Origin of the sequence: Silvania confinis (assembly GCF_025564085.1) — a bacterium.
Taxonomy (GTDB): domain Bacteria; phylum Pseudomonadota; class Gammaproteobacteria; order Enterobacterales; family Enterobacteriaceae; genus Enterobacter; species Enterobacter confinis.
In genome coordinates, this window is sequence record NZ_JAMGZJ010000077.1 from 459,702 (window position 1) to 575,044 (window position 115,343).

Annotated in this window: 101 protein-coding genes, 2 tRNA genes and 3 pseudogenes (2 of these 106 cut by a window edge); 29 read left to right on the top strand and 77 right to left on the bottom strand. The window is 55.7% G+C overall.

The window, feature by feature from the left end:
- Window positions 1-1,320 carry the 3' portion of a DNA repair helicase RadD gene (gene radD, locus M8013_RS16220; protein ID WP_271268825.1) on the top strand. It extends 441 nt beyond the left edge of the window, so only the last 1,320 of its 1,761 coding nucleotides appear in the window; its start codon lies off the left edge, out of view; it ends in the stop codon at window positions 1,318-1,320.
- Window positions 1,321-1,444: 124 nt separating this feature from the next.
- The gene (gene rplY, locus M8013_RS16225; protein ID WP_271268826.1) at window positions 1,445-1,729 is read left to right on the top strand and encodes a 50S ribosomal protein L25; all 285 of its coding nucleotides are present in this window, start codon (window positions 1,445-1,447) and stop codon (window positions 1,727-1,729) included.
- A 51-nt stretch (window positions 1,730-1,780) separates the two neighbouring features.
- Here rplY and yejK read toward each other — a convergent pair whose 3' ends face one another.
- Window positions 1,781-2,788 carry a nucleoid-associated protein YejK gene (gene yejK / locus M8013_RS16230; RefSeq protein ID WP_271268827.1) on the bottom strand — a complete coding sequence of 336 codons (1,008 nt, stop codon included), beginning with the start codon at window positions 2,786-2,788 and terminating at the stop codon, window positions 1,781-1,783.
- 134 nt (window positions 2,789-2,922) lie between these two features.
- Here yejK and M8013_RS16235 point away from each other — a divergent pair, with 134 nt between their 5' ends.
- The 3 genes from M8013_RS16235 (at window position 2,923) to M8013_RS16245 (ending at window position 5,080) form a co-directional block, all read left to right on the top strand.
- Window positions 2,923-3,150: a YejL family protein gene (locus M8013_RS16235; RefSeq protein WP_032612681.1), complete on the top strand. Its 228-nt coding sequence runs from the start codon at window positions 2,923-2,925 to the stop codon at window positions 3,148-3,150.
- Window positions 3,151-3,170: 20 nt separating this feature from the next.
- Window positions 3,171-4,931, top strand: coding sequence for an LPS biosynthesis-modulating metalloenzyme YejM (gene yejM / locus M8013_RS16240; RefSeq protein WP_271268828.1), 1,761 nt, complete (start codon window positions 3,171-3,173; stop codon window positions 4,929-4,931).
- A 72-nt stretch (window positions 4,932-5,003) separates the two neighbouring features.
- Window positions 5,004-5,080, top strand: a tRNA-Pro gene (locus M8013_RS16245).
- Between the two features lie 67 nt (window positions 5,081-5,147).
- On the opposite strand, the gene M8013_RS16250 is transcribed toward M8013_RS16245, so the two are convergent.
- The 3 genes from M8013_RS16250 to M8013_RS16260 form a co-directional block, all read right to left on the bottom strand.
- Complete coding sequence (locus M8013_RS16250) at window positions 5,148-5,528, bottom strand: hypothetical protein (RefSeq protein ID WP_271268829.1); 381 nt, start codon at window positions 5,526-5,528, stop codon at window positions 5,148-5,150.
- A 358-nt stretch (window positions 5,529-5,886) separates the two neighbouring features.
- Window positions 5,887-7,290, bottom strand: coding sequence for a CBM96 family carbohydrate-binding protein (locus M8013_RS16255; protein ID WP_271268830.1), 1,404 nt, complete (start codon window positions 7,288-7,290; stop codon window positions 5,887-5,889).
- Between the two features lie 139 nt (window positions 7,291-7,429).
- Entirely contained in the window at window positions 7,430-7,690 is a 261-nt protein-coding gene (locus M8013_RS16260; RefSeq protein ID WP_271268831.1) for a DUF2534 family protein, read from the bottom strand.
- 217 nt (window positions 7,691-7,907) lie between these two features.
- On the opposite strand from M8013_RS16260, the gene eco reads away from it, so the two are divergent.
- Complete coding sequence (gene eco, locus M8013_RS16265) at window positions 7,908-8,375, top strand: serine protease inhibitor ecotin (RefSeq protein ID WP_271269103.1); 468 nt, start codon at window positions 7,908-7,910, stop codon at window positions 8,373-8,375.
- Between the two features lie 41 nt (window positions 8,376-8,416).
- Here eco and mqo read toward each other — a convergent pair whose 3' ends face one another.
- Complete coding sequence (gene mqo / locus M8013_RS16270) at window positions 8,417-10,063, bottom strand: malate dehydrogenase (quinone) (RefSeq protein WP_271268832.1); 1,647 nt, start codon at window positions 10,061-10,063, stop codon at window positions 8,417-8,419.
- Between the two features lie 187 nt (window positions 10,064-10,250).
- On the opposite strand from mqo, the pseudogene M8013_RS16275 reads away from it, so the two are divergent.
- Window positions 10,251-11,545, top strand: a pseudogene (locus M8013_RS16275) (SulP family inorganic anion transporter).
- Here M8013_RS16275 and mgtE read toward each other — a convergent pair.
- The 6 genes from mgtE to M8013_RS16305 form a co-directional block, all read right to left on the bottom strand.
- A complete protein-coding gene (gene mgtE, locus M8013_RS16280) occupies window positions 11,508-12,944 on the bottom strand; it encodes a magnesium transporter (protein WP_271268833.1) in 1,437 nt (478 codons plus the stop codon). The pseudogene M8013_RS16275 and the gene mgtE overlap by 38 nt on opposite strands.
- Window positions 12,945-13,081: 137 nt before the next feature.
- Window positions 13,082-14,725: a multidrug ABC transporter permease/ATP-binding protein gene (locus M8013_RS16285; RefSeq protein ID WP_271268834.1), complete on the bottom strand. Its 1,644-nt coding sequence runs from the start codon at window positions 14,723-14,725 to the stop codon at window positions 13,082-13,084.
- A gap of 76 nt (window positions 14,726-14,801) precedes the next feature.
- Window positions 14,802-15,452, bottom strand: coding sequence for a DNA oxidative demethylase AlkB (gene alkB, locus M8013_RS16290; RefSeq protein WP_271268835.1), 651 nt, complete (start codon window positions 15,450-15,452; stop codon window positions 14,802-14,804).
- Window positions 15,452-16,516, bottom strand: a complete 1,065-nt coding sequence (gene ada, locus M8013_RS16295) for a bifunctional DNA-binding transcriptional regulator/O6-methylguanine-DNA methyltransferase Ada (protein WP_271268836.1) — start codon at window positions 16,514-16,516, stop codon at window positions 15,452-15,454. Before ada ends, alkB begins: the two co-directional genes overlap by 1 nt.
- Before the next feature lie 72 nt (window positions 16,517-16,588).
- Complete coding sequence (gene apbE, locus M8013_RS16300) at window positions 16,589-17,644, bottom strand: FAD:protein FMN transferase ApbE (protein WP_271268837.1); 1,056 nt, start codon at window positions 17,642-17,644, stop codon at window positions 16,589-16,591.
- 120 nt (window positions 17,645-17,764) lie between these two features.
- Window positions 17,765-18,883: a porin OmpC gene (locus M8013_RS16305; protein ID WP_271268838.1), complete on the bottom strand. Its 1,119-nt coding sequence runs from the start codon at window positions 18,881-18,883 to the stop codon at window positions 17,765-17,767.
- A 742-nt stretch (window positions 18,884-19,625) separates the two neighbouring features.
- Here M8013_RS16305 and rcsD point away from each other — a divergent pair.
- Both rcsD and rcsB read left to right on the top strand, forming a co-directional pair.
- The gene (rcsD, locus tag M8013_RS16310; protein ID WP_271268839.1) at window positions 19,626-22,298 is read left to right on the top strand and encodes a phosphotransferase RcsD; all 2,673 of its coding nucleotides are present in this window, start codon (window positions 19,626-19,628) and stop codon (window positions 22,296-22,298) included.
- Between the two features lie 16 nt (window positions 22,299-22,314).
- Complete coding sequence (gene rcsB, locus M8013_RS16315; RefSeq protein WP_271268840.1) at window positions 22,315-22,965, top strand: response regulator transcription factor RcsB; 651 nt, start codon at window positions 22,315-22,317, stop codon at window positions 22,963-22,965.
- Window positions 22,966-23,080: 115 nt separating this feature from the next.
- Here the strand turns inward: rcsB and rcsC are convergent, their stop codons facing one another.
- The gene (gene rcsC / locus M8013_RS16320; RefSeq protein ID WP_271268841.1) at window positions 23,081-25,927 is read right to left on the bottom strand and encodes a two-component system sensor histidine kinase RcsC; all 2,847 of its coding nucleotides are present in this window, start codon (window positions 25,925-25,927) and stop codon (window positions 23,081-23,083) included.
- 143 nt (window positions 25,928-26,070) lie between these two features.
- Window positions 26,071-28,707 (bottom strand): DNA topoisomerase (ATP-hydrolyzing) subunit A, encoded by a 2,637-nt coding sequence (gyrA, locus tag M8013_RS16325; protein WP_271268842.1) that lies wholly within the window; start codon window positions 28,705-28,707, stop codon window positions 26,071-26,073.
- Window positions 28,708-28,853: 146 nt separating this feature from the next.
- Between gyrA and ubiG the strand changes: the two genes are divergently transcribed.
- From ubiG to yfaE, 4 genes are all read left to right on the top strand, one after another.
- A complete protein-coding gene (gene ubiG / locus M8013_RS16330; protein ID WP_271268843.1) occupies window positions 28,854-29,582 on the top strand; it encodes a bifunctional 2-polyprenyl-6-hydroxyphenol methylase/3-demethylubiquinol 3-O-methyltransferase UbiG in 729 nt (242 codons plus the stop codon).
- Between the two features lie 333 nt (window positions 29,583-29,915).
- Entirely contained in the window at window positions 29,916-32,201 is a 2,286-nt protein-coding gene (gene nrdA, locus M8013_RS16335) for a class 1a ribonucleoside-diphosphate reductase subunit alpha (RefSeq protein ID WP_271268844.1), read from the top strand.
- An 81-nt stretch (window positions 32,202-32,282) separates the two neighbouring features.
- The gene (gene nrdB / locus M8013_RS16340) at window positions 32,283-33,413 is read left to right on the top strand and encodes a class Ia ribonucleoside-diphosphate reductase subunit beta (RefSeq protein WP_271268845.1); all 1,131 of its coding nucleotides are present in this window, start codon (window positions 32,283-32,285) and stop codon (window positions 33,411-33,413) included.
- The gene (gene yfaE, locus M8013_RS16345) at window positions 33,413-33,667 is read left to right on the top strand and encodes a class I ribonucleotide reductase maintenance protein YfaE (RefSeq protein WP_271268846.1); all 255 of its coding nucleotides are present in this window, start codon (window positions 33,413-33,415) and stop codon (window positions 33,665-33,667) included. The genes nrdB and yfaE overlap by 1 nt, the downstream gene beginning before the upstream one ends.
- A 10-nt stretch (window positions 33,668-33,677) precedes the next feature.
- On the opposite strand, the gene M8013_RS16350 is transcribed toward yfaE, so the two are convergent.
- From M8013_RS16350 to M8013_RS16395, 10 genes are all read right to left on the bottom strand, one after another.
- A complete protein-coding gene (locus tag M8013_RS16350; RefSeq protein ID WP_271268847.1) occupies window positions 33,678-34,877 on the bottom strand; it encodes a nicotinamide mononucleotide deamidase-related protein YfaY in 1,200 nt (399 codons plus the stop codon).
- A gap of 95 nt (window positions 34,878-34,972) precedes the next feature.
- Window positions 34,973-35,515, bottom strand: coding sequence for a YfaZ family outer membrane protein (locus M8013_RS16355; protein WP_271268848.1), 543 nt, complete (start codon window positions 35,513-35,515; stop codon window positions 34,973-34,975).
- 482 nt (window positions 35,516-35,997) lie between these two features.
- Window positions 35,998-37,365 (bottom strand): o-succinylbenzoate--CoA ligase, encoded by a 1,368-nt coding sequence (gene menE / locus M8013_RS16360; RefSeq protein ID WP_271268849.1) that lies wholly within the window; start codon window positions 37,363-37,365, stop codon window positions 35,998-36,000.
- On the bottom strand, window positions 37,362-38,327 hold the full coding sequence (menC, locus tag M8013_RS16365) for an o-succinylbenzoate synthase (RefSeq protein WP_271268850.1): 966 nt from the start codon (window positions 38,325-38,327) through the stop codon (window positions 37,362-37,364). The genes menE and menC overlap by 4 nt, the downstream gene beginning before the upstream one ends.
- Window positions 38,327-39,184, bottom strand: coding sequence for a 1,4-dihydroxy-2-naphthoyl-CoA synthase (menB, locus tag M8013_RS16370; RefSeq protein WP_271268851.1), 858 nt, complete (start codon window positions 39,182-39,184; stop codon window positions 38,327-38,329). Before menB ends, menC begins: the two co-directional genes overlap by 1 nt.
- Window positions 39,181-39,957 carry a 2-succinyl-6-hydroxy-2,4-cyclohexadiene-1-carboxylate synthase gene (gene menH, locus M8013_RS16375; RefSeq protein WP_271268852.1) on the bottom strand — a complete coding sequence of 259 codons (777 nt, stop codon included), beginning with the start codon at window positions 39,955-39,957 and terminating at the stop codon, window positions 39,181-39,183. Before menH ends, menB begins: the two co-directional genes overlap by 4 nt.
- A complete protein-coding gene (menD, locus tag M8013_RS16380) occupies window positions 39,954-41,624 on the bottom strand; it encodes a 2-succinyl-5-enolpyruvyl-6-hydroxy-3-cyclohexene-1-carboxylic-acid synthase (protein WP_271268853.1) in 1,671 nt (556 codons plus the stop codon). The genes menH and menD overlap by 4 nt, the downstream gene beginning before the upstream one ends.
- An 88-nt stretch (window positions 41,625-41,712) precedes the next feature.
- On the bottom strand, window positions 41,713-43,008 hold the full coding sequence (gene menF, locus M8013_RS16385) for an isochorismate synthase MenF (protein ID WP_271268854.1): 1,296 nt from the start codon (window positions 43,006-43,008) through the stop codon (window positions 41,713-41,715).
- 105 nt (window positions 43,009-43,113) lie between these two features.
- The gene (gene elaB, locus M8013_RS16390) at window positions 43,114-43,419 is read right to left on the bottom strand and encodes a stress response protein ElaB (RefSeq protein ID WP_271268855.1); all 306 of its coding nucleotides are present in this window, start codon (window positions 43,417-43,419) and stop codon (window positions 43,114-43,116) included.
- Between the two features lie 71 nt (window positions 43,420-43,490).
- Complete coding sequence (locus tag M8013_RS16395) at window positions 43,491-43,943, bottom strand: GNAT family N-acetyltransferase (protein ID WP_271268856.1); 453 nt, start codon at window positions 43,941-43,943, stop codon at window positions 43,491-43,493.
- A gap of 71 nt (window positions 43,944-44,014) precedes the next feature.
- Here M8013_RS16395 and rnz point away from each other — a divergent pair, with 71 nt between their 5' ends.
- Both rnz and M8013_RS16405 read left to right on the top strand, forming a co-directional pair.
- A complete protein-coding gene (rnz, locus tag M8013_RS16400; protein ID WP_271268857.1) occupies window positions 44,015-44,932 on the top strand; it encodes a ribonuclease Z in 918 nt (305 codons plus the stop codon).
- 66 nt (window positions 44,933-44,998) lie between these two features.
- The gene (locus M8013_RS16405; protein WP_271268858.1) at window positions 44,999-46,003 is read left to right on the top strand and encodes a chemotaxis protein; all 1,005 of its coding nucleotides are present in this window, start codon (window positions 44,999-45,001) and stop codon (window positions 46,001-46,003) included.
- Window positions 46,004-46,158: 155 nt separating this feature from the next.
- Here M8013_RS16405 and nuoN read toward each other — a convergent pair whose 3' ends face one another.
- The 14 genes from nuoN to lrhA all read right to left on the bottom strand — a co-directional run bounded on the left by nuoN (window position 46,159) and on the right by lrhA (window position 62,674).
- The gene (gene nuoN, locus M8013_RS16410) at window positions 46,159-47,616 is read right to left on the bottom strand and encodes an NADH-quinone oxidoreductase subunit NuoN (protein ID WP_271268859.1); all 1,458 of its coding nucleotides are present in this window, start codon (window positions 47,614-47,616) and stop codon (window positions 46,159-46,161) included.
- A 6-nt stretch (window positions 47,617-47,622) separates the two neighbouring features.
- On the bottom strand, window positions 47,623-49,152 hold the full coding sequence (gene nuoM / locus M8013_RS16415; protein ID WP_271268860.1) for an NADH-quinone oxidoreductase subunit M: 1,530 nt from the start codon (window positions 49,150-49,152) through the stop codon (window positions 47,623-47,625).
- Between the two features lie 74 nt (window positions 49,153-49,226).
- The gene (gene nuoL / locus M8013_RS16420) at window positions 49,227-51,068 is read right to left on the bottom strand and encodes an NADH-quinone oxidoreductase subunit L (RefSeq protein ID WP_271268861.1); all 1,842 of its coding nucleotides are present in this window, start codon (window positions 51,066-51,068) and stop codon (window positions 49,227-49,229) included.
- Window positions 51,065-51,367 (bottom strand): NADH-quinone oxidoreductase subunit NuoK, encoded by a 303-nt coding sequence (gene nuoK / locus M8013_RS16425; protein WP_271268862.1) that lies wholly within the window; start codon window positions 51,365-51,367, stop codon window positions 51,065-51,067. Before nuoK ends, nuoL begins: the two co-directional genes overlap by 4 nt.
- A complete protein-coding gene (gene nuoJ, locus M8013_RS16430) occupies window positions 51,364-51,918 on the bottom strand; it encodes an NADH-quinone oxidoreductase subunit J (RefSeq protein WP_271268863.1) in 555 nt (184 codons plus the stop codon). Before nuoJ ends, nuoK begins: the two co-directional genes overlap by 4 nt.
- 11 nt (window positions 51,919-51,929) lie before the next feature.
- Window positions 51,930-52,472, bottom strand: coding sequence for an NADH-quinone oxidoreductase subunit NuoI (nuoI, locus tag M8013_RS16435; RefSeq protein ID WP_038256279.1), 543 nt, complete (start codon window positions 52,470-52,472; stop codon window positions 51,930-51,932).
- Window positions 52,473-52,485: 13 nt separating this feature from the next.
- Window positions 52,486-53,463, bottom strand: coding sequence for an NADH-quinone oxidoreductase subunit NuoH (gene nuoH, locus M8013_RS16440; protein WP_271268864.1), 978 nt, complete (start codon window positions 53,461-53,463; stop codon window positions 52,486-52,488).
- Window positions 53,460-56,186, bottom strand: coding sequence for an NADH-quinone oxidoreductase subunit NuoG (gene nuoG / locus M8013_RS16445; RefSeq protein ID WP_271268865.1), 2,727 nt, complete (start codon window positions 56,184-56,186; stop codon window positions 53,460-53,462). The genes nuoH and nuoG overlap by 4 nt, the downstream gene beginning before the upstream one ends.
- Before the next feature lie 57 nt (window positions 56,187-56,243).
- A complete protein-coding gene (gene nuoF, locus M8013_RS16450) occupies window positions 56,244-57,581 on the bottom strand; it encodes an NADH-quinone oxidoreductase subunit NuoF (RefSeq protein WP_271268866.1) in 1,338 nt (445 codons plus the stop codon).
- Window positions 57,578-58,078 (bottom strand): NADH-quinone oxidoreductase subunit NuoE, encoded by a 501-nt coding sequence (nuoE, locus tag M8013_RS16455; RefSeq protein ID WP_271268867.1) that lies wholly within the window; start codon window positions 58,076-58,078, stop codon window positions 57,578-57,580. Before nuoE ends, nuoF begins: the two co-directional genes overlap by 4 nt.
- Window positions 58,079-58,080: 2 nt before the next feature.
- The gene (gene nuoC, locus M8013_RS16460; RefSeq protein ID WP_271268868.1) at window positions 58,081-59,883 is read right to left on the bottom strand and encodes an NADH-quinone oxidoreductase subunit C/D; all 1,803 of its coding nucleotides are present in this window, start codon (window positions 59,881-59,883) and stop codon (window positions 58,081-58,083) included.
- An 88-nt stretch (window positions 59,884-59,971) separates the two neighbouring features.
- Window positions 59,972-60,646 carry an NADH-quinone oxidoreductase subunit NuoB gene (nuoB, locus tag M8013_RS16465; protein WP_032612787.1) on the bottom strand — a complete coding sequence of 225 codons (675 nt, stop codon included), beginning with the start codon at window positions 60,644-60,646 and terminating at the stop codon, window positions 59,972-59,974.
- Between the two features lie 15 nt (window positions 60,647-60,661).
- Window positions 60,662-61,102, bottom strand: a complete 441-nt coding sequence (nuoA, locus tag M8013_RS16470) for an NADH-quinone oxidoreductase subunit NuoA (protein WP_271268869.1) — start codon at window positions 61,100-61,102, stop codon at window positions 60,662-60,664.
- A 633-nt stretch (window positions 61,103-61,735) separates the two neighbouring features.
- Complete coding sequence (gene lrhA, locus M8013_RS16475; protein WP_271268870.1) at window positions 61,736-62,674, bottom strand: transcriptional regulator LrhA; 939 nt, start codon at window positions 62,672-62,674, stop codon at window positions 61,736-61,738.
- A gap of 943 nt (window positions 62,675-63,617) precedes the next feature.
- On the opposite strand from lrhA, the gene M8013_RS16480 reads away from it, so the two are divergent.
- Window positions 63,618-64,832 (top strand): pyridoxal phosphate-dependent aminotransferase, encoded by a 1,215-nt coding sequence (locus tag M8013_RS16480; protein ID WP_271268871.1) that lies wholly within the window; start codon window positions 63,618-63,620, stop codon window positions 64,830-64,832.
- A gap of 93 nt (window positions 64,833-64,925) precedes the next feature.
- Window positions 64,926-65,525 (top strand): 5'-deoxynucleotidase, encoded by a 600-nt coding sequence (gene yfbR / locus M8013_RS16485; protein WP_271268872.1) that lies wholly within the window; start codon window positions 64,926-64,928, stop codon window positions 65,523-65,525.
- A 64-nt stretch (window positions 65,526-65,589) separates the two neighbouring features.
- Here yfbR and M8013_RS16490 read toward each other — a convergent pair whose 3' ends face one another.
- The 4 genes from M8013_RS16490 to yfbV all read right to left on the bottom strand — a co-directional run bounded on the left by M8013_RS16490 (window position 65,590) and on the right by yfbV (window position 69,215).
- Window positions 65,590-67,422 (bottom strand): SLC13 family permease, encoded by a 1,833-nt coding sequence (locus M8013_RS16490; RefSeq protein ID WP_271268873.1) that lies wholly within the window; start codon window positions 67,420-67,422, stop codon window positions 65,590-65,592.
- A 77-nt stretch (window positions 67,423-67,499) separates the two neighbouring features.
- On the bottom strand, window positions 67,500-68,159 hold the full coding sequence (locus M8013_RS16495; RefSeq protein ID WP_271268874.1) for a sugar phosphatase: 660 nt from the start codon (window positions 68,157-68,159) through the stop codon (window positions 67,500-67,502).
- An 11-nt stretch (window positions 68,160-68,170) separates the two neighbouring features.
- Window positions 68,171-68,665 (bottom strand): YfbU family protein, encoded by a 495-nt coding sequence (locus M8013_RS16500; RefSeq protein WP_271268875.1) that lies wholly within the window; start codon window positions 68,663-68,665, stop codon window positions 68,171-68,173.
- Window positions 68,666-68,759: 94 nt separating this feature from the next.
- The gene (yfbV, locus tag M8013_RS16505; RefSeq protein WP_271268876.1) at window positions 68,760-69,215 is read right to left on the bottom strand and encodes a terminus macrodomain insulation protein YfbV; all 456 of its coding nucleotides are present in this window, start codon (window positions 69,213-69,215) and stop codon (window positions 68,760-68,762) included.
- 336 nt (window positions 69,216-69,551) lie between these two features.
- Between yfbV and ackA the strand changes: the two genes are divergently transcribed.
- Both ackA and pta read left to right on the top strand, forming a co-directional pair.
- Entirely contained in the window at window positions 69,552-70,754 is a 1,203-nt protein-coding gene (gene ackA, locus M8013_RS16510; RefSeq protein WP_271268877.1) for an acetate kinase, read from the top strand.
- Window positions 70,755-70,830: 76 nt separating this feature from the next.
- Window positions 70,831-72,972 carry a phosphate acetyltransferase gene (gene pta, locus M8013_RS16515; RefSeq protein ID WP_271268878.1) on the top strand — a complete coding sequence of 714 codons (2,142 nt, stop codon included), beginning with the start codon at window positions 70,831-70,833 and terminating at the stop codon, window positions 72,970-72,972.
- A gap of 57 nt (window positions 72,973-73,029) precedes the next feature.
- Here pta and yfcD read toward each other — a convergent pair whose 3' ends face one another.
- Genes yfcD through yfcF form a run of 3 tightly spaced genes read right to left on the bottom strand, consistent with a single transcriptional unit; the run spans window position 73,030 to window position 74,879 of the window.
- Window positions 73,030-73,572: an NUDIX hydrolase YfcD gene (gene yfcD, locus M8013_RS16520; protein WP_271268879.1), complete on the bottom strand. Its 543-nt coding sequence runs from the start codon at window positions 73,570-73,572 to the stop codon at window positions 73,030-73,032.
- Between the two features lie 55 nt (window positions 73,573-73,627).
- On the bottom strand, window positions 73,628-74,179 hold the full coding sequence (gene yfcE, locus M8013_RS16525; protein ID WP_271268880.1) for a phosphodiesterase: 552 nt from the start codon (window positions 74,177-74,179) through the stop codon (window positions 73,628-73,630).
- 55 nt (window positions 74,180-74,234) lie between these two features.
- Entirely contained in the window at window positions 74,235-74,879 is a 645-nt protein-coding gene (gene yfcF / locus M8013_RS16530) for a glutathione transferase (RefSeq protein ID WP_271268881.1), read from the bottom strand.
- A gap of 136 nt (window positions 74,880-75,015) precedes the next feature.
- Between yfcF and yfcG the strand changes: the two genes are divergently transcribed.
- From yfcG to M8013_RS16550, 4 genes are all read left to right on the top strand, one after another.
- Window positions 75,016-75,645, top strand: a complete 630-nt coding sequence (gene yfcG, locus M8013_RS16535) for a GSH-dependent disulfide bond oxidoreductase (protein WP_271268882.1) — start codon at window positions 75,016-75,018, stop codon at window positions 75,643-75,645.
- A gap of 61 nt (window positions 75,646-75,706) precedes the next feature.
- Complete coding sequence (folX, locus tag M8013_RS16540; RefSeq protein ID WP_271268883.1) at window positions 75,707-76,075, top strand: dihydroneopterin triphosphate 2'-epimerase; 369 nt, start codon at window positions 75,707-75,709, stop codon at window positions 76,073-76,075.
- 13 nt (window positions 76,076-76,088) lie between these two features.
- Complete coding sequence (locus M8013_RS16545; RefSeq protein ID WP_271268884.1) at window positions 76,089-76,982, top strand: TIGR01777 family oxidoreductase; 894 nt, start codon at window positions 76,089-76,091, stop codon at window positions 76,980-76,982.
- A 57-nt stretch (window positions 76,983-77,039) separates the two neighbouring features.
- Window positions 77,040-77,549, top strand: a complete 510-nt coding sequence (locus tag M8013_RS16550; protein ID WP_271269104.1) for a GNAT family N-acetyltransferase — start codon at window positions 77,040-77,042, stop codon at window positions 77,547-77,549.
- A gap of 48 nt (window positions 77,550-77,597) precedes the next feature.
- On the opposite strand, the gene hisP is transcribed toward M8013_RS16550, so the two are convergent.
- From hisP to pdxB, 15 genes are all read right to left on the bottom strand, one after another.
- Window positions 77,598-78,371: a histidine ABC transporter ATP-binding protein HisP gene (gene hisP / locus M8013_RS16555; RefSeq protein ID WP_271268885.1), complete on the bottom strand. Its 774-nt coding sequence runs from the start codon at window positions 78,369-78,371 to the stop codon at window positions 77,598-77,600.
- 8 nt (window positions 78,372-78,379) lie between these two features.
- Complete coding sequence (gene hisM, locus M8013_RS16560; RefSeq protein WP_271268886.1) at window positions 78,380-79,093, bottom strand: histidine ABC transporter permease HisM; 714 nt, start codon at window positions 79,091-79,093, stop codon at window positions 78,380-78,382.
- Window positions 79,090-79,776, bottom strand: coding sequence for a histidine ABC transporter permease HisQ (locus M8013_RS16565; RefSeq protein WP_271268887.1), 687 nt, complete (start codon window positions 79,774-79,776; stop codon window positions 79,090-79,092). Before M8013_RS16565 ends, hisM begins: the two co-directional genes overlap by 4 nt.
- A gap of 83 nt (window positions 79,777-79,859) precedes the next feature.
- Entirely contained in the window at window positions 79,860-80,642 is a 783-nt protein-coding gene (gene hisJ / locus M8013_RS16570) for a histidine ABC transporter substrate-binding protein HisJ (protein WP_271268888.1), read from the bottom strand.
- Between the two features lie 241 nt (window positions 80,643-80,883).
- Window positions 80,884-81,666, bottom strand: coding sequence for a lysine/arginine/ornithine ABC transporter substrate-binding protein ArgT (gene argT, locus M8013_RS16575; protein WP_271268889.1), 783 nt, complete (start codon window positions 81,664-81,666; stop codon window positions 80,884-80,886).
- Window positions 81,667-81,960: 294 nt separating this feature from the next.
- On the bottom strand, window positions 81,961-82,530 hold the full coding sequence (locus M8013_RS16580; protein WP_271268890.1) for a UbiX family flavin prenyltransferase: 570 nt from the start codon (window positions 82,528-82,530) through the stop codon (window positions 81,961-81,963).
- Window positions 82,531-82,619: 89 nt separating this feature from the next.
- A complete protein-coding gene (gene purF, locus M8013_RS16585) occupies window positions 82,620-84,137 on the bottom strand; it encodes an amidophosphoribosyltransferase (RefSeq protein ID WP_271268891.1) in 1,518 nt (505 codons plus the stop codon).
- Between the two features lie 36 nt (window positions 84,138-84,173).
- Entirely contained in the window at window positions 84,174-84,662 is a 489-nt protein-coding gene (cvpA, locus tag M8013_RS16590) for a colicin V production protein (protein WP_271268892.1), read from the bottom strand.
- Between the two features lie 199 nt (window positions 84,663-84,861).
- On the bottom strand, window positions 84,862-85,560 hold the full coding sequence (gene dedD, locus M8013_RS16595) for a cell division protein DedD (RefSeq protein WP_271268893.1): 699 nt from the start codon (window positions 85,558-85,560) through the stop codon (window positions 84,862-84,864).
- Window positions 85,550-86,818 (bottom strand): bifunctional tetrahydrofolate synthase/dihydrofolate synthase, encoded by a 1,269-nt coding sequence (gene folC, locus M8013_RS16600; protein WP_271268894.1) that lies wholly within the window; start codon window positions 86,816-86,818, stop codon window positions 85,550-85,552. The genes dedD and folC overlap by 11 nt, the downstream gene beginning before the upstream one ends.
- Before the next feature lie 69 nt (window positions 86,819-86,887).
- The gene (gene accD / locus M8013_RS16605) at window positions 86,888-87,793 is read right to left on the bottom strand and encodes an acetyl-CoA carboxylase, carboxyltransferase subunit beta (RefSeq protein WP_271268895.1); all 906 of its coding nucleotides are present in this window, start codon (window positions 87,791-87,793) and stop codon (window positions 86,888-86,890) included.
- 154 nt (window positions 87,794-87,947) lie between these two features.
- Window positions 87,948-88,607 (bottom strand): DedA family protein, encoded by a 660-nt coding sequence (locus M8013_RS16610; RefSeq protein ID WP_271268896.1) that lies wholly within the window; start codon window positions 88,605-88,607, stop codon window positions 87,948-87,950.
- Window positions 88,608-88,643: 36 nt separating this feature from the next.
- Entirely contained in the window at window positions 88,644-89,456 is an 813-nt protein-coding gene (truA, locus tag M8013_RS16615; protein ID WP_271268897.1) for a tRNA pseudouridine(38-40) synthase TruA, read from the bottom strand.
- Window positions 89,456-90,469: an aspartate-semialdehyde dehydrogenase gene (locus M8013_RS16620; RefSeq protein WP_271268898.1), complete on the bottom strand. Its 1,014-nt coding sequence runs from the start codon at window positions 90,467-90,469 to the stop codon at window positions 89,456-89,458. Before M8013_RS16620 ends, truA begins: the two co-directional genes overlap by 1 nt.
- Window positions 90,470-90,536: 67 nt before the next feature.
- Window positions 90,537-91,673, bottom strand: coding sequence for a 4-phosphoerythronate dehydrogenase PdxB (gene pdxB, locus M8013_RS16625; protein ID WP_271268899.1), 1,137 nt, complete (start codon window positions 91,671-91,673; stop codon window positions 90,537-90,539).
- A gap of 114 nt (window positions 91,674-91,787) precedes the next feature.
- Here pdxB and flk point away from each other — a divergent pair, with 114 nt between their 5' ends.
- Entirely contained in the window at window positions 91,788-92,792 is a 1,005-nt protein-coding gene (flk, locus tag M8013_RS16630; protein ID WP_271268900.1) for a flagella biosynthesis regulator Flk, read from the top strand.
- 50 nt (window positions 92,793-92,842) lie between these two features.
- Here flk and fabB read toward each other — a convergent pair whose 3' ends face one another.
- Window positions 92,843-94,060: a beta-ketoacyl-ACP synthase I gene (fabB, locus tag M8013_RS16635; protein WP_271268901.1), complete on the bottom strand. Its 1,218-nt coding sequence runs from the start codon at window positions 94,058-94,060 to the stop codon at window positions 92,843-92,845.
- A 156-nt stretch (window positions 94,061-94,216) separates the two neighbouring features.
- Between fabB and mnmC the strand changes: the two genes are divergently transcribed.
- Window positions 94,217-96,220, top strand: coding sequence for a bifunctional tRNA (5-methylaminomethyl-2-thiouridine)(34)-methyltransferase MnmC2/FAD-dependent 5-carboxymethylaminomethyl-2-thiouridine(34) oxidoreductase MnmC1 (gene mnmC, locus M8013_RS16640; protein WP_271268902.1), 2,004 nt, complete (start codon window positions 94,217-94,219; stop codon window positions 96,218-96,220).
- Between the two features lie 33 nt (window positions 96,221-96,253).
- Here mnmC and M8013_RS16645 read toward each other — a convergent pair whose 3' ends face one another.
- From M8013_RS16645 to prmB, 6 genes are all read right to left on the bottom strand, one after another.
- The gene (locus M8013_RS16645) at window positions 96,254-96,532 is read right to left on the bottom strand and encodes a YfcL family protein (RefSeq protein WP_271268903.1); all 279 of its coding nucleotides are present in this window, start codon (window positions 96,530-96,532) and stop codon (window positions 96,254-96,256) included.
- A 9-nt stretch (window positions 96,533-96,541) separates the two neighbouring features.
- On the bottom strand, window positions 96,542-97,090 hold the full coding sequence (locus tag M8013_RS16650) for an elongation factor P hydroxylase (protein ID WP_271268904.1): 549 nt from the start codon (window positions 97,088-97,090) through the stop codon (window positions 96,542-96,544).
- Complete coding sequence (locus tag M8013_RS16655) at window positions 97,090-97,899, bottom strand: sulfite exporter TauE/SafE family protein (RefSeq protein WP_271268905.1); 810 nt, start codon at window positions 97,897-97,899, stop codon at window positions 97,090-97,092. The genes M8013_RS16650 and M8013_RS16655 overlap by 1 nt, the downstream gene beginning before the upstream one ends.
- Window positions 97,899-98,723, bottom strand: coding sequence for a penicillin-insensitive murein endopeptidase (mepA, locus tag M8013_RS16660; protein ID WP_271268906.1), 825 nt, complete (start codon window positions 98,721-98,723; stop codon window positions 97,899-97,901). The genes M8013_RS16655 and mepA overlap by 1 nt, the downstream gene beginning before the upstream one ends.
- Before the next feature lie 2 nt (window positions 98,724-98,725).
- Window positions 98,726-99,811 carry a chorismate synthase gene (gene aroC, locus M8013_RS16665; protein ID WP_271268907.1) on the bottom strand — a complete coding sequence of 362 codons (1,086 nt, stop codon included), beginning with the start codon at window positions 99,809-99,811 and terminating at the stop codon, window positions 98,726-98,728.
- A gap of 61 nt (window positions 99,812-99,872) precedes the next feature.
- Window positions 99,873-100,805, bottom strand: a complete 933-nt coding sequence (gene prmB, locus M8013_RS16670) for a 50S ribosomal protein L3 N(5)-glutamine methyltransferase (protein WP_271268908.1) — start codon at window positions 100,803-100,805, stop codon at window positions 99,873-99,875.
- A 157-nt stretch (window positions 100,806-100,962) separates the two neighbouring features.
- Here prmB and smrB point away from each other — a divergent pair, with 157 nt between their 5' ends.
- Complete coding sequence (gene smrB, locus M8013_RS16675; protein WP_271268909.1) at window positions 100,963-101,514, top strand: endonuclease SmrB; 552 nt, start codon at window positions 100,963-100,965, stop codon at window positions 101,512-101,514.
- Window positions 101,515-101,559: 45 nt separating this feature from the next.
- Here smrB and sixA read toward each other — a convergent pair whose 3' ends face one another.
- From sixA to M8013_RS16695, 4 genes are all read right to left on the bottom strand, one after another.
- Window positions 101,560-102,045, bottom strand: a complete 486-nt coding sequence (gene sixA, locus M8013_RS16680; RefSeq protein WP_271268910.1) for a phosphohistidine phosphatase SixA — start codon at window positions 102,043-102,045, stop codon at window positions 101,560-101,562.
- A 209-nt stretch (window positions 102,046-102,254) separates the two neighbouring features.
- On the bottom strand, window positions 102,255-104,402 hold the full coding sequence (gene fadJ / locus M8013_RS16685; protein WP_271268911.1) for a fatty acid oxidation complex subunit alpha FadJ: 2,148 nt from the start codon (window positions 104,400-104,402) through the stop codon (window positions 102,255-102,257).
- Window positions 104,402-105,712 (bottom strand): acetyl-CoA C-acyltransferase FadI, encoded by a 1,311-nt coding sequence (gene fadI, locus M8013_RS16690; RefSeq protein WP_271268912.1) that lies wholly within the window; start codon window positions 105,710-105,712, stop codon window positions 104,402-104,404. Before fadI ends, fadJ begins: the two co-directional genes overlap by 1 nt.
- 155 nt (window positions 105,713-105,867) lie before the next feature.
- The gene (locus M8013_RS16695; RefSeq protein ID WP_271268913.1) at window positions 105,868-106,152 is read right to left on the bottom strand and encodes a YfcZ/YiiS family protein; all 285 of its coding nucleotides are present in this window, start codon (window positions 106,150-106,152) and stop codon (window positions 105,868-105,870) included.
- A 371-nt stretch (window positions 106,153-106,523) separates the two neighbouring features.
- On the opposite strand from M8013_RS16695, the gene fadL reads away from it, so the two are divergent.
- The gene (gene fadL / locus M8013_RS16700) at window positions 106,524-107,804 is read left to right on the top strand and encodes a long-chain fatty acid transporter FadL (protein WP_271268914.1); all 1,281 of its coding nucleotides are present in this window, start codon (window positions 106,524-106,526) and stop codon (window positions 107,802-107,804) included.
- A 48-nt stretch (window positions 107,805-107,852) separates the two neighbouring features.
- Here the strand turns inward: fadL and mlaA are convergent, their stop codons facing one another.
- Entirely contained in the window at window positions 107,853-108,605 is a 753-nt protein-coding gene (gene mlaA / locus M8013_RS16705) for a phospholipid-binding lipoprotein MlaA (RefSeq protein WP_271268915.1), read from the bottom strand.
- 314 nt (window positions 108,606-108,919) lie between these two features.
- Here mlaA and M8013_RS16710 point away from each other — a divergent pair, with 314 nt between their 5' ends.
- Both M8013_RS16710 and M8013_RS16715 read left to right on the top strand, forming a co-directional pair.
- The gene (locus M8013_RS16710) at window positions 108,920-109,861 is read left to right on the top strand and encodes a formate/nitrite transporter family protein (RefSeq protein WP_271268916.1); all 942 of its coding nucleotides are present in this window, start codon (window positions 108,920-108,922) and stop codon (window positions 109,859-109,861) included.
- 75 nt (window positions 109,862-109,936) lie between these two features.
- Window positions 109,937-110,011: transfer RNA gene (locus M8013_RS16715), tRNA-Arg, on the top strand.
- A 1-nt stretch (window position 110,012) separates the two neighbouring features.
- On the opposite strand, the gene M8013_RS16720 is transcribed toward M8013_RS16715, so the two are convergent.
- From M8013_RS16720 to M8013_RS16745, 6 genes and pseudogenes are all read right to left on the bottom strand, one after another.
- Entirely contained in the window at window positions 110,013-111,326 is a 1,314-nt protein-coding gene (locus tag M8013_RS16720; RefSeq protein ID WP_418939543.1) for a VasL domain-containing protein, read from the bottom strand.
- A gap of 7 nt (window positions 111,327-111,333) precedes the next feature.
- A pseudogene (locus tag M8013_RS16725) lies at window positions 111,334-111,735 on the bottom strand (type VI secretion system baseplate subunit TssF); the annotation flags it as partial.
- Between the two features lie 42 nt (window positions 111,736-111,777).
- Window positions 111,778-112,230: pseudogene (locus M8013_RS16730) on the bottom strand (type VI secretion system domain-containing protein); the annotation flags it as partial.
- A gap of 664 nt (window positions 112,231-112,894) precedes the next feature.
- Window positions 112,895-114,109, bottom strand: a complete 1,215-nt coding sequence (locus tag M8013_RS16735) for a hypothetical protein (RefSeq protein WP_271268917.1) — start codon at window positions 114,107-114,109, stop codon at window positions 112,895-112,897.
- Window positions 114,106-114,372: a PAAR domain-containing protein gene (locus tag M8013_RS16740; RefSeq protein ID WP_271268918.1), complete on the bottom strand. Its 267-nt coding sequence runs from the start codon at window positions 114,370-114,372 to the stop codon at window positions 114,106-114,108. The genes M8013_RS16735 and M8013_RS16740 overlap by 4 nt, the downstream gene beginning before the upstream one ends.
- A protein-coding gene (locus tag M8013_RS16745) for a DUF6708 domain-containing protein (RefSeq protein ID WP_271268919.1) crosses the window boundary here: on the bottom strand, window positions 114,369-115,343 show its 3' portion. The gene runs 9 nt beyond the window's last position; 975 of the gene's 984 nt are visible here — the last part of the coding sequence; its start codon lies off the right edge, out of view; the stop codon is at window positions 114,369-114,371. The genes M8013_RS16740 and M8013_RS16745 overlap by 4 nt, the downstream gene beginning before the upstream one ends.

Genomic DNA, 115,343 nt, shown 5'->3' on the forward strand with positions numbered 1-115,343 from the left:
GGGCTGACCGCCACGCCGTTTCGGCTGGGCAAAGGCTGGATTTACCGCTTCCACTATCACGGCATGGTACGCGGCACAGAAAAGGCGCTGTTTCGCGACTGTATTTACGAGCTGCCGCTGCGCTATATGATCAAGCATGGTTATCTGACGCCACCGGAGCGGCTGGATATGCCGGTGGTGCAGTACGATTTCAGTCGCCTAAAGCTGCAAAGCAACGGCTTGTTCAGCGAGGCGGATCTCAACCTCGAGCTGAAAAAACAGGATCGCATTACCCCGCACATCATCAGCCAGATAATGGAGTTCGCCGGGACGCGCAAAGGAGTGATGATTTTTGCCGCCACCGTCGAACACGCCCGTGAAATAACCGGCCTGCTGCCCACTGAGGATGCCGCACTGATTACCGGCGAAACGCCGGGGCCGGAGCGCGATCGACTGATCGACGCGTTTAAGGCGCAACAGTTTCGCTATCTGGTTAACGTCTCTGTCCTGACCACCGGCTTTGATGCCCCGCACGTAGATCTGATTGCGATCCTGCGTCCAACCGAATCTGTCAGCCTTTATCAGCAGATTGTCGGCCGTGGGTTGCGCCTGGCACCAGGCAAAACCGATTGCCTGATTCTGGATTACGCGGGTAACCCGCACGATCTGTATGCCCCGGAAGTGGGCGCGCCAAAAGGCAAAAGCGACAACGTGCCGGTGCAGGTGTTTTGCCCGGCCTGCGGCTTTGCCAATACCTTCTGGGGGAAAACCACCGCCGACGGCACGCTCATTGAACATTTTGGTCGCCGCTGTCAGGGCTGGTTTGAAGATGATGAAGGCCATCGGGAGCAGTGCGATTTCCGCTTCCGCTTTAAAAACTGCCCGCAGTGCAATGCCGAAAATGACATTGCCGCCCGCCGCTGCAGCACCTGCGATACGGTGCTGGTCGATCCGGACGATATGCTAAAGGCCGCCCTCAAGTTAAAAGACGCGCTGGTGCTGCGCTGCAGCGGCATGGCGCTGGCGCACGGCGCGGATGAGAAAGGTGAGTGGCTGAAAATCACCTATTACGACGAAGACGGTGCCGACGTGAGTGAGCGCTTCCGTCTGCAGACGCCCGCCCAGCGCACCGCCTTTGAACAGCTGTTTATTCGCCCGCATACCCGCACCCCCGGCGTGCCGCTGCGCTGGATAACCGCAGCCGATATCGTTCATCAGCAGCCGTTATTACGCTATCCCGACTTCGTGGTGGCGCGCAAAAAAGGCCAGTTCTGGCAGGTGCGCGAGAAGGTTTTTGATTACGAAGGCCGCTACCGTCGGGCCAACGAATTGCGGGGATAGGGGCAGTTTTCGTTGATGTGGGGGCCGTTTAAGTATAAAATGCCGCCCGCTTCACATCCGTGGGGCAGAACACTTACCTGTTACTGGGTCGCCTGTAGCAGGACTAATTTACAGAGAGTAATCAATGTTCACTATCGATGCAGAAGTACGTGCAGTGCAGGGTAAGGGTGCGAGCCGCCGCCTGCGCACAGCTAACAAGTTCCCGGCTATCGTTTACGGTGCCGATATTGCTCCAGTAGCAATCGAACTGGAACATGACAAAGTCTGGAACCTGCAGACTAAAGAAGGGTTCTACACTGAAGTTCTGACTATCGTTGTTGATGGTAAAGAAGAAAAAGTGAAAGTTCAGGCTGTTCAGCGTCACCCGTTCAAGCCAAAACTGACCCACATCGACTTCGTTCGCGCGTAATCGCCAACACGTCGAGAAAAAACCCCGCATTGCGGGGTTTTTTTATGGCGCTTATTTACCGCCGGAACTGCGACGCTGGAGCTGATCGCGCAAGTTTGGCGGCGTGCCTTTAATGGTCAGCGTGTCGGTCGCCGGATCCCAGAAAATGCGCTCGCCCAGCAGCATGGCGTCAAAGTTAATGGTTAACCCACCGCCGCTACCGGCAAATTTCGTCAGCTGACGCAGCGTGCTGCGATCCGCCGGGAAGCTCTCTTCCAGCTCGTAACCTTTCTCTGCGGTAAAGTCCTGGAAACTCACTTCACTGACGCCCGCCAGCTCTTTTGACAGCGATTCCAGCTCGATCTCTTCTCCGGCCTGCAGTTGTTCGTTGCAGTAGGCGTAAACCTGCTGGCGCACGTTCTGACGCTCGGATTTATCCAGCTCCGCTTCTGCGGTGAAATCATCCACCGCTTGCAGCAGGCCTTTATTCTGCGCTTTGGCATTCAGGCCTTCGCTGGCGCCGAGGAAGTCCATAAAGAAGTCGGCGACCTTGCGCCCTACCCGTCCTTTCAGGAACGTCAGATAGCGGGTCGATTCCGGATTGGTTTCCCATTCGGTCAAATCAATACGCGCCACGATATCCGCGTGGTTAATATCCAGGTAGTGTGTCGGATTGATATCCAGCTGTTCATTGACGCGCATGCTGCTTAAGTTGTTCAGCACGGTCACCAGCAAATACTCAACCGCCAGATAGCGATAGTGGCAGAAGAGCACGATCCCGCCGTCAGCAAACGGGTATTTGGCCAGCTCGTCGCGCAGGCGTCCGGTTGCCGCTCGACTGAACGCGAGGAAATCCTCTTCACCCTGACGCTGCAGGCGCAGCGACTGCGCCAGTTCACTCTCTTCATTGAACATGCCATAGGCTTTGTTCTTGGCGCTGTACACCCGGTGCAGCTCCGCCATCATGTCAACAACGGTAGCTGTCGGTTCAAGTAACGAATCGCGCAGCACCAGCTCAAGGTTTTGCTCATCACGCTTGATAAGCTGGTGCAGGGCAATCTGGTTGATATCCAGACTCATGATAAACTCTCCTTTTAGACCGGGCCGTATTCAACCACCCCCCAGTCATCTGTGCAACAGAAGATAAAAATGGGGAAAAAAAGCTGCTGCTACGGTAATATGTTGCCCTTTCCTCCACAAACAGATTTCGATTTATGCCACAACTCTCCCGCTACAGTGATGAACACGTTGAACAAATGCTCAGTGAGCTGCTCAACGTACTGGAAAAACATAAGGCTCCGACCGACCTTTCCCTGATGGTTCTGGGAAATATGGTAACGAACCTTATTAATACCAGCGTTGCGCCGGCCCAGCGCCAGGCGATCGCAAAATCTTTCGCTCAGGCCTTACAGTCTTCGGTTAACGACGACCAGGCGCACTAAAGGGAAACGAACGACAGTTTATGGTGACGAATCGTCAGCGCTATCGTGAAAAAGTCTCCCAGATGGTTAGTTGGGGGCACTGGTTTGCACTGTTCAACATTTTGTTGGCGATGGTGCTTGGCAGCCGCTATCTGTTTGTTGCCGACTGGCCGACAACCCTTGTCGGGCGCGTCTACTCGTGGATTAGCGTCATTGGCCACTTTAGCTTTCTGGTCTTCGCCACGTATTTACTGATCCTGTTTCCGCTGACGTTTGTCGTCATGTCGCAGCGGCTGATGCGGTTTATCTCCGCGATTCTGGCCACTGTGGGCATGACGCTGCTGCTTATCGACAGCGAAGTCTTTACCCGCTTCCACCTGCATCTCAACCCTATTGTCTGGGAACTGGTGATCAATCCCGACCAGAACGAAACCGCGCGCGACTGGCAGCTGATGTTTATCAGCGTGCCGATAATCCTGCTGATTGAGATGCTGTTTGCCACCTGGAGCTGGCAGAAGCTGCGCAGCCTGACGCGTCGTCGTCACTATGCCCGGCCTGTCGCCGCCCTCTTTTTTGTCGCCTTTATCAGCTCACACGTCATGTACATCTGGGCCGATGCCAATTTCTATCGTCCGGTGACCATGCAGCGCGCGAATCTGCCGCTCTCCTATCCGATGACGGCGCGTCGCTTCCTGGAAAAACACGGTCTACTGGATGCGCAGGAGTATCAGCGTCGGCTGGTTGAACAGGGCGATCCCGAAGCCGTATCGGTGCAGTATCCACTGAGCGAACTGCGCTATCGCGATATGGGCCAGGGCCAGAACGTCCTGCTGATCACCGTCGACGGACTGAACTACTCGCGCTACGAGAAGCAGATGCCTGCCCTGGCGGAATTTGCTGACAAGAACATCAACTTTACCCAACACATGAGTTCCGGCAACGCCACCGATGCCGGGATCTTTGGCCTGTTCTACGGTATTTCACCGGGTTATATGGATGGCGTGCTGTCCTCGCGTACGCCTGCCGCGCTGATTACCGGTCTTAATCAACAGGGTTATCAGCTGGGGCTGTTCTCTTCAGATGGTTTCACCAGCCCGCTGTATCGCCAGGCACTGCTGTCCGACTTCTCGCTGCCTGCGGCGAAAAGTCAGTCAGACGAGCAGACCGCCGGTCAGTGGATCACTTGGCTTAACCGCTATGCGCAGGACGATAACCGCTGGTTCTCGTGGGTTGCCCTTAATGGTACGTCGCTTGATGACAGCAACCAGAAAACCTTTGCTCGCCGCTATGCGCAGGCCGCAGGCGAAGTGGATGCCCAGATTGCGCGGGTGCTGAACGCCCTGCGCGAATCCGGCAAGCTGGAAAACACGGTGGTGGTGATCACCGCCGGTCACGGTGTCCCGCTGGGCAGCGAACGCGATAGCGTTGAGTGGTCGCGCCCACGACTGCAGGTTCCGCTGGTGATCCACTGGCCTGGCACGCCGTCACAGCGCATCAACACCCTGACCGATCACAAAGACGTGATGACGACCCTGATGCAGCGTCTGCTGCACGTTAGCACGCCAGCCAATGAGTATTCGCAGGGTCAGGATCTGTTCAGCGCAACGCGTCGCCATTACTGGGTTACCGCTGCCAGCAGCAACACGCTGGCCGTTACCACCTCCGCGCTGACGCTGGTGCTGAACAGTAACGGCAGCTACAAAACCTATAATGCGCAGGGCGAGAAACTCAACGACCACACGCCGCAGCTGAGCCTGCTGCTGCAGGTGCTGACGGATGAGAAGCGGTTCATTGCTAACTGATTAATATTAAATCAGTTAGCCCGTGCTCATCTTGCAATAAACGCGGAAGTGCGTACTATAAATTCCCAGTGTCGGCACGTAGCGCAGCCTGGTAGCGCATCGTCATGGGGTGGCGAGGGTCGAGAGTTCAAATCTCTCCGTGCCGACCAAATCGATTAAAAAAGGGATGAACTCTACGAGTTCATCCCTTTTGTTTTATCTGAAATCCGTCAATTATCAGTGGCTGGACGTGGCACTCGTCACAACGTCAGCACCGTTCACTTTCAGTGTGACCTTCTGCTTTCCTTTGACCCAGATCAGAGGTTGCGTATTCTGGAAACCATATCCCTCAAGCGCATTGTAAGCAGCATCCGTTTTCTGCCCACGAACGCTGTCACGCAAAAAGCTTTCCAGCTCGCTCTGTGCGCCTTTAGTCGAGGCTTTCGCCGCCTTTTGGTTTTCGGCTTTGGTTTTATGGATATTGCAGGTGCCGTCGGCTTCGCTCACTTGCGTACAGCCGGAGCGTTCCAGCTGCGCGCGATAGTTTGCGCTAATGGCAAACGCCGGGGCCGCCACGAAAGAAGACAACACAACAGAGATAATTAATTTCTTAAACATACCAGTAACCACCACAAGTAAGAAAATGAGGATTAACAGCCAGTGTAAACATGCATTGTTAATTCGGCTCAAAAATTAGCATCGCGTGTGGTGATTCACAAACGAAAATATTACGCATGTAAACTAATAAAAATTTGATATAAGTCAGGGCAGGAAGATAGCCTGTTATTTTGATTGGGAAAAAGCACGGATTGACCGGGTAACCAGCGTATTCGAATGAAAGAGAAACCGCTCACCTCAAGTCTTAACACACTGAAATTTAAATCCTTTATAGACATCACCAACAAGTGTAAACAATTGTAAGACAAAAACCAGTCAGCACCCTGACTGGCCCATGCCTTACCCATCACTTATTCGTTTAAATTTCTGGCGTCTTTTTAAAACCCGTTAGCATCAGCAGCAGGCTCTCTTTTGACGATGCCGGGTTAAACTGATAGTGGTTGCCCTGGCGGTCGCCGCCAATGTACCAGGAGATCTCCGTTTTACCAGCGGCCAGCGCTTTACGCACCGCTTTGTCGACATCCACCATCCGGTACTCACGTTTGTTGTTGAGGTACAGCACCGCATCAGAGTTGTAGCTGCAGGATGGGCGCTTTTTCCAGGTCACCGTGGCAGGGTTCCAGCTGTTGCTGGCCGGGTAGAAGAAGATCTGGTCTGCGCCATTGGCCTCGACCTTCCCACCGTAGATACGCACCTTGTACTTGAACAGGGACGGATCCTGGCCCGTTGGCAACGCAGGAATTTTGAATTTCACCAGGCTCATGGTCTCCGCGTTGCGGGTTCGGCCACCGTTTTTCCAGTTATCCTGAATCAACAGCATCTGCGCCTGCGGAACCGTTGTGGTCGGCGTCTCGCTGCTCACCCAGACGTTTGCCTGCGCTGTCGAATAACCATAAGGAATGTTGCTCCCGCAGTCGGTGCCTTCATTCATGCACATATCGGTCATAAACCGCGCGCCCTGCTCCGTCCAGCCATTCAAAAAATCGGCATGAGCGGTATACAGGCTGCCCCAGTGCTCCTCGCGTGCATCGCCGTTCATGGTGGGATCGAGAGAAAGCTGCGCTTTAGCCGTATCGAGGGACGTTATCCCTTTAAGCACATAGGCCACGTTCATATTAACCGTCGGGATTTTCACCGGGAAGCCGGACGGGCACTGCCCTTTCACATCATAAGTCGCATTCGCCATACCGTGCATCGGCTGCAAATGGATGCCGTCCCAGCAGTTGGGGAACTGGATCCCGATATTAAACTGCACCGCATCTTTGGCTTTTCTCAGGCCACAGACCTCACCGACTTTATTGCTGTAGCCTTTACCGTTGGCGCACAGGAAGGTGATGCGGGAGTTAGGCTGGGTGCCGTGGTGATCGCCCGCCAGCAGCGCCAGTCCGGCCGGGAATGGGCTGAGGGGATGCTGATCAACGTTGGACGCTTGATAATAGGTTTTCTGGTAAGCAGGTTGCACCACCGTCCCGTCCAGCAGGCGCAGCGACGGCGCCCAGTAGGCCGAACTGTCGGCTTTATTATCGCAGGTGGTTTCCGACTGTTTTTGCAGCGACGGATAGGTTGAATAGGCATCCGTACGGGTGTTGCCGAAAAAATCATGCCACATCGCCTGGTTGGGTTTACCAGACATCATAATGGCGTCATCGCCCAGGGTGTGGTTGTACGCGCAGACAACGTGCGCCTGCGGGCCGGCATGGGCATACAGTGATGGCAGCAACAGGGCTGATGCCAGGGCGGTGTAAAGTGTGGTCCGTTTCATCATGTGCTCCTGAAATAAAGGAGCACATTGGTATCAAAACCGCGCTAACGCGCCGAATTGTTTACGCAATAATTTTCTTCTGCGCGACGCTTTACAGCGCCACGCCAGCGATCAATCACTGATCGCGCCTGAAAACACCTTAGTGTTTATCGCTGCCGCCGAGGAAAAAGATCCCCAGCGGGATCGCCAGCAGGACGGTAAACACCGTGCTGTAGACCAGCACCATTGCCGACTGCAGGAAGAACATGCTGGTGGTCCACGCCGTCAGCGGAATGTTGTACTGTTCAACCACACCGATAATGGTGACGCGCCCCACGCCCGCAACCGCAATCAGAAAAACCGTCAGCAGCGCCAGCAGAAATTTGCGCCCCGCCGGGGTGTTAAGTTTTTCACGTACCATGGCTTTTTCCTTCACAGATGAATAACAATGATTGCCGCTCACCCTACCACGAACCCCTTCACGGCACCAATTCAGCATTTAAAACTATTACCAAGCTAATTATTCAGTCACATTAGCCGGTTAAAAATAAATTTAAGGTAAAAACATCTACGTGATAGTCTGAAGACGAACGGATCGACATAAAGGAATAACTGTGAAAAACACATCGAAAAGCGTCATTGCCCTGCTGGCTCTGACCTCGCTTAACGTCTGGGCCAGTGAGCCGACCCAACCCCTGAGCAAAACCGCACCTTATCCGCAGGCCGAACACGGGATGAAACGCCAGGTCATCGACCTGCCCACCCAGCCTGAGGAAGCGAATTTTAAGGTTGAACTGCTGATCGGTCAGACGCTGGAAGTGGACTGCAATCGCCATCGGCTCGGCGGCCAGTTAAGCCAAAAAACGCTGGAAGGCTGGGGTTACGACTATTACGTGTTCGATAAGGTGACGTCACCGGTTTCAACCATGATGGCCTGCCCGGACGGGAAAAAATCTACGCAGTTTGTGATGGCAAATCTGGGTGACAACAGCCTGCTGCGCTACAACAGCAAGTTGCCGATTGTGGTGTATACGCCTGCCAACGTCGAGGTGAAGTACCGCATCTGGAAGGCCGACGAGAAGGTCGACAACGCCGTCGAGCGTTAAGGCAAAAATGCCCGGCAGCGTGCGCCACCGGGCATACAAGGTTACAGCGCGATATCCGCTACCGGTTTGCTTTCCGGCTTCGCCTGCAGTTGAGCCTGCGGCGCAACGTCAGGGGCCTGCGGCTTGTCATAGTTCAGCTGCAGAACGCGGCTGGTGTACTCCAGTTCCTGCTCCGTGGCCTCAACGTTACCGTTCAGCGCCGTACCGTAAGACGGAATAATGGTCTTCAGCTTCGCCTGCCATTGTGGGCTGGCGACTTTATCTTTGAACACTTTTTCCATCAGATGCAGCATGATCGGTGCCGCGGTTGACGCGCCCGGAGAAGCCCCCAGCAGCGCAGCAATGGTGCCTTCTTTGTCGCTCACCACTTCGGTGCCCAGACGCAGCACGCCGCCTTTATCCGCATCACGTTTGATGATCTGCACGCGTTGACCTGCCTGCCACAAACGCCAGTCTTCTTTTTTCGCGTCCGGGTAGTACTCTTTCAGCGCCTCAAAACGATCGTCGTCAGAGAGCAGCACCTGGCTAATCAGGTATTTCACCAGATCGAAGTTATCCATCCCCACGTTCATCATCGGCACCACGTTGGAGGTGGTGGTTGAACTCAGCAGATCCCACAGGGAGCCGTTTTTCAGGAACTTCGTCGAGAAGGTGGCGAACGGGCCAAACAACACCACGCGCTTACCGTCCAGAATACGGGTATCGATGTGCGGAACCGACATTGGCGGTGCCCCCACCGAGGCCTGACCGTACACTTTTGCCAGATGGCGATTCACCACATCCGGGTTTTCCGACACCAGGAACTGCCCGCCAACCGGGAAGCCACCGTAGTTATCCGCTTCCGGAATACCGGTTTCCTGCAGCAGCTTCAGCGCCGCGCCGCCTGCGCCAATAAAGACAAACTTCGCTTTAATCACCCGTTCAGCGTCGTTGTTTTTCAGATCGGCAACGGTCACGTTCCAGGAGTTGTCCGCGTTACGGGTAAAGCCACGCACTTCGGTGTTCACGGCCAGGCTGAAGTTCTCTTTCTTCTGCAGACCGCTGACCAGCTGACGGGTGATCTCACCGTAGTTGACGTCGGTACCAATGTCGGTGCGCGTCGCCGCCACTTTCTGGTTCGGGTCGCGGCCTTCCATCACCAGCGGCGCCCAGGCTTTAATCTGCGCGTGGTCTTCGGAGTACTTCATGCCGCGGAACAACGTGCTTTGCTGCAGCGCAGCGTAACGCGCGCGCAGGAAGTTAACATTCTCATTGCCCCAGACGAAACTCATGTGCGGCACGGAGTTAATGAAAGCATGCGGATCGTGCATCACGCCGCTGTTAACCTGATGGGACCAGAACTGACGCGAAATCTGGAACGCTTCGTTGATTTCAACGGCTTTCTCAATACTGATGGTGCCGTCTTTCTTCTGCGGCGTGTAGTTGAGCTCCATTAATGCCGAGTGGCCAGTACCGGCGTTATTCCAGCCGTTGGAGCTCTCTTTCGCCACGCCATCGAGGCGTTCGACCATGGTCATCGACCAGCCTGGCTCAAGCTCTTGCAGATAGGTCCCTAGCGTGGCGCTCATGATGCCGCCGCCAATTAAAAGAACGTCTGTTTCCTGCTCTTGTGCCTGCGCCTGTGCCGCCATTGGGGCAGCGCTGAGGCTTACAGCCACAGACAAGAGCATGGCAGTCATTTTTTTCATGATTAATGCCTTCGTATAAGCGGTTTTATTGCTGTTAAGACGGGTAGTCGAGTGCGGGCCCAACGGTAGCAACATTTAAATATTGTTTAAAGGTTAAATAATTATTGTAATTATGATATTTAATGTTGCGCAATTTGTAGGGTTACTCAATTTGTCGGGCTGGAAAAAGGCTCACTTACCCGCTACTATGCTGCCCTTTGTGATCAATCGCACAAATACGCTTATCCTGCTGGCACCACTAACCTGCGAAAAACTATGTCCCAGACACATGTCTCTCCCCGGATCCTAACGGTCCTGCGATCTCCGTCGTTATTCATGCGTGAAACCCTGGCCGGGATGATCACTGCCCTGGCGTTAATCCCGGAAGTGATCTCGTTTTCGGTGGTGGCGGGGGTGGATCCCAAGGTCAGTCTGTTTGCCTCGGTAGTACTGTGCCTGGCGCTGTCGGTAATGGGTGGACGTCCGGCGATGGTGACGGCAGCGGCCGGTTCGGTGGCGCTGGTGATTGGACCGATGGTCCATCAGCATGGCGCACAATACATTTTGCCAGCGGTACTGCTCGCGGGGGTTATCCAGATCCTGTTCGGCGCACTGGGGATGGCGCGCCTGATGCGCTTTATTCCGCAGGCGGTGATGACCGGGTTTGTTAACGCGCTGGGGATCCTGATCTTCTTTGCCCAGGTGCCGCATTTCTGGAGCAAAAGCCCGCTGATTGTCGGCCTGTTTGTCCTGACGCTGCTGATTGTACTGTGGGCGCCCCGCTACATTAAAAGCATCCCTTCACCGCTGATCGCCATTGTGGTCCTGACGCTGTTTACCGTCACCAGCGGCCAGTTGCTGCCGACCGTCGGCGACGAAGGCTCGATTGGCGGCGGCCTGCCGGGCATCACCCAGATGCTGGTCCCGCTTAATCTGCACACCCTGAGCATCATCTGGCCCTGCGCACTCAGTATCGCCTTCGTCGGTCTGATGGAATCTTTGCTGACCGCCAAACTGGTGGATGAGCTGACGGCCACCCCGTCCAGCAAGCGCCGGGAGAGCATGGGTCTTGGCGTGGCAAATATCATGGCGGGCTTTTTTGGCGGGATCGCGGGCTGCGCGATGATCGGTCAGACCATTGTGAACGTTGAGATGGGCAAAGGGCGCAGCCGCGTTTCTACCCTCGCCGCCGGGCTGGTGCTGCTGCTATTGGTTACCGCGCTCAGCGAGGTGATGGCAAAAATCCCGATGGCGGTGCTGGCAGGGATTATGGCGATTGTGGCGGTCAAAACTTTCAACTGGCACAGCATTCAACCGTCCAGCGTGAAGGGCGCGCCGATCGCCGAAACGCTGGTGATGCTGGTGACCGTTGCGGCCACCGTCTCAACCGGCAATCTGGCGATAGGCGTGCTGGGCGGCATTCTTGCAATGGTAATAATGCCGGCCCGCATCAAGCATCGGCATGCTAGAGCAGAAACACCGTCGCCAGACCCAGAAAAATAAAGAACCCGCCGGTATCGGTGATGGCGGTGATCAGTACGCTCGACCCCACTGCGGGGTCGCGCCCGAAGCGGATCATACCCATCGGGATAATCACCCCCATCATCGCCGCCACCAGCAGATTGAGCACCATCGCCAGCGTCATTACGCCACCCAGCGCCATATCATCGTATAACCACCAGGTGACCCCGCCCATAATCCCGCCCCACACCAGCCCGTTGACGAGCGCCACGCCCAGCTCACGCATAATCAGGAAGGTAAAGTTACCCGGCTGAATATGTTGCAGCGCCAGCGCGCGCACAATCATGGTGATGGTCTGGTTACCGGTGTTGCCGCCAATCCCCGCCACGATCGGCATCAGCGAGGCCAGCGCCACCAGCTGTGAAATGGTGTGTTCAAATCCGTCGATCACCCTGGAGGCGATAAAGGCGGTACAGAGGTTGATCGCCAGCCATGCCCAACGGGTTTTTACCGCTTTGCTCACCGGGGCATACACATCTTCTTCGGCGCTTAACCCTCCGAGGGCGCGCATATCGTTATCGGTCTCTTCATACACCACATCGACGATCTCATCGATGGTCAGACGCCCCATCAGCTTGCCCACCGAGTCCACCACGGCGGCACTGATCAGGTTGTCACGTTCAAAGGTACGGGCCGCTTTTTCGGCATCATCTTCCGGGGAGAAGATCATCGGCTGGGTTTCCATCACCTCGCTGACCCGCCGCTGGGCGCTGTTCAGCAGAATGGTCTTCAGCTCCAGCTCGCCAAGCAGGATTTTATCGCGCGAGGTGACAAACAGCTTGTCGGTGTTCTCCGGCATTTTGCCCAGCCGGCGCAGGTAGCGTTGCACCGTGCCCAGGGTAACGTCCGGGCGCACCATAATGACGCCAAACTCCATGATCGCGCCGACGCGGTTCTTCTCGTAGTGCATGACCTGACGGACGCGGGCCCGTTCCCCGGCGGGCAGTGATGCCAGCAGGCGACCGGTCAGGTTACGTGGCAGGTGCTGAACCAGGTAAATCTGCTCGTCGATATCCAGGGTACGTAGGGCGTCGAGAATATCGTGATCGCTCATCTCGTCGATCAGATCTTCCCAGACGTTTTCGGAGGCTTCCAGCAGCACCTGACCGCGCTCGTGATCCTGCACCAGACGCCACAGGGCGTGGCGCTCTTCCGAAGGTAGCGCCTCCAGGGTATCGGCGAGATCCGGCGGCGGTAAATGGGCGACCAGTGCCCCTACCTCAGCAATATCGTCGGCTAAAGTACCGACATCATATTGCTCAGCCAGGGTCAGCTTGCCCAACAGGCTGGAGGTGAGCGCTTTGTCGGTGGTCATCAACCAGATGAGACGCGCACGCTCTTGATCGCGCAACCTTGCGCTATTTTTCGATAATCCAGGCATCAATCATTAATCCATGAAATGAGTTGGCATTAAGCATAGCGCGAGGTTGTGTAAATTTTAATAAACGAATGACAGGAAAGGAGAAAAAATCAGAATTGAGGCCGGGCAGGCGAAGCCGCCACCCGGCACATTGTCACTCAGGCAGTACGGGCTACCGCATCACGCGACGCGGCGTCACGCTCGGCTCCGATCAGTTCGCTCAGCTGGCCGCTGCGCATCTCAAGCAGGCGGTCGGCGTGAATGAAATAGTGATCGTCATGGCTGATGGCAAAGATGGTTTTGCCCATCAGCTGCATCAGCGGCAGCAGCACCTGATAAAACTCGCGGCGGAAATGTGGGTCCTGGTCAGCGGCCCACTCATCCAGCAGGATGATATCGCGCTCTTCCGCCAGCGCCAGCAGCAGCGCCACGCGCTTTTTCTGCCCTTTCGACAGCTTCAGGTTGAGGATTTTGCCATCCTGCAGCTCCAGCTTGTGCGACATTTGCAGATGCGCCAGCCACTTCTCCACCAGCGCCGGGTCGGCCTGTTTGCCTTCCGGGCCCAGTAGCTGATCGAACAGCCAGACGTCGGTAAACACGGCAGAGAACAGCTTGCGATAATCTTCCGGCTTTTCTGCGCTCAGTAGTTTGCCGTCCAGCAGGATTTCGCCAGACTGGGGTTGATACAGCCCGGTCAGCAACATCGCCAGCGTCGATTTACCGCTGCCGTTGCCGCCAATCAGGAACAGCAGTTCGCCACGGTTAATGGTGAGATTCACCGGTCCGACGGAGAAGGTGTTGTCCTGATAGGTGAACGTCACGTTGCGCAGTTCCAGCGTTTGCCAGTTCGGGAATGCTTCTGGACGCGGGAATTCCGCTTTATACGGCGCGAGGTCAAACTTTCTCAGCTTGTTAAAAGCCACCTGGGCGCTGAGCAAGGTTGGCAACGCGCCAACGGCCGAGAGTAGCGGCGTGCGCAGGAACAGCAGGGTCAACGAGTAGGTCGCCGCCACGTTGGTATCGGCCCAGCCCAGGCTGTTGGCCATCCAGAACACCAGGCCAATCGCGCCCAGCATCATAATGTTTGACCAGTTCACCGCACTCAGGTGGAAGGTGTCGGCGCGCACAATGTGGTGGCGATATTCGCGGGCATCGGGGACATACAGGTTATTAAAGATATGCTCGGCGCGCTCGCGGTTGAGGGTCAGCTCTTTGCGCCCTTCCAGTACAGTCTGATAATCGTTATAGAGCTTGTCTTCGGTTTCTCGCAGCACGGCCATATGGCGATAAACCCGCGATACCAGCATGTAGCCACCCCAGATGGTGATCACAATCCACAGGGCGGTGATCGCCAGCATTTTGGTCGACAGCCAGGCCAGATAGGCGGCTGAACCGAAGGTCAGGATAATCCCCTGCACCAGCTCCGGCAGACGGACAAAAGCGATGGTAATCGAGCGCACATCGCTGGTCAGCCCCGCCAGCAGCGAGGCGCTGCCAAGCTGTTCCACGCGTTCAACCTGGGTATCCAGAATGCGTTTGATAAACTCACTGCGCAGACGATAGACGAAGTGGTGGCCGAGGGTCGTCAGCGCCAGCTGTGAGCCGAGGGTCACCGCCATCAGCAGCAGCAGCAATCCCAGAAATTCCGGCAACACCATCAGGGTAGTGTCGACGGTTTCAATTAGGCGCAGGTTGATAAAGGCGATCAGGCCAATACCCAGCGCAGCGCTGAGCAGGCTTAACGCCATCACCGCGATAAACGGCCAGCGGTATTGACGCCAGACCAGTAACAGGAGTTCCATGCAAAGCAATCCACACAAGAAAAAACAGCCAGCAGTGTAAACTGCCCGCCGCTGACAGCAAGAATAATTCTTATTTTTATTCGTTATTCGCTGCCTGGCGGAACGTCAGGTTGTAACGACAGTCGCCGGTCAGGGGGTGATGGCCCGCTTTCAGCGGCTGGATGCCGTGGTAAAACAGCCGCGAAGGCCCGCCCCACACCACGACGTCGCCGTGCTCCAGCAGCAGGCGCTGCAGCGGATCGTTACGATGTAACCCGCCAAACTGAAACACAGCGGGCAGACCGAGCGACACCGAGACAATCGGCGCCCGCAGATCCGCTTCGTCTTTATCCTGATGCAGCGACAGCTTTGCCCCGATGCCATAGCGGTTTATCAGGCAGGCATCAGGCTGAAAGTCAGGGTAGCCCGCAGCCGTGGCGGCCGCCTGGCACAGTTGTGCAAACGCCTGCGGCATCGGCGGCCAATGCGCATGGGTGAGCGGGTCGAGGGGTGAATAGAGATAACCGCGCGCGTCGGTAGTCCAGCCCAGCGCGCCGCAGTTGGTCATCGCCACCGACATAGTGTATCCGCCTGGCGTTACCATCTGGCGAAACGGCGACAGGGCGGCTACCTGTCCGATGTCGTGCATAAGCTCAGGCGCGCACGCCAGCGCAAAACGGCGCAGGATCAGCGCGCCGGGGGCCAGAGGTTCATGCCAGGGTTCGGCGTCGGCAAACAGATCAAGCATTATTCCTCCTGCGGGTTGGCTTCGCGCTTAAGCAGCGCGGCTTTACGGGCCGCTCCCCAGCGATAGCCAGAGAGCCCGCCGTCGCTGCGCACCACCCGGTGGCAGGGAATGATAATCGCCAGTGTATTGGCAGCACAGGCCCGGGCAACCGCGCGCACTGCGCCAGGATTACCAATGGCGTTGGCCACCTGCTGGTAACTCGCCGTCTCTCCGCTGCGTATGGCGCGCAGCGCCTGCCAGACCTGCAATTGAAAAGCAGTCCCACGGATATCCAGAGGTAGAGTCAGCGCCAGGGCATGGTTATCGATACTGGCAATCACCTGATTCACTCGCGCCGCAAACGCGGCGTCAGCCTGCTCGCGCTGCGCGTGGGGAAACAGCGTCTCCAGCTCGGCAACCAGGCTGTGGTCGTCATCGCCGGGCAAAATCGCGCAGATCCCGCGCACGCTTTCCGCTACCAGGCAGCGGCCCAGCGCGCAGTCACTCAGAGCGTAATGCACGGTAGTGGATCCCCCTCCGCGGCGATACTGCTTCGCGGTCATCCCCAGCGCCGCATCGGCGTTGCGGTAATAGCTGCTGCTGTCGGGGAAACCGGCCGCCAGCACCGAGTCGGTGACCTTGTCGCCCAGCGCCAGAGCCTGACGAAGACGCTTCACCCGCGCCGCCTGCTGCCAGGCTTTAGGCGTCATGCCGGTCGCGGCTTTAAACAGCCGATGAAGATGGTACGGGCTCATCGCCACCGCCTGCGCCAGCTGCTCCAGCGTCAGAGGCTGATCCTGCTCGAGCAGACGGCAGGCTTTTTCGATGGTAGCAACGCGCTGCGCGTCAGGATCGCGCTGATCGGGGCGGCAGCGTTTGCAGGGGCGAAAACCGGCCTGCTCTGCCTGGTGGGCATCAGGATAAAAGCGGACATTCTCACGCAACGCGTGACGTGCCCGGCAGGAGGGTCGGCAGAAGATACCGGTAGTTTGTACGGCAAACACAAACTGACCGTCGGCATGGGGATCGCGGGCCAGCACCGCCAGCCAGCGCAGATCGTCGTTATTCAGGTTCGGGGTTTTCATGATCGGCTCCTTCTTTAAGCATACTCATACCCTGCCTGAGCGCCACCGATCATAAACCCGCAACCTTGCTTTTTAATTCGGTCCGTTCACCAGGAAGCTGGCGAATTGTGGGGACATCCAGGTTTTGTAACCTTCCCCTTCCCGGGTGATCATATACACCGCCAGACCTTGCTCACGCACGATCTCCTGGGCTTTTTCGGTGCCCAACACCATCAGGCCGGTATCCCAGGCATCCGCTTCCAGCGCGGTGGGTGCGATAACCGTCACCGACACCAGGTTATGCGTGATCGGGCGGCCGGTCTGCGGATCGATTACGTGCGAAATACGCTTTCCGTCCAGCTCATAATAGTTGCGGTAGCTGCCGGAAGTGCTGATGCCATGGCCGTTGATGTCGACAATCGCCTGCACCGCATTCTGCTGGTCGGTCGGTTTCTGGATCGCCACCCGCCACGGCTTATCGCTGGCGTTCATTCCCCGGCTAACCAGCGCCCCCCCCACTGAGACCAGATAGCGGGAGATCCCCTCTTCGGCCATCAGCGTCGCCAGATGATCCGCCGCAAAGCCTTCGCCTACGGTCGAGAGATCGACAAACAGATCCGGGATATCTTTTTCCAGATACTGCTTCCCGGACTGGTTGATCACCGTCAGATGCTGCAGGCCGGTTTGCGCCCGCGCATCGTCAATTTGCGCCTGTTCGGGGGTTGTCAGCGGCTGTTTATTGGGACCAAACCCCCACAGATTGACCAGCGGGCCGACGGTGATATCCATCGCTCCCTTGGTTTTATAGCCAACCCGCAGCGCTTCGGTGACGATGTCCGCCATCGCTTCACTCACCGGCCACGGCGAGGTGCTCTGCGACTGATTAAAGCGCATCAAGGCGGAATCGGGTTTATAGGTGGACATCAGCTGGTCATCGGCATCCAGCTGGGACTGAATTTTTGCGCGCAGTTCATCGGCTCGGGTTGCGGGGATATCCATGACGCTGACGCGCCAGAACGTACCCATCGTTTTGCCTTCCAGCACCGTCGCGGCGGCCGTCTCGACCTTTACCGGAGGGGAAGTGTTGTCACATGCAGCCAGCATAAAAAGTGTCGCCAGGAAGCCGACACGAAGAAAAGTAATTTCCATTCGTTATTATCCTCAAGCCTGAGACCGGCAAGAGTACACCAAAAAGTCGGGTTTGTAAGACCCTAATGTGGATGCCAAAAAAAGGGGCCGATTGGCCCCTTTTACAATACTGCGTGCGACTTAGAACTGGTAAACCAGACCCAGCGCTACGATGTCATCAGTGCTGATACCCGCCTGGCGAGTAAAGCTGCTGTCATCCAACAGGTTGATTTTGTAATCAACGTAGGTGGACATGTTTTTGTTGAAGTAGTAAGTCGCGCCAACATCAACATATTTCAGCAGATCCTGGTCGCCGAAGTTGTTGGTGCCGTTGCTCACGTCCTTACCTTTAGACTGCAGGTAAGCCACGGATGGACGCAGACCGAAGTCGAACTGGTACTGCGCAACCACTTCAAAGTTCTGCGCTTTATCAGCAAAACCGTAAACGGTGCTGTTGTTCTGAGAGTTACCAAAACGGGTCGCGTTGTAAGTCTGGGAGTACTGCGCTGCGAGGTACAGGTTGTTCGCGTCGTATTTCAGACCGCCGCTGTACACGTCAGCACGGTCGCCGTGACCGTACACGTCTGCACCGTTCTGGTCAGCAGTACGCTTGGAAGATGCTGCTGCTGCACCTACGCTGAAGCCTTCGCCCAGATCGTAAGTTACGGAGCCGCCGAATGCGTCGCCGTTCTGTTTCAGCAGGCTACGACCGGTGTCGTTTTCACCGCTGGCGCTGCCATTTTTGCCCTGATACTGCAGAGCAAAGTTCAGGCCATCAACCAGACCGAAGAAGTCCTGGTTACGGTAGGTTGCTACACCGTTAGCACGGGATTGCAGGAAGTTATCGGAACCGTAAGTGTCGCCGCCGAATTCTGGCAGCACGTCGGTCCAGGAGGTGACGTCATAAACAACGCCGTAGTTACGGCCGTAGTCGAAAGAACCCGCTTCAGCGAATTTCAGACCTGCGAAGGCAACACGCGTCCAGGACTGGTTGTCGCTTTCGGTGGTGTTACCCTGAACCTGGTATTCCCACTGACCGTAGCCGGTGATCTGATCGTTAACCTGGGTTTCGCCTTTGAAGCCGAGACGCATGTAGGTCTGATCGCCATCAGCACCTTTGTCATCAGAGAAATAGTGCAGACCATCAACTTTACCGTACAGATCTAATTTGTTGCCGTCTTTGTTATAAATTTCAGCCGCATTTGCTGCGCCCGCTACCAGCAGTGCTGGTACCAGGAGGGACAGGACTTTAACTTTCATTATTTTAACCCTCTGTTATATGTCTTTTATTATTGCCACTGCTTTCTGGTTGACCCTCTCAACCAGTCGGCAACTTCATTCTCCTCAAAAATACAGAATAATCCAACACGAATATGATACTAAAACTTTTAAGATGTTTCATTTTGCCATATTGGTGTTTCAATTTGTAAATTCAAGGGAACTTCTTGATCGCACGATTAGCTAAAAAATAAAGCATTAAAAATCAAAAAATACAAAACACATAGTAAAAACAATAGCTTACTTAATAATTTTTTATAGCACTGATTGACAAAACAAATTTCTCCCTCGCAGCTAGAATATCTCTCGCTATCATCATTAACTTTATTTATTACCGTCATTCAATTTTGAATGTCTGTTTATCTGTACTCAGCCGAATGCAATGCATTCGGTTTTTTTTTACCCTTCTTTACGCAAATTTAATTATCTGTGCTACCCGCTTGAAACTATAACCCCTATTAATCATCCTTCCGGTGAACATTTCCCCGCCCTAAAAATAGAGTGGATAATATAATTTCTTGTTTATTCGTGCTATTTATTCGGCGTTATTGCGGGCAATTTGTACAACTCTTCTCTCTGCGTACAAATTTAAAACAACGCCCCCGCCGCAAGTGAGCGGGATAAAAAGTCAGCCTCGCCGATGGCGCGGCGCTGGAAATTCGATTATTACTCTTTATACTGCCCTATTCGTCGCAAGCGCAGCCATAACGGGTCAAACACATCAATGAGTCAGTCAGAAACCACCGCCGCGAACAAATTCTCTCTGCTTCCGGGCAGCATCACCCGTTTCTTTCTTCTATTGATCGTTGTGCTGTTAGTGACCATGGGCGTGATGGTGCAAAGCGCGGTTAACACCTGGTTAAAAGACAGAAGCTATCAAATTGTGGACATCAGCCACGCGCTGCATAAACGCATCGATACGTGGCGCTACGCGACCTGGCAGATTTACGACAACATTGCGGCGACACCCACCACCTCTTCCGCTGCCGGTTTGCAGGAAACGCGCCTGAAGCAGGACGTCTACTATCTTGAAAAAACACGCCGCAAAACCGAAGCGCTGATTTTCGGTTCGCATGACAGCGCCACGCTTGAAATGACCCAGCGTATGTCTTCTTATCTGGATACGTTGTGGGGTGCCGAGACCGTGCCCTGGTCGATGTACTATCTCAACGGTCAGGACAACAGCATGATCCTGATCTCGACGCTGCCGCTGAAAGATCTCTCTTCGGGCTTTAAAGAATCGACGGTCGGCACGGTTGTTGACTCCCGTCGTGCGGAGATGCTGCAGCAAGCCAATGCACTGGACGAGCGCGAGAGCTTCTCTTCCCTGCGCCGACTGGCGTGGCAAAACGGCCACTACTTTACTCTGCGCACCACCTTCAACCAGCCAGGGCATCTGGCGACGGTGGTCGCCTTTGATCTGCCGATTAACGATCTGATCCCGCCGGATATGCCGCTGGAGAGCTTCCGCCTGGAACCGGATACCGCCGCTCAAAACCTGCGCGCGCCCAACGATAAAGAGAGCCCGGACAGCGTAGCGATCTCCTTTAACGGGTCGAAAATTGAGATTGCTTCCTCGCTGAACACCACCGGGATGCGTCTGGTCTGGCAGGTGCCGTTCGGTACGCTCCTGCTGGATACGCTGCAAAATATCCTGTTGCCGCTGCTGCTTAACATCGGGCTGCTGGCCCTGGCGCTGTTTGGCTACAGTACCTTCCGCTCACAGCCCGGCCGTCAGAGCGATCTCCCGGCCACCAGCGCCTCCAGCAACGAACTGCGGGTGCTGCGGGCATTAAATGAAGAGATCGTCTCCGTGCTGCCCCTGGGCCTGCTGGTGCACGATCAGGAAGCGAACCGGACGATTATCAGCAACAAAATTGCCGACCACCTGCTGCCGCACCTGAACCTGCAAAACATCACCAGCATGGCAGATCAGCATCAGGGGGTCATTCAGGCCACCATCAATAATGAGCTGTACGAGATCCGCCAGTTCCGCAGCCAGGTGGCCTCCCGGACGCAGATATTCATCATTCGCGATCAGGATCGCGAGGTGCTGGTGAATAAAAAGCTTAAGCAGGCGCAGAGACTTTACGAGAAGAACCAGCAGGGCCGGGCCGCGTTTATGCAGAATATTGGCGAAGCGTTTAAGCTGCCACTGAAGGCGCTGGCCAGCGAAGCGGCGCATTTAACCAGCCCGGAAAGCCTTCAGTTGTCGGGTCATGCCGATACGCTGGTGCGTCTGGTGGATGAGATCCAGCTCGCCAACATGCTCGAAAATGAGAGCTGGAAAAGCAGCGCAACGCTGTTCTCTATTCAGGATCTGATCGACGAAGTGGTACCGGAAGTGTTGCCGGTGATTAAGCGCAAAGGGCTGCAGCTGCTGATTAACAATCCGCTGCCCGCCAACGATGAGCGCCACGGCGACCGTGACGCGCTGCGCCGGATCCTGCTGATGCTGATCCAGTATGCGGTCACCACTACCCAAATCGGTAAAATCACCCTCGAAGTGGGCAACGACGAATCTGCCGAAGATCGTCTGACCTTCCGTATCCTCGATACCGGAGAAGGGGTCACGACCAGCGAGATCGACAATCTGCACTTCCCGTTCCTCAATGATACGCAGAATGATAATTACGGCAAAGCGAATGCCCTCACCTTCTGGCTCTGCGATCAACTGGCGCGTAAGCTCGGCGGCCATCTGAACATTAAAGCACGCGAATCGCTTGGCACCCGTTACTCGCTGCATGTCAAAATGCCTGCCAGCCCGCAGGAAGCGGAAGATGACGAACGCCTGCTGGATGAGGTGGTGGCCATGGTGGACGTCACTTCGAATGAGATCCGCAGTATCGTGGTGCGTCAGTTGGAAAACTGGGGGGCAACCTGCATTTCGCCGGATGAAAGGCTGGCAAGTCAAGAATATGATCTCTTTATAACGGATAATCCGTCTAATCTTACTGCCTCGGGCTTGCTTTTAAGCGATGATGAGTCTGGCGTGCGCAAAATAGGCCCCGGTCAGGTGCGCGTTAACTTTAATATGAGCAATGCTATGCAGGAAGCTGTACTACAACTAATAGAGGAGCAGCTGGCGCAGGAAGCGACCCCGGAATCCCCACTGGGCGGTAATGAAAATGCCGAACTTCAGGCCAGCGGTTATTATTCGCTCTTTGTAGACACAGTACCAGATGATGTTAAGAGGTTGTATACTGAGTCGGCCGCGAACGATTTTGCGGCGCTGGCTCAGACAGCACACCGGCTTAAAGGGGTGTTTGCCATGCTTAATCTGGTTCCAGGCAAGCAATTATGTGAAACGCTGGAACATCTTATTCGCGAGAAAGATGCCGCCAGCATAGAAAAATACATCAGCGACATTGACGCCTATGTCAAAAGCTTGCTGTAGCAAGGTAGCCCTATACATGAACAATATGAACGTAATTATTGCCGATGACCATCCGATTGTACTGTTCGGTATTCGCAAATCACTTGAACAGATCGAATGGGTGAACGTTGTTGGTGAATTTGAAGATTCCACAGCACTGATTAACAATTTGCCAAAACTTGATGCCCACGTACTCATCACCGACCTTTCCATGCCTGGAGATAAGTACGGTGACGGGATTACGCTTATCAAGTACATCAAGCGCCACTTCCCGAGCATTTCGATTATCGTGCTGACCATGAACAACAACCCGGCCATCTTAAGCGCCGTGCTGGAACTCGATATCGAAGGGATTGTCCTGAAACAGGGCGCACCTACCGATCTGCCAAAAGCGCTCGCTGCGCTGCAGAAAGGGAAGAAATTTACCCCGGAAAGCGTCTCTCGCCTGCTGGAAAAAATCAGCGCGGGCGGTTACGGCGACAAACGTCTGTCACCGAAAGAGAGCGAAGTGCTGCGCTTGTTCGCAGAAGGCTTCCTGGTCACCGAGATTGCCAAAAAGCTGAACCGCAGCATTAAGACCATCAGTAGCCAGAAGAAATCGGCAATGATGAAGCTGGGTGTGGAAAACGATATCGCCCTGCTGAACTATCTCTCTTCTGTGACGCTGAGTCCGGCAGATAAAGATTGATTCTGTAAGACGCCGGGTGGCGAGGTAAACGCAAAAAGGCAACGTCAGTTGCCTTTTTTTATGTTTGCGCCCTCTCCCGGCGGGAGAGGGTTTGGGTGAGGGCATCAGGCCCCCCTTACACCCGCGTTTTCCTCACCCGCTCGGCGTACACCGTCAGCGTCTGCTTTAACACGTCCAGCGTCACTGGTTTGGACAGGCAGCTGTCCATTCCCGACTCCAGACAGCGCTGCTTCTCTTCTGCCAGGGCGTTAGCCGTCACGCCCACCACCGGCAGCGTCAGGCCAAGCTGGCGAATACGCTGGGTCAGTCGATAACCGTCCATATTCGGCATGTTGACGTCGCTCAGGACAATGTCGATATGGTTTTTGCTCAACACGTTCAAGGCATCCACGCCGTCATTCGCCGTTTTACACTGATAGCCCAGCGAACCGAGCTGGTCAGCCAGCAGGCGGCGGTTGATCGGATGGTCATCGACCACCAGAATCATCATGTCTTCGTTCAGCGATTGCTCCGACTCCGGCGACGGCAGTGCGTTGCTGGTACCCCCGGCCTCCATTTCTACGCGATAAATTCGCGCAAGCAGAGCGATCAGCTCGTGCGGCGATGCCACGCTGTTCACCCACTCCCCATGAGCGTACTCCAGCGGAATACCGATATGGCGTCGGCAGAAGATCACCGCCGCTTTGCCCTGCCACGGCTGCGCCAGTTCATCGTCAGCGATTAACATATCTTCCGCATCCGGCGTTTGACCGGCGTATCGCGCCACGCGAATGCCGCTTTGGGTCAGCAGTGACTCGAGGAAGGTAAACAGCGATGCGTTATTGACCGCCAGCCAGCAGCGCTTGTCGCTCAGGCCTTCTGGCGATGCGTTGTCCGATGGCTGCGCGGCATACAGCGGAATACGGATGGTGAACTGGCTGCCCATGCCCGGCTCAGTATCTACCGAGATATCGCCGTCCATCATGCTAATCAGCTTTTCACAAATCGCCAGCCCCAGCCCGGTCCCCTGGAAGTTACGCTGCACCCCGGTACCCACCTGGAAGAAGGGGTCGAACAGTTTAACCACCTCTTTGGCCGGAATACCCACCCCGGTGTCGCGCACCCGGATGCTCAGGTAGTCCCCTGCCCTGGACACATGCATAACAATGCAGCCCATGTCGGTGAATTTAATGGCATTGCTGAGCAGGTTTGAAATGACCTGCTGGAGGCGCATCGGATCGCCCTCCAGCGTTACCGGCACATCCGGTTCAATAAAGCAGTACAGCCCCAGCTGCTTACGCACCACCAGCGGCAGATAGTTGGCACTGATATGGCTCATCACCTCGCGCGGGGAGAATTCCCGCGGTTCAATTTTCAGCTGCTCCGATTCAATTTTCGAGAAATCGAGAATATCGCTGATGATTTTCAACAGCAGGCTGGAGGAGTTATTCATCGCCGTCACCAGACGATCGACACCCCGCGGCAGCTCTTTGGTTTGCAGCAGATCGAGGTTACCGATAATGCCATACAGCGGAGTACGCAGCTCATGGCTGACGGTGGCGAGGAACATCGATTTCGACTGGCTGGCCTGCTCCGCGGCCTGGGCCATGTCCTGCAGTGACTCTTCCATTTTGACGCGCGCAGAGACGTCCACCAGTACGCAGATGGCCACGTTTTCGTTGCGATAGCGCGAATGGACAAAGCTGATTTGCAGATTGGTGTTGTTGCTGGTCAGCACATCGACAAAGTTGACCTGCTGACCACAAATAATTTGCGTCAGCCGCTGTCGGTCCTCATGGGTCAGCATGTTCAGGTAATTGTGCGCCAGCTCGTTACTCAGGATATTGGTCCCGTCGAGGGTGCGCAGAATGCAGATCCCAACCGGAGCAGAAGCGACTATCTTGCGGTTGAACTGCTCATGCTCTTCAAGTCGCTGGGCGTCGATCTCCGCCGGGATAAAGATTTTACGCTCGTACATTCGCGCCAATGTGAACAGCGCCACCCCCACCAGCACGTTCAGCAGAACCGAGTTGAGGATCAACATGCGGATCCGTTCCAGCACCATATCCACTGGAACTGAGTAGACAATGCTCAGCGACGACGGCGGCAGGCTTTTTTTCAGCACCAGTTCGCGGAACCCGGACGTATAGCCAAAGAACGAGCGCTCCTGCATCCAGCGTGGATCGACCTTCAGGCGGCTTTCCGGCCCCACCAGTGAAATAAGGGAATGGCCATTTTCATCAAGGATGGTCACCCCCATTGGCAGCGTGCCCGGGGTGAAAAAGTTTTCCATGCGGATGGTTTGTTCTGTACCGAGCATCGCCTGCAGGCGGTTACCCAGATAGACCGGGGTCAGGGCATAGAAATACCCCACGCCCAGGCGCGGTCCCTGGCTTATCCAGAACAGATTATTGCCGCGCTCGTCCTGAGGTGCATCGCGGTATTTTACGATCCGCTCGTGCAGGCTTTTCAGCGCATTGTCGCGTTCCACCGGCATATCGCGCAGGCCAAAGTCGGCCATGCACAGGTTTTCGCTGCCAATCAAAAAGACACGGTTTAGATCGTAGGCGGCCGAGAAGTTATCGCGCCAGTAGCGCATAAACCACGCCAGCGACTCGAGGGAACCGCGCCAGGCATTGCCCATCACCGAGCAGTCGGAATCCGGGAACAGCGGCTCAAAGTTGGGCACATCGGCTTTGCTGTCGCGTCCACGCGTCGCCAGAATGCCGTTCTCCGCCGTCAGACGATTCTCGGCGATGTACTTGAGTTCCTTCATCACGTCCGAGGTGCGCTGGATATAGCGCTGGGACTGATCGAAGCTAAGATTAAATTCCTGACGGATCTCCGATTCCTTCTGGTGCAGGGCATTAACGATGTAAAACACCGAAAATAGGGCAATCAGCAGCCAGATCAGGAGCGCCAGCGCCCGAAAAAGATAACGAGAAACTTTCAGCGTGGTTCGAAAGGAGACGAGGTATTTCAAGGGGGCGAGGCTCCGCCGTCAGGGTCATAAGGAATGGGTTAAGGTAGCGGTAAATCACCGCCGTCGCAATGTTCGGTTGTCTGCAATTCAGCTGCGCGGCAAAAGAAAAGGGCCGGAAACCGGCCCTTTATCATCAGGAGACATTACTCGGCGTCGTCGTCCGCCACATCGTCGTCGGTGTCGGCTTCTGGCGCGATTTCGTCGTCGCCTTCTGCCGCACTGCCGTCGATGGAATCGAGCTCTTCGTCATCCACCGGCTCAGCGACACGCTGCAGACCCACCACGTTTTCGTCTTCCGCAGTACGGATGAGGATCACGCCCTGAGTATTACGACCCACCACGCTGATTTCCGACACGCGAGTACGCACCAGCGTACCGGCATCGGTGATCATCATGATCTGATCGGTATCCGTCACCTGTACCGCGCCAACAACGGAACCGTTACGCTCGGTCACTTTGATGGAGATAACGCCCTGGGTGCCGCGAGACTTGGTTGGATACTCGGTCTCAGCGGTACGTTTACCGTAACCATTCTGCGTTACGGTCAGGATCGCACCATCACCACGCGGCACAATCAGGGAAACAACACGGTCTTCACCCGCCAGTTTGATACCGCGCACGCCGGTCGCCGTACGACCCATTGCGCGCACTGCGCCCTCTTTGAAGCGCACCACTTTACCGGCAGCAGAGAACAGCATCACTTCGTCGGAACCGGAGGTCAGATCCACGCCAATCAGTTCGTCGCCTTCGTTCAGGTTGACGGCAATAATGCCGGCAGAACGCGGACGGCTGAACTCGGTCAGGGCGGTTTTCTTCACGGTGCCGCTGGCGGTCGCCATAAAGACGTTCACACCTTCAGCATACTCGCGAACCGGCAGGATTGCGGTGATACGCTCGTTCTGCTCCAGCGGCAGCAGGTTGACGATTGGACGTCCACGCGCGCCACGGCTTGCTTCCGGCAGCTGATAGACCTTCATCCAGTACAGACGACCGCGGCTGGAGAAGCAGAGGATCGTGTCATGGGTGTTGGCCACCAGCAGGCGGTCGATAAAGTCTTCTTCTTTAATGCGTGCTGCCGATTTGCCTTTACCACCACGACGCTGTGCTTCGTAGTCGGTCAACGGCTGATATTTCACATAGCCCTGGTGAGACAGGGTGACCACCACGTCTTCGCGGTTGATCAGATCTTCAATGTTGATATCAGAGCTGTTTGCGGTGATTTCAGTGCGACGCTCATCGCCAAACTGATCGCGGACCAGTTCCAGCTCTTCGCGGATCACTTCCATCAGACGATCGGCGCTGCCCAGAATGTGCAGCAGTTCAGCAATCTGTTCCAGCAGCTCTTTGTACTCGTCGAGCAGTTTTTCGTGCTCAAGGCCGGTCAGTTTCTGCAGACGCAGATCCAGAATTGCCTGGGCCTGCTGTTCAGTCAGGTAATACTGACCGTCACGCACGCCAAACTCGGGCTCCAGCCACTCCGGACGGGCAGCATCATCGCCCGCACGTTCCAGCATCGCGGACACGTTACCCAGCGCCCACGGCTGTGCGACTAATCCTGCTTTCGCTTCCGCAGGGGTTGGCGCACGACGGATCAGCTCGATGACCGGATCGATGTTAGCCAGCGCAACGGCCAGTGCTTCAAGGATGTGTGCACGGTCGCGCGCTTTGCGCAGTTCGAAAATAGTACGGCGAGTCACCACTTCACGGCGGTGACGCACGAACGCGCCGAGGATATCTTTCAGGTTCATGATCTTCGGCTGACCATGGTGCAGTGCCACCATGTTGATACCGAAGGAAACCTGAAGCTGGGTCAGGGAGTACAGGTTATTCAGTACCACCTCACCCACTGCGTCACGTTTGATTTCAATGACGATGCGCATGCCGTCTTTATCAGACTCATCGCGCAGGGCACTGATACCTTCAATGCGTTTCTCTTTGACCAGCTCGGCAATTTTCTCGATCAGGCGCGCTTTGTTCACCTGATACGGAATTTCGTGGACGATGATCGTCTCACGGCCGGTTTTGGCGTCAGCTTCGACTTCGGCGCGGGCACGAATATAAATTTTGCCGCGACCGGTGCGGTACGCTTCTTCAATGCCACGGCGGCCATTGATAATGGCGGCGGTCGGGAAGTCCGGACCCGGGATGTATTCCATCAGCCCTTCAATGCTGATGTCTTCATCGTCGATATACGCCAGACAGCCGTTGATCACTTCTGTGATGTTGTGCGGCGGAATGTTGGTCGCCATCCCTACAGCGATACCGGACGAACCGTTCACCAGCAGGTTAGGGATCTTGGTTGGCATCACTTCCGGAATTTTTTCCGTGCCGTCGTAGTTATCGACGAAATCAACGGTGTCTTTTTCCAGGTCGGCCATCAGCTCGTGAGCGATTTTCGACATACGGATTTCGGTATAACGCATCGCCGCAGCGGAGTCGCCATCGACCGAACCGAAGTTACCCTGACCATCAACCAGCATGTAACGCAGTGAGAATGGCTGCGCCATACGTACGATGGTGTCGTACACCGCGGAATCACCATGAGGATGGTATTTACCGATTACGTCACCAACGACACGGGCAGATTTTTTGTAGGCTTTATTCCAGTCATTGCCCAATACGTTCATGGCGTATAGTACGCGACGGTGTACCGGCTTAAGTCCATCGCGGACATCCGGTAGCGCACGGCCAACAATGACCGACATCGCATAATCCAGATAGGAGCTCTTAAGCTCTTCCTCGATGTTAACCGGTGTAATTTCTCTCGCAAGGTCGCTCATCTAACCGCTATCCCTCTACTGTATCCCGGATTCAAAGGTCGCAAATTATAACACAGCCATAGTGATAGAGGTAAACCAATACGGTTTATTCACGCCAGCCAACTGATATACTCCCGGGTCTGAACAAAAAAGGAGTAAAAGCGCCCATGAATGCCGAAAAAACGCCGGTGGTTCACAACGTTGACCATCAAGAGATCGCCAAATTTGAAGCCGTCGCCTCGCGCTGGTGGGATCTTGAAGGTGAGTTTAAACCGCTGCACCGTATTAACCCGCTGCGCCTCGGCTATATCGCCGAACGTTCCGGCGGCCTGTTCGGTAAAAAGGTGCTGGATGTAGGCTGCGGTGGCGGCATCCTGGCTGAGAGCATGGCGCGCGAAGGCGCAACGGTCATCGGACTGGATATGGGCTTTGAGCCGCTGCAGGTGGCGCGTCTGCATGCGCTGGAAAGCGGTATTCAGGTTGAGTATGTTCAGGAGACGGTCGAAGCGCATGCCCAGAAGTTCGCCCATCAGTATGACGTTGTCACCTGCATGGAGATGCTCGAGCACGTTCCGGATCCGCAATCGGTCGTGAGAGCCTGCGCGGAACTGGTGAAGCCGGGTGGACAGGTCTTCTTCTCGACCATCAACCGTAACGGCAAAGCGTGGCTGATGGCGGTGGTCGGTGCGGAGTATGTGCTGCGCATGGTGCCGAAAGGCACACACGACGTGAAAAAGTTCATCAAACCGGCGGAATTGCTGAGTTGGGTAGATCAGACCTGGCTCAAGGAGCAGCACATGACCGGCCTGCATTACAATCCGTTAACGGACAAGTTCAAACTGGCACCGGGTGTGGATGTTAACTACATGCTGCACACAACCGCAAAAAAAGACTAACGTCAGTACTTGCTTTTCTAAAGATTGCGCAGCATCCGTTGCGCAATTCTCTCCTCGCGATGAAGAAATCAGCACTCGATCAAATTTTCGATTTTTTTTGCTGAATATTGACATCTCGTCCAGGCCTTACAGTACGTGGACTTAGCCTTTATTACGCTTTAGCAACCTGAATTTAACTTCAAAAGCAACTCTTGTGCTGAAAAGAATCCTTACTAGAATACTCACCATCTTGCGTTATTCTTATCGTAAAACCCCTACATATAGTATTTATCCACAGCAGTCTGTGGATAAGCGGGGGATATTTTCTTTTTTCACGGACAGGTAAAAACCCACATGAATCAGAGTCTGCTGGTGACAAAGCGCGACGGTGCTACCGAGCGTATCAATCTGGACAAAATCCATCGTGTTCTCGACTGGGCAGCAGAAGGACTGAATAACGTATCAATTTCTCAGGTTGAACTGCGATCCCATATCCAGTTCTATGACGGCATTAAAACCTCTGATATCCACGAAACCATCATCAAAGCCGCGGCCGATCTGATCTCCCGCGATGCACCGGATTATCAGTACCTCGCAGCCCGTCTGGCGATTTTCCACCTGCGTAAAAAAGCGTACGGCCAGTTTGAGCCGCCAGCGCTGTTCGATCATGTGGTGAAAATGGTTGAGTTGGGCAAATATGACACGCATCTGCTGGAAGACTACACGGAAGAAGAGTTCAAGCAGATGGACGGGTTTATCGATCACTGGCGTGATATGAATTTCTCCTACGCGGCGGTGAAGCAGCTCGAAGGCAAATACCTGGTGCAGAACCGCGTCACCGGTGAGATCTACGAGAGCGCTCAGTTCCTGTACATCCTGGTCGCGGCCTGCCTGTTCTCGGGCTACCCACGCGACACCCGCCTGACCTACGTGAAGCGGTTCTATGACGCGGTCTCTACCTTTAAAATTTCGCTGCCAACGCCGATCATGTCCGGCGTGCGTACTCCAACACGTCAGTTCAGCTCCTGCGTGCTGATCGAGTGCGGCGATAGCCTCGACTCCATCAACGCCACCTCCAGCGCGATTGTGAAATACGTTTCCCAGCGTGCCGGTATCGGCATCAATGCCGGTCGCATTCGTGCGCTGGGCAGCCCAATCCGTGGCGGTGAAGCGTTCCATACCGGCTGTATTCCGTTCTACAAACACTTCCAGACCGCAGTGAAGTCCTGCTCCCAGGGCGGCGTGCGTGGCGGTGCTGCGACCCTGTTCTATCCGATGTGGCATCTGGAAGTTGAAAGCCTGCTGGTGTTAAAAAACAACCGTGGCGTGGAAGGCAACCGCGTGCGCCACATGGATTACGGCGTGCAGATCAACAAGCTGATGTACACCCGCCTGCTGAAAGGCGACGACATCACGCTGTTCAGCCCATCCGACGTGCCTGGCCTGTATGATGCCTTCTTCGCCGATCAGGACAAATTTGAACGTCTGTACGTGCAGTACGAAAACGACGACAGCATCCGTAAGCAGCGTGTGAAAGCCGTTGAACTGTTCTCCCTGATGATGCAGGAACGTGCGTCGACCGGTCGTATCTACATTCAGAACGTCGATCACTGCAACACCCACAGCCCGTTCGATCCAGCTGTTGCGCCGGTGCGCCAGTCCAACCTGTGTCTGGAAATCGCCCTGCCGACCAAACCGCTGGACGATGTGAACGACGAGAGCGGCGAAATCGCGCTCTGTACGCTGTCAGCCTTTAACCTCGGTGCTATTAAGAGCCTGGATGAGCTGGAAGAACTGGCGGTGCTGGCGGTACGTGCGCTGGATGCCCTGCTGGACTATCAGGATTACCCAATCCCGGCGGCAAAACGCGGGGCAATGGGGCGTCGTACGCTGGGTATTGGCGTGATTAACTATGCCTACTGGCTGGCGAAAAACGGTAAGCGTTATTCCGACGGCAGCGCCAACAATCTGACGCACCAGACCTTTGAAGCTATTCAGTATTATCTGCTGAAAGCCTCTAACGAACTGGCAAAAGAGCAAGGCGCTTGCCCGTGGTTCAATGAAACCACTTACGCCAAAGGCGTGATGCCAATTGACACTTACAAGAAAGACCTGGATGCGATCGTCAATGAGCCGCTGCATCTTGACTGGAATGGACTGCGTGAGTCGATTCAGACGCACGGTCTGCGTAACTCCACGCTCTCTGCCCTGATGCCGTCCGAGACCTCCTCGCAGATCTCTAACGCCACCAACGGTATTGAGCCACCGCGCGGTCATGTCAGCATCAAAGCGTCGAAAGATGGGATCCTGCGTCAGGTGGTGCCGGACTATGAACTGCTGAAGAACAACTATGAACTGCTGTGGGAAATGCCGAATAACGACGGCTATCTGCAGCTGGTTGGCATCATGCAGAAATTCATCGACCAGTCTATCTCGGCGAACACCAACTACGATCCATCCCGCTTCTCGTCTGGGAAAGTGCCGATGCAGCAGTTGCTGAAAGACCTGCTCACCGCCTATAAGTTTGGTGTGAAGACCCTGTACTATCAAAACACCCGCGACGGTGCAGAAGATGCGCAGGGCGATCTGGTGCCTTCTATTCAGGACGACGGCTGCGAAAGCGGCGCATGTAAGATTTAATGTAAATGCCGGGTAGCGCTTCGCTTACCCGGCCTACGATTTTGTTTGTCTGACTGACAAAATCTCTCACAGGACACACTCATGGCATACACCACCTTTTCACAGACGAAAAACGACCAGCTCAAAGAGCCGATGTTCTTCGGCCAGCCGGTTAACGTGGCGCGCTACGATCAGCAAAAATATGACATCTTCGAAAAGCTGATTGAAAAGCAACTCTCCTTCTTCTGGCGTCCGGAAGAGGTTGATGTTTCTCGCGACCGCATCGACTTCCAGGCCCTGCCAGAGCATGAAAAGCATATCTTCCTCAGCAACCTGAAATATCAGACGCTGCTGGACTCTATCCAGGGACGTAGCCCGAACGTGGCGCTGCTGCCGTTGATCTCTATTCCAGAGCTGGAAACCTGGGTTGAAACCTGGGCGTTCTCAGAGACCATCCACTCCCGCTCCTACACCCATATCATCCGTAACATCGTTAACGATCCGGCAATCGTGTTTGACGATATCGTGACCAACGATCAGATCCTGAAGCGTGCCCAGGGTATTGCACACTACTACGACGATCTGATTGAGATGACCAGCTACTGGCATCTGCTGGGTGAAGGCACGCACACTGTCAACGGCAAAACCGTGACCGTGAACCTGCGTGAATTGAAGAAGAAACTGTACCTGTGCCTGATGAGCGTGAATGCGTTGGAAGCGATCCGCTTCTACGTTAGCTTCGCCTGCTCCTTCGCCTTTGCTGAACGCGAGCTGATGGAAGGGAACGCCAAAATCATCCGCCTGATCGCCCGCGATGAAGCCCTGCACCTGACCGGTACCCAGCATATGCTGAACCTGCTGCGCAGCGGCGTGGATGACCCGGAAATGGCTGAAATCGCTGAAGAGTGCAAACAGGCGAGCTATGACCTGTTTGTTGAAGCGGCAGTGCAGGAAAAAGAGTGGGCAGAATACCTGTTCCAGGACGGTTCAATGATCGGCCTGAACAAAGACATTCTCTGCCAGTACATTGATTACATCACCAATATCCGCATGCAGGCGGTAGGACTGGATCTGCCGTTCCAGACTCGCTCCAACCCTATTCCGTGGATCAACACCTGGCTGGTGTCGGATAACGTGCAGGTTGCGCCGCAGGAAGTGGAAGTGAGCTCTTACCTGGTCGGTCAGATTGATGCTGAAGTCAACACTGACGATCTGAGCAGCTTCGAGCTCTGATGAGCCGCGTGACCCTTCGTCTTTCTGGCACAGAACTCCTGTGCCAGGAAGAGCATCCCTCTCTGCTGATTGCGCTAGAATCCCACCAGGTCGAAGTCGAATACCAGTGCCGCGAAGGCTACTGCGGCTCCTGCCGCTGCCGGCTGATCGCGGGCCAGGTTGACTGGCTCACCGAACCGCTGGCGTTTATCAGCGAAGGGGAAATTTTGCCCTGCTGCTGCCGGGCAAAAGGCGATATCGAAATCGAGATGTAACCCACTGCGATTACGGCAGGAACAGCGTGTCGACCACGTTGATCCAGCCATGCTCACTGGCAACCGGCTTCCCGTTCAGCCAGCGACGCAGCATATTGAGTGCCATCATCGCGCAAACTTCCTGACGGATCGCCATGCTGTAACGTGTGGCGCTCATTTTCATCCGCAGCGCATGGGTGCCTTCCGGCGTGGAAAGCGCAATGTTGAGATGCTCCTCTTCCAGACCTGATACCGCCAGCGCCAGTCCGGCGAAATGTTTTACCCGTCGTTCGGCAGCCCAGTGCGCCGTTTGCGCCAGCGTTTCTTCCTGAGAAGGCACCACTTCACTTGCCAGCAGCGGCGTATCGGCTCTGGAGAGCTGGAGAGCCAGCAGTCCACCGGTGAGCTGTTCGCTTAAGGTCAGGCTCAGCTGTCGAGCCTGCAGCTCACGGGCAATTTGCGCCGGTAAGCCCTCGGTCCCTTCAAATATTAAACTTTCTCCCGCCACGCGCTGCACTTCGGGCCACAGCGCCAGCATGGCAGCCTTCTCGGTTGCCGGACCGGTTAATTTCAGTTCGATAATCGGCATAGATGAGCGGTAGCCCATCGAGACGCCTGCCGGAAGCTGCAGGTGATCGAGGCTCTGTGCTAAATCGCTCTCTGAACGGCCAAAGGTGGTCAAGCGTAAGCAGAGCGGCGGTTCAGGTAAGGTAAAGCGCGCCCGCAGGCGAGGCAGGATCTCTTTTTCAACCATCACCTTAAATTCGGACGGTACGCCGGGGGTGAAAAACATCAGGCAGCGATTAAGCTGAACGGCAAAACCACAGGCGGTGCCGACCGGATTGTCGACTAACTCCGCGCTGGCAGGAATTTCGGCCTGTTTGCGGTTGCTGGGTGCCATCACCCTGCCACGTTCGCTGAAGAATTGCTCCATATGGCTGAGCCACTCAGCATGCAGCACCAGCTCTTCACCTTTGGCCGTTGCGGCGGCCAGCGCGCTCAGGTCGTCGCTGGTCGGACCGAGGCCGCCATTGACGATCAGCACATCCGCATGCTCACTGCGCTCGCGCAGGATGTTCACCAGCGCCTCCAGCGAGTCGCCAACGGTGTTACGGCGCGTTAAAGGTAATCCTTGCTCAAAGAAAAGATCCGCCAGCCAGGCTGCATTGGTATCGGTAATTTGCCCGTGCAGTACTTCATCGCCGGTGGACAGCATCTCCACGTTTATCATTGTGTTCTCCCGCTTATGTGGTGAAAACACTATAACGCAAACGGATGCCGGGGGAAGAGAGAAACAAGGCGCGGCAGAAGGCCGCGCCAGAGGGATCAGAAACCTGCGCTCACACCAACGTATGGGCCATCGGCAATTGCGCTATCGCGGTTGCCGTCTTTACCCGCCAGGTTGACGTAACGGTAGCCTGCTTCGAGGGTAATAGGACGCATGATGGTCCAGCGCGCACCGGCATTCGCTTCTTCGTAGCTATCAATACCGCTGGAGAGGGAGTCCGGAGAGTAGTAGTACTCGCCAAACAGGCCAAAGCTGTCGCCGATTTTCCACTGCAGACCGCCACCGACGGCTGCCGCATAGCCTTCATCGCCTGCTTTCGGGTTGGTGTAGATCCCTTTTCCGCCGACGGTCGCCAGGAACGGACCGAGAGGAATATTCAGGCCCAGACCCAGGCTTGCGATATCACCTTCATCATCGTTGTTCGTCCAGTTACCGCTCAGCGCCAGACCCGACGTTTCAGTACCAAAACCGAAACCAAGGTTGGTGTAGTCCTCACCGGCCTGACCGCTGATGGAAATCGCGTTCGCCGCTGCAGAAACAAACATCAGGCCGCCCAGGCCCAGTAATGCCACTTTTTTCATTGTCGTGATCCCACACAATTAATTATCGAAAGTCCCAAACCGCGTGATTTTAACGTGAGTTCGCCAGCGATCAATACTGATGTGAGGCAATGGATAATTAGATTGTAACGAGTTGATACTCACAGGTTTTAACAATGTTAAATAATGGAAAACAGATTATTCAGTACGCCCTGATGCGCCGGGCCGAAGGGGAAAACGACAACGGGAGTACAGGCTCCCGTTGTTTGTGCTGGTTTAATGTCTGGCCTGCTCGACAATCTCGGGAGGTAGACCGATCAATTTTGTTACCTTTTCCGGCTACAGGCCATTACTCAGCATCGCTTTCGCAATACGCAGCGCTGGCTACGAAAAACCGCATCATGCGGTGTCGGTGAAGATGGGCTGTGCATATTTTCCCTTGCGCCAGTGCCTTGACCCGCACCATAGCACAGCTTTAGCAAGGGGAAAGTCTGGAGATTTCCTTCCCCGAGAAGGTTCGCAAATCAGCCCTTCAACGACTGATGAACCCACTGTTGCAGGGCGCGGCGGGAAATTTTAATGCCGCCATTTTTAAGTTCGGCAGGTAGCACCAGCCAGTGTACTGGCTGCTGAAAGCGCGCCAGCTTGTCGCTGAGCCAGTGAGGCAGCTGCGCAATATCCGCTCCGCTCTCACATTCAACCACCGCCACCGGGCGTTGACCAAATTCGGCATCGTCGAGCGGCACCACAAACACCTGACTGACCTGCGGATGGGTGCCGATCACGCGCTCGACCTCTTCCGGCTGGATCCCTTCCCCGCCGCTAAAAAAGAGATTGTCCATCCGCCCGAGGATCGTCAGACGTCCGTCTGCCATCTCGCCGCGATCGCGCGTGGCCAACCAGCCCTGCGCATTACCGATCGGCACGAGTTTGCCGTCACGCCAGTAGCCACTGGCCATACTGGCGGCTTTGATCCACACTTCACCCTCAACCAGTTGGACTTCGCGGCCGGGCAGCGCGCATCCGACATCGGCATTGCCATCTGCCTCTTTGGCACAGACCGTGGAGGCAAATTCCGTCAGGCCATACCCGCACCAGCTGCGAATGCCGCGGCTCGCCGCACGACGGGCGAGGTCAACCGGGATCGCGGCTCCGCCCAACAGCACCGCGGTTAACGCCACTTCGGCACCAGAATTGAGCAGACGCCAGAGCTGGGTGGGCACCAGCGACGCATGAGTACAGCCCTGCAGCATCTGTTCCAGAGGCTGCTTTTCGCAAACCGTCAGCCTGGCACCCGCCACCAGCCAGCGCCATAAAATGCCCTGCCCGGAAACGTGAAACAGCGGCAGGGAGAGCAGCCAGTCGTCGTCAGCTCCGAAGGGCATAAGCGCCAGTACACCTTCGGCGCTGGCAACGTGCGCCGCGCAGGTATGTACCGCCGCCTTTGGCAGCCCGGTCGAGCCAGAGGTTAGGGTCATGGTCGCCAGCCGCGCGGGTTGCCAGACCGCACCCGCACTGCCGTGAGGGTTCAGCATTCTCAGTGGCGACAGGTGGGGATAACCGCCATCTCCGTTGAGCACCAGCGCAAAACGCAGCGTTAACGACGGCAGGAGAGTTTCCAGCAACGGTCGCGGCAGCTGCGGATTGACCGGCAGGATACGCACGCCACATTGCAGCAGCGCCAGCCACGCCAGCAGCGTGTCGGGATGGTTATGCGCCTGCAGCATCACCCCATCACCTTCACGCACGCCCTGCTGCACAAAACCGCTCGCCAGCGCATCAATGCGCTGGCAGAGTTGGTCCCAGCTCAGACACACCCCGCTAAGCCGCAGCGCCGGTTTGTCCGCATGCTGCGCACGCCAGTGTCGCCACGGCCAGTCGGAGAAGATCATAGCAGCGGCTCCAGCGCCTCTGGCCCCAGATGCGGCAGCGTATTGCCCGGCCAGGTTCGCAGCAGCTGTGCCTGCATCAGGTTCAGAGTATCCAGCCCGGGAACGGTATCTGGCGTAAGCCAGGCGGCGATCCGCGCCAGCTGGGTCAGGCCGAGGCTCGATTCAATCGACGAGCTGATCACTGCCGTCAGCCCCTGCGCCTGTGCGGCGTTCACCTGCTCGCGCACCTTCGCGATGCTGCCGGTCAGCGTGGGTTTGATCACCACGGCGCGAACGCCCGGCTCGGCAACAAACCGGAAATCATCTTCGCGCAGGCTTTCATCCCAGGCGATAGCAATCCCGGTCTCGCGGGCAAACGCCAGCGAGTCAGCGCGGGTTTTGCACGGTTCCTCGAGAAATGCGATCCGCTCCCGGTATGCCGGGTTGACGTACTTCGCAAACTGCTGCGCTTTTAGCGGCGTCCAGGCGCGATTGGCATCAAGGCGCAGACGCAGATCCGGGATGGCTTCCAGTAACAGATTGGCCACCATGCCATCGCGGACCGCTTCATACAGGCCAACCTTGATTTTCGCGACTTTCTCGCCCGGCATGGCGGCGAGCACGGCAAACAGTTCGTCCGGATCGCCGGTACAAAGCGGCGCAGCGCGATAGTCAGCCTCTTGCGGGAGGGTTCCCTCCAGCTCCGCCAGCGCGCAGCTGATGCCAAAATCCACTGAAGGCAGGCCCGGCAGCAGCGGTTCACCGCCGTCGCGCCAGGCCAGACTCCACGCCCGCAACGCAGCCTCGGCGTCATCCCGCGACTCACGGCTAAAGCCCGGCAAGGGGGCAATCTCTCCCCACCCTTCCCGGTCTGCCATTTGCAGATGAACAAACAGCCCGTCCCGGGTTTTTAACCGCCTGTCGCGCAGCACTACGCCCGCATCCATCGGTATCTGCCAGCGGTAAACCTGCGCGCTGCGCATTACGGATTCCGTTTGTATTTGCTGAAGTCCGGCTGACGCTTCTCATTGAAGGCGTTGCGTCCTTCCTGGCCTTCTTCAGTCATGTAGAACAGCATGGTGGCGTTACCCGCCAGCTCCTGCAATCCGGCCTGACCGTCGCAGTCGGCGTTCAGCGCCGCTTTCAGGCAGCGCAGCGCCATCGGGCTGTTTTGCAGCATTTCACGACACCAGCGCACGGTCTCTTTTTCGAGCTCGGCAACCGGTACAACGGTGTTAACCAGCCCCATATCCAGTGCTTCCTGGGCGTTGTACTGGCGGCACAGGAACCAGATTTCACGCGCTTTTTTCTGCCCGACGATCCGCGCCATGTAGGATGCGCCCCAGCCGCCGTCGAAGGAGCCGACTTTCGGGCCGGTCTGGCCGAAGATGGCGTTTTCCGCCGCAATCGTCAGGTCACACATCATGTGCAGCACGTGGCCACCGCCGATGGAATAGCCCGCGACCATCGCCACGACCGGTTTCGGGCAAGTACGGATTTGACGCTGGAAGTCGAGCACGTTCAGATGGTGCACGCCAGAGTCATCCTGATAGCCGCCGTAGTCGCCGCGTACTTTTTGATCGCCGCCAGCGCAGAAGGCTTGTTCACCTTCCCCGGTCAGCACGATCACGCCGATGTTGTCGTCATAACGGGCATCCGCCAGCGCCTGAATCATCTCTTTAACAGTTACCGGGCGGAACGCGTTGCGCACCTGCGGGCGGTTGATGGTGATTTTGGCGATCCCGTCAGCCGATTTGTGGTAGCGAATGTCGGAATAGCCTTCGGAGCAGTCCTGCCATTCCACTGGGGCGTACAACATGTTTTCATCAGGGTAGATCATAGCGTGTCCTTAATGGGAAGACGGAGTATCTGAGCCAGACGCTCGACCACCGCACCGGGGTTTTCCCGGTGAGCGTTGTGTCCGGCATGCGGAATTTTATGGCGAATGGCGGCAAGTTCACTGGCAATAAATCTGAACTTGTCGTCCTGCTCGCCATAAATAAAGTAAAACGGGTCTGGGTACTCAGCGAGCGCAACCCGTAAATCAGGTTGTTCGCCGAGCGAGGTGGCCTGCAGCATGGCGGCAAGCGTTGCGCCGTTATTGCGGCTGCGCAGTGCGACCAGTTGCTGGCGTTGTTCATCGGTTAAATGGGCAAATACCGGCTGCTGATACCAGTCGGCAAATACCGCCTCAAGCGGCTCATCGCGAAAGCGGGCCGCCCAGCGTACATCGGCGGTCCGGCGGCTGGCGCGTTGCTGCGCATTGCTAAGCCCCGGATGTGCGCCTTCGACGATCAGCCCCCGTAGCCCGTCCGGGCGCTGGCAGGCGTGATACAGCGCAATGCGGCCGCCGAGGGAATATCCCACCAGCCAGTAATTGAGTATGTTGTAACTAACAAGGGTGGCATTCAGCAACGTACTGACCGCGTGAAAATCGTTCACCGTAATGTGCGCCGAGTCGCCGTGGCCCGGCAGATCCAGATACAGCCGGGGACAGGCGTCAAACCGCGCCCCGACCTGCTGCCATTCGTGGCGATCGCCGGAGAAACCGTGCAGGAATACCAGCCAGGGCTGGTCCGCATTGCCGGTGCGTTGTTCGCCTGCGAGGATCACAGGTGGCTGACCTGCGCCAGCAGGTTTTGCAGCATCTGCGCCCCGTCGCTGTCATTAACCACCACTTCAATCAACGTCGTTTTCGGCTTACTCCACGCCGCCTTCAGCGCACTCTCCAGTTCTGCCCAGCTTTCCGGGCGCTGATAGCGCAGGCTGAACATCGCCGCCGCATGTTCAAACTGCACATTTTGCGGCATCAGATAAAAGCGCTCGCGCTCGCTCTGCGGCGTCGGCAGCAGGGAGAAAATCTGCCCGCCGTTATTATTGATAATCATCAGCACAAACGGCGCTGAGGTCTGGCGCAGCAGCGCCAGCGCGTTGAGGTCATACAGGGCCGACAGATCGCCGACGATAGCCAGCGTCGGACGGGCGTTAGCGCGCTGAACGCCGGCGGCAGTCGATATCAGGCCATCAATCCCGCTGGCTCCCCGGTTGCTAAACACCGGATACCCCGCCGGGAGCCGGGATAACGCATCAATTAGCCTGACCACCAGGCTGTTGCCGACAAACAGTTGCCCTTGTTCGGGCAGATAGCGACGAATATGGTGCGCCAGCTGTGCTTCACCGAAGGCATCGCTGTGCTCTGCTGTGAGCTGCCAGGCCTGACGAGAAAGCGCCGGGATCGCTGTGGCCCACGGGGCGCGCTTCTCCGCCGGATGCTGTTCCAGCCAATCGGCAACGGTCGAAATCAGCCGACGTCCGCGATGATGCGCGGGATCCAGCCGCCCTTCCAGCCCATCGACCAACCAGTACTCTTCCGGGCTACAGGTAGCCTGCCACTGCAGGAGGCGTTTACCGGTCAGGCTGGCGCCGAGCTGAATCACAATTTGCGCATCCTGCAGTTCGGTAACCGCTTTCGCATTACCCAGCCACAGGTCGGCACACGGCAGCGGTTGCCCGGTCTGGGAAAGCACATCGCCAATCAGCGGCCAGCCCAGGGTTTGCGCCCACTCTGCCGCCAGCTTGCCTTCGGCGGCGCTCATTCTGCCGGCCACTACCACGCCGCGCTTCTGTCGCCAGAAGAACCAGTCGCGCTGTTTAGGGCTTTCGAGTACAACCGGCGTCCGCAGCCATGGCTTATCGCTTTGCCACCAGTCACCCAGCGCCTGCTGCCAGTCCAAATCGACATCATCCATTTCGCCATACAGCGGCTCGGCAAACGGGCAGTTGATGTGCAGTGCGCCAGCGCGCAGGGTAGAAAGCGCGTTATCCACCGTCGACACCAGCCAGCGGGCGGGGATATCACGGGTTGGGCGCGGCAGCGACAGCGTTTCAGAAGGATGCGAGGCAAAGATGCCCGGCTGGCGAATGGCCTGGTTGGCGCCGCAGTCAATCAGCTCCGGCGGACGATCTGCGGTCAGCAGCACCAGCTTTTCGCCGGTCAGCCCGGCCTCAATCAGCGCCGGATACAGATTCGCCACCGCCGTACCCGAGGTGACAATCACCGCCACCGGCGCATTGCTGGCTTTCGCCAACCCAAGCGCCAGGTGGCCGAGACCGCGTTCATCAAAATGGGTGTGATGAATAAAGCCACGGTTTTCGGCTGCGGCCAGGGTCAGCGGCGTTGAGCGTGAGCCCGGCGCAATGCAAATATGCCTGACGCCATGGCGGGTCAGGGCTTCAAGGATCACCGCCGCCCAGCGTCGGTTAAAAGAACTCACTGACATGGATTTGTCCGGTATCAATATTGCGACTAAGTATAAATAATAGAAAAAGATGTAATTTTGATATGAATCGGGAATGTACGACTCAGTATTAATCCTTTAGGAGGAGAGTGCGCAGTCCGGCAGCCTTATTTTCGATCTCCTGCCACTCCTGCTCTGGGTCGGAACCGCTGACAATCCCGGCTCCAGCGTACAGTCGAACGCGTGTATGCTGCACCCGGGCTGAACGCAGCGCCACGCAGAATTCACTCTGCGCCAGTGAAAGATAGCCTGCCGAACCGGCATATCCTTCTCGGTCAAAGGGTTCATTCTGAGCAATAAAATCCCATGCTGCCTGGCGCGGCAGGCCGGCCACCGCCGCCGTGGGCTGGAGCAGCATCAGGCACTGTTCATCATCGGGCTGTTGCAGCGCCGTCCAGATGCAGCGGCGCAGATGCTGAACCTTTCGCAGGCGCACAATCTGCGGCGGGAGTACGTCCAGTACCCCGCAGTCGTGCTGCAGGCGCTGGCAAATGTCTTCGACTACCAGCATGTTTTCACGCTGATTTTTGTCATCGTGCATCAGCCAGTTACCGAGCCGGGTGGCGTGAGCGTCATCGTGATGGCTGGCGACCGTCCCGGCCAGCGCTTCGGTGCGCAGCAGTGAACCTCGCCGCCGCCACAGCCGTTCCGGGGACGAGCCCAAAAACGCGTTGTCGGCATTACTGCGCATCAAAAAGTGGTAGCACTGAAAATTGACCTGACGGCTGGCCGCCATCAGCGCAGCCGGGCTAACTGCACCGTCAAACTGCAAATCCGTAGCCCGGGCCAGCACCACTTTATCGAACTCGCTCTGGGCAATAGCGTCGGTTGCCCGGGTAACGAGATCCATCCAGCCCGATTTGTCTGGCCGATGCATTTCACTGACTACCTGCTGGCTGAGTGGCGAAATCGCTGTGATTTGACGCAGCGTGTGCACCACCTCGCGGGCACGTTGTGCGTCGTCGTTGAGCGAGGTCTCACTCCAGAGCAGCAGACGCAGCGTGGCGTTACCGCCGCAGCGCTCCCATAGCAGGCGCGGTAAGAATAGATCACCTCGTTGCGGATCAAAGGCGTTGATACCGACGATGCGGGTTTCAGGATAAGCGGGGAATCGCTGTAAGAACTGACGGGCGGCGGATAAGGAACGGAAGCGCTTCACGGCTCCCAGCGCGGCGTACTCTTCATCGCCATTACGCTGCTGCCAGTAAAATTGTGGGTAGCTGACCTGGGCATTCAGCCAGGCGAGGGGGTCGAACGCATCGTTAAGCGCAAAAGAGACATCAAGATGATGCAGGCCTGGTGCGTCAGGAAACGCGGCTGACAGCTGTCCGGCAAGGCCTTCCAGCGCGATAGAAATCGAATGCACGTGAACCTCTCCCCGCTCAAAACCACACATTATACGGGGTACTGGCCTGAAAAAGCAGTACCCACGATTTGGCAGGGAGTTGGCAGGGAGAAGGTGGGGCGTGGGTTAACGGCGGGCGAGCAGAATACCCAGAACCAGACCGGCGGCAGCACCTACTCCGATGCCCTGCCACGGTTTTTCACGAACGTAGTCGTCCGCGCGATACACCGCTTTTTTGGCCCGATAATAGTAGGTGTCGGACGCATGACTCACGCGCGTCTTCACGTCGTGCAGTGCCTGTTCGGCACGCGCCTTCAGTTCAATATACTTTTGATCGGCCGGATCGCCTGAAGAACGGAGGACTTCTTCCAGCGTTTCACTTAGCAGCGTCAGATCATCATCAACATGCGTTTCCGAGGAATGGAAGGACATAGTTTTCTCCATGTGGTTGCATCAGTCCGCTAACTATAGACAACGCCTGCCGATTTTGCCTGCGCCATCCGCTACGCTTCTTTCGCCATGCCGATATGTGGGATGCCATCTTCATCATAGATTTCAGTGACTGGCGCAAAGCCAAAACGGCCATAAAATGGCTGCAAGTGCGCCTGCGCCCCCAGGTATAACGCGTTGTCCGGCCAGTGTTTTTCGCACGAGAGCAGAGTGTGTTCCATCAGGGCGTATCCCAGCTTTTCGCCCCGCGCCTGACCGCTGATAATGACCCGGCCAATGACCACCGGCGAAAAATCATCGTCGCTTTTCAGAATCCTCGCATACGCCACCAGCTGGTTATCTTTCCAGCCAAGGATGTGCCGGTTTTCGCCGATTAGGTCGTCGCCGTCAACATCCTGATAGGGGCAGGTCTGCTCAACCACAAAGACTTCGCAGCGCAGCTTGAGCAAAGCGTACAGTTCGGGAACGGTCAGTTCGCTGTGGTGCAGGTCTTGCCACTGAATCATCGCTATCTCCTTATCGGCGGGTTGCCGTTATACTCATGACTTTTCGCGTCTGGCACAGAGGCTTTTGCACTATGGAACTGCTGTTTTTGGGAACATCCGCTGGCGTGCCGACCCGTGCGCGCAATGTTACGTCAATGTTGCTTGATTTGCAGCACCCGACCCGTAGCGGTCTGTGGCTGTTTGACTGCGGCGAAGGCACCCAGCATCAGCTGCTGCGCACCACCAGCCATCCCGGCAAGCTGGATAAAATTTTTATTACTCATCTGCATGGCGATCACATCTTCGGGCTGCCCGGACTGCTGTGCAGCCGCTCGATGGCCGGGATCGTCCATCCGCTGACAATCTATGGCCCGGCCGGGATCCGCGAGTTTGTCGAAACCAGCCTGCGTCTGAGCGGCTCGTGGACTGACTATCCGCTGGAGATAATCGAAATAGCCGAAGGGGTGGTGTTTCGCGACGATGCCTGGACGGTGACCGCCGCATTGCTAAACCATCCCGTAGAGTGTTACGGCTTTCGTATTGAAGAGCACGATAAACCTGGCGCCCTGGATGGCGCAGCGCTCGCGGCCGCGGGCGTTCCCTCCGGGCCGCTGTATCAGCAGCTCAAGCGAGGGGAAAGCGTTACGCTGCAGGATGGCCGGGTGGTTAACGGCGCGGATTACCTCTCTGCCCCTCGTCCCGGTAAAAAACTGGCGATTTTCGGTGATACCGCCCCCTGTGACGCTGCGCTGGCGCTGGCTCAGGGCGTCGATCTGCTGGTGCATGAGGCGACGCTTGAGACCGCGATGGAGGAGAAAGCCAACAGCCGCGGTCACAGTTCGACGCGTCAGGCCGCCGGGCTTGCCCACCGCGCGCAGGTCAAAAAACTGGTCGTCACCCACGTCAGCTCGCGCTATGACGCCGAGGGCTGCGCCATGCTGCTGGCAGAGTGCCGCACCGGGTTTGCCGACTGTGAACTGGCGCAAGATTTCACCCTGCTTCGCGTTTAACGCTCGATTTTTCCTCATTACTGCCGATAACAATTTACAGGTCGGTATTTTCACATGAGGAAAGACATGGATAATTTCCAGAAGGACATTGATGACAGGGCAAATCTGACCCTGTCGAACCGTTTTGAGCTGTTGCTGTTTCGTCTCGGCACATCAATGAATGACAACAAATCTGAGCTGTTCGGCATCAACGTCTTTAAGCTTCGCGAGATTGTGCCGATGCCCTCTTTCACCAAACCGGCGGGCATGAAGTCGCCGCTGATGGGAATGGTGAATATTCGTGACCAGGTGATCCCGGTCATCGACCTCGCTGCGGTAGCAGGCTGTAAACCGACTACCGGGCTGAACATTCTGCTGATCACCGAATATGCCCGCAGCGTGCAGGCCTTTGCGGTGGAGTCGGTCGAGAATATTATGCGTCTGGACTGGAAGCAGGTACATGCGGCCGAGACCGCCGTGAGCGGACGCTATATCACCAGCATCGCCTGTCTCGACGAGAAAACTGATACCAACGATCTGGCGATGGTGCTGGACGTGGAACAGATCCTGTACGACATCACCCCCGCCAACCACGATCTGCACGCTAACAACCTCAACACCCCGAAATTCAATATCAAACCGGGTGCCGTGGCGATTGTGGCAGAAGACTCGAAAGTGGCGCGTTCAATGCTGGAAAAAGGGCTGCAGGCGATGGCAATCCCGGCGCTGATGCACATTACCGGCAAAGAGGCGTGGGAGAAGATCGGCGTACTGGCCGCGCAAGCTCAGGCAGAAGGCGTGCCGATCACCGACAAGATTGCACTGGTGCTGACCGACCTCGAAATGCCTGAGATGGACGGCTTTACCCTGACGCGCAAAATCAAAACCGATGAGATCCTGAAAGCCATTCCGGTGGTGATCCACTCCTCCCTTTCCGGCAACGCCAACGAAGATCATATCCGCAAAGTGAAGGCCGATGGCTACGTGGCGAAGTTCGAGCTGAACGAGCTTTCCTCGGTGATTGCGGAAGTGCTGGAGCGGGCGACGAAGCAGATTGATGGGCCGTTGATTAGCCGTAAGCAATTGGCCTGATTTGCACTGTTTTTGCCGGGTGGCGCTTCGCTTACCCGGCAATAAAAAAAACCGCCTCGGCGGTTTTTTGTTTGGTGCGGCCTGATGCCCTCTCCCGCGGGGGGAGGGTATAAACATTAAAAAAGGCAACTTTCGTTGCCTTTTTTGCTTTTGCCTTACATCAGCGGCATCGCGTGCTGCACGAGGCTTATCAGCGGCTGCGGGTAGATACCGAAGATCAGTACCAGCAGAGCTGAAATCAGCACCACAATCCCGCCGGCGCTGTACTGCCAGTTGGTTGGCGCATCGCGGTTAAGCTGCTGCGGTGCATTCAGATACAGACTCACCGCCACGCGCAGGTAGTAGTACAAACCGATCGCGGAACCGACAACCACTGCACCGGTCAGCCACCACAGGTTCGCCTGCACACCCACGGCCAGGATGTAGAACTTACCGATAAAGCCCAGCGTCATCGGGATACCCGCCAGCGACAGCATCATCACGGTCATGACTGCCGACAGGATTGGACGGTGCCAGAACAGACCACGGTAAGAGTACAGAGAGTCAGCATCCGGGCCGCGGTACGGGCTGGACATCAGACTCACCACGCCGAACGCGCCGAGGCTGCTGAACAGATAACCGGCCAGGTAAACACCCACGGATTCCATCGACATCTGACCGCTCTGCAGTGCGATGAGCGCCACCATCAGATAGCCCAGGTGCGAGATGGAGGAGTAACCGAGCAGACGCTTAATGTTGGTCTGGCTCAGCGCCATCAGGTTACCGAAGATGATCGACACGAAGGCGATAACGCCCAGCACCACGCGTACTGCTTCGCTTTCACCAACCGGTGCGTACAGGAACAGACGCATCACCACGCCGAAGATAGCGATTTTGCTCGCCGTCGCCAGGAAGGTAGAAACCGGTGCGGGTGCACCCTGATAAACGTCTGGCGTCCACAAGTGGAACGGTACCAGCGACAGTTTAAAGCCCAGGCCAACAATCATCATGCCCAGACCTGCCAGCAGCAGCGGTTCATGCAGCATACCGTCGCCGAGGCTCTTGCCGAGCGCAATGAAAGAGAGGTTACCGGACTGGGCATAAACCAGCGCAATACCAAACAGCAGGAAGGACGAAGCAGCAGCAGACAGGATCGTATACTTGATACTCGCTTCCAGAGAGCGCTTCTGGCGGAAGGCATAACCAATCAGGCCGAACAGCGGCAGAGAGATCAGCTCAATGCCGAGGAACAGCGCCGCCAGGTGGTTGGCATTCGCCAGCAGAATGCCGCCCAGCGCGGCAATCAGAACCAGCAGGTAAAACTCTTCTTTGTTGTCGTAGTAACCTTCCAGCCACGGGTAGGCAAAGGTACAGGTCGCCAGGCTCGCCAGCAGAACCAGCCCGGTATAGAGCATGGCAAAGCCGTCGACGCGCATCAACGGCGTCACGTCCATCGCTCCCGCCTGGCCAACAAACCAGAGGGAAACCAATGCAGCGTTAAGGCCCAGAACCGACAGCGTGGCATTCAGGAAGTGATTGCGTCGCCACGCAATGGAGAGCATCACTACCACCACCGTCAATCCGACGATCAGCAGCGGTAGCAGCGCAATCAGGTGTTGTGGAGTTAAAGTCATGGCGATTTACGGCCTTGTAGTAGAAGCAGAATTAACAAACCACTGCTGGATATTGCCCATCGCGGAATGCGAGGTATCCAGAATCGGCTGCGGATAGAAGCCAAGCAGTACCAGAAGCACAACCAGCAACAGAATGATAAACAGCTCGCGCAGTGACATCCCCGGCAGCTCTTTCGCCGCGATTTCGCTCTTCGCTTTACCGAAGTAGGCGCGATGCAGCATCGCCAGAGAGTAGACGGACGCGAATACCAGACCGAAGGTTGATACCACCGTAATGACCGGCACTACTTTAAAGCTGCCGAACAGGATCATAAATTCGCCGACGAAGTTACCGGTACCCGGCATCCCCAGCGTGGCCACTGCGAAGAACATCGACATCGCTGGCAACCATTTAATTTTGCTCCACAAACCGCCCATCTGACGCATATCACGGGTGTGCAGACGTTCGTACAGCTGGCCGCACAGGATGAAGAGACCCGCCGCCGACAGACCGTGCGCGATCATCTGAATGATTGCCCCCTGGTACGCCAGCTGGCTGCCGGTGTAGATGGCAATCAGCACGAAGCCCATGTGGGACACCGAGGTGTACGCAATCAGACGTTTAATGTCGTACTGGGTGAAGGCCATCCAGGCACCGTAGAAGATACCAATCACACCGAGCCACATAGCAATCGGCGCAAACTCTGCGGAGGCGTTCGGGAACAGCGGCAGTGCGAAACGCAGCAGACCGTAGGCTGCGGTTTTCAGCAAGATGCCTGCCAGGTCAACGGAACCTGCCGTTGGGGCCTGGGAGTGAGCATCGGGCAGCCAGCCGTGCAGCGGAACTACCGGCATTTTCACTGCGAAGGCAATGAAGAAGCCCAGCATCAGCAGGTATTCCACGCCGTGCGACATTGGCGTTTTCAGCAGATCCTGATAGTTAAAGGTCCAGACGCCGGTCGCGTTGTAGTGCACGAACACCAGCGCCAGGATAGCAATCAACATCACCAGACCGCTCGCCTGGGTATAGATGAAGAACTTGGTTGCCGCCGTGATACGCGTTTTACCGTCGGATGCCTTGTGGCCCCACAGCGCGATCAGGAAGTACATCGGCACCAGCATCATCTCCCAGAAGAAGAAGAACAGGAACATGTCGATGGCCAGGAACACGCCGATCACGCCGCCGAGGATCCACATCAGGTTCAGGTGGAAGAAGCCCTGGTATTTTTGAATTTCTTGCCAGGAGCACAGTACCGCCAGAACGCCGAGCAGACCGGTCAGCACCACCATCAGCAGCGACAGACCATCAATCGCCAGGTGAATGGTTATGCCGAAACGCGGGATCCACGGCAGGATAAATTCAGACTGCCACTGCGGCAGGCCCGCAGACTGGGTCAGTGAATAGCCGCCCTGCAACCAAAGTTGCAGGCCAAGCGCAAGCGTCAATCCCATGGTGATCAGCGCAATCCAGCGCGGCATCTTCACGCCAAAGCGTTCGGTCTGCCAGCACAGGAACCCACCAATGAAGGGAATTAAGATTAGCCAGGGTAATAACATGGCGATTTTTATTCCTTTTTAAGGCCCCGACAGGGGCCTGATTTTCAACGAATTCTTATAAATTCACTTATGAATCAACGCAGAACCATCAGCAGCGCCAGTACGACCACCGCGCCAATGCTCATTGATGCCACATACCAGCGCAGATAACCGTTCTCGCTGAACAGCAGGCCTTTACCTGCAAAGCGGGAAAGGATCGCCGGGGTGTTCATCATCGCGTTCAGCGGATCGCGCTTGATAAGCCACGCAATGCCGAGGAACGGTTTCACGAAGATCATGTCATACAGCCAGTCGAAGCCCCACGCGTTGTACCACCAGGTCCCCAGCAGACGGCCTGGCGCACTGTTGGCAACGGCAGTCACCAGTGTACGTTTACCCAGCCACAGCCAGGCGGCAATCAGGATGCCCGCGATAGCGACCACGCCGGAGGTGATTTCAAGCGTCAGCACACGACCGTGTTCAAGCTCGGTGGTACCCGGCAGCACACCCTGCAGCGGCGGCACAATCAGTGCGCCAACGAAGGTGGACAGGACCATCAGCACAATCAGCGGCAGATGGTGGGTAATCCCCTTCCCTGCATGCGCGTGAATTTGTTCTTTTCCGTGGAAGACGATGAAAATCATACGGAAGGTATACAGGGAGGTCATAAACGCACCGACCAGACCGGCAACCATCAGATTGATATGGCCATTCGCCATTGCTCCCGCCAGGATTTCGTCCTTACTGAAGAAGCCCGCGGTGATCAACGGCAGTGCCGCCAGCGCCGCGCCGCCCACCAGGAAGCAGGCGTAAACCAGCGGAATGGACTTACGCAGTCCGCCCATCTTGAAGATGTTCTGCTCGTGGTGGCAGGCAAGGATCACCGAACCGGACGAGAGGAACAGCAGCGCTTTAAAGAACGCATGCGTCATCAGATGGAAAATCGCCGCATCCCACGCCTGCACGCCCAGCGCCAGGAACATGTAGCCAATCTGGCTCATGGTGGAGTAAGCGAGAACGCGTTTGATGTCGGTCTGCACCAGCGCCGCAAAGCCTGCCAGCACCAGCGTAACCGCACCGACGATCCCTACCAGATGCAGTACTTCAGGCGTCATCAGGAACAGGCCATGAGTACGGGCAATCAGGTAGACGCCCGCGGTCACCATGGTCGCGGCGTGGATCAGCGCGGAGACAGGCGTTGGGCCCGCCATCGCATCTGCAAGCCAGGTCTGCAACGGCAGCTGTGCGGATTTACCTACCGCGCCGCCCAGCAGCATCAGGGTTGCCCACGTCAGCATGTTGTTACCGGCCTCGAAGTGCGCAGGTGCCAGTTCAACCATTTCGCGGAAGTTCAGCGTGCCCAGCTCGTTGTAGAGGATGAACAGCGCGAACGCGAGGAACACGTCACCCACACGGGTCACGACGAAGGCTTTCATTGCCGCTGCGCCATTTTTCGGATCGGTGTAGTAGAAACCGATCAGCAGATAGGAGCACAGGCCCACGCCTTCCCAGCCGAGATACATCAGCAGCAGGTTGTCGCCCAGCACCAGAATCACCATGCTGGCGATAAACAGGTTGGTGTAGGCGAAGAAGCGGGAGTAACCCTCTTCACCGCGCATGTACCAGGAGGCGAACATGTGGATCAGGAAGCCGACGCCGGTGACCACCGAGAGCATGGTCAGGGAGAGGCCGTCCAGCACCAGGCTGAAACCGATATTGAAATCGCCGACCGACATCCAGTTCCACAGCGGCAGGGTATACGCCTGCTTGCCGTTGTTAAGGAAGTCGATACCCGCATACGCGGTAACCAGCGCGGCCAGGCCGATGGAGCCAATGCCCACGGTCGCAGACAGGTTTTCCGACCAGCGACCGCGTGAGAAGGCCAGCAGCAGGAAGCCAATCAACGGGAAAATAATGGTTAAGGCAAGCATGTTCATCCACGCAACTCACTTACTGAATCGATGTTCAGGTTCTGGCGGCGACGATGGAGCTGTAGCAACAGCGCCAGGCCAATACTCGCTTCTGCAGCCGCAAGGGTGATGGCGAGGATGTACATGACCTGACCATCGGTCTGGCCCCAATAGCTACCGGCGACCACAAAGGCCAGCGCGGCGGCGTTGATCATGATTTCCAGGCTAATCAGCATGAACAGCAGATTGCGGCGGATAACCAGACCGGTTAAGCCCAGCACGAATAAAATCGCTGCGAGGATCAGTCCGTGTTGTAAAGGGATCATGCGTGATCCTCCGTTTTTCTTTTCGCACGGTCGTCAGAACGGTTGCTCAGCACCTCGCCAGCGCGATCTTCACGACCGACGTGGAATGCTACAACCAGGCCTGCCAGCAGCAGCATAGAAGCCAGTTCAACCGCCAGAACGTAAGGCCCGAACAGTGAGATGCCTACCGCTTTGGCGCTGATTGGCGTACCGTCGATGCCCTGGTCGTTAACGCCCAGAATGGCATATACGATTACCGCCAGCATGATCGCCGACAATATTGCCGGACCAATCCACACCTGCGGTTTTAACCACTGACGTTCCTGCTCGATTTCCGACCCACCGAGGTTCAGCATCATCACCACGAACACGAACAGCACCATAATGGCCCCGGCGTAGACGATGATTTCAAGCGCACCGGCAAAGTGTGCGCCCAGTGCAAAGAACACCCCAGAAATAGCCAGCAGCGAGATGATTAAATACAGCAGCGCATGCACCGGGTTGGTGTGCGTAATCACTCGCAGCGTAGCCAGGATGGCTATCAGGCCACAGATATAAAAAGCGAATTCCATTGCCCCTCTCCTTACGGTAACAGGCTCTTGACGTCGATAGGCTTAGCTTCGTTCTCTGCTTCGCCCTTATCTTTGCCGTCGATTGCCATACCCGCCATCCGGTAGAAGTTATATTCCGGGTATTTGCCCGGACCGGAAATCAGCAGATCCTCTTTCTCGTACACCAGGTCCTGACGCTTGTATTCACCCAGCTCAAAGTCCGGGGTCAACTGAATCGCCGTGGTCGGGCACGCTTCTTCACACAGACCGCAGAAGATGCAGCGTGAGAAGTTGATGCGGAAGAACTCCGGGTACCAGCGGCCGTCTTTGGTCTCGGCTTTTTGCAGAGAGATACAGCCTACCGGACACGCTACCGCACACAGGTTACAGGCAACGCAGCGCTCCGAACCATCCGGATCGCGCGTCAGCACGATACGGCCACGGTAGCGCGGCGGCAGATATACCGGCTCTTCCGGATACATCTGGGTTTCGCGTTTCGCAAACGCGTGCAGGCCGATCATCCAGATACTGCGTACCTGGGTGCCGAAGCCTACCAATAATTCTTTTAAGGTCATGGTCTAAAGCCCCTTATGGCTGCTGCCAGAGAATGACAGCCGCCGTTACCAACAAGTTGACGAGCGTCAGCGGCAGGCACACTTTCCAGCCGAAGGACATTACCTGGTCATAACGCGGACGCGGTAAGGACGCACGAATCAAAATGAACATCATCATAAAGAACGCGGTTTTCAGCGCGAACCAGATGAATGGCGGTAATAACGGGCCATGCCAGCCACCAAAGAACAGCGTTACCATCAACGCGGAAATGGTGACGATACCGATGTACTCGCCCACGAAGAACAGACCGAACTTCATGCCGGAATATTCAACGTGATAACCGTCGGCCAGTTCCTGCTCGGCTTCGGGTTGGTCAAACGGGTGACGGTGACACACCGCCACGCCCGCGATGGCGAAGGTAATAAAACCAAAGAACTGCGGGATCACGTTCCAGATATCGGCCTGGTTGTTAACGATGTCGGTCATATTAAATGAACCGGCCTGCGCGACCACACCCATCAGGGAGAGACCCAGGAACACTTCGTAGCTCAGCGTCTGGGCAGACGCACGCATCGCGCCCAGAAGAGAGTATTTGTTGTTACTGGACCAGCCTGCGAACAGAACCGCATAAACCGCGAGGCCTGCCATCATCAGGAAGAACAGGATCCCGATGTTCAGATCCGCCACAACCCATGACGGGCTGACCGGGACAATAGCAAAGGCCAGCAGCAGCGAGGTGAAGGCGATCATCGGTGCAAGCGTAAAGATGACGCGGTCCGAGAATTTCGGCACCCAGTCTTCTTTAAAGAACATCTTGATCATATCCGCGACCAGCTGGAGTGAACCACCCCAGCCCACGCGGTTCGGTCCATAACGGTTCTGGAACAGACCGAGCAGACGACGTTCACCAAAGCTCATGAACGCGCCACAGGTGACCACCACCAGCAGAATGACGATCGCCTTCAGGATGCTCAGCAGAATGTCGATAAGATCCGGCGTTAACCAACTCATGCTTGTGCCTCCTGCAGATTATCGAGACGCGCGCCCGCCAGTACCGGTGCAATGCCCGGTAATCCCATCGGAAGACCCACCTGCCCTGCACTCAGACCGTCGGTGATAATCAGCGGCAGGCTGATCGTCTGGCCTTCGTAGCTAAAGGAGATCTGGCTGCCCACATTCACGCCAAGCTTCGCGGCATCGACCGGGTTGAGCTTGATGTAAGGCTGCGGCATGCGCGTCTGGAACACCGGAGAACGCTGGGACATCTCGTCACTACCAAACAGATGGTAGTAAGGCGCGATACGCCAGTTGCCGTCCTGCGCTTCAAAGCTCGCCGGAACGGTGGTGAAGTAATCCAGACCATTTGCGCTGGCTTCAATCAGGCGTACGCCCGGATCGCCGTGACGCAGAGAGCCGCCCACTTCAGCCTGGAACTTGTTCCATGCCTGCGGGGAGTTCCAGCCTGGTGCCCAGGCAAACGGGATCTGTGAACGCGGCGCAGACGGTTGGTTGTTCCCTTCCATTGAGAAGGCGAACATGGTGTCTTTGTCCTGCGGCTGACGCGGTTCATGCACGCTGATGTTGGCGCGCATCGCAGTACGGCCACTGTAGCGGTGCGGTTCACGGGCCAGTTTCTGACCACGAATGCGGAAGGAAGCATCCGGTGCCGCATCTTTAATTCCTGCCAGCTGCGGCAGAGCGGCAACGGCGGCATCGATCACGTCATCGAGCTGAGTCCAGTCCACTTCACGACTCTGGACGGTGCTGTGCAGTGAGTGCAACCAGCGCCAGCTTTCCAGCATCACGGTATTGGCATCGTAGTAAGACGGATCGTAAACCTGGAAGAAACGCTGTGCGCGGCCTTCGTTGTTGATCACCGTCCCGTCGCTTTCTGCGAAGCTGGCCGCAGAAAGAACCAGATGCGCTTTATCCATGATCGCCGTGCGCTGATGGTCAATCACCATCACCAGCGGCGCTTTGGACAGGGCAGCATCTACGCGAGCAGCAGAAGCATGACGGTGCAGGTCGTTTTCCAGCACGATAACGGCATCAGCCGCACCGGATTCCAGTTCGCTCAGCGCCGCTTCCAGAGAGCCGCCGCCAATCATACCCAGACCCATGCTGTTAACCGCGCGAGCAATCATGGTCACGCCGACATCTGCGCCACGACCTTTCAGGGCTTTCGCCACGTTGGCCGCCGCTTGCACCACTTCTACGCTACCGGCGTTAGTACCGGTAACAATCAACGGTTTTTTCGCACCGGCCAGCGCCTGGACGATCACATCGATCTTGTTTTGCAGGTCGCGATCCAGGCCTTCAACCGCCGGGGCGCTGTTGTCCAGCGCGTGGGCAATCGCAAAACCGAGGCGCGCCTGATCTTCAACCGGTGCGCAGTAGGTCCACGCCGCGATATCATCCAGACGGGTGTTATCGATGTTGGTGACAAACAGCGGGTGTTTGGCACGCTGACCGATATTCATGATTGCCGCAATCTGCCAGTCAGCCACTTTCTGGGCCGCTGCCATTTCGCGCGCTTTCCCTTTCACCGCCTGACGAACCGCCAGCGCAACGCGGGCACCGGTCTGGGTTAAATCTTCACCCAATACCAGAACCGCATCATAAGATTCGATTTCGCGCAGCGCAGGGGTATGGATACCGCCCTCACGCAGCACTTTCAGCACCAGCTGCAGACGTTCCTGCTCGCCCTGGGCGATACCGGTGTAGAAGTTATCTGCACCCACCAGCTCACGGAGCGCGAAGTTGCTTTCGACGCTGGCGCGCGGGGAGCCGATACCGATCACTTTCTTCGACTGGCGCAGAATATCCGCAGCCCCCTGCATCGCCTGTTCAGCGTTGAGGGTAATCAGGTCATCACCACGGCGCTGAACCGGCTGACGCGGACGGTCTTTCAGGTTCACGTAGCCATAGCCGAAACGACCACGGTCGCAGAGGAAGTAGTGGTTTACGGTACCGTTGTAACGGTTTTCGATACGACGCAGTTCGCCATAGCGTTCACCCGGGCTGGTGTTACAACCGAGGGAGCACTGCTGACAGATGCTTGGCGCAAACTGCATGTCCCACTTACGGTTATAACGCTCGGAGTGCGTTTTATCGGTGAAGACGCCGGTCGGGCAGATTTCGACCAGGTTGCCGGAGAACTCGCTTTCCAGCACGCCGTCTTCCGGACGACCGAAGTAGACGTTGTCATGTGCGCCATACACGCCCAGATCTTCGCCATCAGCGTAATCTTTGTAGTAACGTACGCAGCGGTAGCAGGCGATGCAGCGGTTCATTTCATGCGAGATGAACGGCCCCAGATCCTGATTGCGGTGGGTACGTTTGGTAAAGCGATAGCGACGGAAGCTGTGCCCGGTCATCACGGTCATATCCTGAAGATGGCAGTTACCGCCCTCTTCACAAACCGGACAATCGTGCGGGTGGTTGGTCATCAACCACTCCACCACGCTTTCACGGAACTGTTTGGCTTCCGCGTCGTCGATAGAAATAAAGGTACCTTCGGTGGCTGGTGTCATACAGGACATCACCAGGCGACCACGCGTGTCTTCCGCGTTTTGATATTGCTTCACCGCACACTGGCGGCAAGCACCGACGCTCCCCAGCGCCGGATGCCAGCAAAAATACGGAATATCAAGGCCGAGAGACAGACAAGCTTCTAGCAGGTTGTCCGCGCCGTTGACCTCGTATTCTTTGCCGTCTACATGAATCGTAGCCATTAGCATGCTTCCAGTTGGCTCGAATTAACTTCGAGCGTTAATCAAAATTCTTCGTCGTTACCAGCGCGCTTTAAGCAGGTTCGGCTGAATACCATTAATCAAATGGGTATTGCTGAACGGCTGCTTGATGCCTGCTTCGAATTCGTCGCGGAAATATTTAATCGCGCTTTGCAGTGGCTCAACGGCACCTGGCGCATGGGCACAGAAGGTTTTACCCGGACCTAAGAATCGACACAGTTGCTCAAGTGTCTCGATATCGCCCGGTTGGCCTTCGCCCCGCTCAATAGCGCGCAGGATCTTCACGCTCCACGGCAGACCGTCGCGGCATGGCGTACACCAGCCGCATGATTCACGGGCAAAGAACTCTTCCAGGTTACGCACCAGCGATACCATGCCGATCTCGTGGTCGACAGCCATCGCCAGCGCCGTACCCAGACGGCTACCTGCTTTACCAATGCTTTCGAATTCCATCGGCAGATCAAGGTGGGCTTCGGTCAGGAAGTCTGTCCCTGCCCCACCCGGCTGCCAGGCTTTGAATTTCAGGCCATCGCGCATACCGCCGGCGTAGTCTTCAAGAATTTCGCGTGCGGTGGTGCCGAAAGGCAGTTCCCAGAGACCTGGGTTTTTCACACGGCCCGAGAAGCCCATCAGCTTGGTGCCCGCATCTTTGCTGGTCGAGATGCCCTGGTACCATTCCACGCCGTTATCAAGGATAGCCGGCACGTTGCACAGGGTTTCGACGTTGTTAACGCAGGTCGGTTTACCCCATACGCCGGAGCTCGCCGGGAACGGAGGCTTGGAACGCGGGTTCGCACGGCGGCCTTCAAGGGAGTTGATCAGCGCGGTCTCTTCACCGCAGATGTAACGCCCTGCGCCGGTGTGCACGAACAGTTCGAAGTCAAAACCGGTGCCCAGAATGTTTTTACCCAGCAGGCCCGCTTCGGTCGCTTCGGCAATCGCGCGACGCAGGTTCTCTGCCGCTTCGATGTACTCGCCGCGCAGGAAGATGTAACCGCGGTAGGCTTTCAGCGCGAAGGCGGAGATCAGCATGCCTTCCACCAGCAGGTGCGGCAGCTGCTCCATCAGCAGGCGGTCTTTGTAGGTGCCCGGCTCCATTTCATCGGCGTTACACAGCAGGTAACGGATGTTCATGGATTCGTCTTTTGGCATCAGACTCCACTTCAGACCGGTGGAAAAGCCCGCGCCGCCGCGCCCTTTCAGGCCAGCGTCTTTAACAGCGTTGACGATCTCATCAGGCGCCATGCCGCCCAGCGCTTTACGTGCGCCGGAATAGCCGTTTTTGCTCTGATATTCGTCAAGCCATACCGGCTGTTTGTCATCGCGCAGACGCCAGGTCAGCGGATGAGTTTCAGCAGTACGAATTACGGTTTTCATTTGTACTGCTCCAGCAGGTCAGGAATCGCTTCCGGCGTCACATGAACGTGAGTATCCTCATCGATCATCATCGCCGGCCCTTTGTCGCAGTTGCCCAGGCAGCAGGTTGGCAGCAGGGTGAAACGACCATCGAAAGTGGTCTGTCCCGGCTTGATATCGAGTTTTTTCTCGATAGCGGCCTGGATCCCCTGATAACCCGTGATATGACACACCACGCTGTCGCAATAGCGGATCACGTGACGGCCCACCGGCTGGCGGAAGATCTGGCTGTAGAACGTTGCCACGCCTTCGACGTCACTTGCCGGGATACCCAGTACGTCTGCGATGGCGTAGATTGCTCCATCTGGCACCCAACCACGCTGTTTCTGAACGATTTTCAGCGCTTCAATGGACGCCGCACGCGGGTCTTCGTAGTGATGCATCTCGTGCTCAATCGCTGCACGTTCTGCGGCACTCAGCTCAAAAGCCTCGGTTTGTGGTTGTTGATTCTCGTGCATAATTAGCGGTCCACATCTGACATAACAAAATCGATACTACCCAGATACACAATCAGGTCAGAGACCAGACTGCCGCGAATGGCGGACGGGATTTGCTGCAGGTGCGCAAAGCTCGGCGTACGGATGCGCGTGCGGTAGCTCATGGTGCTGCCGTCGCTGGTCAGGTAATAACTGTTGATCCCCTTGGTCGCTTCAATCATCTGGAAGGATTCGTTGGCCGGCATTACCGGACCCCAGGAAACCTGCAGGAAGTGCGTGATCAAGGTTTCGATATGTTGCAGCGTGCGCTCTTTCGGTGGCGGCGTCGTCAGCGGGTGATCCGCCTTGAACGGGCCTTCCGGCATGTTATTGAGGCACTGCTCAAGGATGCGCAGACTCTGACGCAGCTCTTCGACTTTCAGCATCACGCGGGTGTAGCAGTCGGACACGCCGCCGCCAACCGGCACTTCAAAGTCGAAGTTTTCGTAGCCAGAGTAAGGACGGGCTTTACGCACGTCGAAATCAATACCGGTCGCACGCAGGCCAGCACCGGTGGTGCCCCACTCCAGCGCCTCTTTCGCGCCATAAGCTGCAACGCCTTTCGAACGGCCAATCAGGATCGAGTTACGCAGGGCGGCTTTTTCGTAAGACGCCAGACGTTTTGGCATCCAGTCGAGGAATTCACGCAGCAGACGATCCCAGCCGCGCGGCAGGTCGTGTGCAACACCACCGATACGGAACCAGGCCGGGTGCATACGGAAGCCAGTAATCGCTTCTACCAGGTCATAAATTTTCTGACGGTCGGTAAAGGCGAAGAAGACCGGGGTCATCGCGCCGACGTCCTGAATGAACGTGGAGATGTACAGCAGGTGGCTGTTGATACGGAACAGTTCAGACAGCATCACGCGGATCACGTCAACGCGTTCCGGCACCTTAATGCCTGCCAGTTTTTCAACCGCCAGCACGTAAGGCATTTCGTTCACGCAGCCGCCGAGATATTCGATACGGTCGGTGTACGGAATGTAGCTGTGCCAGGACTGACGTTCGCCCATCTTCTCTGCGCCACGGTGGTGATAGCCCACGTCTGGCACACAGTCGACAATCTCTTCGCCGTCGAGCTGAAGAATAATACGGAATGCACCGTGCGCAGACGGGTGGTTCGGACCGAGGTTGAGGAACATGAAGTCCTCGTTTTCGGTGCCGCGCTTCATGCCCCAGTCTTCCGGTTTGAAGGTCAGCGCTTCCATCTCCAGATCCTGCTTGGCTTTGGTCAGCTCAAACGGATCGAATTCGGTGGCGCGCGCCGGGTAGTCTTTACGCAGCGGGTGGCCGGTCCACGTTGGCGGCATCATGATACGCGTCAGGTGCGGGTGGCCATCGAAGGTCATGCCAAACATTTCCCAGGTTTCACGCTCATACCAGTTAGCGTTCGGGAACAGTTTGGTGATGGTCGGCAGATGCATGTCGTTTTCAGACAATGCCACCTTGAGCATGATATCCGTATTGCGGTCTATTGAGATCAGGTGGTAGAAAACGGAAAAATCCGCCGCAGGTAAACCGCGACGGTGCGTGCGAAGACGCTCGTCCATGCCGTGCAGATCGAACAGCATGACGTAAGGCTTAGGCAGTTTCTTTAAGAAATCAACCAATTCCAGTAATTGCTCACGCTTCACCCAAACAACGGGTACCCCGGTGCGGGTGGCCTGAACAGTAAAGGCATCCGGCCCAAAACGGTTGCGCAGCTCGCCAATAACCGGGTCATCGAGATGATCCCGGGTTTGCAAGTAAGCTTCTTGCGCGGTTAAGTCGGTCATAGTGTTCACCATTGCAAATGGTCGGTGGTGACTGTTGGGCGTGGCTTCGCGCTATTTGAATAGTGATATGCGAAGGTTATCTCCAGCCCACAGGCGCAAATTAAATTTCGTCTGGTGTACGCAGGTTGGTGACGGCAATACGTTCGCCGCGTTTACGCTCGCGCTCAGACTGCATATTAGCGCGGTACACGCCCTGGTCACCCACAACCCAGGAGAGCGGACGGCGTTCTTTGCCAATCGACTCCTGCAGCAGCATCAGGGCCTGCATGTAGGCCTCAGGACGCGGTGGGCAGCCCGGGATGTAAACGTCCACCGGGATGAACTTGTCTACGCCCTGCACGACGGAATAGATGTCGTACATGCCGCCAGAGTTCGCGCAAGCGCCCATGGAGATAACCCATTTAGGCTCAAGCATCTGGTCATAAAGACGCTGAATGACTGGCGCCATTTTGGTGAAGCAAGTGCCTGCCACTACCATCAGGTCAGCCTGACGCGGAGAGGCGCGCAGTACTTCTGCACCAAAACGCGCAACGTCATGCACCGCAGTGAATGACGTCACCATTTCAACATAGCAGCAAGAAAGACCGAAGTTATACGGCCAGATTGAGTTCTTACGTCCCCAGTTGACCATATCGTGCATGGCATTCTCGAGCTTGCCCATGTACACGCTTTTGTTGACTTCTTGCTCCAGGGGGTCGGTTACGATCTCCTGCTTTTGCAGGGGGTAACGGTCATTCTCACCGTTAGGATCTATGCGGGTGAGCGTATAATCCATCTTATTGCCTCGCTGTTACTGCTGACGATTAGAGATACTGTTTTCCGGGTTGGCACGTTCACGGCGTGAGCGTACAGGTGTCCAGTCCAGCGCGCCGATACGCACCAGATAAACCAGACCGGCCAGTAACACTAAAATGAAAATTGCGGCCTCGACAAAGCCTACCCAACCACTTTCGCGGATAGAGACAGACCATGCGAACAGGTAAAGCGCTTCCACGTCGAAGATGACGAAGAACATGGCCACCAGATAGAACTTGGCAGACAGGCGGAGACGCGCCGTACCCACCGAATCGATACCCGATTCGAATGGCGTGTTTTTGTGCCTTGCGCGGGCGCGACCGCCCAGGAACCAGCCGCCGACAAGCATCAGGCAGCACAGACCAATGGCAACGATAAGAAAGATTGCGAATGCCCAGTGATGAGCGATGACTTCTGTGGATGTTGACATACTCATTGCTTACTCATCAAAAGTGATACCTGTAAACCCTGCTCTTACTGGCAGATGGGCATCACATCGATTCATGGGGAGGAACAAATAACCGTACACTAACTGTCGAAAATGAGGCATAGACAGCAAAATGATGAGGTTTTTTACTCCTTTCTATAACCTTTTGTCAACTTTAACAAAAGTTTCTTCACATTAGATTACATCGTCCGATCTTCATTAACATTTAATGCCCTTTTCACCTCGCGAGGCATGAGGCACGTTCCTGCGTTAGGGTGTTGAATCGTGTCCGTAATGTAGTAATGCCAAGATTACCCGCTTAGTTTGACAGGATTTGCCGCTGATTCCTCCCCCCAAAGAGGAGTATTTTCTTGATCTGTGACACGCTTTTGTTAATTCAATCAAAAAAACGGCAACATCTTTGCTGCTTTTTTAACATGCCCATTGACATTGAACAGGGACAGGCGGACGAGGAAAGAAAGGAAAATAGAATGGCTATCCTATTGATAAATATAATCATTAATAGTGACTTAAGCAAAACTATCGAACCCAGGAGAGAAAAAAAGAACCACTGAGCCGGAAAAGGGCCTCCGTGGTTCTTTTTTGCTGAAGCAATTTGTTACCGGAATATGAGCGATTCGTTTACTCGAAATCGCGCTCAATCACGAGGGAGTCATCCCCCCCTTCCGGGGTAACATTGTTGTACTGCCACGGATTATGGTAGTTATCCATCGCCGTAAAAATAGTCTGCGCCAGTTCGTTGTTGCTGGAGGGATTATGGCAGAGCATGTACTCCGTATCCGGCAGCTGCGGCAATCCGTCCGACTTACCTAATACCCGTAAATCGGGACTCATCATCTCTACCGGGCGGGCTGTCACCCCAAGCCCCGCCTTCACGGCAGCGCGCACGGCAGGCAACGTGGAGGCCACGTAGGCGAGTCGCCAGGGGATATTGGCGGCAGTCAACGTTGATAACACGATATCGCGGAACGGGCTGGGATCGTCCAGCAGAACCAGCGGTACGGGCTCACCGCGCTGTAATACAAACTCGGCAGCACAATACCAGTGCGTCGGCGAGGTGCGCAGCGTCAGGCAATCAAACTGCCCGGCACGGTGCGTGGTTACCACCAGATCGACTTCCTGCTCCTGAAGCATATCAACCATGAATGCGTTGCGCTTAACCCTGACATCCAGCGCAAGTTTCGGATAAACCGAACTGATGCGATTGAGCAGGAACGGCAGAATGGTATCGGCCGACTCATCCGAAGCGCCTAACGTTAAGACTCCCTGGAGATTACTAAACATTAATGACGTACATGCTTCGTCATTGAAACGAAGAATTTTTCGGGCATAACCCAGTAGCTGAATACCGTGCTCGGTTAACAGCTTATTGCGCCCATGACGGGCAAAAAGCTCTTTACCGACCAGTTGCTCCAGCCGTTGCATTTGTTGACTGACCGCAGATTGGGTGCGGCAAACTGCTACCGCAGCAGCAGCAAAGGTGTTCAGATCGGCGACCGCAACAAAGGTTCTCAGCAGATCGAGGTCGAGATTCAGTATCGGACGATTTGCATTATTCATGTCTTTTCACTTACAGGTTACTCGCGCGGAGCTGCCCCGAGGTTAAGCTGTGTGCGTAAAAGTAAAACAGTTCCTTCTGAACAAAACCCTCTGACGTCCCGGTCTGGCAGTGTGCCTGCATAAAGTAATTGTGCTGGGTATATCAGCGGTCAGAAACAACTTATCTGACGATATTTTTATTCTCAACAACACTCGAGATATATAGATGTTTGCCGGATAATGTAAATGCCATAAAAGGAACAGCATTTCCAGCGCCAACTTTATCGCAGTAAAGGCTACGCAGCAATGGTATTGCTTAACTTAGCAAGGCAGAGATAATTCTAGCAATAACAATAAACTAATAAAGGGAACGGCAACAAGACCTGCAACAGCTTCTTTCCTTGCCTGTCCTTGTAGGTCATCTTAACTCAAATCCCTTATGTTTATAAGCCTTATCGCATCTTATCTGATTTAACATGATTGATAACTGACTAAACTAATTTAATTTATATTAACGAATGTTGCGAATTCATATTTATTAAGAAATAAATAATATTTTAATCAGGACTTATTGATTAATAATGCTTAACATTATTTTCATACGCGTAACGTTTATATAAAACGCGTTTTTAGTTTACGCGTCACGCTTGCCTCAGCTTTTACGAAAGATTGCTACCAGAAACTTTAGCACCGCCGCCGTAAATCACCCGGCGCGACGCATTTCCGCAGTGGAAAATCCACAACAAACCGCATTAATCAAAATATTAAACCACAAAAACGCCACTGCCCGGCATGGGGAATTCATCTCAATCAAAAATATAGACAAAAATATTACCGGTAGTTTTACATCATGTGCAAAATCTTCTCCTGTTTACGCTTCAAAACCGGGCAATGCAGGAGTACATTGTTTCGTGCTGACTTCCACGGCAGGAAGTAGCAATAACAGCGAAAAGGTTAAAGGTTCATGTCACCCATCGAAAAATCCAGCAAGTTAGATAACGTTTGTTACGACATTCGTGGTCCGGTTCTTAAAGAGGCAAAACGTCTCGAAGAAGAAGGCAATAAAGTTCTTAAACTTAATATCGGCAACCCGGCGCCATTTGGTTTTGATGCACCGGATGAAATTCTGGTTGATGTGATCCGCAACCTGCCGACGGCGCAAGGCTATAGCGACTCGAAAGGTCTCTATACTGCGCGTAAAGCCATCATGCAGCACTATCAGGCGCGCGGCATGCGCGATGTGACGGTTGAAGATATCTTTATCGGCAACGGCGTGTCCGAGCTGATCGTCCAGTCGATGCAAGCCCTGCTGAACAGCGGCGACGAGATGCTGGTGCCTGCTCCAGATTATCCACTGTGGACCGCCGCGGTATCGCTCTCCAGCGGTAAGGCAGTGCATTATCTGTGCGATGAATCGGCAGGCTGGTTCCCCGATCTGGATGATATCCGCGCCAAAATCACTCCGCGTACTCGCGGTATTGTGATCATTAACCCTAACAACCCTACCGGCGCAGTCTATTCAAAAGAGCTGCTGCTGGAGATCGTCGAGCTGGCCCGTCAGCATAATCTGATCATCTTTGCCGACGAAATTTACGACAAGATCCTGTATGACGCCGCGCAGCATCACTCTATCGCTGCCCTGGCACCGGATCTGTTGACGATCACGTTTAACGGTCTGTCCAAAACCTACCGTGTCGCAGGCTTCCGCCAGGGCTGGATGGTACTGAACGGGCCGAAAAAACACGCGAAAGGCTATATTGAAGGGCTGGAAATGCTTTCCTCTATGCGCCTGTGCGCGAACGTCCCGGCGCAGCACGCCATCCAGACCGCGCTGGGCGGCTATCAAAGCATCAGTGAATTTATTGTGCCTGGCGGGCGTTTGTATGAGCAGCGTAATCGCGCATGGGAACTGATTAACGATATTCCGGGTGTCTCCTGCGTGAAGCCGAACGGCGCACTGTACATGTTCCCGAAAATCGACATTAAACGCTTCAACATTTTTGATGACCAGAAGCTGGTGCTCGACTTCCTGTTGCAGGAAAAAGTGCTGCTGGTACAGGGCACCGCGTTTAACTGGCCATGGCCGGACCATGTCCGCATCGTGACGTTGCCGCGCGAAGATGAGCTGGAAATGGCCATCAGCCGATTTGGTCGCTTCCTTGGTGGATACCACCAGTAACACGATAATCGGGCTGCCTCTGGCAGCCCGATTTGCATATCGCTTCCCCTCCCCTCACAATCAAACCTCGCCGTGCAAGACAAAAGGTAACTTATGAGTCAGAGTCATTTTTTCGCCCATCTTTCCCGCCTGAAACTCATCAACCGCTGGCCGCTGATGCGCAACGTGCGCACCGAGAACGTTTCTGAACACAGCTTGCAGGTTGCGATGGTGGCTCACGCGCTGGCAGCGATCAAAAATCGCAAGTTCAACGGCCAGGCCAACGCCGAGCGTATTGCCCTGTTGGCGATGTACCATGATGCCTCTGAGGTGCTGACGGGCGATCTGCCAACGCCGGTCAAATACTTCAATGCGCAAATTGCACAGGAGTACAAAGCCATTGAGAAAATTGCCCAGCAAAAACTGGTACAGATGGTGCCGGAAGAGCTGCGCGATATTTTTGAGCCATTGATTGATGAGCACAGCTACAGCGAAGAGGAGCGTTCGATTGTTAAGCAGGCCGACGCCCTGTGCGCTTATCTGAAATGTCTGGAAGAGCTCTCCGCCGGTAACCACGAATTTTTACTGGCCAAAACCCGGCTGGAAAAAACGCTCGAGGCCCGCCGCAGCGAGGAGATGGACTACTTCATGCAGGTTTTTGTTCCCAGCTTCCAGCTGTCGCTGGATGAGATAAGCCAGGATTCACCGCTCTGACAGCAGCGCCCGGCGGCGCTACGCTTGCGCGGGCCTACACGCTGTAGGCCACCCGGAAACGGACTCAAAACGGGAACAGTACCGGAATTAAGATGACGCATACCACCATCACCAGGAAGGTGAACGGTACGCCAAGCTTCACGAAATCGCTGAATTTATAGTTACCCGGCCCCAGTACCAGCGTATTGACCGGCGATGAAACCGGCGTCATAAACGCAGCGGACGCGGCCATCGCCACCATCATGGCAAACGGATAAGGCGAAACGCCCATCGATTTCGCCATTGCCAGCGCGATGGGGGCCATCAACACGGCGGTGGCAGTATTCGAGATAAACAGCCCAATAGTGGCGCACATCACGAACAGGCAAATCAACATCATGTAAGGGCCGTAACCACCGCCCAGATCCATCAATCCCTTCACCACTAAATCCACACCGCCGGTTTTTTGCAGCGCCAGGGCAAAGGGCATCATGCCGACGATCAGAATGATGCTCGGCCAGTGGATCGCTTTATAGGCGCTTTCGGCATCGATACAGCGGAACTTACCCATCAACAGGCAGGCGATGATAGCGGCAACAGGGTTGGGAATTTCATCGGTTAACATCAGAGCGACCATCAGCACCAGACAAAAAATGGCATGCGGTGCCTGGCTGTGGGCCGGAGACGCATCGCTAACTTCAATCGGTAGGTTGAGCACCACAAAGTCGCGCCCTGCCTGTCCCATCTGGGTGATCAGCTTCCAGTTCCCCACCACAAGGAAGATATCGCCCAGCTGCAGCGGTTCATTGACCACCGCGCCATCCAGCGCGACGCCGTCGCGTTTTAATCCCACCACGTTCAGGCCGAAGCGGGTACGGAAACCAATTTCACGCATGGTCTTGCCGATCAGTTCCGATTCGGGGATCAACGAAACCTCGGCCATGCCGACGTCCAACGCCTGATCGGAAAAGTACTCGCCACGCAATACCATCGGTTCCAGAAGCTGTTCGCTGCAAAAATCACGCAGATCGACATCTGCCGATGACATATCAATCAGCAGTACGTCCCGGGCGCGGAACTCGGACACGCCGTTTACATTAACGATAACCCGGCGGAATCGGCGCCAGCGTTCAACGCCGATGACGTTAGCCCCATAGCGTTCGCGCAGCTTCAGGTCGTCCAGCCGCTGGCCAATCAGTGGCGAACCGGGGCGGATAGCCAGGCGACGAGCCCGACCGGTCAGCCGGTACTCTTTAATCAAATCTCGGAAGGTGCGGCGCTTCCAGCCGTCGCGGGACTTATCCTGACTCTCGCTTTTCAGCGCAAAGCGGGTCAGCAGCATATAAACAATGCCCATCGCCAGAATCACCAGCCCCAGCGGGGTGACGCTAAAGAAACTGAACCCTTCCAGGCCTTCGCGCAGCAGCTCGCTGTTGACGACCAGGTTCGGCGGCGTCGCGACCAGCGTCATCATGCCGCTGATAAGCCCGGCGAAGCTCAGCGGCATCATCAGGCGCGACGGCGAGATGTGCATTCGCATTGAGACGCTCAGCACCACGGGAATAAAGATCGCCACCACTCCGGTAGAGCTCATAAACGCCCCGAGCCCGGCGACGGTCAGCATCAGATAAACCAACATTTTGGTTTCGCTGCTACCCGCCACCTTCACCAGCCAGGCGCCCATGCTGGTCGCGACACCGGTACGTACCAGCCCGTCGCCGATGATAAACAACGCAGCAATCAAAATAACGTTGGGATCGCTAAAACCGGAAAAGGCTTCCGGGAGCGTCAATGTGCCGCTGAGGACAAAAGCTACGATCACCAGCAGCGCCACGGCGTCCATGCGTACTTTGCCGGTCGCAAAAAGGATGATGGCGATGAGAAGCAGGCTCAACACCCAGGTTAGTTCACCGTTCAAAACAGATCCTTGTCAGAAAAGAGTGCGGGGAATAGTGCCATAAAAAAGCCCCAACAATGTGGGGCTACATCATGTGATTACACTTTCCGCGTGACGGTTACATTCCCGTCAGCGGAGCGGCTCACCGCCAGCGCCTCCAGCGTGGTGAGCACAAAATCGGCCTCATCCAGGCGCGGTGAACCGGCGGGGACATTAACGGCAATAACGTGGCTACCGGCATTGAGACCAGCCAGCACGCCGGCTGCGGCATCTTCTACTACCACGCACGCTTCAGGGGCCAGCCCCAGCAGCTCTGCGCCCAGTAAAAAGGCATCCGGTTCAGGCTTGCCGCGCTTCACGCGCTCGGCGGTAACAAACACTTCCGGCATCGGCAACCCTGCAGCCTTATGGCGCGCATGGGCCACAGGAACAGAGCCGGAAGTGACGATGGCCCACGGGATCGCGCTTTCATTCAGGTGTCTGAGCAGCTCTAGCGCCCCCGGCAGTGCGGTAATACCCTCGGTATCGGTGGCTTCTATTTGCTCAAGCCAACGAAACTCCGCCTGAATATCCGCTTCACTTCGCCCGGATAAGAAGTGCCGTAAAGAGGTAATGGCCTGTTTGCCATGGATAAAATTCAGCACGTCCTGATGGTCGATGCCATGTCTGTCGGCCCAGCGGCACCAGGAACGTTCAACAACCGGCAGCGAATCCACCAGCGTACCGTCCAGATCAAACAGAAAACCTTTACACTGCACATCAACCTCCGTCAGGCATTAATAATTTGTTGGATCTCGTTGCTGCTCAAATGGTACTGGCGCGGGCATGCGTGCCATGCGCTGAGCATGCGCTGGTATTTATCCCACATTGGCGTCTGGGCATTAAAGCCGTGCGTACCGGCATCAAAATGGGTATAGCGCCCTTCCACGTTCACCATAAAGCGCACATAGCTCAGGTAGCGGGATTCGGTGGCTGCGTCATAGCCGAGGAAAGTCACGCGACGTTCATCAATAGTCTGAGTATCTTTCAGGTTCGTCCAGGACACATGCAGCGCGTGATACATCTCCATAATGTCGATCACGATGCGACAGGTCTCTTCTTTAAGCTCACCAAACTCGCGATCCAGCTCGCGCATCTGTAAGCCAAAGCCACGTTCGACGATTGTCTGCAGGCGGCGATAGCGCTCGCCGTTATCGGGATCAAGCATAGTCATCATTTTGTACTGATTAGACAAAATCAGACGTTGAGCGTGGGTCATTTCCATCTTTCGACTCCTGTTGCGGCGATGCAGCATTAAAAAAAAGACACGGTAACGGTTTGTTACTGTGCCTTTTTTTTGTGACCGTTTCGATGATCAATCACAAGTCATCGAGGAATGTTTTATCAAGTTGCTTGAATGCCCGCTTAAGCGTGTCAGCCAGCGCCTGATAATCCGGTTTGCCTTCTACCGGCGCGAGGGACTGGCCCGCGTCCTGCAATCGGCCACGGACCTCATAAAACCACTGTAAGACCGTCGGCGGCAACGGGGTAACGGAGCGTTTGCCCAACCACCACAATCCCTGCATCGGCAGACTCAGAGCAAACAAGGCAGTGGCGACCGCTGGTCCTAGCTGTCCGCCCAGCGCGATCTGCCAGCACAGGGTAAAGATGGCGATTGGCGGCATCAGGCGAATCGCATAGCGGGTGGCGCGTATCGCGCGGTTTTCAACGAAGACGGGCGCCAGGCGCTTTTCCATCGGCCACGTCTTCGAATAGTGCTGTCCCCGACGAAACAGACTAAAGAAGCTCACGGAAGGGTTCACGGGTGTCGACATGGCTTACCTCAACTTCACATATAAAATTTAAAAAATTCGTGCAAATCCACAACTGGTCATGACAACGTTCAAAAACTTTTGTCAGCGCTACCCAGTATCAGGTATCCTGTGCCGGTCTGCAAAGGCCATAGGCGAGAATCGTTAACTCGTCAAATTATCGCACATTATGCCATTGCCGGAAAAATGCGCAAAATGGCATAAAATCATATGTATTCCTTTCGTCATGCCTGAATGTACTTCCGGCATGATGTTAATCATAAATGTCAGCGGCATCTTGCGTTACGCTCTAAGACTCACTGACGTTTTTTTAGCCACGTATCAATAATAGGTACTTCCATGTCGAGTAAGTTAGTACTGGTTCTGAACTGCGGTAGCTCCTCACTGAAATTCGCCATCATCGATGCGCTCAACGGTGAAGAGTACCTCTCTGGTTTGGCCGAATGTTTCCATCTTCCTGAAGCACGTCTTAAGTGGAAAATGGACGGCAGCAAACAAGAAGCGGCTTTAGGTGCAGGCGCCGCTCACAGTGAAGCGCTGAACTTTATCGTTAACACTATTCTGGCACAAAAACCAGAGCTGTCCGCTCAGCTGACCTCTATCGGTCATCGTATCGTTCATGGTGGCGAGAAGTACACCAAATCTGTCATCATCGATGAAACCGTGATTCAGGGTATCAAAGATGCTGCGCCATTTGCACCGCTGCATAACCCGGCTCACCTGATCGGTATCACCGAAGCACTGAAATCCTTCCCGCATTTAAAAGACAAAAACGTGGCCGTGTTCGACACTGCGTTCCACCAGACCATGCCGGAAGAGTCTTATCTGTACGCCCTGCCGTACAACCTGTACAAAGAGCACGGCGTGCGTCGTTACGGCTTCCACGGCACCAGTCACTTCTATGTGACTCAGGAAGCCGCGAAAATGCTGAACAAGCCGGTTGAAGAAGTGAACATCATCACTTGTCACCTGGGTAACGGCGGTTCCGTTTCTGCTATCCGTAACGGCGAATGCGTTGATACTTCCATGGGTCTGACCCCGCTGGAAGGCCTGGTAATGGGCACCCGTACCGGTGACATCGATCCAGCAATCATCTTCTTCCTGCACGACAACCTCGGTATGAGCGTTGACCAGATCAACACCATGCTGACCAAAGAGTCTGGCCTGCTGGGTCTGACTGAAGTAACCAGCGATTGCCGTTACGTTGAAGACAACTACACCGCTAAAGAAGATGCTAAGCGTGCGATGGACGTTTACTGCCACCGCCTGGCGAAGTACATCGGCTCTTACACTGCGCTGATGGACGGTCGTCTGGACGGGATTGTCTTCACCGGTGGTATCGGTGAGAACGCAGCAATGGTACGCGAGCTGTCCCTGGGCAAACTGGGCGTGCTGGGCTTTGATGTTGACCACGAACGTAACCTGGCTGCGCGCTTCGGTAAGTCTGGCTTCATCAACAAAGAAGGTACTCGCCTCGCGATGGTTATCCCAACCAACGAAGAGCTGGTTATCGCGCAAGACGCAAACCGTCTGACTGCCTGATTCCACACCGCCAGCAATGCTGGCGGTGCTGTTTTGTAGCCCGCCCGTTTTGGGCGGTAACGAAAGAGGATTAATCGTGTCCCGTACTATTATGCTAATCCCGACCGGAACCAGCGTAGGCCTGACCAGCGTCAGCCTCGGTGTGATCCGTGCGATGGAACGCAAAGGCGTTCGTCTGAGCGTATTTAAGCCTATCGCTCAACCCCGTTCTGGTGGCGATGCCCCTGACCAGACCACCGCGATTATTCGCGCAAACTCGACTCTGCCTGCCGCTGAACCGCTGAAGATGAGCCACGTTGAATCTCTGCTCTCCAGCAACCAGCAAGACGTGCTGATGGAAGAGATCATCGCTAACTACCACGCTAACGCACAGGATGCGGAAGTGGTGCTGGTTGAAGGCCTGGTTCCGACGCGCAAGCATCAGTTTGCCCAGTCTCTGAACTTCGAAATCGCCAAGACCCTGAACGCAGAAATCGTGTTCGTGATGTCTCAGGGTACCGATACCCCGGAACAGCTGAAAGAACGTATTGAGCTGACCCGTAGCAGCTTCGGCGGCGCGAAAAATGCTAACATCACCGGCGTTATCGTGAACAAGCTGAACGCACCGGTTGATGAGCAAGGCCGTACCCGTCCCGATCTGTCCGAAATTTTCGACGACTCTTCCAAAGCGAAAGTGGTGAAAATTGATCCGGCTAAACTGCAGGAATACAGTTCTCTGCCAGTTCTGGGCGCAGTGCAGTGGAGCTTTGATCTGATCGCAACCCGTGCGATCGACATGGCTCGTCACCTGAATGCGACCGTAGTTAACGAAGGCGACATCCAGACCCGTCGCGTGAAGTCTGTGACTTTCTGTGCGCGTAGCATTCCGCACATGCTGGAACACTTCCGCGCAGGTTCTCTGCTGGTGACTTCCGCTGACCGTCCAGACGTGCTGGTTGCAGCGTGCCTGGCCGCGATGAACGGCGTAGAAATCGGCGCGATCCTGCTGACCGGTGCCTACGAAATGGACCCACGCGTCAGCAAACTGTGTGAACGCGCGTTTGAGACCGGCCTGCCGGTATTCATGGTCAACACCAACACCTGGCAGACCTCTCTGAGCCTGCAGAGCTTCAACCTGGAAGTGCCGGTTGATGACCACCAGCGTATCGAGAAAGTGCAGGAATACGTTGCCGGTTGCATCAACGCCGACTGGATTGAATCCCTGACCGCGACCTCCGAGCGCAGCCGTCGCCTCTCTCCGCCAGCCTTCCGTTACCAGCTCACCGAGCTGGCGCGTAAAGCCGGCAAGCGCGTGGTTCTGCCAGAAGGCGATGAACCACGTACCGTTAAAGCAGCTGCAATTTGTGCAGAGCGCGGTATCGCGACCTGTGTGCTGTTGGGTAACCCGGATGAAATCACCCGCGTTGCCGCGTCTCAGGGCGTTGAACTGGGTTCTGGTATCGAAATCGTGGATCCAGAAGTGGTTCGCGAAAGCTATGTTGCTCGTCTGGTTGAGCTGCGTAAGAGCAAAGGCATGACCGAAGCCGTTGCCCGCGAACAGCTGGAAGACAACGTGGTTCTGGGTACGCTGATGCTGGAGCAGGACGAAGTTGACGGTCTGGTTTCCGGTGCGGTTCACACCACTGCGAACACCATCCGTCCACCGCTGCAGCTGATCAAAACAGCCCCTGGCAGCTCGCTGGTTTCTTCCGTGTTCTTCATGCTGCTGCCTGAACAGGTTTACGTTTACGGCGACTGCGCGATCAACCCGGATCCAACCGCTGAACAGCTGGCCGAGATCGCTATCCAGTCTGCGGACTCCGCGATTGCCTTCGGTATCGAACCACGCGTGGCAATGCTCTCTTACTCCACCGGTAACTCTGGTGCAGGTAGCGACGTTGAGAAAGTGCGTGAAGCGACGCGTCTGGCACAGGAAAAACGCCCGGATCTGGTTATCGATGGCCCGCTGCAGTACGACGCCGCAGTAATGGCTGACGTAGCGAAATCCAAAGCGCCTAACTCTCCGGTTGCGGGTCGCGCTACCGTGTTCATCTTCCCGGATCTGAACACCGGTAACACCACCTATAAAGCGGTACAGCGTTCTGCCGACCTGATCTCCATCGGGCCGATGCTGCAGGGTATGCGCAAGCCGGTGAACGACCTGTCTCGTGGCGCGCTGGTTGACGATATCGTCTACACCATCGCCCTGACCGCGATTCAGTCTTCACAGCAGCAGTAAGCAGCACCCCAACGCAAAAAGGCGACCTGATGGTCGCCTTTTTTATTGCTGCTGCGGTTAGGCTTCTTCGTGCTTAGCCGGTTCGTTACTGGCGTTGCGGCTCATCCACAGGGCCAGCGCTTTCAACGAATCCGGGGTGAAATCGTCGCAACGCGCGGTGATCTCAGCCGGCGTCATCCAGTTGACCTCACTCACCTCTTCTTCCTGCAGCGCAAACGGGCCATGAGAGACGCAGCTGAAAAGCCCGCCCCAGACGCGACAGTGCGGGTCTTCAAAATAGAACTGCCCGTGCTCGGCGAACGGCACACCGGCAATACCCAGCTCTTCTTCTGCTTCCCGGCGGGCGGACTCGAGTAATTGCTCATCGGCCTGCACCACGCCCCCGGCAGTGGCATCAAGCATGCCCGGCATAAAGTCTTTTATTTCTGTACGGCGCTGGACCAGAATTTTGCCCATGCCATCATGCACCACGATATAGGTTGCGCGATGACGCAGACGCTGCGCCCGCATTTGCTCGCGGCTCGCCTGCGCAATGACTTCATTGTCTTCGCTGACAATATCGACCCATTCAGTACTTGCCAAATGACTGTGCTCCACCATCGGGAAACCTTCTCTTTAAAGCGCTCTTGCGGCGCGTTTACTGTTGAGGAGTAAATTACGGATTAATCTCGGACTGCGCAATAACCTGGCCATCATTCAGCGTCATAACGCACAAATGGTTCTCTTCCAGCAGGCCGTAGCTGGGGGGAATACCGCCTTTAGGCAGGCTAACGGAACCGGGGTTGAAATGGAAAATGTCGCCCCGCTTTTCGGCCAGTGGAATATGAGTATGACCATAAACCAGCACATCGCCAGCGCTCAGTGCCGGCAGATTGTCAGGGCCAAAGAGATGGCCGTGTGTGATAAACAGGCGGCACCTCTCCAGCAATATCTGTTGCCAGGGCGCGGTGATCGGAAAGTGCAACAGCATCTGGTCAACTTCACTGTCGCAGTTGCCGCGCACGGCGATGATGCGTGAGGCAAAGGCATTCAGCCGATCGGCAACCTGAGCGGGCGCATAACCGTCGGGTAGCGGATTGCGTGGACCGTGATTGAGCAGATCGCCGAGGATCACCAGCCATTGCGCACCGCTCTGATTAAACAGAGAAAGCACCCTTTCTGTCGCCGGAAGCGAACCGTGAATGTCCGATGCAAACATCAGTTTCATCAATGACTCCATGTGAAGAAAAGCTGCCACATCATACCCGAATCAGCCGGGCTTATCAGCCACCGCGCTTCGCTGAAAGCGCCGCAAAGCGCTGGACGGAGGCACGCTGCCACTGGAAGGAGGCATAGTCCGCCAGCCGCGGCGGGACATCGTCACCATTAAGAACTAAGCGGTTAAGCATTAGCGCCAGATCGGCATCCGCAATACACCATTCACCAAACAGATTCGGGTTGCCGTGCGCAAGCAACGAAGACGCGGTTTCGTACAGCTGGCTGGCCGCGTGCTGACCGGCTTCGCTCAGAGCGGGTTTCTTCGCGCCGCCAAACACCACATCGGTTGAACGCTCTTCACGGATGGGTACCAGCGCGCTGCGCAGCCACGCCTGGATCTGACGCGCACGGGCACGTTTCTGCAAATCCAGAGGATAGATCCGCTCCCACTCCGGCGGTGCAAAGCGCTCCTCCAGATATTCCGCAATGGCGGACGATTCGCTGAGTTCGAAGCCTTCAATCTCCAGCACCGGCACGCGGCGCGTCAGCGCATAGCCCCGCCACTGCGGCTGAAGATGCTCGCCACGGCTGAGGTCCACGCTCTTCAGGGTAAAGGGCAAACCCTTCTCGGCCAGCGCGACATACACGCTCATGACGTACGGTGAGTAAAAATCGGCATCTGACCACAGGGTCATTGCAGGTTGGCTCATAGCATCCTCGTTGAGTGATGGGTGTGTCATCAAAATATAACCTCCAGGGCCGACTGTCACTTGATGAAATTCACGATTTATCACCACCACCTATACTCGATCCTATGCCGGGAAAATAGACTCCACAGGAGATGAAATGATTGACCTTTATTATGCCCCTACCGCCAACGGCCATAAGATCACACTTTTTCTCGAAGAGGCACAGCTGGAGTACCGCATCCAGCGCGTCGATATCAGTAAAGGCGATCAGTTTCGTCCCGACTTTCTTGCCATTTCACCGAACAATAAAATCCCCGCTATTGTCGATACACATCCCGCCGACGGCGGCGCGCCGCTGAGCCTGTTTGAATCCGCCGAGATTTTGCTGTATCTGGCAGAAAAAACCGGCAAGTTGCTTAGTGGTGAGCTGCGTGAGCGCCATGTAACGCTGCAGTGGCTGGTCTGGCAGGTGAGTGAGTTGGGGCCGATGCTGGCGCAGAATTATCACTTCAATCACGCCGCGCCGCAGCCTATTCCGTATGCCATCGAACGCTTCCAGGTGGAGACACATCGGCTGTATAACGTGCTGAATAAACGCCTGGAAAAATCACCGTGGCTCGGCGGCGATCATTACAGTATTGCCGATATTGCCTGCTGGCCGTGGGTGAATACGCATGTCAGCCATCGCGTCGATTTAGCCTCGTGGCCGGCGGTAAACAACTGGTTTGAGCGCATTCGTACCCGCCCGGCGACGGATCGTGCGCTGCAGAAATCCCAGCAAATTTAAGCGCGTACTGGCGGTTTCCTCATGTATCATGATGGAAACAATGACACGGAGGAAGCCTGCAATGTCCCAGCACAACGCTATTATTCGCATTAAAAATTTACGCTTGCGCACCTATATCGGCATCAAGGATGAAGAGCGCGCCAACAAGCAGGATATTGTCGTCAATGTGGTGATCCACTATCCGGCTGACAAATCCCGCGCCAGCGAAGATATCAATGACGCTCTCAACTATCGCACTATCACCAAAAGCATCATTAGCCATGTTGAAAGTAACCGGTTCTCTTTACTGGAAAAATTAACTCAGGATGTGCTGGATATCGCATGCGATCATCACTGGGTCACCTATGCTGAAGTAGAGATCGATAAACTTCACGCGCTGCGCTATGCCGACTCCGTCTCGATGACGTTAAGCTGGGAGCGCCAGGCGTAACCCTGGAGGCAGTATGAAGATCCTGGTAACCGGTGGCACCGGCCTGATTGGCCGTCATCTTATCCCGCGCCTGCAGGTGCTGGGTCACGAGGTGACGGTGGTCACCCGCAGCCCGGAGAAGGTGCGCCAGCTGCTCGGAGCAGGTCTCGATATCTGGAAAGGGCTTACCGAACATCAGGATCTGAACGGCTTTGACGCCGTTATTAACCTCGCAGGCGAGCCTATCGCCGACAAACGCTGGACCGAAGAGCAAAAGCAGCGGCTGTGCAACAGCCGCTGGAACATTACCCAGCGGCTGGTCGAGATGTTTAAGGCCAGCAGCCCCCCACCTTCAGTGTTTATTTCCGGTTCAGCCGCCGGTTATTACGGCGATCTGGGGGAAGTGGTGGTCACCGAAGAGGAGCCACCGCACAACGAGTTTACGCACAAGCTTTGCGCCCGCTGGGAGCAAATCGCCTGCGGCGCGCAGAGTGAACACACCCGCGTCTGTCTGCTGCGCACCGGCGTAGTGCTGGCGCCCAAAGGCGGCATCCTGGCGAAGATGCTGCCGGTGTTTAAGCTGGGGCTTGGCGGCCCCATCGGTAGCGGACGTCAGTATCTGGCGTGGATCCATATCGATGACATGGTCAACGGCATTCTCTGGCTGCTGGATAACGATCTGCGCGGCCCGTTCAATATGGTTTCCCCTTATCCGGTCCGCAACGAGCAGTTCGCCCATGCGCTGGGTCACGCCCTGCATCGTCCCGCCATTATCCGTGCTCCGGCCACCGCTATTCGCCTGATGATGGGAGAATCGTCGGTGCTGGTTTTGGGCGGGCAACGCGCGCTGCCAAAACGGCTCGAAGCCGCCGGATTTGCCTTCCGGTGGTACGACTTAGAAGAAGCCCTGGGAGATGTGGTAGGTTAAATTTCCCCAGGCGGCCATGTTAAATTGATGCGTCTGAACCACGGAAAAGGCGTCATGATGGCAACCATAACCACTTCCCGGCTTTCTCTCTCCCCTTTCGAGCCCTCAGATTGGGCTTTCTTTCGCCGGCTGCGTGAAGCGCCCGAGGTCATGCGCTACATGGCCGCTATCGCCTCAGAAAAAGAGACCCGACGCCTGTTTGCCGCGCGCCTGACTGCACAGCATACGTTTGTGATTCGCCGTCACGATGACCCCACGCCGCTGGGGGATATCGGGCTGCAAATCAGCGCACAATTCGCGCAGGAAGCCGATATTGGTTATACGGTGATCCCCGCAGCTCAGGGCCAGGGTATCGCCAGCGAGGCGCTGCGCGCCGTGTGCGACTATGCCTTTATCCGTGCAGGCGTCACAGCGGTGAATGCGTTTGTGCTGGCGGATAACGGCGGTTCAGTGCGGGTGTTAGAAAAAGCGGGGTTTGTGCGCACTCAGGTGCTGGAAAAGGCGTATGAGATTAACGGCGTACGGTATGACGACTGGGTGTATCGGCTGGAGAGCGGTGCGGCCTGAATGCCCTCACCCTGGCCCTCTCCCACAGGGAGAGGGAAAACATCCACACTACTTCAACGATCCCTTCAGGAACTGCTGCAGGCGTGCGCTCTTCGGATTAGCTAACACTTCATCCGGATGGCCCTGCTCTTCAATCTTGCCCTGATGCAGGAAAATAACGTGGTTTGAGACGTTACGGGCGAAGCCCATCTCATGGGTCACGACCACCATCGTTTTCCCCTCTTCGGCGAGCTGCTGCATGATGCGCAGCACTTCGCCCACCAGCTCAGGATCCAGCGCCGAGGTTGGTTCGTCGAACAGCAGCACCTCCGGCTCCATTGCCAGCGCACGGGCAATAGAGACACGCTGCTGCTGACCACCAGAGAGGTGCACCGGATATTTAATCTGCTGACGCTCGTCAATACCCACTTTCGCGAGGTATTTTTCGGCACGCGCCCGGGCTTCCTGTTTGCTTAAACCCAACACCTGAATCGGCGCTTCCATCACGTTCTCCAGCACCGTCATATGGCTCCAGAGGTTAAAGTGCTGGAACACCATGGTCAGACGGGTACGCAGCATCCGCAGCTGATGTTTATCCGCGACCTTCAACTGGCCGTCTTTGTCACGGACCAGATTGATGTTCTCCCCGCTGACCACAATCGTTCCTTCGCTGGGCTTTTCGAGGAAGTTAATGCAGCGCAGGAAGGTACTTTTACCGGATCCCGATGAGCCGATAATACTGATCACATCGCCCGCGTTAGCCTGTAGCGATACCCCTTTCAGCACTTCATGTTCGCCGTAGCGTTTATGCAAATCTTTAACGTTTAATTTGTTCTCAGCCATCATAATTCTCAGTGCGTCGAAGGTTTGACATGCTGCAACCAGCGTTTTTCCGCTTTACGGAAAAGGCTAATCAGGACATAGGAAATAATCAAATACAGCACCGCGGCAATGCCAAAAGCGGTAAACGGCTGATAGGTTGCCGAGTTAATATCACGGGCGATTTTCAGCAGATCCGGCACGGTGGCGGTAAAGGCCAACGCGGTGGAGTGCAGCATTAAAATCACTTCGTTACTGTAAGCAGGCAGCGCAATGCGCAGCGCCGACGGCAAAATAATGCAGCGATAGAGTTTCACCGAAGAGAAGCCGTATGCGCGCGCCGCCTCAATTTCACCGTGCGGTACCGAACGGATCGCCCCGGCGAAGATCTCGGTGGTGTATGCGCAGGTATTCAGCGTCAGCGCCAGCACGGTGCAGTTCAATCCACTGCGGAAAAAGGCGTTCAGCAGATCGGTGCCTTTGACAATCTCGAGGGTATACATGCCGGAATAGAACACCAGCAGCTGCACGTACAGCGGCGTACCGCGAAATATGTAGGTGAACAGCCAGATGGGGAAGCGAATGTAGTTATTGCTGGAAACGCGACCGATGGCGAGAAAAATCGCCAGCACGCCGCCCATCACCACCGAGGAGATCAGCAACCAAAGGGTGATCGCTACGCCGGTAAAGCGATAACCGTCGGTCCACAGCAGGGATTTCCAGTATTCCTGAATAATCTCAATCACAGGTCAGCCCTCTTCACACCCACGGAATAGCGACGTTCAAGCAGCAACAGCACACCGTTAGAGGCGGTGGTAAACACCAGATAAATCAGCCCACAAACGATGGCGAAATAGAACGGTTCCCAGGTACTTTTACCCGCCAGCTGCGTGGCTTTGACCACGTCTTCCAGTCCCAGCAGCGAGACCAGCGCGGTCGCTTTGAGGATAACCTGCCAGTTATTACCAATCCCCGGCAGCGCAAAGCGCATCATGGCCGGAAACATGATTCGACGAAAGGTTTGCGAAGAGGTAAAACCGAAGGCGGTCGCCGCTTCGATATGCCCTCTTGGTACGGCGATATACGCGCCGCGGAAGGTTTCGGTGAAATAGGCACCGTAGATAAAGCCCAGGGTAATAATACCGGCCACCATCGGGTCGATATCAATCTGTGCCATCCCGACGGCATCGGTCAAGCTGTTGAGTGCGATTTGCAGACCATAAAAAATCAGCAGCATCAGTACCAGGTCAGGAACGCCACGGATGAGCGTAGTGTATCCCTCAAACAGCAGCGCCAACGCCCGGTTGGCCGACAGTTTCGCCCCTGCACCCGCAAGGCCGATGAGCACCGCCAACACCACCGAACTGAGCGCCAGTTCGAGGGTGACGATTGCGCCTTGTAAAATTACGCCAGAAAATCCGTACAGCATACCGCCTACCCTGTCGTGAGTGGTGAAACCGTGTCTTTTCCCCTCCCGAAACAGGAGGGGTCGCACGTTATTTTGCGGGGCGATTAGCCACCGTAAACATCAAAGTCGAAGTATTTCTTCGCCAGTTTTCCGTAGGTGCCGTCGGCGCGCATTTCGGCAAACGCCTTGTTCAGTGCTTCACGCAGTTCGTTATCTTCTTTACGCAGGCCCATACCGGTACCCACGCCGAAAAGTTTCTCGTCTTTAATGGACGGGCCGCCGAACTTGTAATCTTTACCAACCGGCTGCTTGAGGAAGCCTTCGCTGGCAGCCACTTCATCCTGGAACGCGGCGTCAATACGGCCTGCGGTCAGGTCGGCATAAATATTTTCCTGGCCCTGATAGGAGACAATCTCTATCCCCTTCGGTGCCCAATGCTCATTGCCGAAGGTCTCCTGAGTCGTGCCCTGCAGTACACCGACGCGCTTGCCTTTCAGCGACTCCAGCGTCGGTTGAATGTCAGCCGATTTTGCTACCACCAGACGCGAGTCTGCTGCATAGAGTTTGTCGGTAAAGGCAATCTCCTGCTGGCGTTTTTCGGTGATCGAGAGAGAAGACATGATGGCGTCGATTTTTTTCGCTTTCAACGAGGGGATCAGCGCATCCAGTGGGTTTTCAACGAAGGTACACTCGGTTTTGATACGTTTGCACAGCTCTTTTGCCAAATCGATATCAAAACCTACCAGTTCGCCCTGCGCGTTCTTCGATTCGAAGGGGGCATAAGTAGGGTCAGTACCAATACGAACTTTTTGCGGAATTGCTGCGAATGCCGCAGTAGCGCTGGAAAATGCCAGAGCCAGAGAAAGTGACAAAACCAGTTTTTTCATATCTATCCTCAACAAACTGTCTTCTTACGGGATTTTTACGCCGACGGGGTGGTGGTAATGTGCCATTAATCGCGGCAGCAAGGCAAAAGATAATGCCCGACAAACGCAAAAAAGTGCATCATCCGTGCTTAACTATTCACTTTGTAAGCAGGATGGCGCACGCACTGCACCATTCTGGTTCATGATTGGCAGGCTCGCACCATAACAGTGAGTCATTATGGTGCGCGCCGTTCAGCCGTCGTTAGTCACCGTAGACATTGAAATCGAAATATTTCTTCGCCAGTTTGTCGTACGTGCCATCTTTACGCAGGTCGTTAAACGCTTTATCAAACGCTGCCTTCAGCTCGGTATCATCTTTACGCAGGCCGATCCCGGTACCGTCCCCAAAGTATTTTTTGTCTTTGACTGCCGGGCCGGCAAAGACAAACTCTTTACCCGCAGGCTGTTTCAGGAAGCCTTCGCTGGCAGCCACTTCATCCTGGAATGCCGCATCCAGACGACCTGCGGACAGATCGGAATAGATCAAATCCTGGTTCTGATACGCCACAACTTCGATGCCCTTCTCACGCCAGTTGGCGTTAGCATACCCTTCCTGGGTAGAGCCCTGCAGCACGCCAACGTGCTTGCCTTTCAGCGAGTCAATGGTCGGCTGGATCGGGGAGCCTTTAGCTGCGATCAAACGAGAGTTTGCGGCATACAGCGTTTCAGAGAAGGCGATCTCCTGCTGACGCTTTTCGGTAATCGACAGCGAAGAGATAATCGCATCAATTTTCTTGGCTTTCAGGGACGGGATCAGCGCGTCAAAGTCGCTGCCCACCCAGGTACATTTCACCGAGATGCGTTTGCACATCTCATTTCCCAGGTCGATATCAAAACCAACGAAGTCACCTTTCGCATCTTTCGATGAGAATGGGGCATAGGTTGCGTCAGTACCGATACGTACGGTCTGTGGGAGCGCGGCATAGCTGCTTGCCGCCGCGCTTAATCCCACCAGCAAAGACAGAGCCAGAACCGTCTTCTTCATACATTACCCTCAAGTGTCATGATTTTATTATGTAATAGGTTGTGTTGTGTGTTGCAGGCGAACTCTTGCAGGTCTTATGCCAGATTGCGAACTTCGCAAAATTACGGCGTTAAATATGTTAATGAAAGGTTGCAAGACTGCCTTAATGGTGAAAGATAGCAGGTCTGCCAAACGAACCGCAGTGGTCAGAAAGGAATAAACGAATTAAATGTTGAGGATATGATCGCGGTTGCAGAATTGCCCTGTAACAGGGCAACTTGCGGGTTTATGCACTCAGGCGGCGCACAGTGGGGCTCAGATGCCCTGCCAGCGGGCAAACAGATCCGCCGGGAGCTGAATGTCGAACTGGTCGGTGACCCGATTCACGGTTTGATTGATCACATCATCCAGCGTTTGTGGACGGTGATAAAACGCCGGGACCGGGGGCATAATCACCGCACCCAGCTCAGCGGCCTGGGTCATCAGCCGCAGATGACCTACGTGCAGCGGGGTTTCTCGCACGCACAGTACCAGTTGGCGGCGCTCTTTCAGCACCACGTCGGCGGCACGGGTAACCAGGGTATCGGTATAGCTGTGGACGATGCCGGAGAGGGTTTTAATCGAACAGGGCAGGATCACCATGCCCGCGGTTTTAAACGAGCCAGAAGAGATGCTGGCGGCGATATCACGCGCATCATGCACCACGTCCGCCAACGACTGAACATCACGCAGGGAATAATCGGTTTCGAGGGAGAGGGTCTGCCGTGCCGCCTGGCTCATCACCAAATGGGTTTCGACGTCGGTAACGCCACGCAATACCTGCAGCAAACGTACGCCGTAAATCGCGCCGCTGGCCCCTGAGATCCCTACTATCAGTCGTTTCATGATTATCGCCCTTTCCATAACTGGGCAGACTGTGCAGGATTTTGACGGGAGTTGCAAGCGAGGGCAGACGCCCTCGCTTGTGAAGATGATTAACCTTCGTTGTGCATCTCTAAGCTTTCGAGATCGTTCGCCATCTGCACGGCTTTCGCATCGTCGTTACGCAGAGAGTCGAGATAGTCAAGATACTGCTGATCCACATCTTTGGTGACGTAGATACCGTTAAACACCGAGCACTCAAACTGCTGAATGTCCGGGTTCTCGGCGCGTACCGCGTCGATCAGATCGTTCAGGTCCTGGAAAATCAGACCGTCGGCGCCGATGATCTGGCGGATCTCGTCCACTTCACGACCGTGCGCAATCAGCTCGGTGGCGGTTGGCATATCGATACCGTACACGTTCGGGAAGCGAATTTCCGGTGCCGCAGAGGCCAGATAGACCTTCTTCGCACCCGCTTCACGGGCCATCTCGATAATCTGTTCTGAGGTGGTGCCGCGCACGATGGAGTCATCCACCAGCAGCACGTTTTTATCACGGAACTCAGCGCGGTTAGCGTTCAGCTTACGGCGCACTGACTTACGGCGCAGCTGCTGGCCAGGCATGATAAAGGTGCGGCCAACGTAGCGGTTTTTAACAAAGCCCTGGCGATAAGGTTTATTCAGAATTCGCGCCATCTCCAGTGCAATATCGCAGGAGGTTTCTGGAATTGGAATGACCACATCGATATCCAGATCTTCCCACTCGCGCGCAATCTTTTCGCCAAGCTTGGTGCCCATATTGACACGGGCGCTGTAGACGGAGATTTTGTCGATGAAGGAGTCCGGGCGGGCAAAGTAGACGTACTCGAACAGGCACGGGTTGCTGACCGGGTTATCTGAGCACTGACGGGTAAACAGCTGGCCTTTCTCGGTGATGTAGACCGCTTCGCCAGGGGCGACGTCACGCAGGAACTCAAAGCCCAGCGTATCCAACGCCACGCTTTCAGAAGCCACCATATACTCGGTACGACCGTCGCCAATATCGCGCTTACCCAGCACCAGCGGGCGAATACCATTCGGATCGCGGAAAGCGACCATACCGTGGCCGATAATCATCGCTACGCAGGCATAGGCGCCGCGGATCTGACGATTGGTTGCGGCAACGGCTGCAAAAATGTTGTCTGCTTCCAGCGGATAGTGACGGAAGTTGTCCAGTTCGCTGGCAAAGATATTGAGCAGAATTTCAGAATCAGACGTGGTGTTAATGTGGCGACGCTTCTCTTCAAACAGCTTTTGACGCAGCTCATGGGCGTTGGTCAGGTTGCCATTGTGGGCAAGCGTGATGCCATACGGTGAGTTAACGTAAAACGGTTGAGCTTCAGAAGCGCTGGAACTGCCAGCGGTAGGGTAACGGACGTGACCAATACCCATGTTACCTTGCAGACGCTGCATGTGGCGGGCTTCAAACACATCGTTTACCAGGCCGTTGGCCTTACGTAAACGGAAGCAGTTGTGTGCATCAATAGTAATGATACCCGCAGCATCCTGCCCACGGTGCTGGAGCACCGATAATGCGTCATAAATAGACTGGTTTACCGGCATGAAACCGGCGATACCGACAATACCGCACATTCGACATTTCCTCGTTAAGCCACATCTCAGAACAGGTTACGTTCTGGGCAAAAAACTCGACGAGCTTTGCAGATAGTCAAAAAACCATCTGATGATAAAGCTGAACTGCGGGATAAGCTGCGACGTCTGCCAGTCTGCGCTCTTCGAGAACCCGGTGAAGGTATCAAGGAAGAACAGTATGGCGGCGACAATCAGCACACCTCGCAACGCACCAAAACAGATCCCCAGCACCCTGTCGGTTCCTGACAGACCGGTTTTTTCAACCAGCTGGCCAATCACGTAGTTGACGATGGCGCCAACCAGTAGCGTCGCGATAAACAGTACCGCGATGGCAATCCCATTTCGTACCAGTTCATCTTCAAAGCCCGTGAACCAGACAGACAGGTAAGTGTAGTAATGACTGGCAACAAAGAAAGCACAACCCCATGTCACCAGCGATAACGCTTCACGAACAAAGCCACGGATCAGGCTAACCAGACAGGAAAAACCTATTACCGCAATGATGGCGTAATCAATCCAGACCATATATGTCCCACGATTAAACGCCCTGTCATCCAGTTCGGGGCGAATTCTAACAGAAAAAGAAAACGTTTGCGTAGGGATTTCCTTCCCGCGCGTAAATAAAAAAAGCGCTGAAAAAATGTTCAGCGCCGTTGGCCGGTTGCGTCTCTTTGGACGCCTGCCTCTCCTTCCCACCGGCCCTCTCCTGCCGGAGAAAGAGGTATCAGTTGACGCTGTAGTTCATCACTACTCCGCTCAGACCTGAGAGCTGGTTGAGCTCGCCGAGCGAACCTTTAAGTTTGTCCCGTGAGGCATCCGGGCCGACGAGGATGCGGGTAATTTTACCCTGTACCGGCGTCGAAGGCGACGTGTATACGCGGTATCCCGCGCCACGTAATTTCGCCACGACCTCGTTGACTTTATCGGCATTTTTGAGCGCACCAAGCTGAACCACGTAGGCTTTGCCGGTAGGTGCAGGCTTCTCTTCCTGAACCGGCTTCGCAGGCGGTGTTTCAGCGGCGGCAGCGAGCTGTTCGCTGGCCCGGGTCTGCGGTTTTTCAACCGGTTTGGGCTTCGCAACCGGCTTAGCCTGCGGGGCAGGTTTAGGCTGCTCTGCCGGGAGCGTATCCATATCGCGATTACTGCTGGTCGGGAAGCGCGAGGGATCTAATGATGGCGCAGCGGCATCGCCCGCCTGCACCTCTTCTGCCGCGCCTTCAGGCGGCTGGGTAGGCAGGGCCTGGGCCGCGGCGGGCAGCATATCGGGCTCATCGCGGTCGCCTGGTTTTGGCACCAGCGGGATCGCCGCGAACTCATCCTGATAATGTTTTTTCTGCCCATCAAGCAGCCCCGGGAGGATAATCACCCCCAGCGCCACCAGCACAATGGTGCCTGCTAAACGGTTCTGAAACTTACTTGCCACCGGTTCTCCCCGCATCCATTACGTCCATGACATGTGCCACCGTATGGAAGGATCCACACACCAGCACGGTATCTTCTGGTCTGGCGTCCGCCATTGCGGCTCGCCATGCCTGCGCCACGTCAGCGAAGACTGCGCCCGTACCGAGGTGTTCCATCAGCTGTTGGGCAGTCGCCCCGCGCGGGCCTTCCAGAGGTGCACAATACCAGCTATCGACCACAGTCTCCATGCAGGCCAGCGTGCCGCCAATATCTTTATCATGAAGCATACCGATAACCGCCAACACGCGCCCGGTTTTTGGCAGGGATTTGAGACGTCCTGCGAGGTATGCCGCAGCATGGGGATTATGCGCCACATCCAGAATCAGACGCGGCGATTCGCTGACAATCTGAAAACGTCCGGGCAGGAGCGCATCCCGGATGCCGTCACGAATGGTCTGTTCGCTCACCGCCAGACCGCTGGCCCGCAACGCCGCCAGTGCCGTGGCCGCATTCGGCTGCGGCACCTGCGGCAGCGGCAGGTTATCCAGTGCGCCCAGCGCATCCTCAAAGTGCCAGCCGTTTTCCGCGACGCTATAGCGCCAGTCAACGTCGCGACGCAGCAGGTTTGCGCCCTTCTCCTGCGCGACATCGCCGATGGTGTGCGGCATATCAGGCTCGCCGATAACTGCCGGTTTACCCGCGCGGAAGATACCGGCTTTTTCACGACCAATGCTTTCGCGATCCGGCCCGAGCCAGTCGGTATGATCCAGCGCAATGCTGGTCACCACCGCGACATCGGCATCTACCATGTTGGTGGCGTCCAGACGCCCGCCTAAGCCCACTTCGAGGATCACCACGTCCAGCTGCGCCTGCTTAAACAGCCACAGCGCCGACAGGGTACCGTATTCAAAATAGGTCAGCGAAATATCACCGCGCGCGGCTTCGATTTCGGCAAAAGAGGCGGTGTGTTCGGATTCCGCCAGCTCCGTATTCTGCACGCGCACGCGCTCGGTATAGCGCACCAGATGCGGGGAACTGTAGACGCCCACCTTATAACCCGCCGCCATCAGTACCGCTTCCAGCGTGCGGCAGGTGGTGCCTTTGCCGTTGGTGCCAGCGACGGTGAAGACAAAGGGAGCCGGTTTCAGAACATTAAGACGCGCCGCGACCTTACTGACGCGCTCAAGTCCCATATCGATGGTTTTGCTGTGCAGGTTTTCCAGATAAGAAAGCCACGTGGCAAGGGGCGACGTGGCTTGGGGAAGAGTGTTGTTTTCCATGTTGCGCGCTTTTCAGTTACGGTTAGAAAGCAAAAGGGCAGCGCCATCTGGCTCTGCCCTTTTCAGTTATCAGGCCTCGGGTTCCTGATCCGGTACCACCACGGCTTCGCGCGGCTCATCCGGACTCGGCGACGGCAGGTTCATCAGCTTCGCCAGCACGCTTGCCAGTTTCAGGCGCAGCTCCGGACGGCGGACGATCATGTCGATAGCGCCTTTCTCGATGAGGAACTCACTGCGCTGGAAGCCCGGCGGCAGTTTCTCACGAACAGTTTGTTCGATAACACGCGGGCCAGCAAAACCGATCAGCGCTTTAGGTTCAGCAATGTTCAGATCGCCCAGCATCGCAAAACTTGCCGATACGCCGCCCATGGTCGGGTCAGTCAGTACAGAGATGTACGGCAGACCGCGCTCCTGCATTTTTGCCAGCGCCGCAGAGGTTTTCGCCATCTGCATCAGCGACATCAGCGCTTCCTGCATACGTGCACCGCCGGAAGCGGAGAAGCAGATCAGCGGACAGTTGTCTTCCAGCGCCTGCTCAACAGCACGGACAAAACGCGCACCGACAACGGAACCCATTGAACCGCCCATAAAGGCGAACTCAAAAGCGGCCGCCACAATCGGCATCTCATGCAGAGTGCCTTTCATGACCACCAGGGCGTCTTTCTCGCCGGTCTCTTTTTGCGCAGTGGCCAGACGATCTTTGTATTTCTTGGAGTCACGGAACTTCAGCAGATCTTTCGGCTCAAGTTCGCTACCCAGCTCAACCATAGAGCCTTCGTCCAGCAGACTGTGCAGGCGATTACGCGCCGACATGCGCATGTGGTGATCGCACTTCGGGCACACTTCAAGATTACGTTCCAGCTCGGCGCGGTACAGGACCTGACCGCAGCTGTCACACTTGGTCCACACCCCTTCAGGAATACTCGCCTTACGGGTTGGGGTAATGTTGCTTTTAATTCGTTCAATCCAGCTCATTGATAACCTTTCTGCCTGAACCTGGTTCTATGCCAGCTTTGCTGTAAGGGGCGCATAATGCCATTTTTGCCCCCGACAGACCATGAATGTTGCACATTAAAACATAACAGCCCGAAACTTTGGATAAAAAAGTGGTCGAACCGCGGATGTGCTTTTATTTAATCTGTTTTGCCGCCGCGCGCCGGTGGCGAATAATTTCGATCACGCCCGGCAGAATAGAAACGACAATTATCCCTACGATCAGCAACTTAAGGTTTTCCTGTATCATCGGGATGGTGCCGAAGAAATAACCTGCGTAGGTAAAGCTGAGCACCCATAACAGCGCGCCGCTCACGTTATAGAGGGCGAACTGACGGTAAGACATGTGCCCCATCCCCGCCACAAACGGGGCAAAGGTTCGGACGATCGGCACGAAGCGCGCGAGAATAATCGTTTTGCCGCCATGCTTCTCATAAAACGCATGGGTTTTATCCAGATAGCTACGACGGAAAATCTTCGAGTCCGGGTTACTGAACAACCGCTCGCCAAACAGCCGACCTATAGTGTAGTTCACCGCATCGCCGAGGATTGCCGCAATGATCATCAGCACCACCATCAGGTGTACGTTGATGTCGTTGGTTTCCAGCGACGCCAGCGCGCCCGCCACAAACAGCAGTGAATCACCCGGTAAAAACGGCGTCACCACCAGCCCGGTTTCGCAGAACAGGATCAAGAACAGAATGGCATATACCCAGACGCCATAATCAGCGACCAGTTCTGCCAGGTGAACATCAATATGCAGAATGAAATCAATCAGAAAGCGAATTAAATCCATATTGTCTAAACCTTTATTACCACGATTGCACGGCTATCAGTCCGCTAAAAACAGCGGGCCCATTGGCGGTTTCGGAAGGTTGAAATGATCCGGGTAATCTACCGAGACCAGATACAACCCTTCCGCTTTCGCCGTTGCTGCCGCTAGCGTTCTGTCCTTTGCTGCCAGCAACTCTGCAATCCAGCTCTCCGGCTGGTGTCCGGCGCCCACTTCCATCAGGCTGCCTACGATATTCCTGACCATATGATGTACAAAGGCATTCGCTTTGATATCGACCACCACGTATGCACCGTAACGCGTCACGTTAATGTGCATCACGTTACGCCACGGGGTGCGCGACTGGCACTGAACCGCACGAAACGAGGTAAAATCATTTTCGCCAATCAGTGCCTGGGCCGCGCGCTGCATGCGGTCCGCATCCAGCGGCGCGTAATAATGCGTCACGCCCTGGCCCAGAACCGCCGGACGAAGGCGCTGATTATAGATGATGTAGCGGTAGCGGCGCGCAGTGGCGCTGAAACGCGCGTGAAAATCATCCGGCACATCTTTGACCCAACGCACCGCAATGTCACCAGGCAAATTCGCATTTACGCCCAGCGTCCAGGCCGCATCTTTACGCACGGCGGTGGTGGTGAAATGCACAACCTGTCCGGTGCCATGGACACCGGCATCGGTACGACCGGCGCAGAGCACGCCGATCGGTTCGTTCGCCACCTGAGAGAGCGCTTTTTCCAGCTTTTCCTGGACGCTACGCACTTCATTCTGGCGCTGCCAGCCATAATATTTACTGCCGTCGTATTCAATCCCGAGGGCAATCTTATGCACGGGCAGTTGTTCCACGTCGGACATTAGTACAGGTACTCCTGCACCAGCTTCTCAGCAATTTTTACCGCCATCAGCGCGCCGCCGAAACGAACGTTGTCAGCCACTGACCAGAACTGGACCTGCTCCGGCATGCCGTAATCGTTACGCACGCAGCCGATGGAAAGCTGAGTATTACCCGTTGCGTCGCCAACCTGGGTCGGGAATTCACGCTCTTCTGACAGCACAATGTCCTCGCCACGCAAGAAGGCGTCGCGCGCTTCTTCTGCCGCCAGCGGACGCATCGCTTCAAAATTCACCATCTGCGCGTGGCCGTAAAAGACCGGCGACTGCACGCAGCTTGCGGAGATCATCAGCCCTTCGTCCTGCAGGATCTTGCGCACCTGATCGACGATACGGCGCTCTTCGCGCACGCTGCCTTCGCGATCCGGCAGCAGCGGCAGCATGTTGAACGCCAGCTGACGGCCAAAGAAGTCCTCTTCGTCAACCGAAATACCGTTCAGCAGCTTCGCGCTCTGCCCTGCCAACGCATCCACCGCTTTTTTACCGTGGGCAGAGGCTGACAGCAGGCTGGTGACGCTGATGCGGGAGAGTCCGCCGTCATCGATCAGCGGCTTCAGCGCAACCAGCAGCTGGCTGGTCAGGCTGTCCGGGACAGCGATGATGTTGCGGTTACGGTAATCGGCCAGCACGAACGGGTTAACGTCTGGCACAACCAGCGGCACGTCCGGCTCAAGAGCAAACAGGCCGCTTAAATCGATCACCAGACAACCCGCGTTGGTGGCTTCTTCAATATAGGTGGCCGAGGCTTCAGCTCCGGCAGCGAAAAAGGCCAGCTGCGCCTGCGTCCAGTCGAACGCAGCGGCATCCTGAACCCTTATGGATTTGCCTTCATACCGCAGATGTTCACCGGCACTCTCGTTCCGTGCCAGGGCATAAATATCCCCCACCGGAAACTGACGCTCAGCAAGAGTTTCGAGCAGGGCTTCGCCCACGGCGCCCGTAGCGCCCAGTATGGCAATGTTCCAGCCTTCAGACATGGTGGTTTACTCCAGAAATAAATAAGCGTCCCCGGCGGATTATCCGCCAGGGAGCATTAAGAAGACCTTAACGAACCGGGTGATGAACGGCGTTGAAACCCAGCTTATGCAGTAATGATGCCGCGTCAGCGTCATCACAGATCACATACAGGGAGGACCATTCGCGGCGCTCAAGATAGTGCTTACGCAGTTTGTCGAATTCACCGGGTTTACCCGCCGCTTTTCGCAGCAGCGCGTCGTCGCGGCGCACATCATACACTAAATGCACCAGCCGTTTCAGCGAAGACTGATCGAGCGGGCCGTGCAGCGTAATGCGGCCAAAATCCGGGGTCGGCAGCAGAGTATCCAGCGCCACCTGCTGAGACTTGCCAATAAAGGTGCTGTAAGCCTCGAACACCTGGGTGGTGCCGCGCGCTTTGCCTTCCAGCGTGTAGCCCGCGATATGCGCCGTGCCGATATCGACTTTATCCAACAGCGCGACGTTAAGATCCGGCTCGGGCTCCCAGACGTCGAGCACCACGCTCAGATCCTGCCCGGACTCCAGGCGCTGGAACAGCGCAGCATTGTCGACCACCGGGCCGCGGCAGGCGTTGATCAAAATGGTGCCCGGCTTCAGGCGATTAATCAGCGCGTCATCGGCCAGATGCAGGGATTTATACGGCCCGTCTTTGAACAATGGCGTGTGGAACGTCAGCACATCGCACTCGGCCACCAGCTGGTCAAGTGTACTGAAATCGCCCTCGTCGCCGCGGTCAGCGCGCGGGGGATCGCACAGCAGCGTGCGAATGCCTAACGCCTCAAGGCGCTTTTGCAGACGACCGCCGACGTTACCGACGCCGATAATTCCCACAGTGCGATCGGCAAGCGCAAACCCGTCGCGCTCGGCCAGCATCAATAATGATGAGAAAACATACTCGACAACCGCGATGGCGTTACAGCCCGGTGCGGCAGAAAAACCAATCCCCGCCTGCTGTAGCCATGCGTCATCCACATGATCGGTTCCTGCGGTAGCGGTGCCGACAAACTTCACCGCTTTGCCCGCCAGCAGCGCTTCATTCACTTTGGTCACGGAGCGCACCATCAGCGCGTCGGCATCATCCAGCTCGTCAAGCGGAATCGGGCGGCCAGGGACAGCCTTAACCTCACCCAGGCGGCTAAACAGCTCACGGGCGTAAGGCATATTTTCATCAACGAGGATTTTCACGACTGAGTACCTGTTTGAGAGGAAGAAAACCTGCCAAGTGTGCCATAATCTGGCCGCCAGGCATATATGTAACCTGGTTTGCGATGAGTAACGACTTTAAGGATTTTTTTAACGATGCAGCCCATTTCAGGTACGCCGCCGCGCCCTCCGGGTGACGGCCCCGCCACGTCCAGTGTTGCTGGCGAACAGCCCCTATCCTCGCAGCAGCGTACCGTGCTGGAGCGCCTGATTACCCGGCTGATCGCCCTGACATCGCAGCAAAATGCGGAGGTATGGGCCGGGGTTAAACACGACCTGGGGTTGAAGAGTGATGCGCCTTTCCTGTCGCGCCACTTCCCTGCGGCAGAGCAGAACCTGAACCAGCGCCTGAGCACTGCCCAGCAGAATCACACCACCCGACAGATTGTCTCCCAATTGACGGAGCTCCTGAGCCAGGGCAATAACCGCCAGGCAGTCAGCGATTTTATTCGTCAGCAGTATGGGCAGACCGCGCTGAGCCAGTTGACACCTGACCAGCTCAGGAACGTGCTGACGCTGATGCAGAATAATCAGCTGTCAATTCCGCAGCCACAGCAGCGCCCGGCAACTGAACGCCCATTGCTGCCTGCCGAGCACAACACGCTCAAGCAGATGGTGAACAAGCTTGCTGCCGCAACGGGTGAGCCGACTAAGCTTATCTGGCAATCGATGCTGGAGCTGTCAGGCGTGAAGGCTGGCGAGCTGATCCCGGCCAAACAGTTTACCCATCTTGCTACCTGGCTGCAGGCGCGACAGACGTTGAGCACCCAGAGCGCACCCACCCTGCATACATTGCAGGCTGCATTGAAACAGCCGCTGGAAGCACGGGAGTGGGACAGTATTCAGGATTATGCCCGCCAGAACTGGCAGGCGACGCCGCAGACAGTGTTGACCACCGCGCAGGTTCAGAGCCTGCTGGGAGAAATTTTCCTGCGCCGCGCCGAGCGCGAAAATGCCACGCTGGAAGTGCGCAATATCCAGCCGATTTACAGCCCGCTGTTTGCACCGGTGGTCGATTCGCTGAAATCGATGTCCGCCCGTCCAGGGCTGATGTTTGTCGCCCTGCTGGTGGTGATGCTCGTCATCTGGCTGGTTATTTAGCCAACAAAAAGGGAGCCATCAGGCTCCCTTTTTTTCATCCGGCGTAAAAATTACGCGTTCAGCTTACGCATGACCAGCGTGGCGTTGGTGCCGCCGAAGCCGAAGCTGTTGGACATGACGGTGGTCAGTTCACGCTCGGTTGGCTCGGTGACGATGTTCAGGCCAGCAGCCTGCTCGTCCAGCTCTTCAACGTTGATGCTTGGGGCAATAAAGCCGTGCTCCAGCATCAGCAGCGAGTAGATGGCTTCCTGTACGCCAGCGGCGCCCAGTGAGTGACCGGTCATGGCTTTGGTCGCAGAAATAGCCGGGCTGTTGTCGCCGAATACTTCGCGGATCGCACCCAACTCTTTCACGTCGCCTACCGGAGTAGACGTACCGTGGGAGTTCAGGTAGTCGATTGGGGTATCAAGGCCATGCATCGCCATCTTCATGCAGCGCACTGCGCCTTCACCTGATGGAGCAACCATGTCTGCGCCGTCGGAGGTTGCACCGTAGCCAACGATCTCAGCATAGATGTGCGCGCCACGGGCCAGAGCGTGTTCCAGCTCTTCAACCACCACCATACCGCCGCCGCCTGCGATGATAAAACCGTCGCGTTTGGAGTCATAGGTACGGGAGGCTTTTTCCGGGGTTTCGTTATATTTGGTGGACAGTGCGCCCATCGCGTCAAATTCACAGGCCATTTCCCAGCCCAGCTCTTCGCCGCCGCCAGCAAACACGATGTCCTGTTTGCCCAGCTGAATCTGCTCAACAGCGTTACCGATACAGTGTGCAGAGGTCGCACACGCGGAACTGATGGAGTAGTTTACGCCGTGGATTTTGAACGGCGTCGCGAGGCACGCGGATACCGCAGAACCCATCGCTTTGGTTACAACGTACGGGCCGACTGCTTTCAGGCCGCGCGGGCTACGCATGGCGTCCGCACCGAAGACCTGGGCTTTAGACGAACCGCCGGAGCCTGCAATCAGACCCACACGTGGGTTGTTCTGATAAACTTCTTCGCTCAGACCAGCATCAGCAATAGCTTCCTGCATGGAGAGATAGGCGTAAATGGAGGCATCGTTCATGAAACGGACCACTTTGCGATCAATCAGACCGGTGGTGTCCAGTTTGACGTTGCCCCATACGTGGCTACGCATACCAGAATCCAGAAACTCCTGAGAGAAGGTGATCCCCGAGCGTCCTTCACGCAGAGATGCCAGGACTTCCTGCTGGTTGTTACCGATGCTGGAAACGATGCCCAGGCCAGTAATCACTGCACGTTTCATTCAATACCTCTGTAAGTCGCACTATGTAAGTTTCGAGTGGCACAATAGCGTACACTTGTACGCCGAACAAGTCCGATCAGCAATTTCTGCGGAAATTTGCACCAGCAGACGGACATCGTTAAGATCGCGGCACAGCCTGTCAGACGAGTAACTTACGTGAAACATAACGCCATACAACCTGCCAACCTTGAATTCAACGCTGAGGGTACACCTGTTTCCCGAGATTTTGATGATGTCTACTTCTCTAATGATAATGGACTGGAAGAGACCCGTTATGTGTTCCTCGATGGAAACCAGTTAAATTCCCGTTTCCCCACCCATCCCCGCAGTTTGTTGGTGGTGGCGGAGAGCGGTTTTGGCACCGGTTTAAACTTTCTGACCCTCTGGCAGGCCTTCGACTGTTTTTGTCGCGAACACCCTGAGGCTACGCTGCAAAGATTACATTTCATCAGTTTTGAAAAATTTCCGCTGGCCGCTGACGATTTGCGTCTGGCACACCAGCACTGGCCAGAACTGGCCCCATGGGCTGCGCAACTGCAGGACCAGTGGCCGCTGCCGCTGGCGGGCTGTCATCGCCTGCTGCTGGACGAGGGACGCGTTACCCTCGATTTATGGCTCGGTGATATCAACGACCTGACCGACCAACTGGATGATTCCCTGAACCAGCAGGTCGATGCCTGGTTCCTCGACGGCTTTGCGCCCGCCAAAAACCCGGAGATGTGGAGCGCGAATCTGTTTGCCGCGATGGCCCGGCTCGCGCGGCCTGGCGCCACACTTGCCACCTTTACCTGCGCCGGTTTCGTGCGCCGTGGTTTGCAGGAAGCCGGTTTCACGGTGAAAAAAACCAAAGGCTTTGGCCGCAAGCGCGAAATGCTCGTCGGGGTAATGGAACAGGATCTGCCCTCTCCTGCCCGTACGCCGTGGTTTGCGCGCCCCGCCAGCGATGTGCGCGAAACGGCCATTATCGGCGGCGGGATCGCCAGCGCCCTGCTTTCGCTGGCGCTGCTGCGCCGCGGCTGGCAGGTAACGCTCTACTGCGCCGACGAAGCGCCTGCGGCGGGAGCCTCCGGCAATCGCCAGGGCGCGCTCTATCCGCTGCTGAGCGCCCAGGATGCGGCCCTGAGCCAATTTTTCCCAGCCGCGTTTACCTTTGCCCGTCGCCTGTACGATGCCCTGCCGGTAGCGTTTGATAATGCCTGGTGCGGCGTCACCCAGCTTGGCTGGGACGAGAAGAGCCAGCACAAAATTAACCAGATGCTGTTGCTGGGCCTGCCGGAGCAGATTGCCGTGGAGGTGAATGCAGAGCAGGTCGCAGACAGCATCGGGGTCGATACCGGCTGCGGCGGGATCCAGTATCCGCTCGGCGGCTGGCTGTGCCCGGCAGAGCTGACCGCCGCGGCCATCGCGCTGGCCCAGTCGCGCGGAGCAACGGTGCACTATGGTCGCCAGCTTGAATCATTGGATCGCAGCGAGGCGCAATGGACGCTGCAGTTTAGCGACGGTTCGCAGGCCCAACACGCCAGCGTGGTTCTGGCGAACGGACATCGCATCAGCCAGTTTAGCCAAACGGCGCACCTGCCGGTCTACCCGGTGGGCGGCCAGGTCAGCCATGTTCCGGCCGCCCCGCAGTTGAGCCAGCTTCGCCAGGTGCTGTGTTACGACGGCTATCTGACGCCACAAAACCCGACCAACGGCCATCACTGTATTGGCGCGAGCTACCATCGCGGGCAGACGGATGCGCAGTACAGCGAGGACGATCAGCAGCAAAATCGCCAGCGATTGCTAAACTGCCTGCCGCAGGCGGAGTGGGCAAAAGAGGTGGATGTCAGCGCGGGAGAAGCCCGCAACGGCATTCGCTGCGCCACCCGCGATCATCTGCCGATGACCGGCGCGGTGCCGGATTATGAGGCAACGCTGACGGCGTATCAGGACCTGGTGAACAACCGGGAGCAGGCGGTGAGCGCGCCGGTGTACCCGAATCTGTTTATGCTGGGTGGACTGGGCTCGCGTGGACTGTGTTCGGCGCCTTTGACCGCCGAGATCCTCGCCGCGCAAATGAGCCATGAACCGATCCCGCTGGATCGTAACACGCTGGCCGGGCTGAACCCGAATCGACTATGGGTGAGGAAGTTGTTGAAAGGGAAACAGGTCAAACCTTAGGCCCGGTAGCGTAGCGCCACCGGGCATAACAGGTTATTTCAGCTTAGCCTGCTGGAACAGCGTATCCCACATGCCCAGCACTAAGGTCTGGTCGCGCGGGGAAAGCTCACCGGCCTGGATCGCTTTTTCCAGGCTGCGGGTCACTTCGATATGAACGGCTTCAGGCGAGTGGTCGTCTCCGGCTTCCAGCTCGGCAACGGCCACCGTCAGGTGACCACGCAGATAACCGCTGGCAAACAGTTCATCGTCACTGGCGTGTTCCACCATGTCATCAATTAACGCCAGAATGCGTGATTCAAATTCTGCGATCATCTTCTTTCCTCAATTAAGATCTTCCGGCCACGGGAAGTGTTCCGCCGTGATGTCCGGGGTGTGGTAATACTGCTGTAGCGCGCGCATAAAGCGCGCCGGGCGTTCCGGGATGCCCTTCTCGAGATAATCCATCACCTGAGCATGGACGCGGCGCTGAAACACAATACGATCTGGCTCGCAGTCCCCTTCAAGATTGTCGCAGCTGACGTTGAACGGATAACCCGCCGCCACGCAAAACAGCCAGTCAAAGGCCTGCGGCTTGACTTCAACATCTTCGAACTGCCCCTGGGTTGCCGCGTCGCGGCCATCCGGGCAGTACCAGTAGCCAAAGTCCACCAACTCGCGACGCGCTTTCCCGGCGATGCACCAGTGGGAAATCTCGTGCAGCGCGCTGGCGTAGTAACCGTGCGCAAAGACGATCCGGTGATACGGCGTATCGGCATCCGCTGGAAGATAGATCGGTTCGTCGTCACCTTTAATCAGACGGGTATTAAAATCGTCGGCAAAACAGCCGTCGAAAACCGCAATCAGCTGCTCGTATTTATGCGTACTGTTCATTAGTTCATCCCCAACCAGTGGAGGATCTCCTGTCCGTGGCTGTCATAAAGAAGTTTGGCACTCATCACCGCCGAGACAATCACAATCATCGGACGGATAAGCTGTTGCCCTTTGCTTAACACCAGGCGCGAGCCCATTCGCGCGCCCATAAACTGTCCGGCCATCATCACGAAACCGGTCGCCCAAATCACCTTGCCGCCGATGATAAACAGCAGCAGACCGCCGAGGTTAGAGGTGGCGTTAAGCACTTTCGCGTGAGCGGTGGATTTGGCGAGGTTAAAACCGGCCAGCGTCACAAATGCCAGCGCGTAAAACGAGCCCGCGCCGGGGCCAAAAAAGCCGTCATAAAAGCCGACGCAGCCGCCCGCAATCAGGGCGAAGGGTAACCCGTGCAGGCGACGCTGACGGTCTTCTTCACCGAGTTTAGGCATCAGCAAAAAGTAGAGACCGATGCAGATCACCAGGATCGGTAAAATCTGGCGCAGGATGTCGGACTGCACGTGCTGAACCAACAGCGCACCGGTGGTTGAGCCGATAAAGGTCATCGCAATATTGAGTTTCTGATCGGCAAGGCTCACCACTTTGCGCCGCACAAAATAGATCGATGCAGAGAGCGACCCGCCGCAGGCCTGCAGCTTGTTGGTCGCCAGCGCCTGCGCGGGCGTCATGCCAACCGCTAGCAGCGCCGGAACGGTTAACAGTCCGCCGCCACCGGCTAAGGCATCAATAAAACCGGCCAGCATGGCGATAAAGAAAAGTCCCGCCAGCAGCAGCGGTGACACCATAAACAATTCAGTAAATTGGTCCATTACAATGCATGCTCATCCAGTAGCGCCTGGCAAGAAGGCGGCAACGGAGGCGGTGTCTTCTTCTCAGGCTTAGTCGATCCAGGTTTTGCGGGTTCAAACCAGCTCTGCAGCTCCGCGCCGCAACCATCGCCCGGCGGCGGTAACGGCTGGTCTTCGCACTCCATGCTGTTTGCCGGGCAGCGCAGACGCACGTGCATGTGCGCGCGATGCTGGAACCACGGGCGCACTTTACGCAGCCAGTCGCGATCGGTTCCGGCATCCAGGCACAGCTGCTGCTTGATGGCCGGGTTGACGAAGATCCGCGTCACGTCGTTGTCTTCTGCCGCCAGCTTAATCATGCTGGAGACGTCCCGTGACCACAGCGACGGCACCACGCGCTTGCCATCGCTGGCAACCAGGTCGAGCGCCTGCGGCTTCAGCAGCTGTGACGACGACCAGCGGGTTTTCGGCAATTGCAGGAAAATATCCACATCCAGTCCGGTCTGATGGCTGGCATGGCCGCCGTTAAAGCGCCCGCCCGCCGGCATCCCCATATCGCCAATCAGCATGGTGCCCAGCCCCAGGTTATGCACCTGCGTACCCAGACGCTGAATAAACAGCACCAGATCCGGGTGGCCAAAGTAGCGGCGCTGATCGGTGCGCATCACCTGATAGGTGGTGGACTGCTGCGGCAGCGCCTGCGCGCCAACAATACAGCCATTCGAGAAGGCGCCAATCGACTGGGCGCTGCCCGTGACCGGGTGAGTGATTTTCTGCCAGGGCGTTGCCGCCACTGCGGCCCCGCTGGCGAGCAGTGCCAGCAGAGCAATTGCGGTTTTTTTCATGGTTACCAGCGTGGAAGAGGGCTCGTCACATCCGCATTCTGCGCGCGCTGGCGCAGGAAGTGATCCATCAGCACGATCGCCAGCATCGCTTCGGCGATCGGTACGGCGCGGATCCCGACGCACGGATCGTGACGTCCTTTGGTGATCATCTCAACTTCTTCGCCATCGCGGTTAAGGGTATGCCCCGGCACGGTAATACTGGAGGTCGGTTTCAGCGCAATGTTGGTCACAATTTGCTGACCGCTGCTGATCCCGCCAAGCACGCCGCCCGCGTGATTGCTCTGGAAGCCCTGTTTGGTGATTTCATCACGGTTTTGGCTGCCACGCAGCGCCACCACGCCAAAACCGTCGCCAATTTCCACGCCTTTGACGGCGTTGATGCTCATCATTGCATGGGCGATATCGGCGTCGAGGCGGTCAAAGACCGGCTCGCCCCAGCCCGGCGGTACGCCGTCGGCCACCACCGTCACTTTGGCACCGATGGAGTCGCCCTCTTTCTTCAGGCCACGCATCAGTTCATCCAGCGCTTCCAGCTTTGAGGCATCGGCGCAGAAGAACGGGTTCTGTTCGACTTGATCCCAGTCTTCGATCGCCAGCGGAATATCGCCCATCTGGGTCAGGCAGCCGCGAATGTTGATGCCGAATTTCTGCGCCAGATATTTTTTGGCAATGGCACCTGCGGCGACGCGCATGGCCGTTTCGCGGGCAGAAGAACGTCCGCCGCCGCGATAGTCGCGAAAACCGTATTTTTGTTCATAGGTATAATCGGCGTGTCCCGGACGGAATACGTCTTTGATGGCGCCGTAATCCTGGGAGCGCTGATCGGTGTTCTCAATCAGCAAGCCAATGCTGGTGCCAGTGGTGCGGCCTTCAAAGACGCCTGACAGGATTTTGACCTGATCCGGCTCGCGGCGCTGGGTGGTATAGCGCGACGTGCCTGGACGACGTCTGTCGAGATCGTGCTGTAAGTCAGCTTCGGTCAGTTCAATGCCTGGCGGCACGCCATCAACGATGCAGCCCAGCGCCAGCCCGTGCGACTCACCAAACGTCGTTACACGGAATAATTGTCCAATACTGTTTCCTGCCATCACGGCTCCGTTTTCGTTGTTCTGTGTTTGAGCAATGTGAAACGGGCCGAAGCCCGTTTGATTAATCTTTGTAGATGCTGAAGTGTTCGCGCGCGTCGAGCAGCTGCGCTTTGGTCAGCATGAAGACGCCGTCGCCACCGTTGTCGAACTCGAGCCAGGTGAACGGAACATCCGGATATTGCTCCATCAGATGTACCATGCTGTTTCCGACTTCACAAATCAGAATACCGTTATCGGTCAGATAATCCGGGGCGCAGGCCAGGATGCGGCGGGTCAGCTTCAGGCCGTCGGTTCCAGACGCCAGGCCGAGCTCTGGCTCGTGGCGATATTCGTTTGGCAGGTCGGACATATCTTCTGCATCAACGTACGGCGGATTGGTGACGATCAGGTCGTACTGCACTTTTGGCAGCTCGCGGAACAGATCCGAGCGGATCGGCGTCACCTGATGGATCAGGCCGTGCTCTTCAATGTTGTGTTCGGTAACTGCCAGCGCATCGGTGGAGATATCCACCGCGTCCACTTCTGCCTCCGGGAAAGCGTACGCGCTGGCAATGGCGATGCAGCCGCTGCCGGTACACATATCCAGAATATGCTGCGGCTGATGGTCAATCAGGCCAGCAAACTGGTTGTTAATCAACTCGCCAATCGGCGAGCGCGGCACCAGTACGCGTTCATCGACAAAGAATTCATGGCCACAGAACCAGGCTTTGTTGGTGAGGTACGCGACCGGGATGCGCTCGTTAACGCGGCGTATCACGCGCTCAACGATGCGGTGTTTCTCGCTTGAGGTCAGGCGCGCAGCGTGCATGTTTTCCGGAATATCCAGCGGCAGATAGAGTGACGGCAGCACCAGCTGCACCGCCTCATCCCACGGGTTATCGGTGCCGTGACCGTACCAGATGTTGGCCGCGCTGAAACGGCTGACCGCCCAACGCAACATGTCCTGAATGGTCTGCAGTTCATTTACCGCTTCATCGACAAAAATTTTATCCACTATTTTCTCCAGGGCATGCTCGCTAAATTTTCGGCGGCTAGTTTGCCACGAAGACGGCGATAAATCAGCACTGTCACTTACTGCCCGCGGTTAAAAAATGCGTTTTGCCACACGACGAGTCAGGTACACTGTTGAAAAATTGAGATGAGACAGGCCCATGAAAAAGAAAACATCGCTTAGCGAGGAGGATCAAACGCTGTTTCGTCAGCTCATGACCGGGACGCGAAAAATCACTCAGGACACCATTGTGCATCGTCCGTTACGCAAAAAAGTGAGTGAAGTTCCGGCCAAACGGCTGATGCAGGAGCAGGTCGATGCCAGCCACTATTTTTCCGATGAGTTTCAGCCGCTGCTGAATACCGAAGGGGCAATGAAATATGTGCGCGAGGACGTCAGCCATTTCGAGCTGAAAAAGTTACGCCGTGGGGATTATTCGCCGGAGCTGTTTCTCGATCTGCACGGTCTGACGCAGCTGCAGGCCAAACAGGAGTTGGGGGCGCTGATTGCCGCCTGCCGTCGGGAACATCTGTTCTGCGCCTGCGTAATGCACGGCCACGGAAAGCACATTCTCAAGCAGCAAACGCCGCTGTGGCTTGCTCAACATCCGCACGTGATGGCTTTTCATCAGGCACCCAAAGAGTACGGCGGAGATGCCGCATTGCTGGTGCTGATTGAGATAGAAGAGTGGCAACCGCCTGAGCTGCCCTGACAGACAGGCGGGTGGCTAACGCTACCCGCCTTGCCGTGCGTCACGTCAGATGGCTTTTGCCATCTTTAGATTGCAGGGGCTCATCTGCCAGTTGAACACGCCTTTGCCGGTTTCGTCGAGGGTGACGTTGGCAATGGCGGAGGTGCTGAACATCGGCGGCGTTTCGTCCGGGCAGAGTTCAGACACCAGGTAACCGACCAGCGGCAGGTGAGAGATCACCAGCGCAGAGGCGACACCTTCATTGCTCAGCGCCTGAAGATATGCGCTGACAAGGCCCACATCGCCACAAGGGGTGAGCTCCGGCAGGATATCGACACCGACAGGCAGGTTCATGCACTCCCCTACCACATCCAGCGTCTGTTCAGCACGTAAGAACGGGCTGACGAGGACACGCTCAATATCCACTTTTTGCCCTTTCAACCACGTTGCCATTTGACGAGACTCGTCGCAGCCACAAGGTGTCAGAGGACGTACAGAGTCACTGGCAGCATCGAGTGCCGCGTCACCGTGACGCATGATAAAAACTTGCATATTGCACCGCTTTTGTTGACCAGGATCACCAGCGTTACTACCTGCGTGAACCAAAAACGAGGTAGAAAACCTGATGGCCGGGCATTGTGCCTGATCCATCCGTTGAATGAAACGCTGTTTTTTACCTCAACGGCGTAAGTATAGTCAATGTCCGTTTAAAAATTAGACAAGACCGGGTCATTCAACGGTGGATTTACTCTTCTTTGACCTTAACTTACGAGGTCAGGTTCCTTTGCTGGCCAAAATCGCAGCCCCTGATCCGCCATTTGCAATAAAGTGTCACACGGCGTAAAGCGCGGACCATATTGCACAGCCAGTCGCTGCAAAATCGCAACAACTTCACCCGCGCCCAGACTATCCATATAGCGGAACGGGCCACCCAGGAAAGGTGGAAAACCAATGCCAAACACGGCGCCAATGTCGCCATCGCGAGCCGATTTAATCACGCGCTCATCAAAGCAGCGCGCCGCTTCGTTAAGCATCATCATCACGCAGCGTTCTGCGCACTGAGCCGCGGTGAGTTTGCTCTCGCCGACCGGCTTAATAAGCCCATAGATCGCCGGGTCAACTTGCTTCTTGCTTGTACGCCCTTTTGGATCGTAAAGATAGAAACCGCGACCATTTTTTCTGCCTTTGCGATCGTCATTCAAAATCGCTGCAACGACATTTGCAGGCGGATTGAAACGTTCACCGTAAGCGCTTTCCAGCACAGGTATAATTTTAGTGCCGGTGTCGATTCCCACCTCATCCAAAAGTTGGATTGGGCCAACCGGGAAACCAAACTTCACCAGCGCATGATCGATCTGTTCGACCTTCTCGCCCTCGGTCAGCAGGCGCATAGCTTCATTAATATAAGGTGCGAGGATGCGGTTAACGTAGAATCCGGCTTTATCTGCTACCACTACCGGCGTTTTACCCTGCAGCTTGGCCAGTTTAACGATGGTGGCCACGGTTTGCGGGCTGGTCCCCGCATGCGGAATCACTTCCACCAGCGGCATTTTTTCTACCGGGCTAAAGAAATGCAGCCCGATCACCTGCTCCGGTCGCATGGCCTGGGCCGCAATATCACCGATCGGTAGCGAAGAGGTATTGGAGGCAAAAATGGTGTGCGGCGCACAGTGCGTCTCGACCTCGGCGACCATCTGCTGCTTGAGGGCCAGATCTTCAAATACTGCCTCAATCACCACGTCGCGATGACGGAACCCACTGTAGTCAGTGGTGCCTGAAATCAGCGCCAGCTCCCGGTCACGCTCGCTGCCTTTGATATGGCGGCGCTTAACCTTCTTATCAAGCAACTGCCAGCTGTACTGCAGCGCATGGTTAATGCCTTTCGGATTGATGTCTTTGATTCGCACCGGCAATTTGCCTTTGCTGGCGGTAACGAAAGCGATCCCGCCGCCCATCAATCCGCCACCCAGCACGCCCACCGTCTGAAGCGGGGCCGGCTCAGCATCGCTGCCGGGATCTTTTTTCACATCCGTGCTGGCAAAGAAGATACTGCGCAGCGCCTGCGACTGCGGGGTCATCGCCAGTTCGCCAAAGGCTTTGGCTTCTGCGGCGTATCCACTGCTGCTGCCCTGCGCCAGACCGGTTTGCACCACCTCCAGAATACGGGTTGTCGCCGGGTAATTACCCAGCGTCTTTTGTTCGGTTTTTTTGCCGACCAGCGGGAATAGCAACGCGCGCCCCAGCGGGCCTGCCAGCACGCGTTCGCGCACTGGTAAGCGACGGCGAGCCGGTTTGTCCTGCTGGGCCATTTTAACCGCCGCCTGCAGCAAAATGGCCTGCGGCACGACCTCATCCACCAGCCCGACCTTCAGGGCCTGACGTGGACGTAGCTGTTTACCGGTCAGGATCATATCCAGCGCAGTGCTGACGCCGACCAGACGCGGCAGACGCTGCGTCCCGCCAGAGCCCGGGAGTAATCCCAGCTGAACTTCTGGCAGGCCCAGTACCGTTTTGCCATCGTCGGTACAGATTCGCCCATGACAGGCCAGCGCCAGTTCCAGGCCGCCGCCCAGACAGGCACCATGAATCGCGGCAATCACCGGGACGGGCAGCGCATGGATTTCCGCCATAATCTGCTGGCCCTGACGGGCCAAATCTTCTGCCTCTTGTGCGCTGGTGGCGCGGGCAATCATGTTGATGTCCGCCCCGGCAATAAAGTTGTCCGCTTTGGCGGAAATAAACACCAGCCCGCGAATATCTTTGTTCTCGCGGATTTGCTTGAGGATCGCCCGCACCTGCGCGCCAAACTCAGCTTTCAGGGTATTCATTTTTTCGCCCGGAGCGTCGATGGTGACCACCGCCACGTTGTCCAGGCGTACATGCAGGCTAAACGCCGTTGTCATCTCCATTATTCTGCCTCCAGAACCATCGCGGCACCCAAGCCGCCCGCCGCACAGGCGGTGACAAGGCCAAAGCCGCCGCCACGACGGCGCAGCTCATGCAGTGTCTGGGTGATCATCCGCGCGCCAGTCGCAGCAAACGGGTGTCCGTAAGCAATAGACCCCCCCAGCACGTTAAATTTACTGTCATCCACTTCACCGGTAGCATGGGCGCGGCCCAGCACATCGCGGGCAAAACGCTCGCTGGCCAGCAACTGCAGGTTGGCCAGGGTCTGCGCGGCAAAGGCTTCGTGCATGTCGATGAGCGTCAGATCGCCCAGCGTCAGCCCTGCACGCTCCAGCGCCAGCGGCGTAGACCAGGCCGGCCCCAGCAGCATGTCCTGCCGGACATCAATGGCGGTAAAGGCGTAGCTGCGCAGATAACCGAGCGGGGTCAGCCCCAGCTCTTTGGCGCGGGATTCGGTCATCAGGATCACTGCCGCCGCGCCGTCGGTGAGCGGCGTGCTGTTGGCGGCAGTCACTGTGCCGTGCTTGCGGTCAAATGCCGGACGTAGTCTGGCGTAATCTGCCAGCGTTGAGGTGCCTCGGATGTTGTTGTCTTCGCTAAAGGGTTCGCGGTATGGCGGGGTGTACGCCGTCATCACTTCACCTGCCAGTTTACCTTCGGCCCAGGCTTGCGCCGCGCGCTGGTGAGATCGGTGCGCCAGTGCATCCTGCTGTTCACGGGTGATGCCGTAGGTTTTCGCCATCTGTTCGGCGGTATCCCCCATCCGTAAGCCGGTAGAGTATTCCGCGACGGCCGGTGGTACGGGAAGTAAATCGCGCAAGCGCAGGCGTGAAAAAAGCGACAGCCGCTGCCCGGTGGTGCGGGCTTTACTGACGTCGACCAGCACGCGGGCGAGCTTTTTGCTGACGCCTATCGGTAACACGGAAGAGGAGTCAGCGCCCCCGGCAATCCCGGCACGAATAGTCCCTGTGACCAGGCTTTCGGCGACGTTGGCTACCGCCTGAAAGCTGGTTGCACAGGCACGGCTGACGCTGTAGGCATCGGTGTGCACGTTCATGCCGGTACCGAGCACGATTTCACGGGCGATGTTTGGCGCTTCGGGCATTTGTACTACCTGGCCAAAAACCAGTTGTTCAATCACCTCGGGAGGTATTTCGCTGCGCGCCAGCATTTCGCCGACGACCATCTTTCCCAGATCGACAGCCGGTATGCCATGAAAGGCCGTTGCCTGACGGGCAAATGGCGTACGTAATCCGCTGACAATGGCAATGCGATCGCCCTGGCGGGTGATTAGCGGTAATGCCTGACTCATAACGCTCCCCTGTGTCTAACAAATGCGCAAAGTGGTCTGACCTGATAACAGTCTTAACCAAATTTTTACATTAGCCAATCGGGGAGAAGAAAAATTGCGAGCGAACACACAAGAGAGCAAAAGAAACGCCTCTGGAATCAGAGGCGTTAACAGGATTAGCGCAGGCCGAGCTGGAAAATCAGGGATTCTGCTTCGCAGGAGAACGCGAAGTCGATATCCAGGCGAACGCCGCCGTCGACTTCGGTGAAGGTCGAGGTGATCTCGCACGGTTCCGACTCGACGCCACGCGCCTTCGCGGTCAGTGCGGCCAGCGTCTCTTCTGCTTCTGCACGGTTAGCGAACTCACGGCTGTAAGAGGCGGTGCAATCGGTATTGTCCACGATGGTACCCACATCCATACAGCAGCAAACCGGGGTTTCATCAGCACTGCATTTACTCATAGTAGATTTCCTCTGTAGTCGCGCTCGGCGCGAGATAAACACAATGCTGATATTTTACGCGCCGACCGGAGGTGGCTCCAGTCGTTAATGACGTAAAAAGAGGTAAGTGAGTAATATCACGCTTAAAAATGATCTAAAACAAAAATCACCCATCCGCATGACCCAATCTGGTCACAATTTTGCCAGCCAGATCCCGTTTCGATAAACAGATTAGAAAAAATTAATAAACATACTTGCAACATTCCATCTGGTCAGACCTATACTCTCGCCACTGGTCTGATTTCTAAGTGTTACAACAGACCCTACACTTCGCGCTCCTGTTACTCGATGTAACAAAGATTGAACAAAAATAACTCAATGAGGTTATGGTCATGAGCCAAAAAACCCTGTTTAACAAAACTGCGCTGGCAGTCGCAGTGGCAATCGTCTCCACCTCCGCCTGGTCCGCGGGTTTTCAGCTTAATGAGTTCTCTTCCTCTGGGCTGGGCCGTGCCTACTCCGGGGAAGGCGCTATGGCTGATGACGCAGGGAACGCAAGCCGTAACCCAGCACTGATCACCATGTTTGACCGTCCGACCTTCTCTGGCGGTGCCGTCTTTATCGATCCGGGTGTGGATGTTTCCGGCAGATCACAGTTCAGCGGTCGCAGCCTGGATGCCAATAACATCGCGCCAACCGCCTGGGTACCGAACCTGCACTTTGTTGCACCGGTCAACGAACAGTTTGGTTGGGGGGCGTCTGTTACCTCTAACTACGGCCTGGCAACCGAATTCAATACCAATTACCCCGCTGGCGAATACGCCGGTAAAACCGACCTGACCACCGTTAACCTCAACCTGAGCGGCGCCTATCGTCTGAACGAAAACTTTAGCTTCGGCCTGGGTGTTAACGCGGTTTATGCCGATGCGAAAATTGAGCGTTACTCCGGTGAACTCACCGGACCACTGCCGAAAACCAGCAACAAAATCGCCAGCCTGAAAGGTGACGAATGGGGCTTTGGCTGGAACGCGGGTATTTTGTATGAAGTGGATAAAAATAACCGCTACGGCTTAACCTATCGTTCAGAAGTCAAAATTGATTTCGACGGCGATTATAAAAGCGGCCTCGTGACCGCAGTAAACGCCCGACCTGGTGCGGGTGTCTCCGTACCGTGGGGAACATCAGGCCAGACCATCCCAGGTGCGCTGACGCTGAATCTGCCTGAAATGTGGGAGATCTCCGGTTATAACCGCATTGCGCCACAGTGGGCTATCCACTACAGCATGGCGTACACCAGCTGGAGTCAGTTCCAGGAGCTGAAAGCCACGGGTAACAATGGCCAGACGCTGTTCTATAAAGAAGAGAGTTTCCATGACGCGTACCGTATCGCGCTGGGTACGACTTACTATATGGATGATAACTGGACGTTCCGTACCGGTATCGCGTTTGATGACAGCCCGGTCCCGGCTGACAACCGCTCGATCTCCATCCCGGACCAGGATCGCTTCTGGCTGAGCGCCGGTACCACTTACGCGTTTAACAAAGATGCGTCTGTGGACGTGGGTGTGTCTTACATGCACGGTCAGAAAGTCACCTTCAACGAAGGTCCGTATGAATTCACGTCAGAAGGTAAAGCCTGGCTTTACGGCATGAACTTCAACTACGCGTTCTGATAACGTCGTAATATGAAAAAGGTGAGCGCGATGCTCACCTTTTTTTATTTATTCCGCATCAATCTCGGAAAGATTATTCTCGATCGCTTTCGCGTTCGGGTTTTCTTCCGGTTTCAACTTACCGCCGTTGGCAATAAAGTCGTGGTTTTGGAAGTAGGCTTCACGTACCAGGATGTACGGATCGGAAGACTGACGCAGCAGGCCGTCGGAATCCAACAGCTGCGCACGCGATTCGACCCCTTCCAGCGTCCATTTACCCACAGAGAGCGGCCAGGTCAGCCATGACAGTACCGGGTAAAGGGTATCGACCATATCGCCGCCGTCGTCACGCACGGTGAAGCTGCCATAGAACGGCAGATGCACATACGGGCCGTAACCCACATTGTAATGACCCAGCGTACTGCCGAAGCGGTGAGGCTGTTCGCGCTGCAGCTTCGGATTCGCCATTCCGGCCACGTCAATAAAGCCGCCCATCCCCAACAGGGTATTCAGGAAGAAGCGCGTAAAATGCACCATCCCCTGATAGGGATCGCCCTGCAGGAATAAGTTGGCCATCACCGCCGGCTCTTCGAGGTTGCTGGTGAAGTTGCTCAAACCGTTACGGGCTGGCTGGGGAACATAATCACGCCATGCAACCGCAACCGGCCGCACCAGATAGGGATCCAGCACGTTATAGTTGAAGTTATACATGGAGCGGTTAAATCCTTCTAAAGGATCGGAGCGCCCCTGTTGCTCGCCGGAGCTGGCACAGCCCACAAGCAATGTGGTGCCCAGCGCAAGCGCCGACAGCCGAAGTTTCATATCTTTCTCCCTGTTAAGTATGGCTCTCTTCAAAAGCCATCCGTAACGGAGCTTTTTCGCTCCGCCTGTAAACATGCAAGTGATTGTATCAGCACGTTTACTGATGTTCACGAACACAATCGCGGGCCGCGTTCACCGCTTTTATGATCTCAGAATAGCCTGGCTTACCGTTTTCGGTTGGCCGGCTATTTTATACGCGCTTTGTAACAGATGTATCGCCATTGTTGCCTTATGCAGAATTTAAGAGCATCCCCAAGGGAGACGGGATAAAAACCGCTACGCTTAAGGATATCTGACCCCTGTGGAATACCGAAATGGACGAACTAAAAGAAGAGAAGATCGATCAGCACACCGAAGAACTGGAAGTCGAAAGCGAAGAGAAACGCCGGGGCAAGAAAATTGAAGTGGATGAGGACCGCCTTCCCTCACGCGCCATGGCAATTCATGAACATATTCGCCAGGATGGCGAGAAAGAGCTGGAACGCGATGCGATGGCGTTGTTCTGGTCAGCCATTGCCGCCGGGTTATCGATGAGTGCCTCCCTGCTGGCGAAAGGGATTTTTCACGTCCAGTTTGAAGGCATCCCTGGCGGACTGGTGCTGGAGAATCTGGGCTATACGTTTGGCTTTGTGATCGTGATTATGGCGCGCCAGCAGCTGTTCACCGAGAACACCGTCACCGCCGTGCTGCCAGTGATGCAGAGCCCGACATGGGGCAATTTTGGCCTGCTGATGCGTCTGTGGGGCGTGGTGTTGCTGGGTAATATTATCGGCACGGGCGTTGCGGCGTGGGCATTTGAGTATATGCCTATCTTTGATGAACCGACCCGCGATGCGTTTGTGAAGATCGGGATGGGGGTAATGGAGAACAGCCCGTCAGAGATGTTCTCAAACGCCATCATCTCCGGCTGGATCGTCGCCACCATGGTGTGGATGTTCCCGTCCGCCGGTTCAGCAAAAATCGTGGTCATCATTTTAATGACCTGGCTTATCGCGCTGGCCGATACCACCCATATTGTGGTGGGAACCGTAGAAATTTTATATCTGGTGTTTAACGGCACCCTGCACTGGAGCGAGTTCTTCTGGCCGTTCGCAATCCCCACTCTGGCAGGCAACATCTGCGGCGGGACCTTTATTTTTGCCCTGCTCAGCCACGCGCAGATCCGCAACGACATGTCGAACAAGCGCAAGGCCGAGATGAAAGCGAATGAGCAGGCTCGACTCAAGCAGGAAAAAGACGAGAAAAAAGCGGACTGAATGGCGACTCTTTAAGCAGTCAGGCGGCGATGCGCTTAACGCACTGTATAAATGGCGTTATACTCGTGCCGCTTCGTCCCCTTAGTTAAATGGATATAACGAGCCCCTCCTAAGGGCTAGTTGCAGGTTCGATTCCTGCAGGGGACACCATTTACTCGGATGCGTTCTGTTTTATTTCAGCATAGCGCGCTGCCAATTGTTTTAGATGCATCTCCAGTTGAGCCCTGGCGGCAGCAGGTAATGGTTCTCCAGCCGGGTTTTCTGACAACACTCGCAGTTGTTCTTCAGCCGGTTTGGATTGATTAAATGACTGAATGGTGGAAAAAACCACTGATTTCAGCTCACTGACCGTCATGTATTGTCCCTTCTTTTCATCCAAACCGTTCAGCCGGTTGCTCAGTTTCTGTAGCGTCATCATTCCCTGATACCAGCCATACAGCTGCTCCGTGGGTAAAGCGGTAGCATTGAGTTGTTGCTGCCATTGTTGTATCAGGGGTTTTGCCTGCTCCGGCCACAGTATCTGCGCCTGTTTGATGAGCTGCCGACTCAACGCAATATTCCAGTCAGGCGGCAATTTATCCAGTCGGGCAAGCTGTTGTTGCGTTTGCGTGATGCCTGATTTTGGTAACGGAGAGTGCTGCTGCAGCCTATCCAGTTGCTCAGGCGCAGGCGTTACAGGTAAAGGCGCGAGGGATGCCGCAAGCCTGGCCTGCAGGGGATCTGGCCGGTGAAGATATTGCCAGCTCCACATTGCAGCCTCGCTTATCACCAACATGGTAAACATCCCGGCAAAGAAGGGTTTCCACTTTTTAACCGTGCTGCCTGACCTGTCTTCAGGTGAACTGGCAGCAGCGACTTTCGTGGATGTTGCTGCACCATTTATAACGCTGGCCGGCAACACAATCTCAGACGGAATGGTCGGCACAGTGCGGGTTGTACTATCGCTGTTTTCCAGCCGGACGGCATTGGTGTGAATAAGCGTACGCAGGGTATCAAGCTTGCTGAGATGTTTAAGCTCCATACGCTGCAGTACAACTTCAAGGCTGACAAGCAATTGCTCCGCCCGATACAGCTGGCTAAGGTCACTGTAATTTAGCGCGAGCGAACGCATCCGTTGCTGCAGACGCTGACTCAGACTGTTGAGGATTTCCATGCGGGCATGGACTGGCTGCGGCCACAGCGCCCCCCAATGATGGCTTATCAGGGCCTCGAGTATCGCCAGACCTTCATTGAGCCCGCCCAACCCGCCCAGTTGCGTCCGTGTCAGCGTATACCAGGCCGCTGTCTGTAGCTCCACACCGTTCTGCTCAAACAGTGAGAGACACTGTTTTTCAACATATTGCCAGTCCACATCCGGACGTGCCGGATGTGTCAATTTACTCAGTTCATCACGCAGGCTGGCATAATCCGCTAGCGTGCGTGGGTCGCCACCGATTTTGATTTTACGTGAGGTAATGTCATTCATGACCCGTTATCTCTTTGGTAGTGGTGTACCGGCAGCGCGTGCCCTTTTCACCGATTGGTCGCGAGTTCACCTCGAAGCCTTTGACAATACGCATCTGCTCTTTCATCTCGCGCCAGTCAGGGGTGAATGCCACCACCGACATCGACGGAATGGTACGCATGTAATGCGGCCACAGCAGGCTAACCAGCCCTTCGGTCAGCTCCGGAAGGTCGTCGTCAAGTTTCTGACGCAGGCGCCCCATCAGGAAGGCAAAGCCTTCGAACAGACGTTCCACGTACGGGTCGCGCGCGCCCGCTTTATCAAGATTGAGCATTGCCGCCTGCTCGGGGTGAGCACGGGCAAACTCTTCACCGGCTTCCAGCAGGTAGCGCATTTCAGCGTCGTAATAACGCAGGGTTAAGTCATCCATAAAAACCTGAATATATGTGTTGTAAAGGTATGGCAGGCGTTATTACCCGCAAAGCACCGCACTGCTGGCCGGATCGAGCGCAATCAGACCGGACAGAAGCAAATCCATCTCGGGCTGAAGCCGTGATTTATCGGTTTCACTGCGTGTGGCTTTGATGCGCAGTAACCTGAGGCGGCGTGATTTGACTTCAAATAACAGCGCCGGTGTCCATTGTGTGAGGGTGATGGACTGTGCGGCACTGTCGAGCTCACCCAGTAGATGCAGGGCCAGCTCATTCTTGCCCTTCTGCTCGGCCACACGGGCCATCAGCAAACGCAGCAACCATTTGTCTTTTGTGGAGTCGGTGCCTGGGCGAGTCTGCAGCCAGTAGAGTGTGGCATCCAGACCGTCAGTGTCCGCTTTCTCCAGCGCTTCCGGCTCGAGAGTCAGGATATCGTTATCCGTCCCACTGACAACACTGACCGACTCATCGCGCCAGCCGGACATATCGTCCAGCGGGCGTCCGCGGCGCAATTTACGCAGCGCGGTGTATTTTTCGCGGTCAGGTTCCGATGTCAGGCTGCCGCCGTAAATCAGAACGGTACGGTTGCCTTCGAGCCATTGGTTTTCCTGCAGGCCAGGTACCAGTTGTTCTATTGCCGCTTCATCACCAGTGATTAACAGCAGACGTGTTTTACGCCGCCAGAAGAGGGGGTAGCGACGGCGAAGGTGGGCTTTGAGCATGGCGATTTCGGTCTGAGTTGCGTTTTCATTTTTCTTTTCAGACTTAACCTTCGTGTTTTTCCCGGCTGCTGCGGCCTTAACAGTCTTATAATCCTTCTCACCAAATAAACGGGTGACAATAAAAAAGAGAAGAATGAATAACAACAGACCGCAGGTAAACAATACGCAGATGAATAACAAATATTCCTGCCGCGGAGAGCCGTCCGTAACGCCCAGTATATCGGGCGAGAATTTCAGCAACCAAAATAACATCGACCCTGCCACCAAAAATAACAGCAGAACCACCCATAGCTGGAATGTAGTATTTTTAAATATTGTAAAAAAACGCGTCACTTCGGTGCACTCCGAACAGGAAGCTGATGGTAGTTTTATCAGTTAAGGAAAATCAGACACCGGAAAAAATTTACCGATTCACAGGTAATGAATAATTGAGAGTTTATTTCGCCGCAGGGCAAATAGTCATAAACCAGGGGGGGGTGTTGTCACCGGGAACACACATGACAACCTGCGGTGATGCAGACTGTCCTGCCTGCTCAGCAGCGACAGCCATTGCCAGCCAGGGTGAAACACACCCAGTCAGGCCGGTTTTTAAATCGATATCGCACGGCTGCCCAGCTGCAGGGAAACGAACGCCTGCTCCCGATAGCAAAGATGTGGCTTCATTGCTGACTCCCGTGCCCGTCAGCCAGACATGTTTAATCTCTTCGGGGGTAGTTTTTCCCCAGTCAACTGCCTGCAAAAGTGCACGATTAAAGCTCTGCGCACCCTTCACTTGTTCGGGCCGGTGGATCTCAGCCACGATGTCACGAGCGGCTTCTGGTGTATCAGATGCGCTCATCAGTAACGCAACTGCCGCCTCCCCGATACCATCGGTCATTTTATCCGAGAGATTCAAGGCGATGACCAGTAAGTGCTGCATCATCTCCGGTTGATCCAGCCAGGCATCGACGACCTGCAATCCTTCTCCAGGGACAAAAGTCATATTGAAGGGGAAACCTGGACATCCCTTCACAAATTCTTGCAATACGCGGCGTTCTTCTGGTGAAACGGATATATCCGGGCTGAACTGAAACAACACCGACAGGGAAGCCTTCTGAGGGAGACGCTGAAATGCACTCTGTAACGAAGCCTCTGTCAGCAACAAATGTATCCGTTCTTTCACTCTGTCCTGCACAGGCATTGCGACATCGCTGAAACTGGCCTGATGAATAAGAATTTCGCCCGTTTCATCAACCTGTGACGGCAGCGTAATACCGTCAGGCATCAGCAGTTGCTGTGAAACGGACTCAGCCGAAATAACATGTGGCAGGTGAACAACCTGCCCCAGCATGGCGAGACTACGTTGGCCGTTGTGAATATCCTGGGCAAGGTCCCACTCCCTGGCCCTGTCCCAGCCATCAGCGAGCCATTCACCAGCAAGGTAAACCAGCCAGCGAAGTGCGACAATAATGCCCCCGACCGCCATCGGAAATCCCAGAAAGCAGAACCAGAACGTAGCTGTAAGGGTGGGTGCACCAACTGGCCAAAAATAGACTGTAACAAAGCCGCCGATCGCGATAAGGACAATCAGAAGTACCAGCCAGCGTTCAAAGGAGGGTGCTGCCCGCCGCTTTGCAGGGCCGGGAATGCAGGAGAGGTCAACAGGCATCATTTACTCGTGGTTGCGTTACCTAAAGAAGTGATCAGAGTGCATCCACAGGTACATTTGTATCCGTGAAACGCAACTGGTAGGCCATTATCCTTAATTGTCGGATGCCCTTCGGCGATAAAAGAGGGGCTGTGACCTAAGATTGGGCAAATGACCGGGTCGTCTTTACGAGCCACACCAATGCCAGCAAATTTCATTTTTTTTGAGCCGTCAATAACCTGACCGCCGCCGGTGGTTTTATCACCGATACGAATGATACCTTTCATCTTGCTTCCCTGTGATGAGTGGATGGTTTCTTGAAAAGATTTCGCCAAGGATGTTTTGGATTACGAGTAGCATCAACCAGATAAGGATCATCTTTATCAATCTGGCACTGTGACTCAATATTTTCAGGCCAGACGGGTACCCTGCTTGTCACCATAGCCAGATAGCGCGGAATACTGAAAATAAACGCCAGCACAAACAGGAATGGAAACAGAAATAACGGCGCACCGTTAAATCCTGATAGTAAACAGAGCAGACCAAAGCGATAACCTTCACGCTTTTTAGCTATGGGGAGACAAAAATCAACCACGCCAATCACTGACTCAGGCCCCTCTTCCATATAGCGGCGGACAAACTCCCAGTGCCTTTCAAGTTGTTTTCTGTCTGAATGCGTGGCGGGCAGACAGAAGGTGTCAATCACGGTTTCATTATCATCTGCCAGCACATGCCCGCTAATGTAATAGTCTTTATTGGAGTCTTTTCTGTGGCTTAACCCGGAAGTGAAAAATACCCTATCCCAGGGAACGCTGTAGGTTGAACCATTCAGTCTGAAAACATGCACCAGCCTGTTTTTTCTGTCAAAACGAACGGGGTAGTGTGTCCATGCAAACCATTCAGTTTTAAGGACTTTGAATGTCATTATTATTGTTGGAATACAAATCACACTCATCGATAGAAACATTTTTTCACTGGTAGAAAATTTCCAGTCAATATAAGGAACACTTCTTACCAGCACGTTAAAATAAAGCAGTGAAAAGCAAAAAAAACCGAATGCAGCGACAAATCCACCGAAACCCTTCGCTGAGAAATATTTATCAACCAGCTCAAGATAATGGGAATTAAGTGTTATCACTTTCATATCAGAAATTATGGATTGCCCATCGATCTCAGCTGTTTTTTGTTGCTTAAGCTGATACTTTAATTCTTCATCATTAAGAGATCGATTTAATTTAAACTTAGGAAAAAGACCGTA

Excerpts from the sequence above, each read along its gene's own strand:
- rplY (WP_271268826.1), top strand. The coding sequence starts at position 1,445 with ATGTTCACTATCGATGCAGAAGTACGTGCAGTGCAGGGTAAGGGTGCG.
- yejK (WP_271268827.1), bottom strand. The coding sequence starts at position 2,788 with ATGAGTCTGGATATCAACCAGATTGCCCTGCACCAGCTTATCAAGCGT.
- M8013_RS16235 (WP_032612681.1), top strand. The coding sequence starts at position 2,923 with ATGCCACAACTCTCCCGCTACAGTGATGAACACGTTGAACAAATGCTC.
- yejM (WP_271268828.1), top strand. The coding sequence starts at position 3,171 with ATGGTGACGAATCGTCAGCGCTATCGTGAAAAAGTCTCCCAGATGGTT.
- M8013_RS16250 (WP_271268829.1), bottom strand. The coding sequence starts at position 5,528 with ATGTTTAAGAAATTAATTATCTCTGTTGTGTTGTCTTCTTTCGTGGCG.
- M8013_RS16255 (WP_271268830.1), bottom strand. The coding sequence starts at position 7,290 with ATGAAACGGACCACACTTTACACCGCCCTGGCATCAGCCCTGTTGCTG.
- M8013_RS16260 (WP_271268831.1), bottom strand. The coding sequence starts at position 7,690 with ATGGTACGTGAAAAACTTAACACCCCGGCGGGGCGCAAATTTCTGCTG.
- mqo (WP_271268832.1), bottom strand. The coding sequence starts at position 10,063 with ATGAAAAAAATGACTGCCATGCTCTTGTCTGTGGCTGTAAGCCTCAGC.
- mgtE (WP_271268833.1), bottom strand. The coding sequence starts at position 12,944 with ATGCCTGGATTATCGAAAAATAGCGCAAGGTTGCGCGATCAAGAGCGT.
- M8013_RS16285 (WP_271268834.1), bottom strand. The coding sequence starts at position 14,725 with ATGGAACTCCTGTTACTGGTCTGGCGTCAATACCGCTGGCCGTTTATC.
- alkB (WP_271268835.1), bottom strand. The coding sequence starts at position 15,452 with ATGCTTGATCTGTTTGCCGACGCCGAACCCTGGCATGAACCTCTGGCC.
- ada (WP_271268836.1), bottom strand. The coding sequence starts at position 16,516 with ATGAAAACCCCGAACCTGAATAACGACGATCTGCGCTGGCTGGCGGTG.
- apbE (WP_271268837.1), bottom strand. The coding sequence starts at position 17,644 with ATGGAAATTACTTTTCTTCGTGTCGGCTTCCTGGCGACACTTTTTATG.
- M8013_RS16305 (WP_271268838.1), bottom strand. The coding sequence starts at position 18,883 with ATGAAAGTTAAAGTCCTGTCCCTCCTGGTACCAGCACTGCTGGTAGCG.
- rcsD (WP_271268839.1), top strand. The coding sequence starts at position 19,626 with ATGAGTCAGTCAGAAACCACCGCCGCGAACAAATTCTCTCTGCTTCCG.
- rcsB (WP_271268840.1), top strand. The coding sequence starts at position 22,315 with ATGAACAATATGAACGTAATTATTGCCGATGACCATCCGATTGTACTG.
- gyrA (WP_271268842.1), bottom strand. The coding sequence starts at position 28,707 with ATGAGCGACCTTGCGAGAGAAATTACACCGGTTAACATCGAGGAAGAG.
- ubiG (WP_271268843.1), top strand. The coding sequence starts at position 28,854 with ATGAATGCCGAAAAAACGCCGGTGGTTCACAACGTTGACCATCAAGAG.
- nrdA (WP_271268844.1), top strand. The coding sequence starts at position 29,916 with ATGAATCAGAGTCTGCTGGTGACAAAGCGCGACGGTGCTACCGAGCGT.
- nrdB (WP_271268845.1), top strand. The coding sequence starts at position 32,283 with ATGGCATACACCACCTTTTCACAGACGAAAAACGACCAGCTCAAAGAG.
- yfaE (WP_271268846.1), top strand. The coding sequence starts at position 33,413 with ATGAGCCGCGTGACCCTTCGTCTTTCTGGCACAGAACTCCTGTGCCAG.
- M8013_RS16350 (WP_271268847.1), bottom strand. The coding sequence starts at position 34,877 with ATGATAAACGTGGAGATGCTGTCCACCGGCGATGAAGTACTGCACGGG.
- M8013_RS16355 (WP_271268848.1), bottom strand. The coding sequence starts at position 35,515 with ATGAAAAAAGTGGCATTACTGGGCCTGGGCGGCCTGATGTTTGTTTCT.
- menE (WP_271268849.1), bottom strand. The coding sequence starts at position 37,365 with ATGATCTTCTCCGACTGGCCGTGGCGACACTGGCGTGCGCAGCATGCG.
- menC (WP_271268850.1), bottom strand. The coding sequence starts at position 38,327 with ATGCGCAGCGCGCAGGTTTACCGCTGGCAGATACCGATGGATGCGGGC.
- menB (WP_271268851.1), bottom strand. The coding sequence starts at position 39,184 with ATGATCTACCCTGATGAAAACATGTTGTACGCCCCAGTGGAATGGCAG.
- menD (WP_271268853.1), bottom strand. The coding sequence starts at position 41,624 with ATGTCAGTGAGTTCTTTTAACCGACGCTGGGCGGCGGTGATCCTTGAA.
- elaB (WP_271268855.1), bottom strand. The coding sequence starts at position 43,419 with ATGTCCTTCCATTCCTCGGAAACGCATGTTGATGATGATCTGACGCTG.
- M8013_RS16395 (WP_271268856.1), bottom strand. The coding sequence starts at position 43,943 with ATGATTCAGTGGCAAGACCTGCACCACAGCGAACTGACCGTTCCCGAA.
- rnz (WP_271268857.1), top strand. The coding sequence starts at position 44,015 with ATGGAACTGCTGTTTTTGGGAACATCCGCTGGCGTGCCGACCCGTGCG.
- M8013_RS16405 (WP_271268858.1), top strand. The coding sequence starts at position 44,999 with ATGGATAATTTCCAGAAGGACATTGATGACAGGGCAAATCTGACCCTG.
- nuoN (WP_271268859.1), bottom strand. The coding sequence starts at position 47,616 with ATGACTTTAACTCCACAACACCTGATTGCGCTGCTACCGCTGCTGATC.
- nuoM (WP_271268860.1), bottom strand. The coding sequence starts at position 49,152 with ATGTTATTACCCTGGCTAATCTTAATTCCCTTCATTGGTGGGTTCCTG.
- nuoL (WP_271268861.1), bottom strand. The coding sequence starts at position 51,068 with ATGAACATGCTTGCCTTAACCATTATTTTCCCGTTGATTGGCTTCCTG.
- nuoK (WP_271268862.1), bottom strand. The coding sequence starts at position 51,367 with ATGATCCCTTTACAACACGGACTGATCCTCGCAGCGATTTTATTCGTG.
- nuoJ (WP_271268863.1), bottom strand. The coding sequence starts at position 51,918 with ATGGAATTCGCTTTTTATATCTGTGGCCTGATAGCCATCCTGGCTACG.
- nuoI (WP_038256279.1), bottom strand. The coding sequence starts at position 52,472 with ATGACCTTAAAAGAATTATTGGTAGGCTTCGGCACCCAGGTACGCAGT.
- nuoH (WP_271268864.1), bottom strand. The coding sequence starts at position 53,463 with ATGAGTTGGTTAACGCCGGATCTTATCGACATTCTGCTGAGCATCCTG.
- nuoG (WP_271268865.1), bottom strand. The coding sequence starts at position 56,186 with ATGGCTACGATTCATGTAGACGGCAAAGAATACGAGGTCAACGGCGCG.
- nuoF (WP_271268866.1), bottom strand. The coding sequence starts at position 57,581 with ATGAAAACCGTAATTCGTACTGCTGAAACTCATCCGCTGACCTGGCGT.
- nuoE (WP_271268867.1), bottom strand. The coding sequence starts at position 58,078 with ATGCACGAGAATCAACAACCACAAACCGAGGCTTTTGAGCTGAGTGCC.
- nuoC (WP_271268868.1), bottom strand. The coding sequence starts at position 59,883 with ATGGTGAACACTATGACCGACTTAACCGCGCAAGAAGCTTACTTGCAA.
- nuoB (WP_032612787.1), bottom strand. The coding sequence starts at position 60,646 with ATGGATTATACGCTCACCCGCATAGATCCTAACGGTGAGAATGACCGT.
- nuoA (WP_271268869.1), bottom strand. The coding sequence starts at position 61,102 with ATGAGTATGTCAACATCCACAGAAGTCATCGCTCATCACTGGGCATTC.
- lrhA (WP_271268870.1), bottom strand. The coding sequence starts at position 62,674 with ATGAATAATGCAAATCGTCCGATACTGAATCTCGACCTCGATCTGCTG.
- M8013_RS16480 (WP_271268871.1), top strand. The coding sequence starts at position 63,618 with ATGTCACCCATCGAAAAATCCAGCAAGTTAGATAACGTTTGTTACGAC.
- yfbR (WP_271268872.1), top strand. The coding sequence starts at position 64,926 with ATGAGTCAGAGTCATTTTTTCGCCCATCTTTCCCGCCTGAAACTCATC.
- M8013_RS16500 (WP_271268875.1), bottom strand. The coding sequence starts at position 68,665 with ATGGAAATGACCCACGCTCAACGTCTGATTTTGTCTAATCAGTACAAA.
- yfbV (WP_271268876.1), bottom strand. The coding sequence starts at position 69,215 with ATGTCGACACCCGTGAACCCTTCCGTGAGCTTCTTTAGTCTGTTTCGT.
- ackA (WP_271268877.1), top strand. The coding sequence starts at position 69,552 with ATGTCGAGTAAGTTAGTACTGGTTCTGAACTGCGGTAGCTCCTCACTG.
- yfcD (WP_271268879.1), bottom strand. The coding sequence starts at position 73,572 with ATGGTGGAGCACAGTCATTTGGCAAGTACTGAATGGGTCGATATTGTC.
- yfcE (WP_271268880.1), bottom strand. The coding sequence starts at position 74,179 with ATGAAACTGATGTTTGCATCGGACATTCACGGTTCGCTTCCGGCGACA.
- yfcF (WP_271268881.1), bottom strand. The coding sequence starts at position 74,879 with ATGAGCCAACCTGCAATGACCCTGTGGTCAGATGCCGATTTTTACTCA.
- yfcG (WP_271268882.1), top strand. The coding sequence starts at position 75,016 with ATGATTGACCTTTATTATGCCCCTACCGCCAACGGCCATAAGATCACA.
- folX (WP_271268883.1), top strand. The coding sequence starts at position 75,707 with ATGTCCCAGCACAACGCTATTATTCGCATTAAAAATTTACGCTTGCGC.
- M8013_RS16545 (WP_271268884.1), top strand. The coding sequence starts at position 76,089 with ATGAAGATCCTGGTAACCGGTGGCACCGGCCTGATTGGCCGTCATCTT.
- M8013_RS16550 (WP_271269104.1), top strand. The coding sequence starts at position 77,040 with ATGGCAACCATAACCACTTCCCGGCTTTCTCTCTCCCCTTTCGAGCCC.
- hisP (WP_271268885.1), bottom strand. The coding sequence starts at position 78,371 with ATGGCTGAGAACAAATTAAACGTTAAAGATTTGCATAAACGCTACGGC.
- M8013_RS16565 (WP_271268887.1), bottom strand. The coding sequence starts at position 79,776 with ATGCTGTACGGATTTTCTGGCGTAATTTTACAAGGCGCAATCGTCACC.
- hisJ (WP_271268888.1), bottom strand. The coding sequence starts at position 80,642 with ATGAAAAAACTGGTTTTGTCACTTTCTCTGGCTCTGGCATTTTCCAGC.
- argT (WP_271268889.1), bottom strand. The coding sequence starts at position 81,666 with ATGAAGAAGACGGTTCTGGCTCTGTCTTTGCTGGTGGGATTAAGCGCG.
- M8013_RS16580 (WP_271268890.1), bottom strand. The coding sequence starts at position 82,530 with ATGAAACGACTGATAGTAGGGATCTCAGGGGCCAGCGGCGCGATTTAC.
- purF (WP_271268891.1), bottom strand. The coding sequence starts at position 84,137 with ATGTGCGGTATTGTCGGTATCGCCGGTTTCATGCCGGTAAACCAGTCT.
- cvpA (WP_271268892.1), bottom strand. The coding sequence starts at position 84,662 with ATGGTCTGGATTGATTACGCCATCATTGCGGTAATAGGTTTTTCCTGT.
- folC (WP_271268894.1), bottom strand. The coding sequence starts at position 86,818 with ATGGAAAACAACACTCTTCCCCAAGCCACGTCGCCCCTTGCCACGTGG.
- accD (WP_271268895.1), bottom strand. The coding sequence starts at position 87,793 with ATGAGCTGGATTGAACGAATTAAAAGCAACATTACCCCAACCCGTAAG.
- M8013_RS16610 (WP_271268896.1), bottom strand. The coding sequence starts at position 88,607 with ATGGATTTAATTCGCTTTCTGATTGATTTCATTCTGCATATTGATGTT.
- truA (WP_271268897.1), bottom strand. The coding sequence starts at position 89,456 with ATGTCCGACGTGGAACAACTGCCCGTGCATAAGATTGCCCTCGGGATT.
- M8013_RS16620 (WP_271268898.1), bottom strand. The coding sequence starts at position 90,469 with ATGTCTGAAGGCTGGAACATTGCCATACTGGGCGCTACGGGCGCCGTG.
- flk (WP_271268900.1), top strand. The coding sequence starts at position 91,788 with ATGCAGCCCATTTCAGGTACGCCGCCGCGCCCTCCGGGTGACGGCCCC.
- fabB (WP_271268901.1), bottom strand. The coding sequence starts at position 94,060 with ATGAAACGTGCAGTGATTACTGGCCTGGGCATCGTTTCCAGCATCGGT.
- M8013_RS16645 (WP_271268903.1), bottom strand. The coding sequence starts at position 96,532 with ATGATCGCAGAATTTGAATCACGCATTCTGGCGTTAATTGATGACATG.
- M8013_RS16650 (WP_271268904.1), bottom strand. The coding sequence starts at position 97,090 with ATGAACAGTACGCATAAATACGAGCAGCTGATTGCGGTTTTCGACGGC.
- M8013_RS16655 (WP_271268905.1), bottom strand. The coding sequence starts at position 97,899 with ATGGACCAATTTACTGAATTGTTTATGGTGTCACCGCTGCTGCTGGCG.
- mepA (WP_271268906.1), bottom strand. The coding sequence starts at position 98,723 with ATGAAAAAAACCGCAATTGCTCTGCTGGCACTGCTCGCCAGCGGGGCC.
- aroC (WP_271268907.1), bottom strand. The coding sequence starts at position 99,811 with ATGGCAGGAAACAGTATTGGACAATTATTCCGTGTAACGACGTTTGGT.
- smrB (WP_271268909.1), top strand. The coding sequence starts at position 100,963 with ATGAAAAAGAAAACATCGCTTAGCGAGGAGGATCAAACGCTGTTTCGT.
- sixA (WP_271268910.1), bottom strand. The coding sequence starts at position 102,045 with ATGCAAGTTTTTATCATGCGTCACGGTGACGCGGCACTCGATGCTGCC.
- fadJ (WP_271268911.1), bottom strand. The coding sequence starts at position 104,402 with ATGGAGATGACAACGGCGTTTAGCCTGCATGTACGCCTGGACAACGTG.
- fadI (WP_271268912.1), bottom strand. The coding sequence starts at position 105,712 with ATGAGTCAGGCATTACCGCTAATCACCCGCCAGGGCGATCGCATTGCC.
- M8013_RS16695 (WP_271268913.1), bottom strand. The coding sequence starts at position 106,152 with ATGAGTAAATGCAGTGCTGATGAAACCCCGGTTTGCTGCTGTATGGAT.
- fadL (WP_271268914.1), top strand. The coding sequence starts at position 106,524 with ATGAGCCAAAAAACCCTGTTTAACAAAACTGCGCTGGCAGTCGCAGTG.
- mlaA (WP_271268915.1), bottom strand. The coding sequence starts at position 108,605 with ATGAAACTTCGGCTGTCGGCGCTTGCGCTGGGCACCACATTGCTTGTG.
- M8013_RS16710 (WP_271268916.1), top strand. The coding sequence starts at position 108,920 with ATGGACGAACTAAAAGAAGAGAAGATCGATCAGCACACCGAAGAACTG.
- M8013_RS16720 (WP_418939543.1), bottom strand. The coding sequence starts at position 111,326 with ATGAATGACATTACCTCACGTAAAATCAAAATCGGTGGCGACCCACGC.
- M8013_RS16735 (WP_271268917.1), bottom strand. The coding sequence starts at position 114,109 with ATGATGCCTGTTGACCTCTCCTGCATTCCCGGCCCTGCAAAGCGGCGG.
- M8013_RS16740 (WP_271268918.1), bottom strand. The coding sequence starts at position 114,372 with ATGAAAGGTATCATTCGTATCGGTGATAAAACCACCGGCGGCGGTCAG.